Source organism: Paenibacillus sp. HB172176 (genome assembly GCF_011947265.1).
Lineage (GTDB): Bacteria > Bacillota > Bacilli > Paenibacillales > Paenibacillaceae > Pristimantibacillus.
Genome location: NZ_JAATHD010000022.1, coordinates 1 through 110,996, shown reverse-complemented (window position 1 = coordinate 110,996; position 110,996 = coordinate 1). Strand labels below are relative to the sequence as shown.

General features: G+C 50.9%; 91 protein-coding genes, 1 pseudogene, 2 riboswitches and 1 other annotated feature. Of the genes and pseudogenes, 32 read left to right on the top strand and 60 right to left on the bottom strand.

Features of this window, described 5'->3' with window-relative positions; genetic code table 11:
- Nucleotides 1-349 precede the first annotated feature (349 nt).
- From HFP08_RS22705 to HFP08_RS22695, 3 genes are all read right to left on the bottom strand, one after another.
- Nucleotides 350-1,690 carry a TrkH family potassium uptake protein gene (locus tag HFP08_RS22705; RefSeq protein WP_168122909.1) on the bottom strand — a complete coding sequence of 447 codons (1,341 nt, stop codon included), beginning with the start codon at nt 1,688-1,690 and terminating at the stop codon, nt 350-352.
- 121 nt (nt 1,691-1,811) lie between these two features.
- A riboswitch (cyclic di-AMP (ydaO/yuaA leader) is annotated at nt 1,812-1,962 on the bottom strand.
- Nucleotides 1,963-2,103: 141 nt separating this feature from the next.
- Entirely contained in the window at nt 2,104-3,477 is a 1,374-nt protein-coding gene (locus tag HFP08_RS22700) for a (Fe-S)-binding protein (protein WP_168122908.1), read from the bottom strand.
- Nucleotides 3,470-4,882, bottom strand: a complete 1,413-nt coding sequence (locus HFP08_RS22695) for an FAD-linked oxidase C-terminal domain-containing protein (protein WP_168122907.1) — start codon at nt 4,880-4,882, stop codon at nt 3,470-3,472. The genes HFP08_RS22700 and HFP08_RS22695 overlap by 8 nt, the downstream gene beginning before the upstream one ends.
- A gap of 107 nt (nt 4,883-4,989) precedes the next feature.
- Between HFP08_RS22695 and HFP08_RS22690 the strand changes: the two genes are divergently transcribed.
- From HFP08_RS22690 to HFP08_RS22665, 6 genes are all read left to right on the top strand, one after another.
- Nucleotides 4,990-5,691, top strand: a complete 702-nt coding sequence (locus HFP08_RS22690; protein ID WP_240941756.1) for a FadR/GntR family transcriptional regulator — start codon at nt 4,990-4,992, stop codon at nt 5,689-5,691.
- Nucleotides 5,692-5,787: 96 nt separating this feature from the next.
- Nucleotides 5,788-7,866, top strand: a complete 2,079-nt coding sequence (locus HFP08_RS22685) for a right-handed parallel beta-helix repeat-containing protein (protein ID WP_168122906.1) — start codon at nt 5,788-5,790, stop codon at nt 7,864-7,866.
- Nucleotides 7,867-7,889: 23 nt separating this feature from the next.
- Nucleotides 7,890-10,223, top strand: a complete 2,334-nt coding sequence (locus HFP08_RS22680; RefSeq protein WP_168122905.1) for a helix-turn-helix domain-containing protein — start codon at nt 7,890-7,892, stop codon at nt 10,221-10,223.
- A gap of 221 nt (nt 10,224-10,444) precedes the next feature.
- Complete coding sequence (locus tag HFP08_RS22675) at nt 10,445-11,428, top strand: ABC transporter permease subunit (RefSeq protein ID WP_346768757.1); 984 nt, start codon at nt 10,445-10,447, stop codon at nt 11,426-11,428.
- Between the two features lie 17 nt (nt 11,429-11,445).
- Nucleotides 11,446-12,336 carry a carbohydrate ABC transporter permease gene (locus HFP08_RS22670; RefSeq protein WP_168122904.1) on the top strand — a complete coding sequence of 297 codons (891 nt, stop codon included), beginning with the start codon at nt 11,446-11,448 and terminating at the stop codon, nt 12,334-12,336.
- Between the two features lie 51 nt (nt 12,337-12,387).
- Nucleotides 12,388-13,950, top strand: a complete 1,563-nt coding sequence (locus tag HFP08_RS22665) for an ABC transporter substrate-binding protein (protein ID WP_168122903.1) — start codon at nt 12,388-12,390, stop codon at nt 13,948-13,950.
- 122 nt (nt 13,951-14,072) lie between these two features.
- Here the strand turns inward: HFP08_RS22665 and HFP08_RS22660 are convergent, their stop codons facing one another.
- Nucleotides 14,073-15,608: a sulfatase family protein gene (locus tag HFP08_RS22660; RefSeq protein WP_168122902.1), complete on the bottom strand. Its 1,536-nt coding sequence runs from the start codon at nt 15,606-15,608 to the stop codon at nt 14,073-14,075.
- Nucleotides 15,609-15,727: 119 nt separating this feature from the next.
- Here HFP08_RS22660 and HFP08_RS22655 point away from each other — a divergent pair, with 119 nt between their 5' ends.
- Nucleotides 15,728-16,612, top strand: coding sequence for a helix-turn-helix domain-containing protein (locus HFP08_RS22655; RefSeq protein ID WP_168122901.1), 885 nt, complete (start codon nt 15,728-15,730; stop codon nt 16,610-16,612).
- Here the strand turns inward: HFP08_RS22655 and HFP08_RS22650 are convergent.
- Nucleotides 16,587-17,732, bottom strand: coding sequence for a glycerate kinase (locus HFP08_RS22650; RefSeq protein WP_168122900.1), 1,146 nt, complete (start codon nt 17,730-17,732; stop codon nt 16,587-16,589). The two genes, HFP08_RS22655 and HFP08_RS22650, sit on opposite strands and share 26 nt — an antisense overlap.
- A 134-nt stretch (nt 17,733-17,866) precedes the next feature.
- Between HFP08_RS22650 and ytxJ the strand changes: the two genes are divergently transcribed.
- Nucleotides 17,867-18,205 (top strand): bacillithiol system redox-active protein YtxJ, encoded by a 339-nt coding sequence (gene ytxJ / locus HFP08_RS22645; protein WP_168122899.1) that lies wholly within the window; start codon nt 17,867-17,869, stop codon nt 18,203-18,205.
- A 153-nt stretch (nt 18,206-18,358) separates the two neighbouring features.
- Entirely contained in the window at nt 18,359-19,948 is a 1,590-nt protein-coding gene (locus tag HFP08_RS22640; RefSeq protein ID WP_168122898.1) for a hypothetical protein, read from the top strand.
- An 18-nt stretch (nt 19,949-19,966) separates the two neighbouring features.
- On the opposite strand, the gene HFP08_RS22635 is transcribed toward HFP08_RS22640, so the two are convergent.
- Complete coding sequence (locus HFP08_RS22635; RefSeq protein ID WP_168122897.1) at nt 19,967-20,338, bottom strand: MerR family transcriptional regulator; 372 nt, start codon at nt 20,336-20,338, stop codon at nt 19,967-19,969.
- Nucleotides 20,339-20,439: 101 nt separating this feature from the next.
- Here HFP08_RS22635 and HFP08_RS22630 point away from each other — a divergent pair, with 101 nt between their 5' ends.
- Entirely contained in the window at nt 20,440-21,360 is a 921-nt protein-coding gene (locus HFP08_RS22630) for an aldo/keto reductase (RefSeq protein ID WP_168122896.1), read from the top strand.
- A 55-nt stretch (nt 21,361-21,415) separates the two neighbouring features.
- On the opposite strand, the gene HFP08_RS22625 is transcribed toward HFP08_RS22630, so the two are convergent.
- Nucleotides 21,416-22,216 (bottom strand): alpha/beta hydrolase, encoded by an 801-nt coding sequence (locus HFP08_RS22625; protein WP_168122895.1) that lies wholly within the window; start codon nt 22,214-22,216, stop codon nt 21,416-21,418.
- 27 nt (nt 22,217-22,243) lie between these two features.
- Nucleotides 22,244-23,101, bottom strand: coding sequence for a LysR family transcriptional regulator (locus tag HFP08_RS22620; protein WP_168122894.1), 858 nt, complete (start codon nt 23,099-23,101; stop codon nt 22,244-22,246).
- A 118-nt stretch (nt 23,102-23,219) separates the two neighbouring features.
- Between HFP08_RS22620 and HFP08_RS22615 the strand changes: the two genes are divergently transcribed.
- On the top strand, nt 23,220-24,113 hold the full coding sequence (locus HFP08_RS22615) for a DMT family transporter (protein WP_168122893.1): 894 nt from the start codon (nt 23,220-23,222) through the stop codon (nt 24,111-24,113).
- 66 nt (nt 24,114-24,179) lie between these two features.
- On the opposite strand, the gene HFP08_RS22610 is transcribed toward HFP08_RS22615, so the two are convergent.
- The 5 genes from HFP08_RS22610 to HFP08_RS22590 all read right to left on the bottom strand — a co-directional run bounded on the left by HFP08_RS22610 (nt 24,180) and on the right by HFP08_RS22590 (nt 29,785).
- Nucleotides 24,180-25,166 carry an ABC transporter substrate-binding protein gene (locus tag HFP08_RS22610; RefSeq protein WP_168122892.1) on the bottom strand — a complete coding sequence of 329 codons (987 nt, stop codon included), beginning with the start codon at nt 25,164-25,166 and terminating at the stop codon, nt 24,180-24,182.
- Nucleotides 25,167-25,236: 70 nt separating this feature from the next.
- Nucleotides 25,237-26,880 carry an ABC transporter substrate-binding protein gene (locus HFP08_RS22605; protein ID WP_168122891.1) on the bottom strand — a complete coding sequence of 548 codons (1,644 nt, stop codon included), beginning with the start codon at nt 26,878-26,880 and terminating at the stop codon, nt 25,237-25,239.
- Between the two features lie 26 nt (nt 26,881-26,906).
- Nucleotides 26,907-28,439 carry a 2-isopropylmalate synthase gene (locus HFP08_RS22600; protein WP_168122890.1) on the bottom strand — a complete coding sequence of 511 codons (1,533 nt, stop codon included), beginning with the start codon at nt 28,437-28,439 and terminating at the stop codon, nt 26,907-26,909.
- A gap of 98 nt (nt 28,440-28,537) precedes the next feature.
- Nucleotides 28,538-28,781, bottom strand: a binding site (T-box leader).
- 105 nt (nt 28,782-28,886) lie between these two features.
- Nucleotides 28,887-29,279, bottom strand: coding sequence for a GIY-YIG nuclease family protein (locus HFP08_RS22595; protein WP_168122889.1), 393 nt, complete (start codon nt 29,277-29,279; stop codon nt 28,887-28,889).
- A gap of 26 nt (nt 29,280-29,305) precedes the next feature.
- On the bottom strand, nt 29,306-29,785 hold the full coding sequence (locus HFP08_RS22590; RefSeq protein WP_168122888.1) for a DUF6530 family protein: 480 nt from the start codon (nt 29,783-29,785) through the stop codon (nt 29,306-29,308).
- A gap of 251 nt (nt 29,786-30,036) precedes the next feature.
- Here HFP08_RS22590 and HFP08_RS22585 point away from each other — a divergent pair, with 251 nt between their 5' ends.
- The 5 genes from HFP08_RS22585 to HFP08_RS22565 all read left to right on the top strand — a co-directional run bounded on the left by HFP08_RS22585 (nt 30,037) and on the right by HFP08_RS22565 (nt 37,306).
- On the top strand, nt 30,037-31,929 hold the full coding sequence (locus HFP08_RS22585; protein WP_168122887.1) for a terpene cyclase/mutase family protein: 1,893 nt from the start codon (nt 30,037-30,039) through the stop codon (nt 31,927-31,929).
- Nucleotides 31,930-32,053: 124 nt separating this feature from the next.
- On the top strand, nt 32,054-33,046 hold the full coding sequence (gene mgrA, locus HFP08_RS22580) for an L-glyceraldehyde 3-phosphate reductase (protein WP_168122886.1): 993 nt from the start codon (nt 32,054-32,056) through the stop codon (nt 33,044-33,046).
- A gap of 273 nt (nt 33,047-33,319) precedes the next feature.
- A complete protein-coding gene (locus HFP08_RS22575) occupies nt 33,320-35,101 on the top strand; it encodes a methyl-accepting chemotaxis protein (protein WP_168122885.1) in 1,782 nt (593 codons plus the stop codon).
- Nucleotides 35,102-35,121: 20 nt separating this feature from the next.
- The gene (locus HFP08_RS22570; RefSeq protein ID WP_168122884.1) at nt 35,122-36,114 is read left to right on the top strand and encodes an acrylyl-CoA reductase family protein; all 993 of its coding nucleotides are present in this window, start codon (nt 35,122-35,124) and stop codon (nt 36,112-36,114) included.
- A gap of 40 nt (nt 36,115-36,154) precedes the next feature.
- Entirely contained in the window at nt 36,155-37,306 is a 1,152-nt protein-coding gene (locus tag HFP08_RS22565) for an acyl-CoA dehydrogenase family protein (RefSeq protein WP_168122883.1), read from the top strand.
- A 58-nt stretch (nt 37,307-37,364) separates the two neighbouring features.
- On the opposite strand, the gene HFP08_RS22560 is transcribed toward HFP08_RS22565, so the two are convergent.
- Nucleotides 37,365-38,750: an MATE family efflux transporter gene (locus HFP08_RS22560; RefSeq protein ID WP_168122882.1), complete on the bottom strand. Its 1,386-nt coding sequence runs from the start codon at nt 38,748-38,750 to the stop codon at nt 37,365-37,367.
- A gap of 148 nt (nt 38,751-38,898) precedes the next feature.
- Nucleotides 38,899-39,462 carry a manganese efflux pump MntP gene (locus HFP08_RS22555; protein ID WP_168122881.1) on the bottom strand — a complete coding sequence of 188 codons (564 nt, stop codon included), beginning with the start codon at nt 39,460-39,462 and terminating at the stop codon, nt 38,899-38,901.
- Nucleotides 39,463-39,605: 143 nt separating this feature from the next.
- On the opposite strand from HFP08_RS22555, the gene HFP08_RS29370 reads away from it, so the two are divergent.
- The 6 genes from HFP08_RS29370 to pqqE all read left to right on the top strand — a co-directional run bounded on the left by HFP08_RS29370 (nt 39,606) and on the right by pqqE (nt 43,312).
- Nucleotides 39,606-40,067: a WGxxGxxG family protein gene (locus HFP08_RS29370; protein WP_240941755.1), complete on the top strand. Its 462-nt coding sequence runs from the start codon at nt 39,606-39,608 to the stop codon at nt 40,065-40,067.
- A gap of 143 nt (nt 40,068-40,210) precedes the next feature.
- Nucleotides 40,211-40,282, top strand: a complete 72-nt coding sequence (pqqA, locus tag HFP08_RS29780) for a pyrroloquinoline quinone precursor peptide PqqA (RefSeq protein WP_168122913.1) — start codon at nt 40,211-40,213, stop codon at nt 40,280-40,282.
- 48 nt (nt 40,283-40,330) lie between these two features.
- Nucleotides 40,331-41,251, top strand: a complete 921-nt coding sequence (gene pqqB, locus HFP08_RS22540) for a pyrroloquinoline quinone biosynthesis protein PqqB (RefSeq protein ID WP_168122880.1) — start codon at nt 40,331-40,333, stop codon at nt 41,249-41,251.
- A gap of 2 nt (nt 41,252-41,253) precedes the next feature.
- Complete coding sequence (pqqC, locus tag HFP08_RS22535; RefSeq protein ID WP_240941754.1) at nt 41,254-41,964, top strand: pyrroloquinoline-quinone synthase PqqC; 711 nt, start codon at nt 41,254-41,256, stop codon at nt 41,962-41,964.
- Nucleotides 41,961-42,233 (top strand): pyrroloquinoline quinone biosynthesis peptide chaperone PqqD, encoded by a 273-nt coding sequence (pqqD, locus tag HFP08_RS22530; protein WP_168122879.1) that lies wholly within the window; start codon nt 41,961-41,963, stop codon nt 42,231-42,233. The genes pqqC and pqqD overlap by 4 nt, the downstream gene beginning before the upstream one ends.
- A complete protein-coding gene (gene pqqE, locus HFP08_RS22525) occupies nt 42,230-43,312 on the top strand; it encodes a pyrroloquinoline quinone biosynthesis protein PqqE (RefSeq protein ID WP_168122878.1) in 1,083 nt (360 codons plus the stop codon). The genes pqqD and pqqE overlap by 4 nt, the downstream gene beginning before the upstream one ends.
- 53 nt (nt 43,313-43,365) lie before the next feature.
- On the opposite strand, the gene HFP08_RS22520 is transcribed toward pqqE, so the two are convergent.
- From HFP08_RS22520 to HFP08_RS22510, 3 genes are all read right to left on the bottom strand, one after another.
- Nucleotides 43,366-44,490, bottom strand: a complete 1,125-nt coding sequence (locus HFP08_RS22520; RefSeq protein WP_168122877.1) for a carboxypeptidase-like regulatory domain-containing protein — start codon at nt 44,488-44,490, stop codon at nt 43,366-43,368.
- An 81-nt stretch (nt 44,491-44,571) separates the two neighbouring features.
- The gene (locus HFP08_RS22515) at nt 44,572-46,293 is read right to left on the bottom strand and encodes a pyrroloquinoline quinone-dependent dehydrogenase (RefSeq protein WP_168122876.1); all 1,722 of its coding nucleotides are present in this window, start codon (nt 46,291-46,293) and stop codon (nt 44,572-44,574) included.
- 304 nt (nt 46,294-46,597) lie between these two features.
- Nucleotides 46,598-46,846, bottom strand: coding sequence for a hypothetical protein (locus tag HFP08_RS22510; RefSeq protein WP_168122875.1), 249 nt, complete (start codon nt 46,844-46,846; stop codon nt 46,598-46,600).
- A 146-nt stretch (nt 46,847-46,992) separates the two neighbouring features.
- Between HFP08_RS22510 and HFP08_RS22505 the strand changes: the two genes are divergently transcribed.
- On the top strand, nt 46,993-47,421 hold the full coding sequence (locus HFP08_RS22505; protein WP_168122874.1) for a cupredoxin domain-containing protein: 429 nt from the start codon (nt 46,993-46,995) through the stop codon (nt 47,419-47,421).
- A gap of 87 nt (nt 47,422-47,508) precedes the next feature.
- Here the strand turns inward: HFP08_RS22505 and HFP08_RS22500 are convergent, their stop codons facing one another.
- From HFP08_RS22500 to HFP08_RS22455, 10 genes are all read right to left on the bottom strand, one after another.
- Nucleotides 47,509-48,339, bottom strand: a complete 831-nt coding sequence (locus tag HFP08_RS22500) for an ABC transporter permease (protein ID WP_168122873.1) — start codon at nt 48,337-48,339, stop codon at nt 47,509-47,511.
- Complete coding sequence (locus HFP08_RS22495) at nt 48,336-49,367, bottom strand: ATP-binding cassette domain-containing protein (protein ID WP_168122872.1); 1,032 nt, start codon at nt 49,365-49,367, stop codon at nt 48,336-48,338. Before HFP08_RS22495 ends, HFP08_RS22500 begins: the two co-directional genes overlap by 4 nt.
- A gap of 65 nt (nt 49,368-49,432) precedes the next feature.
- Nucleotides 49,433-51,469: a Na+/H+ antiporter gene (locus HFP08_RS22490; RefSeq protein WP_168122871.1), complete on the bottom strand. Its 2,037-nt coding sequence runs from the start codon at nt 51,467-51,469 to the stop codon at nt 49,433-49,435.
- A gap of 160 nt (nt 51,470-51,629) precedes the next feature.
- The gene (gene tyrS / locus HFP08_RS22485; protein ID WP_168122870.1) at nt 51,630-52,889 is read right to left on the bottom strand and encodes a tyrosine--tRNA ligase; all 1,260 of its coding nucleotides are present in this window, start codon (nt 52,887-52,889) and stop codon (nt 51,630-51,632) included.
- Between the two features lie 395 nt (nt 52,890-53,284).
- Nucleotides 53,285-55,252: a methyl-accepting chemotaxis protein gene (locus tag HFP08_RS22480; RefSeq protein ID WP_240941753.1), complete on the bottom strand. Its 1,968-nt coding sequence runs from the start codon at nt 55,250-55,252 to the stop codon at nt 53,285-53,287.
- Nucleotides 55,253-55,544: 292 nt separating this feature from the next.
- Nucleotides 55,545-57,122, bottom strand: a complete 1,578-nt coding sequence (locus HFP08_RS22475; protein ID WP_168122868.1) for an extracellular solute-binding protein — start codon at nt 57,120-57,122, stop codon at nt 55,545-55,547.
- 64 nt (nt 57,123-57,186) lie between these two features.
- On the bottom strand, nt 57,187-58,071 hold the full coding sequence (locus HFP08_RS22470) for a carbohydrate ABC transporter permease (protein WP_168122867.1): 885 nt from the start codon (nt 58,069-58,071) through the stop codon (nt 57,187-57,189).
- Nucleotides 58,072-58,125: 54 nt separating this feature from the next.
- Entirely contained in the window at nt 58,126-59,094 is a 969-nt protein-coding gene (locus HFP08_RS22465; protein ID WP_168122866.1) for an ABC transporter permease subunit, read from the bottom strand.
- A 171-nt stretch (nt 59,095-59,265) separates the two neighbouring features.
- Nucleotides 59,266-61,620 (bottom strand): AraC family transcriptional regulator, encoded by a 2,355-nt coding sequence (locus HFP08_RS22460; protein WP_206109304.1) that lies wholly within the window; start codon nt 61,618-61,620, stop codon nt 59,266-59,268.
- 155 nt (nt 61,621-61,775) lie between these two features.
- Nucleotides 61,776-62,654 (bottom strand): AraC family transcriptional regulator, encoded by an 879-nt coding sequence (locus HFP08_RS22455; RefSeq protein ID WP_168122864.1) that lies wholly within the window; start codon nt 62,652-62,654, stop codon nt 61,776-61,778.
- A gap of 153 nt (nt 62,655-62,807) precedes the next feature.
- On the opposite strand from HFP08_RS22455, the gene HFP08_RS22450 reads away from it, so the two are divergent.
- Nucleotides 62,808-63,782, top strand: coding sequence for a Gfo/Idh/MocA family protein (locus tag HFP08_RS22450; protein WP_168122863.1), 975 nt, complete (start codon nt 62,808-62,810; stop codon nt 63,780-63,782).
- 1 nt (nt 63,783) lies between these two features.
- Nucleotides 63,784-64,788: a Gfo/Idh/MocA family protein gene (locus HFP08_RS22445; protein ID WP_168122862.1), complete on the top strand. Its 1,005-nt coding sequence runs from the start codon at nt 63,784-63,786 to the stop codon at nt 64,786-64,788.
- A gap of 396 nt (nt 64,789-65,184) precedes the next feature.
- On the opposite strand, the gene HFP08_RS22440 is transcribed toward HFP08_RS22445, so the two are convergent.
- From HFP08_RS22440 to HFP08_RS22375, 14 genes are all read right to left on the bottom strand, one after another.
- Complete coding sequence (locus HFP08_RS22440; RefSeq protein WP_168122861.1) at nt 65,185-68,895, bottom strand: leucine-rich repeat protein; 3,711 nt, start codon at nt 68,893-68,895, stop codon at nt 65,185-65,187.
- A 145-nt stretch (nt 68,896-69,040) separates the two neighbouring features.
- Nucleotides 69,041-70,297 (bottom strand): hypothetical protein, encoded by a 1,257-nt coding sequence (locus HFP08_RS22435; protein ID WP_168122860.1) that lies wholly within the window; start codon nt 70,295-70,297, stop codon nt 69,041-69,043.
- Between the two features lie 99 nt (nt 70,298-70,396).
- The gene (locus HFP08_RS22430; protein WP_168122859.1) at nt 70,397-71,296 is read right to left on the bottom strand and encodes an SDR family oxidoreductase; all 900 of its coding nucleotides are present in this window, start codon (nt 71,294-71,296) and stop codon (nt 70,397-70,399) included.
- Nucleotides 71,284-72,618 (bottom strand): F390 synthetase-related protein, encoded by a 1,335-nt coding sequence (locus tag HFP08_RS22425; RefSeq protein ID WP_168122858.1) that lies wholly within the window; start codon nt 72,616-72,618, stop codon nt 71,284-71,286. The genes HFP08_RS22430 and HFP08_RS22425 overlap by 13 nt, the downstream gene beginning before the upstream one ends.
- A complete protein-coding gene (locus tag HFP08_RS22420; RefSeq protein ID WP_168122857.1) occupies nt 72,618-73,514 on the bottom strand; it encodes an MBL fold metallo-hydrolase in 897 nt (298 codons plus the stop codon). The genes HFP08_RS22425 and HFP08_RS22420 overlap by 1 nt, the downstream gene beginning before the upstream one ends.
- Complete coding sequence (locus HFP08_RS22415) at nt 73,511-74,515, bottom strand: NAD-dependent epimerase/dehydratase family protein (RefSeq protein WP_168122856.1); 1,005 nt, start codon at nt 74,513-74,515, stop codon at nt 73,511-73,513. Before HFP08_RS22415 ends, HFP08_RS22420 begins: the two co-directional genes overlap by 4 nt.
- Entirely contained in the window at nt 74,512-75,741 is a 1,230-nt protein-coding gene (locus HFP08_RS22410) for an ATP-grasp domain-containing protein (protein ID WP_168122855.1), read from the bottom strand. Before HFP08_RS22410 ends, HFP08_RS22415 begins: the two co-directional genes overlap by 4 nt.
- On the bottom strand, nt 75,731-76,726 hold the full coding sequence (locus HFP08_RS22405; RefSeq protein WP_168122854.1) for a beta-ketoacyl-ACP synthase III: 996 nt from the start codon (nt 76,724-76,726) through the stop codon (nt 75,731-75,733). The genes HFP08_RS22410 and HFP08_RS22405 overlap by 11 nt, the downstream gene beginning before the upstream one ends.
- Before the next feature lie 154 nt (nt 76,727-76,880).
- A complete protein-coding gene (locus tag HFP08_RS22400) occupies nt 76,881-77,423 on the bottom strand; it encodes a peroxiredoxin-like family protein (RefSeq protein WP_168122853.1) in 543 nt (180 codons plus the stop codon).
- 159 nt (nt 77,424-77,582) lie between these two features.
- Nucleotides 77,583-78,197 carry a TetR/AcrR family transcriptional regulator gene (locus tag HFP08_RS22395; protein WP_168122852.1) on the bottom strand — a complete coding sequence of 205 codons (615 nt, stop codon included), beginning with the start codon at nt 78,195-78,197 and terminating at the stop codon, nt 77,583-77,585.
- A 42-nt stretch (nt 78,198-78,239) separates the two neighbouring features.
- A complete protein-coding gene (locus HFP08_RS22390) occupies nt 78,240-79,394 on the bottom strand; it encodes a GerAB/ArcD/ProY family transporter (protein WP_168122851.1) in 1,155 nt (384 codons plus the stop codon).
- A 23-nt stretch (nt 79,395-79,417) separates the two neighbouring features.
- Nucleotides 79,418-79,651 (bottom strand): hypothetical protein, encoded by a 234-nt coding sequence (locus HFP08_RS22385; protein ID WP_168122850.1) that lies wholly within the window; start codon nt 79,649-79,651, stop codon nt 79,418-79,420.
- A complete protein-coding gene (locus HFP08_RS22380) occupies nt 79,651-80,832 on the bottom strand; it encodes a Ger(x)C family spore germination protein (protein WP_168122849.1) in 1,182 nt (393 codons plus the stop codon). Before HFP08_RS22380 ends, HFP08_RS22385 begins: the two co-directional genes overlap by 1 nt.
- Nucleotides 80,829-82,340: a spore germination protein gene (locus HFP08_RS22375; protein ID WP_168122848.1), complete on the bottom strand. Its 1,512-nt coding sequence runs from the start codon at nt 82,338-82,340 to the stop codon at nt 80,829-80,831. The genes HFP08_RS22380 and HFP08_RS22375 overlap by 4 nt, the downstream gene beginning before the upstream one ends.
- A gap of 127 nt (nt 82,341-82,467) precedes the next feature.
- On the opposite strand from HFP08_RS22375, the gene HFP08_RS22370 reads away from it, so the two are divergent.
- Entirely contained in the window at nt 82,468-83,544 is a 1,077-nt protein-coding gene (locus tag HFP08_RS22370) for a Gfo/Idh/MocA family protein (RefSeq protein WP_168122847.1), read from the top strand.
- Nucleotides 83,545-83,594: 50 nt separating this feature from the next.
- On the opposite strand, the gene gltC is transcribed toward HFP08_RS22370, so the two are convergent.
- Nucleotides 83,595-84,527, bottom strand: coding sequence for a glutamate biosynthesis transcriptional regulator GltC (gene gltC, locus HFP08_RS22365; protein WP_168122846.1), 933 nt, complete (start codon nt 84,525-84,527; stop codon nt 83,595-83,597).
- Nucleotides 84,528-84,672: 145 nt separating this feature from the next.
- Here gltC and gdhA point away from each other — a divergent pair, with 145 nt between their 5' ends.
- Entirely contained in the window at nt 84,673-86,052 is a 1,380-nt protein-coding gene (gdhA, locus tag HFP08_RS22360; protein ID WP_168122845.1) for an NADP-specific glutamate dehydrogenase, read from the top strand.
- 97 nt (nt 86,053-86,149) lie between these two features.
- Here the strand turns inward: gdhA and HFP08_RS22355 are convergent, their stop codons facing one another.
- The gene (locus tag HFP08_RS22355) at nt 86,150-87,616 is read right to left on the bottom strand and encodes a DHA2 family efflux MFS transporter permease subunit (RefSeq protein WP_168122844.1); all 1,467 of its coding nucleotides are present in this window, start codon (nt 87,614-87,616) and stop codon (nt 86,150-86,152) included.
- Nucleotides 87,617-87,777: 161 nt separating this feature from the next.
- Here HFP08_RS22355 and HFP08_RS22350 point away from each other — a divergent pair, with 161 nt between their 5' ends.
- Nucleotides 87,778-88,494 carry a TetR/AcrR family transcriptional regulator gene (locus tag HFP08_RS22350; protein ID WP_168122843.1) on the top strand — a complete coding sequence of 239 codons (717 nt, stop codon included), beginning with the start codon at nt 87,778-87,780 and terminating at the stop codon, nt 88,492-88,494.
- 699 nt (nt 88,495-89,193) lie between these two features.
- Nucleotides 89,194-89,745 (top strand): transcriptional regulator, encoded by a 552-nt coding sequence (locus tag HFP08_RS22345; RefSeq protein ID WP_168122842.1) that lies wholly within the window; start codon nt 89,194-89,196, stop codon nt 89,743-89,745.
- A 367-nt stretch (nt 89,746-90,112) separates the two neighbouring features.
- On the opposite strand, the gene HFP08_RS22340 is transcribed toward HFP08_RS22345, so the two are convergent.
- The 6 genes from HFP08_RS22340 to HFP08_RS22315 all read right to left on the bottom strand — a co-directional run bounded on the left by HFP08_RS22340 (nt 90,113) and on the right by HFP08_RS22315 (nt 95,617).
- Nucleotides 90,113-90,706: a YdeI/OmpD-associated family protein gene (locus HFP08_RS22340; protein WP_168122841.1), complete on the bottom strand. Its 594-nt coding sequence runs from the start codon at nt 90,704-90,706 to the stop codon at nt 90,113-90,115.
- An 88-nt stretch (nt 90,707-90,794) separates the two neighbouring features.
- Nucleotides 90,795-91,241, bottom strand: a complete 447-nt coding sequence (locus HFP08_RS22335; protein ID WP_168122840.1) for a MaoC/PaaZ C-terminal domain-containing protein — start codon at nt 91,239-91,241, stop codon at nt 90,795-90,797.
- A gap of 26 nt (nt 91,242-91,267) precedes the next feature.
- A complete protein-coding gene (locus HFP08_RS22330) occupies nt 91,268-92,110 on the bottom strand; it encodes an amidohydrolase family protein (protein WP_240941751.1) in 843 nt (280 codons plus the stop codon).
- 29 nt (nt 92,111-92,139) lie between these two features.
- Nucleotides 92,140-93,339 (bottom strand): CaiB/BaiF CoA transferase family protein, encoded by a 1,200-nt coding sequence (locus tag HFP08_RS22325; protein WP_168122839.1) that lies wholly within the window; start codon nt 93,337-93,339, stop codon nt 92,140-92,142.
- Nucleotides 93,336-94,496 carry a CaiB/BaiF CoA transferase family protein gene (locus tag HFP08_RS22320; protein ID WP_346768756.1) on the bottom strand — a complete coding sequence of 387 codons (1,161 nt, stop codon included), beginning with the start codon at nt 94,494-94,496 and terminating at the stop codon, nt 93,336-93,338. Before HFP08_RS22320 ends, HFP08_RS22325 begins: the two co-directional genes overlap by 4 nt.
- A 17-nt stretch (nt 94,497-94,513) precedes the next feature.
- The gene (locus HFP08_RS22315; protein ID WP_168122837.1) at nt 94,514-95,617 is read right to left on the bottom strand and encodes a Gfo/Idh/MocA family protein; all 1,104 of its coding nucleotides are present in this window, start codon (nt 95,615-95,617) and stop codon (nt 94,514-94,516) included.
- 112 nt (nt 95,618-95,729) lie between these two features.
- Here HFP08_RS22315 and HFP08_RS22310 point away from each other — a divergent pair, with 112 nt between their 5' ends.
- On the top strand, nt 95,730-96,503 hold the full coding sequence (locus HFP08_RS22310; protein ID WP_168122836.1) for an IclR family transcriptional regulator: 774 nt from the start codon (nt 95,730-95,732) through the stop codon (nt 96,501-96,503).
- 51 nt (nt 96,504-96,554) lie between these two features.
- On the opposite strand, the gene HFP08_RS22305 is transcribed toward HFP08_RS22310, so the two are convergent.
- The 10 genes from HFP08_RS22305 to HFP08_RS22260 form a co-directional block, all read right to left on the bottom strand.
- Entirely contained in the window at nt 96,555-97,727 is a 1,173-nt protein-coding gene (locus tag HFP08_RS22305; protein WP_168122835.1) for an ABC transporter substrate-binding protein, read from the bottom strand.
- 202 nt (nt 97,728-97,929) lie between these two features.
- Nucleotides 97,930-98,853 carry a heme o synthase gene (gene cyoE, locus HFP08_RS22300; RefSeq protein ID WP_168122834.1) on the bottom strand — a complete coding sequence of 308 codons (924 nt, stop codon included), beginning with the start codon at nt 98,851-98,853 and terminating at the stop codon, nt 97,930-97,932.
- Nucleotides 98,854-98,984: 131 nt separating this feature from the next.
- Nucleotides 98,985-100,034: an HD-GYP domain-containing protein gene (locus HFP08_RS22295; protein WP_168122833.1), complete on the bottom strand. Its 1,050-nt coding sequence runs from the start codon at nt 100,032-100,034 to the stop codon at nt 98,985-98,987.
- On the bottom strand, nt 100,009-101,721 hold the full coding sequence (locus HFP08_RS22290) for a FapA family protein (protein ID WP_168122832.1): 1,713 nt from the start codon (nt 101,719-101,721) through the stop codon (nt 100,009-100,011). Before HFP08_RS22290 ends, HFP08_RS22295 begins: the two co-directional genes overlap by 26 nt.
- Before the next feature lie 106 nt (nt 101,722-101,827).
- A riboswitch (cyclic di-GMP riboswitch) is annotated at nt 101,828-101,913 on the bottom strand.
- 222 nt (nt 101,914-102,135) lie between these two features.
- Entirely contained in the window at nt 102,136-102,438 is a 303-nt protein-coding gene (locus tag HFP08_RS22285; RefSeq protein WP_168122831.1) for a DUF4359 domain-containing protein, read from the bottom strand.
- Nucleotides 102,425-105,460: an efflux RND transporter permease subunit gene (locus tag HFP08_RS22280; protein WP_240941742.1), complete on the bottom strand. Its 3,036-nt coding sequence runs from the start codon at nt 105,458-105,460 to the stop codon at nt 102,425-102,427. The genes HFP08_RS22285 and HFP08_RS22280 overlap by 14 nt, the downstream gene beginning before the upstream one ends.
- Nucleotides 105,461-105,519: 59 nt before the next feature.
- The gene (locus HFP08_RS22275) at nt 105,520-106,902 is read right to left on the bottom strand and encodes a sensor histidine kinase (RefSeq protein ID WP_168122830.1); all 1,383 of its coding nucleotides are present in this window, start codon (nt 106,900-106,902) and stop codon (nt 105,520-105,522) included.
- Nucleotides 106,896-107,576 carry a response regulator transcription factor gene (locus HFP08_RS22270; protein ID WP_168122829.1) on the bottom strand — a complete coding sequence of 227 codons (681 nt, stop codon included), beginning with the start codon at nt 107,574-107,576 and terminating at the stop codon, nt 106,896-106,898. The genes HFP08_RS22275 and HFP08_RS22270 overlap by 7 nt, the downstream gene beginning before the upstream one ends.
- Nucleotides 107,577-107,699: 123 nt before the next feature.
- Nucleotides 107,700-107,993 (bottom strand): DUF2726 domain-containing protein, encoded by a 294-nt coding sequence (locus tag HFP08_RS22265; protein ID WP_168122828.1) that lies wholly within the window; start codon nt 107,991-107,993, stop codon nt 107,700-107,702.
- Nucleotides 107,990-109,504, bottom strand: coding sequence for an AAA domain-containing protein (locus HFP08_RS22260; protein WP_168122827.1), 1,515 nt, complete (start codon nt 109,502-109,504; stop codon nt 107,990-107,992). The genes HFP08_RS22265 and HFP08_RS22260 overlap by 4 nt, the downstream gene beginning before the upstream one ends.
- 214 nt (nt 109,505-109,718) lie before the next feature.
- Here HFP08_RS22260 and HFP08_RS22255 point away from each other — a divergent pair.
- Nucleotides 109,719-110,291: pseudogene (locus HFP08_RS22255) on the top strand (Rpn family recombination-promoting nuclease/putative transposase).
- A 48-nt stretch (nt 110,292-110,339) separates the two neighbouring features.
- Nucleotides 110,340-110,894 carry a site-specific integrase gene (locus HFP08_RS22250; protein WP_168122826.1) on the top strand — a complete coding sequence of 185 codons (555 nt, stop codon included), beginning with the start codon at nt 110,340-110,342 and terminating at the stop codon, nt 110,892-110,894.
- The last annotated feature ends 102 nt before the right edge of the window (nt 110,895-110,996 follow it).

The window sequence follows — 110,996 nt, the reverse complement described above, 5'->3', positions numbered from 1 at the left end:
TGGCTTAAATCCAATGTCATCAACAATGTGTTCTATTCCACCGTTGCCGAAATCCGTCTGAGTGTCGGACAGTTTATGGATGAAATCATGAAATACCCACATGTCATCATTGATCGCCTATGCGTTCGATTTTGAATGTCAACTTCTTTCGTTCAACTTATATAGTACAAAAACAGATAGAATGGATTCAAATAACAGAACAACGATACGTCAAAATTATTTGTAAGATGCACTGTGACAGCAAATGAAGTTCTCCTGAGTAGAGGGGAGAAGATGAATATTGGATATCGATTGCAATTTAGAAGAGCTTTTACGGCATAGCTGGAAAAGATAATGCTGGTTGGCTTGATTAGCCGACCAGCACTTTCTCTTCGGGATATCCGATTTTGCTTGAACGTTTGTTCCTTGCCAATGCGTAGGCCAAAGTCAATGGGCCTAAACGTCCGGCGAACATGGTGGCGATAATGATAATTTTGCCGGCTCCGGAGAGCGTAGGCGTAACATCTAACGTAAGCCCTACTGTTCCGAAGGCCGAAGTCGCTTCGAACAGTATCTCGATGAATTCATCGCCCTTTTCGGTCAAGGTTAGCATGAATGCTACGATTAGAACTAAACCGAGAGAAATGATAATGATGGCCAGAGAGCGCAAGATCGTATCATAGGAAATTCTTCTTTTGAAAATATGCACCTGTTCCCTGCCTCGAATCGTGCTGTACATGGCTACAATCAAGATCATGAAGGTGCTGGTCTTGATTCCCCCGCCTGTTGAACCGGATGAAGCGCCAATGAACATTAAAAAGATAATCAAAAACTGTGATGCTGTCAAAAGCCCCGATAATTGAACAGTATTAAACCCAGCTGTGCGAGTGGTCACACTCTGAAAGTAAGCCGACCATAGCTTCTCGCCGATGCTCAAATCCCCAAACACGGACGAATTCAGCATCTCCAATGATAAGATAAGTAGAAAGCCGCCTGCGGACAACAAAATTGTCGTAAGCAAAACGATTTTGGTATGCAAGGAAAAACGTCTCCATCGGCGTTTTTTGTAAATATCGACCATAACGATAAAGCCCAAGCCTCCGCAAATAAACAATAAGGAGATGATAATATTCACAATCGGATCACCAACGAATCCGGCAAGATTGTCTGAAAACAATGAAAAACCCGCATTATTAAAAGCCGAAACCGAATGAAAGATGGCATAATATGCGGCCTTGCCGACCCCCATCTCGTGAATCCAACGCAGCCACAACAAGTATGCGCCGATTAACTCGAAAGAGAAGGATATAATGACAATCGTCTTCACCAGCCTTACTAACCCTTGAATCGTATTGGATTTCGTTGATTCCTGAATGAAGACGCGATGCTTTAACCCAACCTTTCTTCCAAGTATGACCGCGATAATAACACCATAGGTCATAAAGCCAAGGCCGCCAATTTGAATTAGCACCATAATAATAATTTGACCGAAAATCGTAAAATTCGTTCCGGTATCAATAACCGTCAATCCTGTAACGCAGACTGCGGAAGTTGCTGTAAATAACGCATCCAAGAAACGGATCGAGCCGTCTCCCACCGTTGCGATAGGCAAATCCAGCAGAAATGCGCCAATCAGTATCGTAATGGCGAATCCGATAACAGTCCACTGATGCGGATTAAGCTGATTCTTCTTAATTGTTGCGACATCCATTTAGCAAGCCTCCCAAAATCACTGCACATACGTATTATCACCAAATCATCCGGTTTTTTGCACAACAAAAAACCACAGAGGCGAATTCTCTATGGTCGAATTGAACATGAGTGTATGCGATTCCTCTCCCGAACAACGCTTACGAGGTTAGCTGACGGATTCGGGAGTCGAGATCTCCCTACCATTACCTACTCTGGATTCACCCCTGCGGCGACTTTTTTGCCGCTTCGGTTCCCCCGCTTTTTCTTTGAAAAACTCAGCGTTTCAATATGAAGTTATAGGCTTATGCTACTCCTATCCCCTTGAAATGTAAAAGGCTGAATACGGTATATTTCTGACGAAAACATCAGCATATGCTTGAAAACAGCGATTACATCGCCTTAAAGGGTAATGAATCGCTGATTTCCCCTCATTTACTCGGAATCAGAGTCATCCTCCGTTAAACGCTCATACAAATAATCGACGATATGCATGGCTTCCATTTTGAACGGAGGCTTGTGTTTCTCGATGCCGAGCTTCATCTGAAGCAAACAGCCCGGGTTGCTGGTCAACATGTACGAAGCGCTTGTCTTAGCCGCATGCTCCATTTTATGCTCCAATAATTGTCCTGCCATCTCAGGCTGAGTAACATTGTATATGCCCGCTGAACCGCAGCAGCGGTCAGAATCTTTCATCTCCACAAAGGTTGCGCCCTCTACTTGCTTCATTAGCTGCCTTGGGGCGGATGAGCTCTTCATCACATTGCGCAAGTGACAAGAATCCTGATACGTTATTCGATGTTCTTGAATATTATTGTCGCGCTCGGCAAATTCCGGAACTCTGCCTTGCTCAACGATTAACTTGCTAACATCAATTACCCGCTCCGCGAACCACGCAGCTTTCTCCCGATATTCATTGTCCTCATGCAGCAGATGATCATATTCAATCAATAATGCGCCGCAGCCGCCGGCATTGGTGGCGATATAGTCAATTCCTGCAGCCTGGAACGCATCAATATTCGTCCGGGCCATCGCTCTGGCCTGGTCCATCTCTCCGCTATGGGCATGCAAAGCGCCGCAACAAGCCTGCTCCTTCGGAATAACGACATCGAAACCGGACTGCGACAACAGCTTCACCGTATTCACATTGGTTCCCGCGAACATGACGTCCATGATGCAGCCTCTGAACAGCGCCACTCGGGCAATCGCTTTGCCTTTCGCCGGATAGTAGGTGCCGATTCTCTCGATAACGCCTTTGGAAGTCGCTTCAGGCAGTATCGCTTCCATCTCTCGCAAATGCTCAGGAAATAGCCGCATGATGCCCGTGCCTCTGGCTATGCGCTGCAAGCCGGATTTCTGATAAAGCCCCAGCGCTCCTCCCATCCATTTCATACTGGACTGTTTGGGAAATACATGCTTGAACATCATGTTGCGCAAGCCTTTCACCGGCGCACTATGTTCGGCGTGATCCTCAATCGCATCGCGGGCTTGCTCGATGAGTTGGCCGTATTTCACATCGGCGGGGCAGGCAGGCTCGCAGGCCCTGCATCCGAGACAATGATTCATCTGCTCTTGAAACACTTCATCGGGATCCATAAGACCATCGGCTACCGCCTTCATCAATGCAATTCTTCCCCGAGGTGATTCGGCCTCTATTCCGGTTTCCTTGAATGTCGGACAGGCAGGAAGACAGAAGCCGCAGCGCATGCAATTGGTTAATTGATCATAATCAAGCTTGTTCAATAATGTTTTGGCGAGCGGGTTGCTATGCTCCATATTCGGTTTGTTCATCACTTGTTGATCAGCCATGCTGCAAAATCACCCGCTTCTTCGTTTCTTTGGCGAAAACTTTACCAGGATTCAAAATGCCAAGCGGATCGAATGCCGCCTTGATGCCTTTCATCACTTCGATGGCCGGAGCTCCTACCTTCCACTCCAAATACGGCGCTTTGACAATTCCTACGCCATGCTCGCCTGTTATCGTGCCGCCAAGCTCTATAGAAGCCTCGAAGATTTCGGCAAATGCCTGCTCAACCCGATGAATTTCCTCAACATCCCGAGCATCTGTCGTCGCAGTCGGATGAAGATTGCCGTCACCTGCATGTCCGAAGGTAGCGATGGTTACGTTGTATTTCTGCGCAATCTCGTTAATCTTAAGGACCATATCGGCAATCTTCGAACGCGGTACCGTTGCATCCTCCAGTATCGTGGTCGGTCTCAATCTGGCTAATGCGGTGAATGCGCTACGCCTTGCCGTAAGCAGCTTCTCCGCCTCTTCTCTGTTCTCGGCGATTTCGACGCGATCCGCCGCTTCCAGCTCGCAGATGGACTTGATCATCGCGATATCTCGTTCAACCAGTTCGGGATCGCCGTCTTGCTCAATGAGCAGAATCGCTTCCATGTCGCGGGGCAATCCGAGCTTGGCGAAGTCATCGACCACCCGAATCGTCGGATTATCCATGAACTCGAGCGTAGCCGGAATAATTTTGGCTTCGATAATGCGGGAAACCGTCCGTGCGGCGCCGTACAAATCCTTGTACATGGCGAGCATCGTTCTCTTTGTCTTCGGCGGCGGGATCAGCTTCAAGGTCGCTTCTGTAATGACGGCAAGCGTTCCTTCGGAACCGACCAGCAGCTTTGTCAGATCATAACCAGCCACATCCTTCATCAGCTTGCCCCCGGTTCGTATAATGCTGCCGTCGGCAAGCACGGCCTCGAGTCCGATTACGTAATCCTTCGTTGTTCCATATTTCAGTCCGCGAAGGCCTCCTGAGCATTCCGCGATATTGCCTCCGATTGTGCTAATCTTCATGCTGCTCGGGTCTGGCGGATAGAACAAGCCGGCCGCTTCGACATAGGCAATCATCTCGGCCGTAATCATGCCAGGCTGAACTCGAAGCGTAAGATTCTCCTGATCAAGCTCAATGATTCGGTTCATTCGGTGCATGACCATCACGATTCCGCCTTGCAGCGGTACTGTGCCGCCGCATAGATTCGATCCCGAGCCGCGGCTCACCAGAGGAATCCGATGCTGGGACAACAGCTTCATGATGTCGGAAACTTCCTCTGTATTGGATGGATAGATTACGCCGTCAGGCAAGGATTGCAGCATAGGCGTTCCATCATAAGAATGTGTAATTCGCGCTTCCATATCTTCCCGATAATAGCTTTCTCCCACAATTGCCCGAAGACTGGACGAAATATCCCCTGTCATAAATTCGTATACCCCCCCAATAGATCAGGTCATCTGATGACTTTGCATTCATTATAGCTTATGATTAAATAAATGAACAGAAATAATTCAAAGGGATGATCTGACGCATGAAAATCGAAACGAAAAAAGGACATGAAATCGTCGGGAAAGCGATCCTGGATAAAATACAAGCCGGCGAATGGATTCCCGGCCAGAAGCTGCCGTCCGTGGTCGATTTGTCCGCTTCATTCGGCGTTGGCCGTTCAACCGTCCGTGAGGCGCTGAGCGCTCTCAAAGCGACGGGATGGCTGGATATTCGCCATGGCGGAGGCACCTTCATCAAGAAGGAGCTTCCGTCCAAGGATGCGAATGCGCCTGCTGATTTGTTCCAGGAAGCGGATTCCGTTCTGGAAATTCTGGAGGTCAGGATGGTGCTCGAGACAGGAACAGCGGCACTTGCCGCCGAGCGAAGAACCGAAGAAGACTTGCAAAGGATGGAGAATATTTTATCTAAAATGGAGCAAGCGTTGCTTGGAGAGAAAACATCAGAAGGCGAGCAGGCCGATGTCGCGTTTCATACCGCGATTGCAGCCGCATCGAAAAATAAGATTCTCATTCAGCTCATGGATTCATTGACAAGCAAGCTTAATGATACGATCTCCAAGACGAGAGAGCTATGGTTCTACCAAGAAAGAGCAACCGCGGCAAGACTCCTCGAAGAGCATCGCATGCTGTATGAAGCCATCCGCAGCAGCGATGCCAAACAGGCCTCTCTGCTTATCGAAGCGCATTTGGCAAAGGTCTTGCAAGTTCTTCACAAGTCTATATAAAATCAGATTCCATGTACTTTATTTGAAAACCCTTGCGCAATAAGGGCGCACAGCTTTATAACATATAATGAAACTCTTAATTCGGAGGTCATTAGAATGGGAAAAAGCTACTATGTGTCCGTAGAAGGAAATGATAAAAACGATGGAAGCAAGAAATCTCCACTGCAAACGATCATTCGCGCCAGAGACAAAGTTCGCGAAGATATCAAACGCGGCTTCATTGAAAATATAGACATCATCATTCGAGGCGGAGTCTACGAGCAGCACTCCCCTCTTAAGTTCGACGAAAAGGATTCCGCAGTCGAAGGCCAGCGCATTCATTATCGCGGCTACAATGACGAAGAGGTTGTATTGCTCGGAGGCCGCCGTATAACGGGCTGGATTCGGTTCGATAACGGCATCTGGCAGACAGATGTTAAAGATATGGAATTCCATACGCTATATGCGGATGGAAAGCGAGTCCCGCAGGCAAGGCTTCCTGCAAGCGGTTACTATGTGTCGGCAGAACATGACCCGAATACTTCATCCGATCAAAAAACACGTGAAATCCATTATCATGAAGGCAATCTGCCCGCTTCCTTCAACTATGAGGATACGCAGGTATTCGTATGGCCGGGCGAAGGAGAATGGAATTGGTTCTCGGAGACGAAGAAAGTCGCCTCTATCGATGAGCAGCTGCATAAAATTCGCTTCCAAAACCCATCGTCTTGGCCGATTGGTTCAGAGTCACGCTATTATATTCAAGGCTCGCTCGATTTCTTGCAGTCTCCAGGACAGTTTCACCTGGATCGGAAGAAGGGAATTCTATACTACTGGCCGGCAGATGCGAATGCAAACCCGAATAAAGAGATGATCGTAGCTCCAGCTACAAAGAGATTGTTGGAATTTAACGGTTCTGCTGCCGATCAGCCCGTTCGCCATTTGCATTTCTCGGGAATATCCTTGTCATGCACAGATTTCTTCGATGAATATACCATGATGGATGAGAATGTGGAGCAGCCCCAGCATCGGGAGGGCATCATCTACATCAACCGCGCCTCGGGAATTAGAATTGAAAATTGCAAAATATCCCTTTCAGGCAGCTGCGGTATTTATCTTGATCATTATGCGAATGAAATCAAAATTTCCGATAATACGATCGGGCAGCTAGGCTATAACGGAATTAGCTTGAGCGGTTTCGCTCCAGGGAAAGGCCCTTTCAACAATGCTTCGGAATCCTTCACGAACGGCCGTCATTGTATCACAAACAACGTTATCTCGCACGGCGGCCAGCTCGTCGGTCATGGCTGCGGCATCCTCCTCTACCAGAGCGGCGGAAATAAAATTATGAACAACCGAATCGCCGAGATGCCGCGCTACGGCATTTCTCTAAAAGGCTTGCGACACAAAACGATGCCGAAAAAGCTGTATAACACTGAGGTTACTTGGGAAAATCACTGGGATTTTCTGCACAGCCGAAACAATTTTATTGGCTTTAACGATATTTCCGAGGTCATGACCGACAGCCAGGATGGCGGTATGATTGAAGCCTGGGGCGTCGGCAAAGGGAATATCATTCATTCGAATTATCTGCATGACAGCGGCATCCATTTCTCCTTCGGCTTCGGCATTTATCTCGATGATGCGGCCGACGGCTTTACGATTACACATAATGTACTGCACAGACTATACAGTACGGGCGATGGAAAGCTTTGGATGTTAATCTTCTCGAAAGGCATCGGCAATAAAATTATGAATAACCTGCTGGTCTCCAATCCTCATGCTATTTCCGCGATCGGATCGCAAGAAATGGCAGATGAGGAAAACAAAGATATCGAAATCGCTTCCAATATCATATACAATTCTGGATATCTCTATTATTTCGTCAACTACCAAGAAGATCGCTTCAATTCGGCCAATCATAATTTATACTTTAGAAACAATGCTCCTTGTCTCATCGCAGGCAAGCTTCCGCTTAAGCCGCTCGGTCCCGATTGTCTGGAAAGATTCGAATACGAGTGGAGCGAATGGCGCTCCTTGCAGAATGGGAAGTATGATCAGCAATCCCTTATCGCAGACCCGTTATTTCGAAATGAACTGGAAGCCGATTTCAGACTGCAGCAGGCTTCTCCCGCCTATGAGCTTGGTTGGAACGACATCTCATTCTACGAAATCGGACCCAAATGGATCAGATAGAAATCAGGGGGGGCTTGAATCGAATGAAAGTATTCGGATTTTATAAATCCAAAAAATATTTGCAGCGAGTCATGTTCTCCATCATGGCTACGATGGTCATGGTCATCGTCGCAACCTCCGTCTCCAACACATACGTACTGGAGAAGTCTGTAAAATCCGTCCAAGAGGATTCCAATCTTAAGGTTCTATCGCAAATTCAGTATAATCTGACCTATATGAACGATATTATCTCCCGGCTGGCGCAATTCGTCTACCGGGATCAATTTCTTATTCCGCTAATGTTCAGCAGCGACATTCCCGAAATGGATTTTATCCGGGGACATCAGCAAATGAACAATATTATGGAGAGCTCCTCCTTCCTGCAATCAATGGTCATCTACAACAAGGTCAAGTCGGAGTTGTACGGCACGAACGCTCAATTCCTGCTGGACGGCGGAATTACGAAAGAACGCATTCGCAATTCCATCTTGAACAACGGTCAGCAGCCCACCAATCGACTCATTCCGATGAGCCTTACGCAGGATGAAGGACGCGTCGACACCTTCGCGTTCATCGTGACAGACTCGCTCAAGCCATTCACCAATCAGCAGTCCGCGATCATTCTGTTCATCAAATCGGATTGGGTATTCGAGAGCTTGAAGAAGATGAATGTCGGCAGCGGGCGCGATCAGGGCGAGGTGTATATTCAGACTCAGGACGGTCAAATTCTCTCCTCCGATCTGAGCGGATTAACGGCCTCTGAAGAGAACCAGAACAACGTAAAACAGCTTATACAAGCAGATAAATTGACCAATCGGCATTCTGCCGGATTCGTAATCGGCAAGTGGTCCGGCGAGAAAAACATGATCACATATATGGATGACGGCTACGGCTCCTGGACCATACTGTATGTTCAATCCTATGATAAGCTTATGGAAATCGTCACCGAAACGCGCAATCATGCCTTGCTGCTCTCCGGCATTTCCCTGGTGCTAGCTATTGCGATTTCGATTTGGCTGTCTTATAAGCTGTACAACCCGATCGAAAGCATGATTAAGCGAATAAATCCGTATTTGTCCGACAATAAGCTGGCGGCCTCGAAGCCTCGCGACGAGCTCGGACTCATGAGCGAAAATATCCTGGAGCTGACAAATAAATGGAAGGAAATCAGCTCGGAGAAGATTGTGAACAAGTACTATATTCGAAAATTTCTAACAGAAAGCCAGCTGTTCACCCATCTCGATATGCAGCATCTCATCAAAAAGCATGAGCTCAATATTTCGATAAAGGATCCGCTGCTCGTATGCGTGCTGAAGATCGACCGCTTCGCCGATTACGACAGCAAAGCGGCAGGCTCCTCCAAGAAGCTCTACAACTTCGCATTCGTCAATATCTCGAGCGAAATTATGAGCCGGCGATACCCCTGCGAAGCCGTAGAGCTAAGAGGCGATCATATCGTGCTCATCGTTTCGAGAAACGCCGAGGATACCCATGCGGAATTCAGTCAAGTCATACCGCTGCTTCGCGAAATCCAGGAAACGATCGAGGGCTACTATAATGTTTCCCTGTCCTGCGGCATAAGCGATGTCATCTCGCAATATCCGTTCCTGTCCTCGGCTTATACGCAGGCGCTTCAGCTCAGCCAATATATGATCGTGAAAGGTTTCAAAGCGATTATAACGTCTCAAGACATGCAGCAGAATTTGCAAAACAAGGATACGACCTTGCCGGATGCGATTGGCAAGCGTCTCGCGGAAGCGCTGAAGAAAGGACAGATGACCAATGCCGGCAATGAGCTGGAGAAGGCTTTCTCCTTCATCTCCGCTTTAGATTACGAGGATATTATTCGCTCCGTATCGAATTTGGCATGGCTCATCAAGGATGTCGTGAATGACATGAATAAGAATCGAATCGTCTCCTTCGATATCGAAATCGACAACCTGCATCAAATTGCTCAAGACAAGGACACGTTGGAGGAAATGTATGTGGCTCTGCTCGCGGTCTGCTCGAAAATATGCGAAGGCGGCAGACCTGCCGTCATGGAACGCAATCAAATGATGCTGGAGACGATCAAGGAGCTTATCGAGCAGAAATACGCGGACATCAATTTAAGCCAGCAATCGATCGCAAATACGGTTAAACTCTCCTCTGCCTATATCGGAAAGCTGTTCAAGGAAAGCTATCAGATGACGATAACCGAATATATGAATGATGTTCGATTGAAGCATGCGCAGGAATACCTGGAGCGGGATGACTACACCATTGCCGAAATTATGGACAAATGCGGCTACGCAAACCAAAGTTATTTTTTCCGCCTGTTTAAAGCCAAGGTAGGCAGCACTCCAAAGGAATATCGCATGAAAAAATCGATTTCCTGAAGCGGCTTCCAGTAATCCATACAACCCATTCACCACGCAAAAAGGTGGCGAATGGGTTTTGTTTTGCGCTTGAAAATGCCGTCATTCCGCGTAAATTCAATGATTCGAACATTGTACAGTCGGGGTTTACAGTAATTCGAAAAACCTATTCTATGCAATGGAATCTTCTCATGGCATGATGGGCATCAGAACAGGATTGCTTCAAATGGAGGAGATCATAATTGGCAAAAACAAATCATGTCGCACAGAAACAACCGCCGTCGATTCGGGGCAACCGCTCTAAAAAGAATTGGCTGCAGAAGGAATGGAAGCATCTGGTCATGAACAGGGAGCTGCTGCTGCTCGCGTTGCCCGGCATTCTCTTCAAGCTGGTCATTGCCTATCTTCCCATGATCGGGTTGATTCTGGCATTTAAGTATTTCAGGTATGATCAAGGCATCTTCGGAAGCAAATGGATCGGTCTCGACAACTTCGAATTTCTATTCAAAGCCCAGGACGCCATTCGCATCATACGGAATACGCTGCTTTACAACATATCCTACATCGTGCTCGGCACCGTCGCCGCGCTCTTGCTGGCGCTCCTGCTGAACGAGCTGCACGGCAAATTGATCAAAGTGTACCAGACAACGATGTTCCTGCCGCATTTCATTTCGTTCGTGCTCGTCGGCTATATCGCAAACGCTTTCCTCGACACGAAAGCCGGCTACCTGAACACCATAATCGGCTGGTTCGGCTTTGAGCCGCATAAATGGTATTTGGAAACGACGCCATGGATCTTCATTCTGCCCATCGTCGCATTGTGGAAAGGAATCGGCTTCTCAACTTTGGTCTATTACGCCGGGATCACCGGCATAAGCACCGATTATTACGAAGCCGCAAGGTTAGACGGCGCCACCAGAATCCAGATGATGTCGCGCATTACGCTTCCGCTGCTGAAGCCTCTCATCATCATCTTGTTCATCCTTGGACTCGGCAATATATTCCGCGGTGACTTCGGCTTGCATTATTTCGTCCCGAACAACGTCGGACCCAACTTTCCGACAACCGATATCATCGATACGTACGTGTACCGGGCGCTTACCAAGCTTGGCGATATCAACTCGGCGGCTGCCGTAGGCTTCCTGCAATCCGTCGTCGGACTGGTAACCGTCGTAAGCGCAAACTTCATTGTGCGAAAAGTCGATAACGAGAACGCATTGTTCTAGATTGGAGGAGATTGTCCATGCTATCAACGAAATCGTTTAATTTTCTAAATCTATTCATCATTGTCTTTCTTTCCGTGCTGTGCCTTATGATCGCGCTCCCATTCGTGCTGGTCATCATCATATCGCTGACATCCGAGAACAGTCTCGTTCATAACGGCTATCAGTTCTTTCCTCAAGAGTGGACAACGGAAGCCTACCGCATCGTGTTTCAAAAGCCGGACCCGCTATTGAACGGCTATATGGTGACGATCTTCATCACCGTCGTCGGCACCTTCATCTCCTTGCTGCTCACCGCGATGACGGCGTATCCGATTTCGAGAATGGATTTCCGGTATAACCGGCCCATTACGTTCTATGTCTTCTTCACCATGCTGTTCAATGGCGGCCTCATCCCGTTCTATATTCTGATGACGCAGTATCTGCATTTGAAGAACTCGCTTTTGGCGCTCATTATTCCCACCCTTCTCAGTCCATTCAACATCATGATCATGAAGGGCTTTCTCGATAAAATTTCAAAAGAAATCATCGAATCGGCGAAGGTCGACGGCGCCAAGGAATTCCGCATTTTCTTCAGCATCATTCTGCCGCTGTCCACGCCGGCCTTGGCAACGCTCGGCTTGTTCATCGCCTTCGGCTACTGGAATGAATGGTATTACGCCCTGCTCTTCATCGACAACGACAAGTTCATTCCGCTGCAGCTGCTGCTGGTTCGCATTCTGCAACAAATCGAATTTCTCGCCAATTCGCCGATGGCCGAGGTCGCGGACAAAATTGCATACGCCAACTTCCCTACCCTGTCCGTGCGGATGGCGATGGCCATTCTGGCCGGAGGACCGATGGTTGTCATCTTTCCTTTCTTCCAGAAGTATTTCGTGAAGGGTATTACAGTAGGTTCCTTGAAAGGATAAGGAACGACTATTGTGCCATATATACATTCATACTAAATGGAGGGTTCAAACGTGAAAAACAAAAAGAAAGCTCTGCTCGCAACCTGGTTGGTTCTGACATTGTGCTTGACAATGCTCGCAGCATGCTCGAACAACAACGGCAATACGACGAACACGGATCCGACAAACGCGCCGACTTCAAGCGGCGGAGACGCTTCACCGACTGCCGATGGCGGCGCGGCTTCCGATCTGCCGTTCGTCAACCTGACGTTTCTCTATCCGGTAGCAGCGGATCCAGGGCCAGACCAGAAGCTGGTTAACGATGAAATCAACAAATATTTGAAAGAAAAAATCAACGCTTCCGTAACATTGAAGCCGCTTACCTTCGACGAATATGAGCCCAAGCTTAACTCCATGCTCGCGGCGGGCGAGGATTTCGATATCGCCTGGAGCTCCAAGGGCTGGCTTGGCAATTATCAGCCTTATATCGACCGGGGCGCATATCTGGAAATCACCGACGAAATGATCGAGAAATACGCGCCGGAAGCCCGAGCCAACATTCCAGACAAATTCTGGCCGGATATGTACGCCGTTGACGGCAAAGTATATGGCTTCCCCATTTACCAAGTCGCAGCCAAATCCAAGAGCTTGGCTATCCAAAAGCGCTTCGTAGACAAATACAATCTGGACATCGGCACCATTCATACGTACAAGGACATCGAGCCGTTCCTGAAAACGCTGAAAGAAAACGAACCGGATATTATTCCGCTCGGCCTCGCCCAAAACTCATGGGGACTCTACACTAACCGTGATTACGTAGATTCCGGCGGTTTTGCATACGCAAAAAATGATCCTAATTATACCTTTATCGGAGCTCTTGCTATGCTTGACGAGAAAACCGAATACTTCAATACGATGCGCAGCTGGTATCAAGCCGGCTACATCAACGATGATGCTCCAATCATTCAGAATATTAATGATCTGAAGAGCAAAGGCAATGTTGCCGTAACGCTGGAGTTCACCTCCAAACCGGGCGGCGAGATTGGCGAAATGGCTATGAACGGCGGCAACGAAGTGGTCTATGCCCAAATTTCCGACAGCTACTTCACTGGCATCGCGAGCGCCATGCACGTCATCAACAAAAGCTCCAAAAATCCGGAGCGCGCGCTCATGCTGATCAATCTGCTTAATACGGATAAATACCTGTACAACTTGATCTGCAACGGCATCGAAGGCAAGCATTACACCAAGACAGACGATCAATATATCGAGCCGATAAAGGATTCCGGCTATGCGCCGAACGGCGACTGGGTATTCGGCAACCAATTCAACGCTTACTTGAAGCCCGGCATGGCTCCCGACACATGGGAGAGAACCATCGAGCTCAACAATACGGCAATCGTCCCAGCGACCAGCGGCTTCAATACGGACGAGACGAATATTAAGGCGGAAATCGCCAACGTCACTGCCGTCAAGAACGAATACGAGGTCGCGCTGGAATCCGGCTCCGTAGATCCGACGAAGGAGCTTCCGAAATTCAAGGATAAGCTGATCGCCTCCGGCGAAGAGAAAATCGAGCAAGAAACCGAGCAGCAATGGGAAGCGTTCAAGAAGGAAAAAGACTTAGTGAAATAAAGCAGTCTTTCCTAATAAAAAGAAGCTTGGCCGGGGATTTTTCCCAAGCCAGGCTTCTTTCTTTGTAGAGCTCGCCATCGCTGCAAGTATCATTGCCCTTTACTCTTCAGGGCGTACCCGCTTTACGCATGCCAAATTCTTGGCATCGGCAGCGATTCTTTGCCGAGCTCCGCCCAGATATATTTCAGCAGCAGCTCGGATTTCAATGCGGCATATTGCGGATCATGCCATCGGTTATGAAGCTCGCCCGGATCCTCCTCCAGATCAAACAACTCACCATAGTTCTGATTATAGTAGACTGTTATTTTATAGCGCTTGTCCACGTAAGTTTTCTGGTGAATGGTCGTCGCTTCATGCCGGAATTCGCAGATCGCATGATCTCTAGCCATCGATTGCCGTCCCAGCCACACCTCCTTCTGATCCACGCCTGTCATCGCGTGCGGTATGGGCAGATCGCAGAAGGACAGGAAGGTTGGCGCCAAATCGACCAGCGATTGAATCGCTTCCGAGGTTTGGCCTGCGGGAACCTTGCCTGGATAGCGCACGACGAACGGAACCTTGATCAGATCCTCATAATGAAAGCCTCCCTTCGCCTGCAGACCGTGTTGACCGAAGAAATGGCCGTGATCGGTCGTGAAGACGACAAGCGTATCCTCCGCGAGGCCGAGCTCGTCAAGCTTGTCCAGAATTTTACCGATATATTTGTCCATCATGGAAATCATGCCGTAATAGACGGAAACGAGCTTCTTCCGATCATAGTCGGTCAGCTTTTGCTTCTTGCCGTAACCGTAATTGAGATGGGATCCATAACCGTGAATGCCATAACCGCTTTCCTTCAAATGAGAGAAATCCGGATTTTCTTCCTGGGTCATGGCGAAATGCGGCGGATTCAGATCATGCTCTCCGGGAAAGATGGACGGAATCGTAAGCTCCGCGTCGTCATACATTGTATCCCAAGGCTCCGGCACGAGATATTCCGGATGCGGGTCGAAGAAGGAGGACCACAGGAAGAAGCTCTCCCCCTCCTCTTTATACTGCTCCAGCATGGCGTTCGACCGCTCCGCAATCCAGGTGTTGTAATGGAATTCCTCCGGAATCGGCCATTTGTACGTCATGTTCTCATCCATCGTTCCGGTTGGAGGCAGGAAATAATCACGCCAATTCGCGCAGCCCTTCTCCTCCATCCAGAGCGCGTAATGCTGGCCGACATGCGCTTCGTTCGTATGATTGCGCGCGAGCTCGACATGGTCGAAGCCGTAGAAGTCCTCGTCGAACGCCTTCCACTTCTCGAGATCCTGCAGATGCGGATAAGCTTCCAGAGACGTATACTCCTCGGTTGAGGTGAGCGGCTGAAAATGCGCCTTGCCGATGAGCGAGGTTTTGTAGCCCGCAGCCTGGAAATCCTCGCCTACCGTATGCCGGTCTTCGAGCAGCTTCGTGCCCAAGGTCCAAGCGCCGTGCTGGCTGGGATACATGCCCGTAATAATCGAAGCCCTGGTCGGCGTGCAGGTGGGATTAGGGCAATACGCTCGCGTAAATGTCGTCCCTTCCTTCACAAGCCGATCCAGATTCGGGGTATGCACTTCAGATTGGAATGCGCCCAGCGTATTCCAATGCTGCTGATCGCTTGTGATTAACAGAATATTAGGTTTCTTCATTGCTCAATCGCCTCCTATGGTATAATTATAGGAAATTGGCTTGAACATGGACATATCCGAATCTCAGGTATATTTACCTTTTTTTCAGAACAGACGAGAGCAGCAAGGGGGATTTAGAAATGAAGCTGCAGGAATTTGACAAGGAGCGCGCTGAATTTCTCTACCATCAGCCATCCGATTGGGAGAAGAACGGGCAGATATGGACGGTACGAGGCGGCTGCAGCATCGGGAAGAGCGGCTATCAGGTTTCGCCGAGGCGGCTGGACTGCTACAGCTTCCACTACATCAAAGAAGGCCGCCTTCTCTACGAAAGCGACCTTCATGAGCAGATCGTGCGGGGAGGCGATCTCTATTGCCTGTTTCCCAATCGTACGTATTCCTATCGCAGAATGGATGATATCGAGCCCATGCAGATGTACTGGCTCGCCTTCGACGGGCCGCAGGCCGCGCACTTGCTCCATGAGGCGGGCTTTTCGCCTGAATCGCCCCATTCGGCGAAGCGATGGTCGAATGGGCTGCAAGCCCGACTGGAGCAAATCTTTCATTTGATGCGCGAGCATGCCTCCCCCTCTATATTGCTTGGAATGCAGATGCAATCAGCTCTGCTGCAATTCTTCTCCGCTCTGTTCCGCGAGGACAAGAGCGACGGCGTTCCGCGGCATCAGCAATGGATTGAGAGCAGCATGCAATATATGGAGCTCCATGCGACAGAAGGACTGACCGTCGCTCAGCTGGCGGATATGGCGGGCATGAACCGCAATTACTTCTCAACCGCATTCGCGCAGCATACCGGCATGCCGCCGCTGCTTTATATGACCGGCATTCGCGTCAAGAAAGCCCAAAAGCTGCTTCACGAAACGAATGATTCCATTACAGAGATCGCTTATTCATTAGGCTATGCCAATCTCTATGTGTTCTCCAGAGCCTTTCACCGTTATTGCGGCCTGTCTCCGACAGAATACCGCGCAACGAAGAAGCTTATTTCGCATGATTGGAGCCGCTGACGAACAATCTCGTCAGCTGCTTGGCAGCCTGCTCCAGCAGTGCCGCGCTTCCTTCCATCGCTTGCGCCAGCGTCATCGGCCGGTTCATGATGCTGAATACGGCCGCAACGCCTTCCTTGTGCAGCTCTTCGATGCCTTCGCCGAGCGAGCCGGACAGAACGATGACCGGCACGCCGAAGCGCTTCGCGATTCTCGCCACGCCGCATGGCGCCTTTCCGTGCGCGGTCTGGAAGTCGGTCTGCCCCTCTCCGGTGAAGACGAGATGGGCTCCCGCGATGCTCTCCTCCAGCAACACATGCTCGGACACGATTTCAAAGCCCGACTTCAGCTCGCCGCCGAGGAATGCCGCGATCCCTCCAGCCAATCCTCCAGCTGCGCCTGCACCGGTCATTTCGTGAATACGGTTGCCAGTTGTCCGCTCGATGAGATCTGCGAATCTCGTCAGGTTGCGGTCCAGCCGTTCGACCATATCGCTCGACGCGCCTTTCTGCGGACCGAATACGTGCGATGCGCCATTCTCCCCGACAAACGGATTGTCGACATCCGAAGCGATAATGAACTCGCATTCGGCAATTCTTGGATCAAGACCGCTTGCGTCTATGCTGCGAAGCTCCTCGAGCGCGCCTCCTCCATAACCAATCTCCTCGCCTCCTGCGTTCTTGAGGCGAATGCCCAGCGCTTGCAGCATGCCCGCTCCGCCGTCATTGGTCGCGCTGCCGCCCAAGGCGACAATAAAGCGGCGGCAGCCCGCATCCAGTGCGGCTATAATCAATTCACCGACGCCGCAGGTTGTCGTAAGCAGCGGATTTCGATCCTGCTCGCCGATCAAATACAGTCCCGCAGCCGTCGCCATCTCGATGACGCATGTTTCCCCGTCGCCCAGCACGCCGTAGGAGGCAGCGATTCTCTCTCCGAGCGGATTCGCAACCTGAACCGCCCTTATTTCGCCTCCTGTCGCTTCTACGAGGCAAATCATCGTGCCCTCCCCGCCGTCCGCAAGCGGAATGCGTTTGATCTCGGCTTCGCAGCCGGATTTCCGAATGCCGGCTTCTATGGCGGCCGCCGCCTCCGGCGCGGTCAAGCTGCCTTTGAATGAATCCGGCGCAATGACAATTTTCAATATCCTCAGCTCCTTTATCTGTCCTGATTATATCATCTTCTAACGGATAAAGATGACTTGTCCCTCCCGCAGCGTTATAATGAATACGTTCATTCATGATGAATTACATTAAGCTGCTGGAGGAGTGTCTAGAGATGAATTACACTGAGCTTTCTTCTATTGAGGAATGGAACGACGCATACGAGAAATCCGCGAATAAGCCGCTTGTCGTATTCAAGCACAGCACAACCTGTCCCGTCAGCGCCAATGCTTACGAAGAGTTCACGAATTACTTGAACGACAAGCCGAGAGAAGACGTCGATTATGTGCTGGTGAAGGTCATCGAGTCGCGTCCGACCTCACTGCAAATCGCGGAGGATACGGGCGTAAAGCATGAATCGCCGCAAATCATTTATTTCGAGAAGAAGCAGAAGGTATGGTCGGCGACGCACTGGTCGGTAACGAAAGCGCATATCAGCGCCGTGCTTGATTAGAGGATTCGATGCCGGAAGAGGCTGGAAGCTCCCGTCTGCCCTTCAGACGAGGCCTCCGGCCTCTTTCCCATGCATGAGGTTTGAACAAGCTTGGCCTTGGGTATTTGTGCTTATAGGGCCATCTATTAAATCTATCAGCGAAGGGGAAGCGCTATGAATCGATTCGAGCAAAGAAAGCAAGATATTCTGCAAAACATCGCGCGTCAAGCCAGCATGAAGCCATTATTGCCGAGCGGCTTCTGGTTTCACGACGATATTCGCCATAATTTCTATTATGCCTCTTATTTATTCGCGGCAGCCGTACAAGGCCTTCGTCTTCCCGGAGGCAAAGAAGAAGCGATGAAAACTTCCGAAGCTGTGCTGCTGAAGGTGCTTGCGCTGCAAGACAAGCAGCCTGTCAGCAGTACCTACGGACATTGGCCTCTGAATCTGGGAGAGCAGCCCGAGGCAGCCTCCCCGCATATTCTACCGGCCGAGATTATGGGCTGCTTGCTTGGCGTCTTTTACAAGAAATATCGAGATGATATGTCAGATTCGCTTCGTTCGGCCGCTTATGAGGCTTTGGTCCATCTGCATCAATCCCGCTATTATGAGGAAGGGCTGCGGCGTTATAATCATCACGAAGCTAAGCATACGGCTGCCGGCATCATCTACGGCACCATCCTCGGGGATAAGGAATTGCTCAAGAACAGCCATCGCCGCGTGCAGGCTACCTTGTATCAGCTGCAAACCTACAGCATGACGGAATACGGCATCCTCCCCTGGTTCTGGCATTGGGTCCAGGCGTTCGAAGCCGCTTGGGAGATTACCGGTGATCAGGCGGTTAAAGAAAATATAGAAGGATTGCTGGAGTGGCTGTGGCAGGAGCGAGCCGCTTATTATTTGAGGGGAGCGTGGGCGGGTCCGCATTCCCGCTCCTTGCCTCTCGATGCGCCGAGCGACATGAATATCGCGTTTGATTATGCGCAATTCGGAGATTTCGAGCTTCCCGAGGAGCTGCCCAAAGCGGAATTCGCAGCCTTGCTAGACTATGAGATTCCGGAGGAGCTTCGCATGTCGATCTCGGAGCGCATCTATCCGCTGGAGCTGACGCGTCTCTATCCTGCCTCAATCGAGGAGCTGGATGTGAAGCTGCAATGCTATCTCTATATGACAGAGCAATATGCGGTAGGCGGCATTCTGGAGCGCAGGAAGGAATTCGACAACGAGCAGCACCGTTGGGATATTACGCTGCCGGTCCGTCACGATTCCATCAATCAAGCATTCTTCCTTCATCCCGCAGAAGGACGGTCCGGCTCTGATCCCCGTCACAGCAGCGACGCCGAGGATATCTTCGTTCAGCAAAACGCGGTAATCGCGCTTTACAAGCCGAATGAAGGCAATCAGCAGGGAATCGTCGGCGTGTTGCCGCTTGGCAATTGGCATGCGGAAGGAAATTCGCTTTACGGTCAAGTCGACAATGTATTCTTCGCCGTTCATCTCATGAAGCCGTTTACCTTTCTCAAGAAGAGCGATCGATATGTGGTGGAAGCGGAAGAAGGCGACGCCAATGGCGTTGTCGTCGAGGCGGTTTCGCTTATTGAGGCGGCGAACGAGGGAATTGACTCGCTTAGCTCCTTCATGGAAGCGAGCCGCAAGCGCAGCCCCGTCTTCAATGAGACGGAGCTTTCCGCCGAGTATGAGAGCTTTCTTGGTCATTCGCTCTGCTTCACGCATCGCTCGGCACAGGAAATTCATCTGTAATCCGCCGTCTGCGTATCGTCAACGGTTGAACTTGTCCTCAATCATTCGGGGAAGATGCTTCATCTTATAATCAATCGTTTTCAAATTCCGCTGCACTTCCTTCAAGCGCTCCTCTACTTGTCGCTTATGCTGGAGAAGAATATCCATCCCCTTCTCCAGCACGGCGCCGTGATCCATGCAATGCGCGATCAAGCTTCTGATTTCCTTGATTGGCATGCCGGTATTTTTCAAGCAGCATATCAAATCGATCCAGTCGATATCCTGCTCCTCGAATACACGCTTCCCTCTCTCCCGATGAATGAATGGAAGCAAACCTTCTTTATCATAATATCTAAGGGTGTAGATGGATATGCCGGTGCGTTCCGCCACTTGAGAAATGGTATAGCTCATCGTTTTTCTCCGATCTTTAGTGGAATATGGACTTGACCTAGAGTGTACTCTATCATTTATCGTAGAAGAGAACAAGATGTGAAGGGAGTTTTGAGACGCGCATGAAATATATTCAAATTGCAGGGACAGATCTTCAAGTATCCAATATCGTCATGGGGAATATGCGGCTTAAACAACTGTCGTTATCCGAGGCCGAGACTCTGATCCGCACAGCGATGGAAGAGAAAATCAATTTCTTCGACCATGCCGATATCTACGGCGGCGGGGAATGCGAATCCTATTTCTCCGAAGCGATCGGCATGAACGCGTCCTTACGTGAACAGATGATCCTTCAGAGCAAATGCGGCATTCGCAAAGGCTTCTTCGACTTCTCCAAGGAGCATATCATCGCATCGACCGAAGGCATCCTGAAGCGTTTGAACACCGATTATCTCGACATTCTCCTCTTGCATCGTCCCGATGCCCTGGTGGAGCCGGAGGAAGTGGCCGAAGCGTTCGACGAGCTGGAGAAGAGCGGCAAGGTCCGCCATTTCGGCGTGTCGAATCATACGCCGATGCAGACCGAGCTCCTGCAGAAGCATCTCTCGCAGAAGCTGATTGTGAATCAACTCCAATTCAGCATCGCGCATACGCCAATGATCGATTCCGGCATCGCCTTCAATATGAATGTCGATCAATCCGTCAATCGCGACAGCGGCATTCTCGATTATTGCCGATTGAACGGCATAACCGTGCAAGCCTGGTCTCCGTTCCAGAAGGGCTTCTTCAACGGTCCGTTCCTCGGCGATCTCGAGGAATACGCGGAGTTGAACAAACTGATCGACAGTCTGGCGGACAAGTACAATGTTGCCAATACCGCAATCGCTGTCGCTTGGATTACCCGCCATCCGGCGAATATCCAGGTCGTCACCGGTACCATGAATCTGGGAAGATTGAAGGACTGCTGCCAAGGCTCCGACATTCCTCTCACAAGAGAAGAATGGTACGGCATCTACAAGGCTGCCGGCAACATTCTACCTTAAAAGCCTAAAAAAAACTCTCCTCTCGGACCCGAACGGTTCGAAAGGAGAGTTTTTTTTAGGCGCTTGTCCAGCCGAGTCTGATTAGCCATCTTTCCGCCAATCTGCTCCATTCGGCCGTATCCGGGACATCCTCGGCAAGCCCAATGCCGTGTACCCCTTCTTCGAAAATATGCAACTCGTACGGAATGCGGTGCTTGCTTAGGCTCATGGCAAAGAGCAGGCTGTTCTCGGGAACTACCGCCTTGTCCTCCGCAGTATGCCAGAGAAAGGTCGGCGGCGTATCCTCTTTCACGTGAAGCTCGTTGGACAAAAACTCGATCAGCTCCGGATCCGGATCCTCGCCCAGTTGTACAGCCCGGGAACCGACGTGCGTGTATTCGTCCTGAAAGCTGATGACGGGATAACACAGGATCAGTGCATCCGGACGGCAGCTCTCCCTGTCTACGCCATCGATCGACCGCTCTATTCCTTGATCATGATGCGTTCCGACGGTCGCAGCCAGATGACCGCCCGCTGAAAAGCCCATCAAGCCGATACGATCAGGATCGACATTCCACTCCGATGCGAAATAACGCGCGTAACGGACAGCACGCTGCGCATCGATCATAGGAACCGGATAACCATACGGATGCACCCGATAGTGCAGCACTGCCGCCGACACGCCGATGGAATTCAACCACTGTGCGATTATGGGTCCTTCATGATGCGATCTGCCCATGTATCCGCCGCCCGGACAGACGATAACGAGACTCTTCGGTTTCTTGCTCTCCAGCAGGAACAACTCCAGGTAAGGCTTGTCCTCCTCTTCATTGCCAAGCGCATGCGGCGCATTCTCCTGCCATAATAATTGTTTCATGAATGTCTGATTCCCCTCTATTTCTGTTTATTGAGCTGCGGGCAAAGTCTCCATGAAAGCCCGCATGGCACTGCTTCTAACCAGATCCTTGCGGCAAATGAACATGGTCGGCTGTTTGCTTGTTTGACCCGGAATCTCGAAGCTTCTCAATGCCCCTGCTCCATTATACCTCTCCACGATCGCTTTCGGCATTAAGGAAATACCGAGCCCGGCGGCAACGCTTCCCATGATCGCCTCCAAGGTTCCGAACTCCATAACAGCAGGGAAGGGATGCCGCCTCGATCGCAGCCACTCCTCCAGCACCTCGCGATACGAACAGCCCTTGCTGTATACAAGAATAGGCTTCGCAATCGCTTCTTCCAAATCATGAACGCTTCGATTCGCAACAATAACCAGCTCTTCCTCGAAAATCAAGCTTTGCTCGACATCTCTTCGATTGCAATAGCAGCCGATAAAGGCTCCTTCGAGCTCATAATTCAAAACCTTGTCAATCATGAGCTGGGAATGCCCGGTGCTGAGAGAAACTTCAACCTTCGGATAGGTTTTGCAATATTCAGCCAGCAAACCGGGAAGCCTTAGAGCCGCGCAGGTTTGCGTTGAACCAATCGAGAGCGAGCCGCCAGGTTCAAGCTCCGTCGTCAACGCCCGCTTCGCTTCGTCCAGCAGGCCAATCACTTTGTCTGCATAAAGCAGCAAGGCTTTCCCGCTGGAGCTTAAGGTCATCCCGCGATTATGCCTCTGGAACAAGCTGGTGCCAAGCTCTTGCTCCAAAAGCCGGATACGCGTCGTCACATTCGATTGCACATAGCCCAGTCGCTCCGCCGCCTTCGTAATCGTGCCTTCGGCTGCAACGGCCTGAAAGATGCGCAGCTCGGAGCTTTCCATTGGCAAGCCCTCCTCAGTTGCTATCATAATTAGTGATATTATTCATCATTTACAATCATTATACTTAATTTCAACGAGAGAATACAATAGAGATATCACAGCAAAGGAGACAATGGCTATGCAAACATCGAAATATTTCAGTCTACTTCTATTAACCACCTTTCTAATGGGCATAGCGTTCCCGCTTGGGAAGCTTGGAATGGACTATGCGCCTCCCTTCTTGCTCATGGCAATCCGTTATCTCCTTGCGGGCAGCTTGTTGATCCCGATTGTGAAAATGCTTGGCAAACCTGGCCCCCGTGGACGAAAACAATGGCTGCAAGCAGCCGCAATCGGTTTGTTCCAAAGCGCGGGCGTCATGGGCTGCGCCTATTACAGCATGAACTGGATTTCTTCGGGGGAATCAGCCATTCTTACATGCATGAATCCGTTAATTGTTATCCTGCTAAGCTCCGTTATCAGCGGAGTTTCTTACAGCGCGAGACAGTGGATTGGCGTAGTGCTCGGTTTCGGCGGCGTTGCCGTCGCCTTCGGACTTTCGATGTCGCTTAATCCCGGAACCTTTATCTGCTTGGCGGGCGCCTTCTGCTTTGCGCTGGCAACCATGCTTACGAAGCGTTGGGGGCCAGCCTTTGACATGACGGCGCTTGCGGCTTATCAAATGCTGTTTGGAGGATTTATACTGCTGGTTCTTAGCTTATGCACGGAACCTATTTCTTTTAGAACAACTACCGCTTCGGTGTCGATTTTGCTTCTTCTTGCGATTCTATGCTCCATGATCCAGTTCTCTCTCTGGTATTATCTATTGAAAAACAGCGATGCAGGCAAAACAAGCTCCTTCCTGTTCCTCGTACCTCTGTTCGGCGTCCTGATGAGCAGACTCCTGCTCCATGAGCCTGTCACTTGGTATGTTGCAAGCGGCGGAGCCTTGATTTGCTTCGGTATCATTCTCGTGAATCGAAAAAGCCGAGCCTTAGCCTATGTCGCGCGGAACAATAAAGCCAGCATCTGAATGCAAGAGAGAAGCTTCCTCATAAGCCGAAGAAGCTTCTCTCTTGGTCTTTCTTTTGTTCATGCGTTATGTTGCATGCAAGATCAAATCGCGAACATCCTCCGCAACCATCTCGTTTGCGATTAGACCGTTGCCGAGCCAATGACTCGGATCCACGATGAACATATGATTTTGCTTTACGGCCGGCACGCTCTTCCACACCTTGCTCTCCATAATCTCCTTTGTCTGTCCCTCCCCGCCGTTCTGATCGATGACGAAGAGAAAATCGGCATCGAGCTCAGGCAGCACTTCCAATGACAGATCTACAATATCCTTATCTCTCACAAGCTCGGGCTGTTCGAATCCAAGCTCGTTATAGAGCAGCGGCCCGGCAAAATAAACATTGCCAAACATTCTGAATTTCTTGCTGTTAATCTGAACAATACCAATCTTCACAGACCCCGCCCTGGCGTTAATTTCATTCTTCACGTCTGACAAAAGCTCGTCATGCTTCTTTAAAGCCGCCTCCGCTTCCGCCTTTTTGCCCAGAAGATCGCCCAGCTTCCTCAATGACTCCCTGCTGTCCCCAAGCGCGTTCTCGAACACATAGGTTGGAGTGGCTTGCGTATATTGTTCATACAATTCTCCTTCGCCCATGCTAGCCGTATGCAGCACCAGCAGATCCGTCTTGAACTGAAGCACGGCTTCCGGCGACAATGCGGCGCTCATATCAATGACGGGAACGTCTGCCAGCTTGTCCTGCAGGTAGGTTTGCACCGTACCGCCGGATGACCATTGGGCAACCGGCGTAATACCGAGCATCAATAAGGAATCCTCTTGATAAGGCGCCATAATGTTGACAGGGGCTTTCGGAACTTTCACTTCATGGCCCAGTTCATCCGTCACCAGGCGTGTTGCCTCTGCCTCCGTCCCGTCTGCTTCGGCAGTTCGGTTTGCATTCACTGAACCTTCGTTTCCATTCGTCAAAGCTTTATTGTCCGAATTGCCGCAGCCCCCCAATACCATAACCAGCATCATTGCCAATACGGCAACGTATAGCCTCTTCTTGTGCATATCCATCCTCCTGTAGTGATAACTATTCTCATTAGAGATTATATATAGCTCTTTCCAGGACTGCCATGGACTATCCGTAGTTGATCCATGGATGATTTGCGGACAGGCGATTCTGAATAATGCCAAGCGCCCGCGCATGCGCATATGCGGAATACTCCAGCCATGGATCCACAGGCAGATGATGCACTTGATTCGTGCGAACGGCTTTTAATTCCTTCCACAGGCGAGACTGAGACAGTTGTTTCCAGGTATGTGCGGAGATGGGATCCTTCCAGATCACCAGCAGCAAAATATCCGGATCAATCTTCTCCAGCCCCTCTTTTGTTATTTTTTCATAATTGGATTTTGCGGGAATTTCGCAAGCGGGCGACAACTCCAGTTCGTGATGCAGCAGCGCCCCCATACGCTTCTCGCCGTATATATACAATTGCCTGCCGCTGATTCCAACAGACATAATGGTGCGGGAAGACGTATATCGCGCTAATTCTGTACGAACAGCATACACCCGGTTGTTGTACAATCGAATCCATCTTTCCGCTTCCGAGCCAAGCTCCAGCCTGTCCGCCAGCAGCTGGAGCTGCTCCGACCAATGAGCGGATGACGGCAAATACAGAACATCCGAAATTCGGTTCAGCTTGCTTCGTTCCCCTTCGGCATAAAGATCGCTTGCAAGAATCAGCTCCGGCTCCGTCGCAGCCAATCGTTCCAATTCTTCGTCATTCAGTTCCAGATGCTCTTCGCTCTTCAAATGCACGTTAATCATATGTCCGTATTGCCTCGCATAATATTCCGTCCAATCGCCATGAAGCGGAGCTGCATGCGGAATAACCTGCAAGGCAAGCAACTGTCCCGTGCCGCTGAAGGTGCAAGAGGCTACCCTTCTCCGATGGCGGGTTCGATATTCGGACGGTGAGATTCCGAACGCCTTCTTGAATTTGCGGCTGAAATAAAACTCATCTTGTATGCCGACCTGCACCGAAATTTCGTTCAGCTTGGCTTCCGTTTGATTAATCAGACCGCTCGCATACCCCATGCGCAAAGAAGAGAGATAGTCCATTGCGGTGCATCCGTAGCGGGATTTGAATGCCTCGCGAAAATGCGCCGTGCTGAGCCCGCATCTTTTGGCCAATCGATCATTCGAAATATCCTCGTCAAAATGCTGCTCCATATAGGCCGCTGCGCTCGCGACCCCGCTTTCGCAGACAACAGGATCAGAATACATGGACTTGCCAATTGAGGCGCATAGCAATTGAATCAACATTGCATCGCACAACAATCGATCCTGTATCGTGTTCCTCTCCCATTTCATCGCCATTTCCCTGCATGCGGCCTGCCAATTTCCCTCCAGGCTGAAAAAGTCGGTCGGTTGGGGATGACCGTCGCGCGCACGCTCCTGAAGTTGAGGCGCAGGCGTCCCGTCCGCTTGGAGAAGGAAGCATTCATAAGACAAAGCCATAACCTCTCCCAACCCGGAATCCAGCGCTAATTCCACTGGACAATCGTCATGAATTCGCACGCAATCGGCGAGACCGATTGTCCAGGATTGCGAATTTGCCTTAATCGCGATCCGTCCGCCCAGCACAATAACTATCGCGCAAGAAGCTTTCGCTTCGAGAACGACATCTCCCCGCAAAAGCTCCCGCATCGTCAAGAAGCGAATATCCCTTACTTTGTACATGGCCTCGCCAGCTGCGACCAAGCCTGTTTCCTCCATGATGAAAACCCGCTTTCATAATCTTATTACTGCTCCTGCATATCCAGCACGACACCATTGACCGCGTTCAGGAACGCGATGCCGCTTGCTCTTATAATATCCTTGTCCATGGCTCTGCCTGCATAGGTTTTGCCGTCATGCTCCAGTCGAATAGAGACTCTTCCGACCGCTTCCTTGCCGCGAGACAGACTGCCTATCTTATAATCCTTAAGCTCGACATCCAAATCGATGACGGCTCTGATTGCGGAGTACAGCGCATCGATCGGGCCTTCACCCGCGCTGTTCCCGGTCAGCCGTTCATCGCCTTTGCGCAACGCAACCGTTGCCGTCGGACACCGATCGTTGCTGATGACCTCGAACGTATCGAGCTCGAACAACTGCTTGGGACTCGATGCCATCGAGCGGTGCTCCAACACCAGATCGAACACATCATGATCGTAAACCTCCTTCTTTGCATCGGCCAGCGCCAGAAATTTGCCGAACAACGCTTCGAAATCGTCATCGCCGCCCTTGTCAAAGCCCAACCGCTCCACCGCGTTTTTGAAGGCATGCCTGCCGGAGCGCGCCGTCAGAATCAGCTCCATGCTCTCCGCTCCGACATCTGCGGGCGACATAATCTCGTACACCTGCTTATCCTTCAGCAAGCCGTCCTGATGAATGCCGGAGGAATGGGCGAAGGCGTTGTCCCCTGTTATCGCCTTGTTCACCTGCACATCCAGTCCGGTTAAATGACTGACCAGGCGCGAGGTGCGCAGCAGCTCGCTTGTATTGACGCCAGTGCTGCAACCCATATAATTTTCTCGCACCTTGATTCCCATCACGACCTCCTCCAGGGAGGCGTTTCCCGCCCGTTCTCCGAGACCGTTAATGGTGCATTCCGCTTTGTCCGCCCCATTCTTGATCGCCTGCAGCGTATTGGCGGTCGCAAGTCCAAGATCATTATGGCAATGCACGCTGAGCACAACCCGATCGTCCACGTTTTTGAGCCTTTCGTTGATTCTGCGGATCAAATCCCCGAATTCCTCCGGCACCGCATAACCGACCGTGTCGGGCACGTTAATCATAGTCGCGCCAGCCTTCACCACCGCATCGATCGTCTTCCACAAATATTCGAAATCCGAGCGGGACGCATCCTCCGTCGAATATTGTACCTGCGGCATTAAGGTTTTTGCATATTTGACCGCATCCACGCCCATCTGCAGCACGGCATCCTTCGAGCGATTAAACTTCTTCTCCACATGAATGTTCGAAGTGCCGAGCACGATGTGAATAAGCGGATTTTGCGCCAGCTTGATGCTCTCGTATACCGCCTCGATATCGGATTTCACCGCTCTGGCCAGCGCCGTAATGGATACGGAATCGCCAACGCTTCGCACAATTTCCTGCACCGCTCGAAAATCTCCCTCTGAGGAAGCGGGAAAGCCCGCTTCGATAATATCCACCTTCAGCCGCTTCAATTGCTGCGCGATTTCAACCTTCTGCTGTATATTGAGCTTTGCGCCGGGCACCTGCTCGCCGTCGCGCAATGTCGTATCGAATATAATAATGTTTCTGCTCATCTTGCTAACCTCCCGCTTACATTTATTTGAGATGCTTATATATAAAGCGAGGCTGTTCAAATCCGGATTTTGAACAACAAAAAAACCCCGTCTCTGCGTATAGAGACGAGGTTGAACTCGCGGTACCACTCTAATTCGTTCCCGATGCGCTCAGGGGAACAATCTTCTTCAACGGCCATCACCGTCTATCCTTGTAACGGCGGAATCCCGGCTTACCCTACATGATATGATCAGGCAGCTGCTCATAGACGAGTTCGAATTGAACGACGCTGCCGGTTCGCACCACCCACCGGCTCTCTGAAAGGTCGACTCCATTCTACTATTTCTAATCAAAGCATTTGGTTATGGTTAAGTTATTGGCAATAATAGCTTAAACTTCTCGCGTTGTCAACCGTGAAATCCGTCCGAATTTCCATGTTGAGCAACCTTCCGATGCGAACAGCCGAGTTAGAGCTGCAGTCGCTTGGCCTGATTGTAACCCGCTTCTCCGAACGGTTTAAGCTTCTCCACCCACAGCCCGAGCAGCGCGTCGACTTCTTTCTTGTATTTCTTCATCTCTTCGCGATCGCCCGCGAATTCTTCCTTAGGCTTGATCTCGTCCAGCTCCTCGTATACGAAGCTGTCGCCTCCGTGCAGCTTCCAGTCCTGTTGAATTTCAGGCATCGAATTCGTATTCGTCTGCTGCATGAAAGCGAGTCGATTTCTGGCGCCGTCGAGATCCATGCTTCCGCATATCAGCAGCTTCCCATTCGCCGTATTGCGGAGCTGATACACGCCCATCCGGCGAAAACTCTGCTTGTATGACGCGGCCAAATCCTTCTTCCTCTGCTTCTCGATCATGGCCTTCCCCTCCTTCCATCCGCCTCTTAATAGCCTAATTCCTTGAGCGTCCGGGAAAGCGTGCGCAGCCGTTCGCCAATCAACTCGTCATCGTCGCTTAACGCTTGACTGAACAAGCGAATATCCTCGTTGATGCGTTCATTATCCGTGCATACCGATAGGGTCATAGCATCTCCTTGCAGGCCGATCCGATCAATAATCGGGTTCTCGCTATCGTACAAATTCTTATATCGGTACGCCTCGCGAAAATGAGTCAAAGCGGAGGTGACCATTATAGCCAAATCAAGCACCCGATGAAGCGGAAGCTCCTCCGATTGTCTAGACCATTTATCCCCAGTATGCCTCCACACCTTCGCGGAAATATCCACCTTTCCTCGATCATTCCATTGAGCGAGTCCTAACGAAAGCCCCTTGGCATCCGTTTGATTCGCATATCTCCCATCAACGCCCTCGTAATTTTCCGAGACGATGACCGGCTTATGCTTGAGCGTTGTCGGTATCTTCATTGTATATCCTCCCTCGTATGATAAGATAGACGCCAAATTTCATCCACTATATTAACTGATTTAGTAAATTACTAAATAATTGCTCGTTCATCATAACGCGATCCCGCCGCCATGTCAAACCGAAAAAAGCCATGCCGAATATTTAATTATAGACAGAATTGACATTCAGCGTAACCCGCATTCGGGAAATTAGGAAATAGCGTTAAGCCTCTCACATATACTTGTAAAAATCAGACGCGGAGGTATCCGAAATGGACCGTTTAATTCAGCCCGTGAATGAAGAAATTGGACGGTTGTCCGATATGCTCTCTAATTCGCAGCATATCGACGGTGCTTGGCGATATTGCTTCGAGAACGGGACGAGCATCGACGCTTATGTCATTATTATTTTACGCATCCTGCAAGCAGAAAATGAAGAAGAGCTGATTCAAAAGCTCCATTCGCGAATTCTCGCAGAGCAAAAACCGAACGGCTGCTGGAAGCTGTTCTTCGACGAGGAGGAAGGAAATCTATCCGCCACGATCGATGCTTATTACGGCTTGCTCTTCTCCGGCTTCAGCAAGCCGTCGGACGAAGCCATGCAGAGAGCTCGGCGTTTCATCCAGATGAAGGGCGGTATCGGCAAAGCGGAAGCAACATTGACCAAAGCGTTGCTCGCCGCAACCGGACAAATGAAATGGCCGCTCTCCATTTCGTCGATTCCCATTGAAGCGTTGCTGCTGCCATCGTCGTTTCCCGTTCATTTCTTCTCATTCTCGGGCTATGCCAGAGTGCATCTAGCGCCGATGCTCATTATGGCGGATTTGAAATTCGGTTGGAAAGGCTCGCCGAAGCCTGATTTGTCCGACTTGCTTCTCGATCGGGAGGCTTCAAATGAAGAAGAGCTTCCGCCTGAGCACAATACGATGCTGGACGCGATTGCAGAGGGACTTAAAGGCGTCATCGGCAGTCCGCGATCCTTGCATGAGGCCGCGCTGGATAAGGCGGAGCAGTTCATCCTCGATCGCATTGAAGCGGATGGAACGCTGTACAGCTATGCCAGCTCCACGATTCTTATGATTCTCTCCTTGCTAGCACTCGGCTACGATCGCAAGCATCCCGTGTTGACGCGCGCGGCGCAGGCATTCTCCATGATGCGCTGCGATGCGTCTGGAAGAACGACCATCCAGAACTCACCATCGACCATTTGGGACACCGCTTTGCTCGCATACACGCTTCAGCAAGCGAGCTCCGACTCGTCCGGAGCCGCACAGAGAGCCGTACGCTATCTCTTGCCTTGGCAGCAGCGCAAGCTTGCGGATTGGAGTATCGGGAGCCCCTCCAGTATAGCCGGCGGCTGGGGATTCTCCGAGCGCAACACGTTGAATCCCGATGTGGACGACACGACGGCGGCGCTTCGCGCCGTCAAATGCTCCGGCTTGCACAGCGCCGAATTGAAATCGGCTTGGAACCGGGGGCTGCAATGGGTGCTGTTCATGCAAAATCGCGACGGCGGCTGGCCGGCCTTCGAGAAGAACAAGGACAACCGCATGCTTACCTGGCTCGCTATCGAGGGGGCCAAATCCGCGGCTATCGATCCGTCCGAAGCGGATTTGACGGGCAGAACCTTGGAATTTCTAGGTCAATTCGCAGGCTTTGACCATAGCCATTCCTTTATGAAACGAGGTGTAGACTGGCTCATCCGCAAACAAGAGCGGGACGGCTCTTGGTACGGCCGATGGGGAATTTGTTATATTTACGGCACATGGGCAGCTTTAACCGGAATGCGCGCGGCGGGACTGACAGAGAATCACGCCTCCATTCGGAAAGGCGCGGATTGGCTGCAGAACATTCAGAACAGCGACGGCGGCTGGGGCGAATCCTGCCGAAGCGACCAGTTGAAACGGTACGTGCCGCTCGGCGGCAGCACGCCGTCTCAGACGGCATGGGCGCTCGACGCTCTAATTGCCGCAGAGAGGGAGCCGGGCGGCTCGATGCGAAGAGGCGTTGAAGCCTTATTGCATATGCTGAGGGAAGATTCGCAGATGAACGCTTATCCGACCGGCGCGGGCCTGCCCGGCAGCTTCTACGTTCGTTATCACAGCTACCAGCATATCTGGCCCCTGCTTGCCTTAATTCATTTCCGGAAAAAATTTTTGCTATGACTCACTTACACGAAGTATAGTAGGTTACTTCTTATTCAGCTCTTTTGCATAGATATAGAGTTCGATATAATGAGAGAGCTCGCGATCTACGATTTTTTGAAGAAAAAAGGAGGAGTTTCACGACATGGTTTATGAAGCAAGCGCTGACCGCTATTCCACCATGAAATATAACCGCACAGGCAAATCCGGCCTTATGCTCCCAGCAATTTCGCTTGGACTGTGGCATAACTTCGGAGGCGTCGATTCGTATGAGAACGGAAGAGCGATGATTCGCCGCGCCTTCGATCTCGGCATCACCCATTTCGATCTTGCCAATAATTACGGACCGCCTCCAGGCTCCGCGGAGGAAATGTTCGGCCAAATGCTGAAATCCGATCTTGCTCCCTACCGTGACGAGCTGGTCATCTCCACCAAGGCCGGCTACTATATGTGGCCGGGACCTTACGGCGAATGGGGCTCTCGCAAATATGTGATTAGCAGCCTGGATCAAAGCTTGAAGCGCATGGGCCTCGACTATGTGGACATTTTCTACTCGCATCGTCCTGATCCGAACACGCCTCTCGAAGAAACAATGATGGCTCTCGACCAGATCGTTCGATCCGGGAAAGCAATGTATGTCGGCATATCCAGTTATTCCGCCGAACAGACGGCCGAAGCTTCGCGCATTCTGAAGGAGCTCGGCACGCCGCTGCTCATTCATCAGCCTTCGTATTCGATTCTGAACCGCTGGGTCGAGGACGGCCTGCAGGACGTGCTGGAGGAGAACGGCGTTGGCAGCATCGCCTTCTGTCCGCTCGCGCAAGGACTGCTCACCGACAAGTATCTGAGAGGCATTCCGGAAGGCTCGCGAGCCGCAAGCTCGACAGGCTTCTTGAAGGGCAAGGACATTACAGAGGACAAGATTGCCAAGATCGTCAAGCTTAACGAGCTGGCGAAATCGCGCGGCCAGTCCCTGGCGCAAATGTCGCTGGCTTGGGTGCTCCGGGGCGGCAGAATTACATCGGCCCTGATTGGAGCAAGCCGGGTAAGCCAGATCGAAGACAATGTTGCCGCGCTCTCCAACCTGAGCTTCAGCGACGAGGAGCTTGCGTTGATCAACCAGATCGTTAAGGATTAATCGCTAGGGATTAAACGCGAAGCTTTAACCCGAACAGCCTTCCCGTGCGCGAAATTCGCGCATGGGAGGGCTGTTGCTTGCTTCCATCCACCGCTTCCGCCTTGTTTGGATAGCTCCTGGACTCATCATCTCCGCTGAATCGAGCGCAAAGCTCCATTCCTTTCATGAAATTGACATAAAATCTTCCTTTGATTTCCACTATAAGTTCGAGTACGCTAAAACTAGACATCATCGAAATTTGTCGAAACATAGCGAATATGGGGGAGGTTTAACATGTCTAAAACAAAAAAAGCAAGATTCGCATTAACCATTCGCAAGAAGCTGCTCGGCGGCTCGTTCCTGCTGTTGATCGTGCCGATACTGACGCTCGGCATTGCCATCTATCAAGTATCGGTCGACGAGACGAATAAGTTGATCGAGAGCAAGCTGAGCGCCAGCGTTAATCTGGTGCTGGCCTCAATCGAAAACATGGACAAGCTGGTGGAAGCCGGCAAAATTTCGCAAGAGGAAGCTGAGGAACAGATGCGCGTCATGCTGCTGGGCGCCAAAACCGAAAACGGAACCAGAGCGATTAATCCTTCCATCGATCTCGGGAAGAACGGCTATTTTTTCGTGCTGGACGATAAGGGCAACCTTCTTGCCCATCCTTCTCTTGAAGGGCAGAATATATGGGACAAGCAAGCCTCGGACGGCACTTACTTCATACAGGATTTGATCCAGATCGGTCTTAATGGCGGCGGCTTTACCTATTATGACTGGCCTTTGCCGGCCCCTGCCGATCAGCCTGACAAAGTCATGAAGGAAGCGCTGAAGGTGTCGTATGCCAAGGCTTCGTCGTCATGGGGCTGGGTCGTTGTAGCAGGCTCGTACATGCAAGATTATAACGCGGGACAGAAGCATATCTTCCGCAATATCGTCATTACGCTCATCATCTGCTTCGTTGTCGGAGGCATTATTCTCGTCCTGTTCGCCGAACATATTACGAAACCGATCAAACGAATCGCACGCGAAGCGGAGCGAATATCGGGCGGCGATCTGGACGGCGATGACCTGACGGTGAAAAGCAAGGATGAAATCGGCGCGCTCGTCGAGTCGTTCAACAAGCTCGCGGGCAATATTCGTCAGTTGGTCGGTAATTTGACCTTAAGCTCAAATATACTTGCATCGTCATCGAGTCAACTGAACGAAGTTATCGGCGAAACGACTCTGGCCATTGCGAATACGACAAAATCGATTGGCGAAGTCGCGGAGAACAACAATAAACAATCCGGGGCGATGCAAGAAACCTCGCGTACCATGGAAGAGATGGCGACCGGCATCCAGCGCATCGCCGAATCCTCGTCAACGGCCTTCGATTTGTCGGCAAGAACGTTGGAAGAAGCGGAGAACGGCAATCAATCGATTCAAGGCTCCACTCGCAAATTGCATGAAGTAAGCTCGACGGTGCAGGAATTGAGCGGCTCGATCGCGAAGCTGAATGAGCAATCCCAATTAATCGGTGAAATCGTCGATACAATCAAAGGCATTTCGAGCCAAACGAATCTGCTTTCCCTCAACGCGGCGATCGAAGCCGCCAGAGCGGGCGAGCATGGACAAGGATTCGCGGTGGTCGCCGGCGAGGTTCGCAAATTGTCAGAGCAGACCAGCGAATCCGCCGAGCAAGTCGCCGAGCTGATTCACGAGATCAGAACGCAAATCGCGGCGACTTCCGAGTCCATGCAGAAGGGACAGCAAGAGGTGCTGGGCAGCGTTCAATCAATGGATGAGACGGGCCAAGCCTTCGGCCGCATCCTTGACTCTGCAAAAGCTATTGTACGCCAAGTGGAGGAAACCTCGGCAGCGGCAGAGCAAATGTCGGCCAGCTCGGAGGAAATCGCGGCTTCCATTCATGAGATGGAGCAGATAACGCTGCAAACCGCAGGCACCGCTCAGAGCGTAGCCGGCTCCGCCGAGCAGCAATCCGCGGCCATGAAGGAAATAGCGAATTCCGCAAGCAGCCTGAATCAAATGTCCGAAGAGATGCGGATTCTCGCGAAACGTTTCAAGAAGGAATAATCGCGAATGGAGTGATTGTGATGCAGGAAGTCTTTCAAGCGTTGGTTGTGGACAACAACAAGGGCTTTTCCAACGAACGGAGGCAGCTGGATTTTAGTCAGCTGCCTCCTGGCGAGGTACTGATTCGCGTCGCCTACTCCAGCGTGAATTATAAGGATGCGCTCGCATGCATGCCAGACAGCAGCGTTGTCAGAAGCTATCCCATGATTCCCGGGATCGATCTGGCCGGTCATGTTGTATCGTCCTCGGACAGCCGGTTCCGCGAGGGGCAATCTGTGCTTGCGACCGGCTACGAGCTGGGCATCTCCCATTTCGGCGGTTACAGCGAATACGCGCGGCTGAAGTCGGATTGGATCTTGCCGCTGCCGGAGGGCCTTTCCCTGCGCGAAGCGATGATTCTAGGAACGGCCGGTTTCACCGCAGCCATGTCCATCGATCGACTCGAGGAGAACGGCGTCGCCCCTGACAAAGGAAAGATACTCGTCACCGGCGCGACGGGAGGCGTCGGAGGATTGGCGATTGCAATGCTGAGCAGGCGGGGCTATCAGATCGTAGCTGGCACAGGAAAGCTGAGGGCCGCTCCGTATCTAACCGAGCTTGGCGCTGCGGAGCTTATTCACCGGGACGAAATCATTAGAGACAGCGGCAAGCCGCTGCAGAAGCAGCTCTGGCAAGCTGCCGTCGATCCGGTGGGCGGAAGCACGCTTGCTGCGATTGTCTCGAAGCTGAGCTACGACGGCTCGGTTGCCGTCAGCGGCTTGACTGGCGGAACCGCCGTCACGACTTCGGTCATGCCGTTTATTTTGCGGGGAGTGAACATACTTGGCATTGATTCGGTCTATTGTCCAAGGGATCGAAGGGAGCGGCTCTGGCGGCGTTTGGCCGGAGATCTCAAGCCCGTGAATCTCGAGAGGCTTGTTGATCGGGAAGTTGATCTCGGGGAGCTTCCTTCGGCGCTGAGCGATATTCTGAAGTCCAAGGTGCAGGGACGCGCAATCGTAAAGCTGATATAATGGGTGATAACGGCTAATAAGTGAAGGAGCGTTATCGAATATGAACCGAATTTCCGAGCAGTATATCCGAACCAGGGAACAACAGGAGCGATTGTCGAAAGCGGGGGAGCTGGCTTCCATATTCGCGGCGAGAGCGGAGGTCCATGATCGGGACGGCTCCTTCCCCTTCGACAATTTTGCCGATTTGCGCGAAGCAGGGTTTTACAAGCTCACGATTCCGAAGAAGCACGGAGGCGACGAGATTTCCCTCTATGAATTGGTGCAGGTGCAAGAGAGACTTGCTTACGGGGACGGTTCAACTGCGCTCTCCTTCGGGTGGCATCTCGGTCAAATGCTGCATTTCGGCTCCACTGACAAATGGAACCCGAAGATTTTCGCGGAGCTTTGCCGTTCCGTTGCCGAGAATGGAGCCATGATCAATACCTTTGCCAGCGAAGCCGCTTCGGGAAGCCCCAGCCGCGGCGGAAAGCCGGGCTCTATCGCAGTTCCGGTCTCCGGAGGCTGGCGGATTTCCGGTCGGAAAACTTTCAGCACCTTGTCCCCTATTCTCGATCAATTCGTCGTAACGGCTTATCTGGAGGAAGAGGCTTGCATCGGAAGCTTCCTCGTCAAGCGAGGCGACGGCATCAAACTGGTCGAAACCTGGGATACTCTGGGCATGAGGGCTACAGGGAGCCATGATATGATTCTCGAGGATGTATTCGTTCCGCATGAGATGAGATTGGCGGACAGCGGCATCGATGACGGCGGAGGCTGGCTGCTCCATATTCCGGCTTGTTACCTTGGAATCGCCATGGCTGCCAGAGATTTCGCGCTTGACTTCGCCCGCGCCTATAAACCGGGCCAAATGAAGGAATCAATTGCCTCTCTTCCCTCCGTTCAGCAATCGATCGGCGAGATGGAGGTCGAGCTTCGCACCGCGCGCTGCTTGCTTTACGATACGGCGGATCGATGGGATCGGCAAGCGGATTCGCGTTCTTCCATGAAGCCCGAGCTCGGCCTCGCCAAGTATGTCGCCACCAATCATGCCATTAAGGTCGTGGATATCGCGATGCGCATCGTCGGGGGCGCGAGCCTGTCGCGCAAGCTTCCTCTCGAGCGCTACTATCGCGACGTGCGCGCCGGACTTCATAATCCTCCGATGGACAATTCGGTAATCTCGTTGCTCGCCGCGGCTGCGCTTGCGGAATAGCAGTCGAAGCCCAAGAAGGCTGCGCGTCGATTGACTCGACCGCGCAGCCTTCTTGCCTCTATATCAGCTTATGCCTGTACCACTTGTCTCCCTTGAAGCGAAGCCAGAAGATGATTCCCCGCACGCCCCATTCCAGCACCATTGCCACCCAGACGCCAATAATTCCGAAATGAAGCGTTATGCCGAGAATATACCCCAGCACAATACGGAACAGCCACATCGACAGCAAGGAAGCAATCGATGTGAATTTGGAATCGCCCGCCGCCCGCAGCGCGGACGGCATGATAAAACTGATGGACCATACGATTGGCTGCGCAATCGATGTCAGCAAAATGAGCGCGAAGATTGTCGGAACAATTTCATCCGGCGGCGCGTACAGCTTTACAATGAGCGGGAACAGCAGAAGCAGAATAACGGTTATAACGACAAATACGACCGTTGACAAGCCAAGTAAGGATTTGATGAATTTCCGGGCATCCTCAATATTCCTTCGACCCATGCACTGCCCCACTACCGTAACAATCGCGACGGAGATCGATGAGCCGCCCACTTGAAACAGCATGGACAGAGAGCCGCTAATTGCATTAACAGTGACCGCCAACGTGCCAAGCTGAACGATGAAGGTCTGCGTGATAAGTTTTCCGCCGTTGAAGAACATCTGCTCGGCTGCAAACGGAATACCGATATACATAATTTTACGAAGCACGGAAGCATGCAGCTTGAGCATTTCGCGCAGCTTGAATCGAATCGTCTGATTATAGCGAATCAAATAGTAGAGAGCGGCCGCCATGCCCAGCACGCGAGCCGTTATGACGGAGATTGACAGTCCCATGACGCCCATATCGAATATCTTGATCAGAAGAAGATTCAACAAGAAGTAGGAGGCATTCATGATCAGGGACAGCATCAGACACGCCTTCGTCTCCGCCACGCCTCTGAGCACGCCCGTCACCGCCTGGAAGATTGCGATGAACGGATAGGAGATGCAGCTTCCAATCAGAAAGATTCGGGCGTTATGCATCACTTCTTCATCCGCGTCTCCGAAGAGCATATTCAAGGTCGATGTATGAAAAATGATTATAGCGACGCAGATAAAAATCGAAATAAACGCAACGGCTGAAATGGCTTGCGAGGCGGCCCTTGACACCATCTCATTGTTGCCGCTTCCTCTATACTGCGCGACGATAACCGTCCCGCCGGTCGCCACCGCCACGAACAAATTAATGAGAAACAAATTGATCGAATCCACCATGCTGACGGCGCTCACGGCGGCGACGCCGGAAGAGCTGACCATTGCGGTGTTCATAATCGCCATGATGACGATCAGAGAGGTATCCACGAATATCGGCACGATGATGGCGAATATTTGCTTGTAGTTCATCGAGCTGCCCGTGAAATAGTTGTTCAAAATCGCGACGCTTCTTGTCTGGAGTCTGGATCGCATGCCTTGCACCGCATCATCACTTCTTTTCGTATACTTTGCCGATAACGGTTGTTGTCCCGTTTGTCATGATCGAGCTATCCCAGTATAGCAAAAAAAACGAAGGACGGCAGAAAAAAAGATGAAACTTATGAGCGAAGCATCCTCCAGCCTACAAGCAAATTCCAAAAAAACCGTTCTCGATCAACATCCAAACGCCCATAATCCCGAGCGCGACGCCCGAAGCCTTCTCCGCCCATTCTCCGAGGAATCGTCCCAGTCTTGCTCCGAATGTAACGCCAATTAGCGAAAACGCGAATGACTGGACTGCAAACAATAAAATCGCAAGCATGATCGGCATTTGCATTAATCCGGCAGAAAAGCCAACCGCCAGCTCGTCCAGACTGATGCCAATCGCAGCCGCAAGCAGCGGCCAACCTGCAAGAGACTGCCCGAACGCCGTACGCTCATCATCGTCATCATCGAAAAAAAGAAAATAAATCGCCACTCCGATTAATAATAGAGCACCTATCGTCGTGAGCGCTCCTCCAAAAAAACGTCCTAACGCTCCCCCGACAATCATACCGGCAATCGGCATGAGAGATTCGGCCGCGGCGAATACAAGCGCGATTTTCAACTTGTTTTTCGGCTCACGACGGATTCCTAACGAAGCCGAAACGATTAACGCGTCGAAGCCAAGCGACAAACTAATCAACCAAACGTACAACGTTTCCATGCTGCAGCTCCCTCTTTTATCGTTTGTCTTATTACCACTATATACAATGCGATATTGAATTAGTACAAGCCTTAGTATAGGATCGTCGCTCCTGTGGGAACCTAACGCAAAGAAAAAATCTTTGACAAAGGCAGGTTGTATACATGAGAAAAACAATATTATGCGTTGTATGGATTGTCGCGGCCTCTATGATGCTTGCCGCTTCGGCCTATGCCTATTCCCATGCCAATAACGGCGGAAACGGCGGATTGGGCAGCGGAATGGGGACTGAAGCGAGCGGCACGAAAAGCGGAATTTCCGCAAAAAGCTACGATGCCGGAATGCAAGCCGGATCGTTGCATAACCTAAGTGAAAAAGGACATGAAGTCAGCATCTACGGTACGGATACGGGAACGCAGTTCTTGAACGGCAACGCGAACGGGAGTCATTCCGGAACAATAAACCGCCCCGGGACTTACCATGACCAATCTTTTGAAGACGGCGGGTATCGCGCGACTGCAGTAACTTCCTCCGACAACAATAAGGCATGGGGCTGGCTTGGATTGCTGGGGCTGCTCGGGTTGTTCGGTATGCGGAATCGCAATCCCCAGCGTAATGATCGATGATGAAAGGCTAAGAAGTAACGATGCGGCTCACCCTTCAACTTGATGAGGGAACCGCATCGTTATTTTTTTGCTTCTTGGACATCCCGGGACCGACATAGAATGAAGGGAACGAACATCTGACAACGATCGAGGGAGGTGCGGCAATGTGGGTTAAGCCGAGTTTCAAGATAATTGAAATATGCGCCGAAGTTACCTGCTACGCTTACCGGAAATAACTCTTGAAGGAATAGCAATCCGCAGCATTTCGGCAGAGGGGAGAAAATATGATCATTAAAGTGCTGGGCTCTGCCGCGGGAGGCGGGTTTCCGCAATGGAATTGCGCATGCCCAAACTGCCGGCGGGCAAGAACCGGCGATGGGTCCGTGCGCAGCAGAAAGAATGATTCGCTTGCGATTAGTCCCGACGGCATCCGCTGGGCTTTGCTGAACGCCGGCCCGGATATTTGTCATCAATTGGAAGCGGAGTCCTCCCTTCATCCCGGGCCTTCCTTGCGAAGCTCTCCGATTGAGGCTGTGCTGCTGACCGATGCGGAATTGGATCACACGACCGGACTTCTTCAGCTCAGACAGGGATCGGCTTTGGACGTTTACGGTCCCCCTCCTGTTCTCGGAGCGCTATCGGACGGCTTCCCGATCCGACGGATCGTCGAACCCTTCGCGAGCTACAGATGGATAGAGCTGATTGCAGGGGATTCTTTTCCTCTTTTTGGGGGAAGATTAGAGGTAAGGCCCTTTCATCTCGGGAACAGTCCCCCGCTTTATGTCCGATCAAGCCTTTCGAATCTTACGGCGGGAGAATCCCCGTCTTGGGTTTTGGGTTACCGTATTACGGATGAGACGACGCAGGGCGTCGTCGTTTACGCCCCTGGAATTGAAACCTGGTCGCAGACGCTGGAGAAGCAATTGGAAGAGGCGGATTGCATATTCCTGGACGGCACCTTCTGGCATAGCGAAGAGCTTTGCTCGCTAGGAGTGTCCGAACGAAATGCTCTCGATATGGGCCATCTTCCCGTTGCGGGAACGGCAGGAAGCGCAAGCCAACTTGCGAAATTCCCTGCGCGGCGAAAGGTCTATATTCATATCAATAACACGAATCCGATGCTGGTCGAGAATTCGGTCGAAAGACGAAGCTTGACCGCGCAAGGCATCGAAGTCGGGTTTGACGGAATGGAAATGGAGGTTTGAAGTTGGAATCGTATTTGCTGTCGAATGAACAGTTCACGCTGCGTCTCAAGCAAGTTGGAGAGGAGCGTTATCACGACAAGCATCCCTATCATATCGCCATGCATGAAGGAAAGCTTGCTCCCTCGCAGGTTCGGGCCTGGATTGCCAATCGCTTTTACTATCAGAAGAACATCCCGGTCAAAGACGCGCTAATTCTGTCAAAGCTGCCATCTCGGGAGGATCGCCGGGAATGGATTCAGCGGATTATCGATCACGACGGACGCGAAGGCGCCGAAGGCGGCATCGAGGCTTGGATTCGTCTCGGCGAAGCGGCCGGCATCCCGCGAGAGGAAATGCTGGATGAGCGCCATGTTCTTCCGGCCGTTCGCTTTGCCGTAGACGCTTATGTGAATTTCTGCAGGCTGGAGCCATGGCCCATTGCCGTCGCCTCCTCCTTGACCGAGCTGTTCGCGCCTTCTCTCGTCTCCAAGAGAATTGGCGTATTTGAGCAGTTGTATCCGTGGATCCGCCCCGAAGGACTTGCCTACTTCCAGACGCGGCTTCATCAGGCTCCGCGCGATGCGGATCATGGACTCAGCATCGTGTTGCGTGAATGCAGAGACCGCAGAGAGCAGGAGCAGGCGATTGCGGCGCTGTGTTTCAAATGCAATGTTCTTTGGGCCTTATTGGACGCATTATCCTTGGCCTATCCCGGCGGAGATACTGAGCGATGAGCCGATGGGCGCTGTCCGAACGTCCGAGACTGCGAAGTCCAGGTCGCATGAAGTACGACACAGCCCGTCAAACGGAGCTTCTGCTGCTGCCGGAGCGGATTGTCGAGCTTAACGAAGCGGCTGGAGCGATATTGCGGCATTGCAATGGTCAGCGGACGATTGCTCAAATCATAGAGGAGCTTCAACAGCAGTACGGTCAACGGGGTCTTGAGGAGGATATTATGGCGTTTTTCTCTGAAGCTGCCGAGAGAGGGTGGTTGGAGGTATGACCGCAAGCTTGCCTTATGCATTGACCGCGGAGCTCACGCATCGTTGTCCGCTTCATTGCCCCTACTGCTCTAATCCAATCGAGCTTCAGAAGAAAGAGAGCGAGCTGCCGACTGACGTTTGGCTGAGGATATTGAAGCAGGCAAGCGAGCTTGGGGTTGCGCAGGTGCATTTCACGGGTGGAGAACCGCTGCTTCGTCCGGATCTGGAACGGCTCGTTCGCCATGCAAGAGAGTTGGACCTCTATGTGAATCTCATTACCAGCGGCGTCGGTTTGACGAAAAAACGAGCCGTGCAGCTCTCGACAGCCGGCTTAGACAGCATTCAGCTTAGCGTTCAGGCTGCATCTGCCGAGCTTGCGGATACGATTGCAGGCATCAAGGCTCATGAATTGAAAAGACAAGCAGCCCACATCATACATGACAGCGGTCTAGCGCTAAATATGAACGTTGTGCTCCACCGGGCAAACCTTCATCAAATCGAGGAAATTATTGAATTATGCCACTCTTGGGGCGCGAAGAGGCTGGAGCTCGCCAATTCGCAATATTACGGCTGGGCGCTTCGCAATGTTCAACAGCTACTTCCTGGAAGAGAACAGCTACGAACAGCCGAGGAGGCCTTCATTCGGGCGAGCGAGCGGCTGGGTCATCACATGGAATTATTATGGATTGTTCCTGATTATTACGAGGATTTCCCCAAGCCCTGCATGGGCGGATGGGGCAAGCTTTCTCTTACGGTCGCACCTGACGGACGGGTGCTGCCTTGCACGGCTTCATCGGAAATCAAGAGCTTGACCTTCGAGAATGCGCTTGAGCGAGATTTGGCCTGGATATGGCATGAATCCCCGTCCTTTAATGCTTTTCGGGGCTTTGAATGGATGTCGGAGCCTTGCAGAAGCTGCGAGAGGCGCGAGCTGGATTACGGCGGATGCCGCTGTCAAGCGTTTCTGCTGACAGGCGACGCGCAAGCAGCGGATCCTGTATGCACGCGTTCGCCCTTGCACGACGTAATCTCCGAGAAGGTCGGCAGAATCAACAGCGGCGAGCGAGAAGCTTCTGATTATGCCTATCGCGGCAAATAAATCTGAATGTACATAATGATCTGGCTTCCAGCGCCGCCGTTGGCGAATCGATATTAGTGTGGCGTTGCCTCAATTCTAGGATCATGCTCTTTCCCTTGCACAAAATCGACCGGAAGCTCGTCCCCCGCCTTCAACACCTTATCCCGCTCGACGAACTTTGTTAGTAGCGTCTCGAAAAACAATGGCCCTTTCTCCCAAGCATCCTTGGGCACCGTCAGTACGAAGCGGCCGGCTTCATCGGGTATTGTCAAGGAATAAGGCGTTCCTGCCGGTACATCGAGTCCGGCCATCAGGCCCGAATAGGTCGCTCCCTTCGAAGTTGTACAAATCAGCATGGGAGGCTTGTCTTCAATAATGGAGCCCGCCCGCGGCAGCCGGATTCGAATATTTACGCTTGTATGCCTTGGAAGGATCAACACCTTGCCCGCCGGCAGCGCGTATTGACGCGTTCCTGCGATTACGGTAAGGTTCGTGTCCTCCTCCTCAGGCCAATAATACATCTCGTAATTGCCGAACTCGTCGGTAGGCGTCGACTTGGCGAAGCCCTCGCCTTGGTCGCGATCGATCCATACGATAGCGTTCTTCACCGGTTTGCCGTCGGCATCCTCGACGCTGCCCGCAATTCGGTACTTGTCTGCCCTGAAATAAGAAATTCGGTCTTCAGATTCGCTCATTATTCGAGCATGCACCTTGACTCTGCTCCCATCCGAAAGCAAAGGCTCAACTTTGGTTACCTCAATCGGATGGTACACGCTTATTGCATCAGAAACCGCCAGAAGCAACTCCGCCGCTTCCTCCGTTACCGGTTCGCCGTCAATTCTCGCTTCGTCTAATGATGCGACTCGAACGGGTTTGCGGGTGATCAGACTGCGGTCGACGATGAGCTCGAAAACGCCTTCCTTGTCCGTTAGGATGCTCTTCCCTGCAGGTTCGGTTACAAGGAGCGCATTCGCGACGGGATGCTCTTCATAACTCAGCTTGCCCTTTATCGCCATCAAATGAGAGCCGTCATTACGCCACGCTTTGACAGTAAGCGTGGTTTGTTCAAGCTCGATATGCGCAGCGTTTGCTTCTTTCTGAGCATTTGCCCGATACCCGGAATTCGTCCATAGCATCGCAGCTAGCACAGCAAATGCTGCCCAGAGCATGATGCGTTTGCCTTTGTTCGTTCTTATCATGAAAGAAATCTCCTTTAATCTCCTTTAATGGAATCGGCCAAGATGAAACGACGAATTCGCGTTTCACCTTGGCCTTCTCCGTTATGAGTGTGCACCGCCCGTTTCGGCTTCGCCTTCCGCCCCCTGCGTCTTGTCGCCGCCAAGACCGAAAACATGTACCTTCGGCTTCGATCCCCCCGTGGTGAAGACCATATATTCCTTGCCGTCGACGGTGAACAACGACGGAGCAGCCTGAACATTATCGCCAGATGTCTGGAAGGTCCAGATCACCTTGCCCGCCTTAATGTCAAGCGCATTGATCTTGCCGTCCAGCTCGCCGAAGAAGGCAAGACCCGAATCCGTGCTCGTCAATCCGCCGCGCTGCGCATCCGTTGTTTTGATCTGATAGGCCTGCTCTCCCGTATCTACGTTAATCGCGGTTACCGTACCATATCCCTTCACGTCAGGCACCGCTTCATACATGGTGCCAAAAGCAGCCGCTCCTGGAAAATCCGGCGTTGCCGCTTCATCTTCCGATTTTGCCGATTTGTAGAGCGAGGGCTCTTCGATACCGGGAATCAACACATAATTGGTCGCGGGATCGTACGACTCCGGCGCATAGTTTTCCCCGCCGAGAACGCCGGGATAACTGATCGTCCCTTCGGGCGTCGGTTCTTTGCTTTCGATCTTGGCGAACGGTACGCCATTCCAGACATCATCGCCCGTAGCCGCATCCCAGGCGAACCATAATCCGGACTTGCCGCCTTGCACGACAAGCTTCTTCTGTTCGCCTTTCACCTTGGCGTTAATAAGCATCGGCGATGCCGCCGCATCGTAATCCCGCATGTCATGGCTGATTTCCTGCTTGGCCCAGACAAGCTTCCCGGTTAAAGCGTTAACAGCGACGACCGAATCGGTATGCGGATTGTCTCCAGGGCGATTATCGCCGAAGAAATCCGGAGCAGGATTGCCCGTCGCGAAGTACATGATGTCGGTTTCTTCGTCGATCGCAACAGGATCCCATACGGCTCCGCCGCCTTGAAACTTGCTGTTCGCAAGCCAATCCTGGCCCTTCGGCGGCACGGTCCAGAACGGCGAATCCCATGCAGGCGTCAAATCACTGGCTTTGAAAGAGGCAACAAACCCTCGAACGCCGTTGTCGCTGCCGCTGCTGCCGATATATACATTGCCTTTGTAATATTGCGGAGCGGTCGTCTCATAGTACCCGTTCTCGATTGTGACACCGTCAATATAGTCGGAAAGCTTGATCATCTTCACAAGTTCGCCCGTCTTCTGATCCAGAGCGATTAGCGAATTATCGACTGCGAGCGTGAACACTTTGCCTTCGCCTACCGCTACGCCGCGATTGGAGATGATCCCCGCTTTTGAGAAGCCCGCGGCTTGCTCGGCCGACGGCTTCCAATGCCAAATGGTACTTCCGGTCATTGCATCCATCGCAAACACCTGATTGCCCGCCGTCGTCAAGTAGATGACGCCGTCGATGACTACGGGATAAGACTGATTCCCGTTCTTGACATCAGCGTCGAGCGTTTTCAGATCCGCAGACCAGATGACGCCAAGATCATTCACGTTATCGGCCGTAATCTCTTTGAAGGGAACATGACGATTATTCGTGAGCGTGTATCCGTAGGAACCCCAGTTCTCAAAGGAACTTCCGCTCGTTGAAGGCGGATTGGAAGCTGTCTCGCCGGCATTCGGCGAAGGAGTGGCATTATTGTTATTATTGGCGTTATTACTGGAACAAGCGCTGAGGATGACCAGCACAGCCAGCGCTGCTGCGATTTTTGCTTGCGTTTTTTTCATAATCGTAACCTCCAAGATGAGTGGGTATGCGGATTCATCAGCAGAAGAAGGCTGCTTGCCTTCTTCGTTGTTTATGGTATTTCCAAATTCGCGCAAATTATGTCAAGGAATTTCGGCAGGGGCAATAATATGATTCGAAGCATAGGAGAAAAAGCAGGAACAACGAAAACCCTTTCGTCTCCTCCCTGTGAGGAAGTGAAAGGGTCATCGTCAAAGCTTGCTTCCAGTAGGTTTGCTATTCAACACATGTCTTCGAGTATGCTATTAAACGCAATATTCGCTTGGAGCTTGCGTTCCGCTCCGTTTAGAACGCATTCTTGACATCCAAGCCTTCGATCGTCTCCGCCTCCATCTCCTTCTCTTTCTTATGCTGCGCGTCATACAGCTTTCCAAGCTTCCAGCCAATCCCGATATTCACAACCGCCATCGCCGCGAACAAGACAACATCGCCCCATGGCTCGGGAAGCAAGAGATCGGCCAAGAGCCAACCGCCGGTCATCGAAACGCCCATCAATGCGCCTTTCATAGGCGATTTCATGGATACTTTAGCCATTCGCACATCCTCCTTTCGCCCAACCCGAATAAAATCTTGCTTTTCAATAATGATTGTATGCCTTGGACAAGGGCGATTATGCCGTGCATAACTTCACATCGAATCGCGAATAATAATTGAAATGAAATGAATTGGAGGGGCAAAACATGCTAAGAAAAAAAATATTCGTTTATGTATGCTGCGCGTTGTCATTAATGGTCGTCTTGAGCGCATGCGGCAACAATAATAATAACAACAAAAACGGCAACAATACGACGAACACCGCCACTAACCAGCCGTCGCCGGAAGCAAGCGCGCCTGCAGCGGGAGGAGAGACGAAGGAAATTACGGTAGATGCCAAAAACTTCGAATTCACGCCGAATGATATTCAGCTCCATGTGGGAGACACGGTGAAATTAACTTTGAATAATACCGTCGGCAATCATGGACTTGAAATCCCGGATCTGAATGTTAACCTAACGAACGGTCAAACAGCAACATTCACCGTCGATAAAGCAGGAACTTACGATTTCAACTGCTCCATCCAATGCGGCGCCGGACATGATAATATGACCGGAACGATTACCGTTTCATAAGGTTTTGTAAAAGCAAAGAGACTGCCTGTCGGCAGTCTCTTCGACTTTATCGGCTTTGCGAGCAAGCTTAATTACTTTAAAACATTATTACGTCTTCCGCATATAAGCGCGAACCGTTATTGGAGCGAAGACGGCGACAATGACGACAGCGCCGAGAAGCGCGATTACAAGATCAGAGCCAGCCGTTCCGTTATTGGCCAGATCTCTGACGGCCGTCACGAGATGCGAAATCGGATTAATCTTAACGAACCATTGCAGCCAATTCGGCATCGTGTCTACAGGCACGAAAGCGTTCGACAGGAAGGTAAGCGGGAACAGAATCAGCATGGATATGCCCTGCACGCTCGAAGCCGTTCGAGCGATGACGCCGAAGAAAGCGAATATCCAGCTGATCGACCAGGCGCAGAAAATAACGAGCAGCGCAGCGAGGGCGACATGCTCCAGACCGCCGTCTGGACGATAACCCATAATATAGCCCATGGAGAAGGTAAGCACCGTCGCAATGGTGTACCGGATCGTATCGGCCAGCAAGGCTCCGGCAAGCGGAGCGATGCGAGCGATGGGCAGCGACTTGAAGCGGTCGAACACGCCTTTGTCCATATCCTCCCGCAGTTGCGTGCCGGTCACGATGGAGGTCGTAATGACGGTCTGCACGAGAATGCCCGGAATGATGACGGGCAGATAACTGGCGACATCACCCGAAATCGCTCCGCCGAATATATACGTGAACATCAATGTGAAAATAATCGGCTGAAGCGTCACATCGAACAACTGCTCCGGCGTTCGCTTAATTTTCAGAAGGCCCCGGTATGCCATTGTGAGAGAGTTTTTTATCGTTTGTTTAATGCTTGTGCGATTTTTCAATTGACGATCAAAGCCCGGTTTGATCGATGAAACAGTCGATTGATTCGTACTCATGCTCTTGCCGCCTCCTTCAGGCTCGAATTCTGATATTCCTTGCTCATGTCGTCCTCTACGCCTTTCCCCGTAATCGTCAAGAACACTTCGTCAAGCGTCGGCTTCTGCACGCTCATCTCCGACAAACGGATTCCCTTCTCGCGAAGCGCAATCAACAGATCGGTTACCAGATCGGCGTCGGCCATGGGAGCTGTAATCGTGCCCGCTTCCGGAGAAACGCTCGATTTGATGCCGAGCACCTTCTCGACAATTTGCCGAGTTTCTTGAATGAATGACGAATCCGCGACTTTCATATGCAGCGAGGAGGTTCCGACCGAAGCTTTCAGATCGTCGCCCGTTCCTTCCGCAACGACCTTGCCGCGATCGATAACCGCGATTCGATCCGCCAATTGATCGGCTTCGTCGAGATATTGCGTGGTCAGCAGAACCGTCGATCCCGTTCTGACCAGCCTTCTGATGGTGTCCCACATTTGCGCGCGCGTTCTCGGATCAAGTCCCGTCGTCGGTTCATCCAGGAAAATGAGCGGCGGCTGCGCGATCAAGCTTGCAGCAAGATCCAATCTGCGTCGCATGCCTCCAGAGAAATTCTTCAGCGGACGCTTGGCCGCTTCCGTTAACCCGAATTCCTCAAGCAAATCCCATGCTTTCTTCTTGGCCTCCGCCCTGCCCAGTCCAAGAAGTCTCGAGAAGATAACCAAATTTTCCAATGCGCTGAGCGATTCGTCGACCGATGCGTACTGTCCGGTTACTCCGATCAACTGACGAACAATCTGGGATTCCTTCACCACATCATGTCCAAAGATTCGTGCCGAGCCCGCGTCAGGGCGCAACAGCGTCGCGAGCATGCTGATGGTTGTCGTCTTCCCCGCTCCGTTCGGACCCAGCACCCCATAGATCGATCCTGCCTTCACTTTCAAATCAACGCCGTCAACCGCCCGGTTCTCGCCGAACACCTTGACGAGCCCCTGCGCTTCGATGGCAAACTGTCCGTTGCCGCCGCTAAATACGTTCTTGTTCCCATATTCCATTTGCATGTCCTCCTGCCAATTGAGTGGTTTATATTGAGATCATAACGTCCTTGTGTAAACGGAATTTAAACGACGAGAAAAAACTCGAGCAGCGTTGCGCTTTCCATATAATTGATAATTCGACGTAATTCCTTTGCCTGCTCGTTGCTAATCTCACCGTTTTGGTACAACCGGAGAATTTCCGCGCGCTCCACATCCATGACCACGATTCGAAGCTCCTCCTTTTGAGCCTCGACAGTGGCGTTGAATGCGGCGGGCCCTCTTAAACGACTAATCGTTTGTTTATATTCCAGAATGACGGAATAGATGACGCCAGATTCTTCATGCCCGCCCGCATCGGCTTCGAGCTGCTCCAACGCCGCAACGGACGCTCTTAACCATATGTCTCTGCCCGCCTTTCGTTGAACCATGCGATTCTTGCCGCGATTGCGACGCTTGCCCGTAGATCGCTTCCAGTCGCTCCATACGTTTCGAACGATGAAGCCGAAGCGGGACCTTGCTTTATGCAGCAATGCCTCTTCGCGCAGTTCGAACGATCTCATGAAGATCTCGAACAGCTCTTCGTCCATTTCTCCCCGGTCCATGGCATCCACGATGTATTTTTTCTCCGATTTCAGAGCCCTTAATCGAACTTCCATTACCTCGTTGACAAAATCATTGTCGACCTTTTGCTTCGGATTCATCTCATGGTGAATTTGCTTGAAGGATTCCTTCAACTCGTCCATTAATTGATAGGCCGCCGTTTCGTTCTCCGGAGTCGTCTCCAATCGCAGCTTCCTCATCGCCGCGAGCAACAGCTTGCTCCTGGCTTCTTGCGTGTCCAAATAAGCGGACGGACTTCCTTCCGACATTTCTCCTCTGCTGATGAGCGGAAGAAATACGGTTGCGGCGAGTAACGTGAACAGAATTACGCCCGCCGCCAGGAACAGGATGAGGGAACGCTCGGGAAACGCGTCTCCGCTTTGAATCAGAAACGGAATGGACAATACCCCGGCCATCGTCAATGCCCCCCTAACGCCGGTCAAGCTAACCAATAAGGTCATCTTGATTGTAGGCGGGGCAAAATCGTCTTCGCGTTTCATCCGATATTCATAATAGGCGAACAAGTAGGACCAAATGAACCGAATGACCAATATGGCCGTCCCTAACGCGAGTACATAACCGATGGCAGTCGCATTGTGAATGGTCGGATTTTCGACGGTGGAAGCTACTGAAGGCGGTATAATCAGGCCAAGCAGCAGAAACACGGCGCCGTTCAGGACAAACGAAACCGTGGTCCAAATATTTTCCGTCAGCACCTGCTCCTCCGCCTGCATCGGCTCCGCTTTCTCGCGAAGCAAAGAGTGTACGACGCCTCCTACCACAACAGCAATAACGCCGGAAGCGTGAAGCAGCTCTTCGGCTACAATGAACATCAGAAACGGCGTCAGCAGCTGCAGCAGAGCATGCAGCGTAACATCGCTGATGCCCTTCTTGCGCAAGCTGTATCGCAGCCATGTCATCAGCAAACTGAGCACAACGCCAAGAACGGCGCCAGCGATAAACATATACGCAAAGTCAATAATCGCGTGATGCAAGGAAAAATAGCCGGTCACAACCGCAGCTACCGCATAATTGAATGCGACAAGGCCGGAGGCGTCATTGATCAACGATTCTCCGCGCACCAAATTCAATACCTTCTGGGGAAGATGAACGCGCTTCGCGATTCCGTTCACCGCAACCGGATCTGTAGGCGACAAAATGGCGGCTAACGCAAAGGAGGCGGCAAGCGGAATGTCGGGAATCATCCAATGGATGAAATAGCCGCCGCCAATTGTCGTCAACAAGACGAGCACGATGGCATTCCCGAAAATCGGAGCGCGCAGCTTCCACAGCTCATCTCTCGGGAAATATCTGCCGTCATTGTAAAGGAGCGGAGCGACAAAGAGAAGCAAGAACCACTCCGCTTCAATCTCGAGATGAAATTCCTTGAATAGAAGCGCGATGCTGACGCCAAAAGCGATCTGAATCAACGCGGTCGGCAGGAAGGTTATGTAGTAGCTGATAATATTCGAGATCGCCAAGCACACAAGCAATAAAATAATCGTCATCAATAATTCCATATCGCTAATCCTCCATCGTAAGTCCTTCCAAGATGATATACCCTTGGATTCGATTTTTCATTCAAGCTGCAGCCGCCGAAACGAAAAAACCTAACCTGAATTCCAGAAATGGAATCAATGGTTAGGCTCTCGACTCTCGATACCATGCGGGGAGTTACGCTTACGCCATCTTAACCAAGCTGTACTTCTTCTTGCCTTTGCGAATAATGATGAAGCGTTCGCCGATGGCATGGCTTGCGTCGATTACAAGCTCCAGAGATCCCACTTTCTCGCCGTTCATCGATATCGCGCCGTTGTTGATATCCTCGCGCGCTTGACGCTTGGAAGGCTCGATGCCGAGCTCGACCAACCAATCCACGATATTCTTCGGCTCCTTCGAAGACGTGAACGTCGGCATTTCCTTAAAGCCTTGCTCGATTTCTTCAGCCGACAGCGATCGTATATCCCCGCTGAACAATGCGGCCGTAATGCGCTTGGCTTGCTGAAGCAGGTCTTCGCCGTGAACGAATCGCGTCATCTCCTCGGCCAGCGTGATTTGCGCTTCGCGCTTATGCGGCTCTGTCTCGACCTTCTCGGCCAGCGCCTCAATCTGTTCCTTGGACAGGAATGTGAAGTACTTTAGATATTTCACCACATCCCGATCATCCGTGTTTGCCCAGAACTGGTAGAACTCGTACGGCGTCGTTTTGTTCCCGTCGAGCCATATCGCGCCGCCCGCCGACTTGCCGAATTTCGTACCGTCCGCCTTCAGCATTAACGGAATGGTCAGACCGAACGCGACGGCCTCGGAGCCTTCCTTCTTCCGAATAAGATCAAGTCCGCTCGTAATATTGCCCCATTGATCCGAGCCGCCGATTTGCAGCTGCACATCCTCATGCTGATAGAGATGCAGGAAATCGAGCGATTGCAGAATCTGGTACGAAAACTCCGTGAACGAGATGCCGTCTTCAAGCCTGCTCGCCACCACATCCTTCGCCAGCATCGTATTCAGATTGAAATTTTTGCCGTAATCCCGAAGAAATTCAATGATATTGATCTTATGCGTCCAGTCGTAGTTGTTCACCATGCGGATTTCATTGTCGCCTTCCGTGACGAACAGCTTTCTGAGTTGCGAGGTCAGCGCATCCACGTTCGCTTGAATTTCCTCCAACGTCTGCAGAGTGCGCTCCGAGCTGCGTCCGCTTGGGTCGCCAATCGTGCCTGTAGCGCCGCCGATCAGAATGACGGGACGATGTCCAGCAAGCTGGAATCGCTTCAATACCATAAACGGAATCAAATGCCCGATATGCATGCTGTCGCCGGTTGGATCCACGCCGCAATAGAGCGAGACCGCCTTCCCGTCCGTTAGCTTCCGCAGTCCCTCTTCGTCGGTTTGTTGATTAATGGCGTCGCGCCATGCCAGCTCGTCAATAATGTTCATGCCCATCAAGCTCCTTCTTCTATGAAAATAAAAAACAAAAATCGCCCCTTGTCAAAGATTGACATAGGGACGATTGAATAACCGTGTTACCACCCAACTTGCGCAAACGATTCTGCTTCGATCGATCATGACCAGGAAGCCGAACGTGTTTCCACCGCTTTCGGCGAAGTATCGATCGCCATTCCGCCCGGCATTACCCGGGATACTGCTGAGTGTAATTCGCGAAACTTGGTGTGTGCCGGGTTTCATCTCCCCCCGGCTTTCTGGAACAGGGACCAAGCTGCTACTGATCTCATATAAGCGTATATCGCATATTAGATTATTGACAGTATAGGGAATTCCGATATCCCTGTCAACTGTGAAAATTCCAAGCTATTGAAAATGTCCGACCGTCTCTATTCCACTTTGAATTTCATTAGGGATTCCTTCAAGCCTTTCGATACGGCATCGAGCTTGTCCGACAGACGGACCAAGCCGTTGCTTATGCTTAATTGCTCCGAGCTCAGCGATGCAACCTCCTCTGAGGTTGCCGAGGATTGTTCCGCGACCGCGCTGACGCTCGTCATTGCGTCGGACAGAACGGCTTGCGATTGATTGAGGCCGCCGATCGCTTCCGTCGCCAGTCCAAGCTTGTCGACGAACTGCCCCATTTGCATTTGAACCTTCAAGAAAATTTCGTTTGCGTCCTTTACCGATACGATCTGCTCCTGGAACAGAGGATAAGCATCGGACAGCACCTTCACCGTTTCTTCAATCTCGCCTTGAATTTTCTCGGTAATTTGACCAACCACGTCGATGGACTGTCTGGATTGATCGGCCAGCTTTCGAATTTCATCCGCAACGACCATAAAGCCCTTGCCGGCGGCTCCCGCCCTCGCGGCCTCGATCGTTGCGTTAAGCGATAAGATATTCGTTTGCTTGGTCAGATTGTCCAACACATCGAGTATTTTTACAATAGAGCCCGTGCTTTCCTTTAACGCATCCACCTTGGCCACCATAGAGCGGGTCATGTCTTCGGTTATTCCCGTTTTCTCCGTCAGTATTCCCATATAAGCCGTGCCTTGCCGACTGGCCTTCTCCACTTCGGTCGCCGACTCTGACATTTGTTCGTTCGCGTCCATCACTTGCTTCATCTGCCGATTGATATGATTGGTTAGATCGCTGCCCTTTTCCGCCTCGACAGCCAGACTTGTCGCGCCATTCGCAATTTCCTCCGTGGCAACGGCAATCTCTTTCGCGGCGATTGAGGTTTTGTTCGATGCATCGGTTAAATCCGCAGCTGTCAGCAGCACTTCGTCGGCTGAACGGGTTGTCTGCTTCGCAAGCGACGTAATTTGCGACATCATCTCGTTGAAGCTGTCGGCCAACTGCCCGATTTCATCTTGACGCTTACGAATGGTGGATCTTACTGTCAAATTTCCATTCGCTCCTTCCACCATCAAATTTCGCAGCTTGACTAATGGATTAGCGATCGTGGCGATCACCATATAACCGATAATAATAGCAATAATCATGGCAAACAGAACCATGACCCACGTCAAGGTTTGAATGACTTTGGCATCTTGATACAAGTTGGCAACCGGAATGGTGCCAACCAGCCTCCAATCCGAGGATTCAAGCTTCTGATAGGCGGCTAGAAATTTATGGCCGTCTTTATCCGTCAACTTCGGTTGTCCGAATTCCGCTTGTTTGCCCTCGGAGGGCAGAGTCACGTTGAAAGCAGCGCCGATTCGGGGAAGATCCTTGGCCATGACAACGTTGCCTTCGGAGTCAACTAGCGTTAATTGACTGCCTTCTCCAAGCTGCACATCGTCGTATCGCGCGAAGAACGCGTCGACATTCATATCCATCAACAGCGTATAACCATGATCCTCCGAAATAAAGCCGGTAAGCAACCTGCCAAGCCCAAACGTGTCGGCCGAGCCTGAGGACAGCAGACCCTCAGCTTCGGGAGCAATCCAAACCGACTTTCCGCTCGCTTCCAGCGTCTTGTTGTACCAGGCCTTCTCCTGTACAGCGTCTGCATTCAGATCGACATTTATGGTTCCTGCCGAAATAACCTCATCAGCCGGATTCGACGGAATTAGCGCAATGCCCTTTATTTTATCGTTGGTCATTAAATAATTATTCAATCTTTCGATAATATCGCGTGTGATCAAAAAGTTGTCCTGATTATTCTGCAGCTTATTGATGGCGGTTCGAATATCTGTATCTACAATAATTTGGAGCGATAAATCATCAAAGGTTTGAAGCACGACATTCATATTGTTCGCTACTTGTCTGACCGTTTGATAGCTTGCCTCCGAAACATTGTTCACTACGATTTTCTTGGCCTGTGCATAAGCGGTAAGTCCTACAATCAAGACACAAGATAAAATGCTGATAAAAATAATCCAAAAAAGTTTCATACCGACGGATTTTACGGGATTTGAAAGCCGTATCGACTTTAATCCCTCTAGCTTGTTTTGTTTTGAAGTAGGCACGTTCCAGTCTCCTTGTCTATGTCTATTGGCTAACGCATACGCTAGTTATCGGTCGAGCCGAGTCAATAAATAAGAGCAAAAAAAAATGAAAACGGTTCACTTTTGGTGAACCGTTTTCATTATTAAATCTGAGCCTTTAACAGGATCTTATTCGCTTCATAGGCGAACGATTTTACTGCTTCGATGCCTCATACAGCTTGTTGATTTCCGCCACATAATCATCGCCGCCGCTAGTGCGCCACAGCGCAATTGCCTTGTCGAGACCCGCGTCGTCGATCTGGCCGACAATATATTGTATGCGCGCGTCCGCGATAATATTGTCAAGCTGCTGGCCTTTCTGGGCGTAGACTTCCGAGATCAGCGGCTCTGCCGGATTCGCGACAACGATCTCTTCGTTCGCCGTCTGCACTTCGGTAATCTTCTTGTTGATTTCCGTCATCTCAAGCGTAGGCGTAACCGGGCCGATGAATGTCAGCATTTGATTCAAGCTTTCCAGCTCTTTCTTAAGACCCGCTTGCTGGCTCATGTCAACCGGCTTGATATAGTCGCCGACCATCTCATAATGTCTGCCTTCGATGCCATAGCCAAGAAGCATCTGCATCTCAACATCGCTGAGCTGATCGATGAACTGCAGCACGCGTTTCAATTCGTCCTCCGTCTTCACCGCCGATTTGGAGATGGCCAACACACCCGAATAACCGGATGTCGGCATGTCGCGATGTCCAACAGGTCCGACTGGCGCCTGGAACACATCGATATACGGCGTATCCCGCTTCGCTTTCTCCTGCATTTTTCCGTCGATTCGGCGGCTTGCGTCCGCTACGTCGACCAGCACGCCCGCCTGGCCGTTAATGATCGGATCATTCCATACCGCCGGATCCATAACCGCGAAATCCTCGTTGACCAAGCCTTCCTCATACAGCTTGCGGAAAAACTTCAGCGCATCCTTGTACTCCGGCGTCATATGCGTCGGAACGAGCTTGCCGTTCTCGTCCTCGCCCCATTTGTTCGGCGCTCCGAACCAGGTTTGCATAATATCCCATGGTCCAGCGTATTTCGTAACCACGATGCCGTAAGTATCATCCTTGCCGTTCTGATCGGGATCATCTTCTTTGAACGCTTTGAGCAGATTGTAGAATTCATCAATCGTCTTCGGCTCGCCGAGACCGACATTCTCCATCCAGTCCTTATTAATGGACACGCCCATGCGGCCCAGCGTGCGCGCGCGATATATGCCGTAAATCTTGCCGTCGATGGAGGAGTTGTTCAGAATAATCGGATTGGCTTGACTGAGATTCGGATAATCCTGCAGATACGGTCCAAGCTCCCAGAAAGCGCCCGATCGCGCCGCATTGATAAAGCTTGCCGCATTGCGGTCCACTTCCATAATGTCCGGCAATTGTCCGGATGCGAGCGTGATGTTCATCTTGTCCGGGTAGGAGCTGTTCGGTACAAACTGCATCTCGATCTTCGTATTCGTATAATCTTCCAATTGCTTGATAACGGGACTGTCGTTGCCCGGCAGTTCCGTGCTGAACGCGGGCACCATGATGCTGAGATCCAACGGCTGCTCCGCCTTGGCCGTCGCCTCCGTATTGTTGCCCGTCTTGCCCGCATTTGTGCTGCTTGGCGTTTCTGCCCCGTTGTTGTTGCCCGAATTGCCTCCCGAGCAGGCGGCAAGCGTACCCGCCAACAACAGCATGGAAGCTGCGGAAAGACCTTTCTTTTTCCATAGGGTTGCATTGTCCATATTGGGAAAACCTCCTTTGTATTGGTAAAACGTACAAGACGTAAATCCGCGGTACAGAAGCTCCTTAACCTTTGATCGATCCGAGCAGCACGCCTTTCGCGAAATGCTTCTGTAAGAACGGATACACGAACAAAATCGGCAGCGTGCCCACGACGATGACCGCCATCTTCACCGCCTGATCCGGCGGCGTGACGAAATTCGGATCCATGGTGCTGAGATCGCCGACGGCAAGCTGAGACAGCATAACGATTTCTCTTAGCATAACCTGCAGCGGCCATTTCGTATGGTCGTTCAGATACAGCAAGGATGAGAAGAAGTTGTTCCAGTGTCCAACGGCATAGAATAAACCGAAAGTAGCGATAACGGGTTTGGACAGCGGCAGCACGATTCGCCATAACACGCCGAGATCCGTGCAGCCGTCAATTCGCGCCGATTCCTCAAGACCCGCCGGGAGCTGTTGGAAAAAATTTCGTATGACGATGAGATTGAATGCACTGATCGCCCCCGGCAGAATGACAGCCCCATAGCTGTTAATGAGTCCGAGCTCCTTCACCACGAGATAAGCGGGAATCATGCCGCCGCTGAACAGCATGGAGAAGATGATCATATTCATAAATAAATTGCGGCCCATAAGCTCTTTGCGGGACAGAGCGTAAGCCATCGTCAGCGTAAACGCCAGATTGGTCATCGTTCCGACGACGGTAATGAAGATGGAGATGCCCATGCTTCGGAAGATCGTATCCGAAGAGAAAATATACTGATACGCGTTGTTGGAAAAATGCCTCGGGATAAGAAAGAAGCTTCTCTCGGCCAGTTCCGCCTCCGTCGCGAACGAACCCGCGATGATATAGACGAACGGCAGCGCCGTAATGAGCGCGAACAGGGCCAAGAACAAATAATTAGCTCCGTCGAATATCCGTTCCCCGAGCGTATCGTGTTTGGTCGACATCTTCAAACCTCCTCGCGAGTAAATAATAGTGCCAGCTAATGGTTATCATCTCATCTAGTAGAGACCCTCTTGGCCGAAGCGCTTAGCCAGCCAGTTGCTCCCATAGATGAGAACGATGCCGACAAGAGACTTGAACAATCCGATCGCCGTGCTGTAGCTGAATGCTCCCTGCGTAATCCCGACGAAATAGACATAAGTGTCGAACACGTCGGCAACCGTTCGATTGAGCGAATTGGTCATGAGGAAGATTTGCTCGAAGCCGTTGTCGAGAAAGTTGCCAAGACGCAGGATAAGCAAGATGACGATGACCGAGCTCATCGCGGGAAGGGTAACATTCCACAGCCGCTGGAATCGACTGGCCCCGTCGACGATCGCGGCCTCGTATTGCTCAACATCGACCGATGCCAGTGCAGCGAGAAAGATAATGGTTCCCCAGCCTGTTTCCTTCCATATAATCTGCAGAATAATAAGCGGACGGAACCAGTTCGGATCGGACAGAAAATTAATTTTCTCGCCCCAAAGCTGGAAAACAATTTCGTTAATTACGCCTCCCTGGGTCGTCAGAAACACATAGGACATGCTTGCCACGATGACCATCGAGATAAAATGAGGAACATACACTAATGTCTGAATGAATCTCTTGAACACCGCCACGCGAACCTCGTTCAGCAGCAGAGCCGCGACGATTGGCGCCGGGAAGAAAAAAACGAGATCATACACCGCCAGAATAAAGGTGTTCTTCAGCAATCGCATAAAATCCGGATTTTGAAAGAAGGTTTGAAAATGATCAAATCCCACCCATTCGCTCTTCATGACGCCCAAAAACGGTTGATAATTTTGGAAGGCGATAATGACGCCCCACATCGGTAAATATTTGAAAACGAGAAAATAAAGAAGCCCGGGCAGAAGCAAGACGTACAACCACCGATCTCTCTTCAGTCTGGCCCATCTCGTTCCTGTTCGGTGCATGGCTTTATTCGCCAGCGGAGTATGATCTGCCTTGTTATCCGCAATCGTTTCCATTACTACCACCTCCTTTTTCTCCCTATCATGGCTCATTCTTGTTTGCAGCCCGACTCTCATTCGAAGTATCTCTTGAAAACGTTTACCGCTTCAATTCTAATTTTTTGCATTGAAAAAAGCCTTGAATATCAAGGCTTTTCCACACTATGGTACTCTTTAGGCAGATGTTCATTATTTTGCCGCACCTCCCGCTTCGCGGTATTCGCTTGGCGTCGTGCCGACAAGCTTCTTGAAAATGCGATTGAAGTAGCGCTGCTGATAGCCCACTTGCTCCGCTACGTCATTAATTCTGAGATTCGTGGTCAATAAGAGCTCCTTCGCGTTGCCAATGCGCAATTCGGTCAAGTAATCGATAAAGTTTACGCCGGTCACGCTCTTGAACAGTTTGCTGAGCGCATAGGAGCTCATCCCAACATGATCCCCGCAGCTCTCCAGGGAGATATCGTTCCCGTAATGCTCATGAATGTAAACGATTGTACGATCGATAACCTGCTTCTGCTGCACGCCCGCTCTCGTCTCCCGCTCCAGCAAATAAGGAGCGATAATATAGTTTTTCATCCACCGCAGAAGCTTGTCCGAGTCGCGAATGCGCGACAGCTCCTCGAATGCGTTCATGCAGCCAAACAGCTTGGAGGGATTGACCCCGGCCTCCAGCATCATATGCTGCAAGCTCGCAAGAAGCTGCAGCATGCCTTGCTGCACATGAACCTCCAGCCCGTCGCCTGCGAGCAATTCATCCATGAAGGCATGGAGCAGGCGATCTATGGACGAAGCGTCTCCGCAGCGCATCGCTTGTATTATCTCCAGCTCTGTTTGGAACGGATATTGAACCTCCGGAAGCAGCTCTCTCTCATCCAATGCATCCAACATCAGAATTTGATTCTGATTCACGAACTGCCTGAAGCTCGAAGCTCTCTCCAGCTCCATGAAGGTGGCGGTCAATCGCTTCACTTCATCAAGAGGCTTGCTGATCGTAATCGCCGCTTGCAGCTTGAGCAATTTGTTGATGGCTGAGGTAATGTCTTCGGCAAGCTCGCGCATCCGCGGCATGTTAGAGCCTTCAATCGCTTGCCCTCTATCCGGCAGAATGACGAACAGGCCTAGGGCCAAATTATGAAAGTTCATGACATGAAATTGCTCAAAACGTTCTTCCGCCAGCTCCTCCGCAATATTCGAAGCCGCAAAGGTGAACAGACTTTCATCATTCTCCGTTACTTCGCCCGCATGGCCGTCTAATCCGGTTAAGCGAATATGCATGAATCCGAATCGGTGTCCGCCAGTCTGCCAGCCGTATCTCGCCATTCGCTCCCTCAATTCACGCTCCGAGTAAGAAAGCAAATGTCCATACAATAATTGCAGCAGAAAGCCGTTTCTCAGCATGGGCTGCTGATCGCTCAGCTTTGCTTGAAGTTCTGAGCTTTCGGCCGCCGTGTCCTGCCATAAAGCTTCGATATACTGAAATTCATCCATTCGCTTATGGCCGGCCAGCGAGCCTGGATTCAGCTTCCTCAGCAAGCGCTCCATAGGGTCGTACATGCGTCTGGACGCCAACCAGGACAGAATAAGCCCGATTACAAGACTTGCCAGCGAGATCGCTACGATCAATTTGGACAATGCCAGAACGGGAGATGTGATGGCGTTCATCGGAGAAGCCGAAACATACGTCCATTCTTTATCGAGGCGCGACAGCTTGCCGTACGAGACCGAATACATGACGCCCCCTCGCCCCAGACGAAACGCTCCTTCTTCTGCCGAACTTCCCGCCAGGCGGCTCTTCAGTTCGTCAACCAGCTCCGACGCCGCCGGGTCATCAGATAGAATCGTCTCTCCGCCGGCGTTCAACAAGAAGGTAAGACCTTCATTGTAAGGCGTCATCGTTTTCAGAAGATTGACGAGCTTCTCTCTGTTCAGCGTCACTACAAGCGCTCCGAACGGCTGACTGCTGTCGCCGGGCACTTTATGAACGAGCGTAAGCGGCGTCTCTGCCGTGCTGATGACCACATCCTCCACGGAATCCTCCTGCGCTTCCGCTTCGTCGAGATGCTCAAGCCAATAGACGCTTCGCTTGTCCTGAAGAAGCTGCTGATAATGCGTAAGCATGGCGGGATCATAGACTCTGTAATGCTCCGTCTTGAACACAACCGGCTCCTCGCGGTTAATATACAGCTCCACGTCTTGGATGAGCGGATGCGAACCTTGCATGACGAGCAAGGACTTGCTAATGTCCCTCGCCTCCTGGAATTGATAGACGAAGTCCATATCCTTCAAGCTGTATCCGAATCTCGGACTGAACGCCCAATGAGACAAATCCATCTCGAGATAAGAGAGCTGATCGTCGATATTCTGAACGCGTTCCTTCATTTGGCTCTGATGCAATTCGCTTAGATCATCCTCCATATGTCCAACACCGAACCAATAGAGGCACAGACCGGTTATCATGCCTGGTATTGCCGCGGTCAACAACAGCCATATGAATGATTTCCGATAGAAAACACCCCTCCTTCCGATTTCGCTCCTCGCTTTCATTCGTTTCATCAGCCCCAGCGCAATCACCTCCACAATGTATCTGTCCGGATGATAGAATCAACAATATCATGATTTGTATGCGTTTTCAAAACATAGATACATCCATTATAGTTGTATCGCTCCGCTAACCATCCACAATAAACAGTGTTTTTTGTTCAAATAACAGTGTTCGTCATTTTCTCTCTGTACTGTCTTGGCGTGCAGCCGTTGAAACGCTTGAACAGCTCATAGAAATGGGCCATATTCTCGAAGCCTACCGAAATCGCGATATCGCTAATGTTCCGATCCGTAATAGCCAATCTTCGCTTTGCCCGGTCCATTCGTTTGCGATTAACGAACTCGGTGAAGGAATAGCCTGTTTTCAATTTGAAATATTTCGAGAAATAGACGTAGCTCATTCCCGCCATTTCGCTAATCTCAGCCATATCTAACCGCTCTCCAAGATGCTCCTCAATATAATGAAAAACTCCGCTTAGAACGCCCATTTCCTTCTCGCCGTAGGATGAGATGATACCCTCCGAATCGTACCGGTATAACGCAAGGAGAAATTGCTTCATGGACATGCTGACGGCAAGCTCATAGCCCTTCCTTTGCTCCATAATCTCCTGGTGAATGCGCAGCACGGCATCGCCGATCTCTCTCCTGGCATCAAGATTGTCATGCAGGATTCGGTTAAGCTCATCCAGCGGATGAAGTCGCTCCATGAAGGCGTTCATATAATGCATCGTCGCCGAATCGAAGTAGGGCTCCAGGTCGACATGCAGGACGATGTATTCCACAGGCTGCCCTTCGCGTTCCATCGGTCGATGAAGCTGATTCGATCCGATGAGCAACACCTCTCCCGGGTGAAGGAAATAGGTCCGGCTCGGCAGGCTGATCTCATGCACGCCTTCCAGAATAAGCAGGCATTCAACCTCCTTATGATAATGCCAGCGCTTATGTTTGCTGTCCTCCTTGCCACGATGATTGAATTTCCATACCTTTAGCCGAAGCTGTTCATTCTGATGGTAGATCGGCTCTTTGAATATTTCCATTGCATCGCCTCCTTCAATCAGATATCTCCCATTATATTCGCGAATATTGAATATGGATAGTTTTTGATTAAATGATCGCATTTACTGCCATCCTCATTCGCTCTACTATTAGATTCATAACGATTAATGTATGAGCTAAGGAGTGAATCGAAAATGAAAGTGGCCGTTCTTGGCTGTGGAGGACTCGGGGGCGTCCATGCCGCCGCCTATGCAGCAATGGATGAAGTGGAATTAACGGGATTATGCGATAGTAATCGAGAAACTGCGGAAGCTCTCTCGCGAAAAACCGGCGCGCCGGCTTTCGAATCGTTCGAGCAGATGCTGGAGGAAATTGAATGCGAAGCGGTCAGCATCGCCCTCCCTTCTTTTCTGCACAAGGAATTCACCCTGCTCGCCGCGAAAGCAAGAAAACATATTATTTGCGAGAAGCCCATCGCTCTGACGCTTGAAGATGCTTCCGAAATGATCGCCTGCTGCGAAGAGCATGGCGTGAAATTGTTCATCGGGCATGTTGTTCGCTTCTTCCCCGATTACGTCGACCTGAAGCAAGCCATAGATAATGGCGCAATCGGCAATCCAGCCGTTGCCCATGCCAGCCGAATCGGCGGTCATCCGGGCAGATGGTACACGGACGCCTCGAGAAGCGGCGGCATCATCGTCGATCTCATGATTCATGATCTGGATTTCCTGCGCTGGAGTCTGGGCAAGGTGAGCTCCGTCTATGCTCTGCATTCCGCCAACGCCGAGCAGGAGTATTCGCTGGTCACGCTTCGATTCGCAAGCGGCGCCGTCGCAAACGTTGAAGGACATTGGGGATATCCGGGTCCCTTCCAGACAAAAGCTGAAATTGCCGGAGACGGAGGCGTTATTCGAGCGGACAGCATGAAGAGCAGCTCGATCGTCATTCACAAGAAAGACTCCGATACTGGCAAGACTGCAGCGGTTCTGGGCAGCCCGGCCTATCGCAATCCATACGAGTTGCAGTTGAAGCATTTCCTTGACTGCATTCGGGACGGCAGCGAACCGATTGTGTCAGCTATAGACGCTCGTAAGGCGCTAGAGCTTGCTCTAGCCGCCGACGAGAGCGCGCGCACCGGCAAAGTTGTCTATTTGAAGGAGGAGATGTAGGATGGGAAAACTGAAAGTGGGAATGCTCAGCTTCGCGCATGGCCATGCCTTCTCTTACCTGAATGCTTTGCTTGCGCATCCCGAGGTGGAGATCGTCGGAATCGCGGATTCAGCGGAAGATCGAGTTGCCGAGGTTGCTGAGAGGCATGCTATCCGTTATTACAACGATTATGCAATGCTGTTGGAGGAAGCGCTTGATGCCGTTGTCATCTGCTCCGAGAATGCCTTGCACGAAGAGATAACGATTGCGGCGGCCAGGAAAGGCTTTCATGTGCTCTGCGAGAAGCCGCTCGGCCTCTCGATTCATGGGATGAATGCGATGATTGAAGCTTGCGAGGAGAATAACGTGCAGCTGATGACCGCCTTTCCCTGCCGCTACCTGGCGGCCGCGATTCAGGCGAAGCAGGCTGTCGAGAGTGGCGAAATCGGTGATGTTGTAGCCATTAAAGGCACAAATCGCGGAACCGCGCCAAGCGGCTGGTTCGTGGATAAGGCGAAATCCGGCGGCGGAGCGCTGCTCGATCATACCGTGCATGTGATGGATCTCATCCATTGGATTACCGGATCGAACGTAACGGAGGTCTATGCCTATGCCGCCACCCTCTTCAACAAGGAGCTGCGGGTGGATGATGCGGGCATGCTGCATGTCAAGCTGGCAAGCGGAGCGTTCGCCGTCATCGACACCAGTTGGTCGAGGAAGCCTCCGTTCCCGACCTGGGGAGACGTGACCATGCAGATTATCGGCACAAAGGGCGTCATAGCCGTTGACGGTCTTGGCCAGATCAATGAAGTGTACAGCACGACGAAAGGCACGGGTGAATGGAGCTATTGGGGCGACAATATGGACGCTCATCTGATCCAAGCCTTCGTGGAAGCCATTCGCAGCGGATCGCCTGTGCCGATTGACGGTCTCGACGGCATGAAGGCAGCCGCTGTCGCCTTGGCTGGCTATCAATCCTTGGAAGCAGGGCAGCCGGTGAGCATGAACGAATTGGCGATTGAATAGGAGAACGGGAAATAGAGGAGCTGTCGTATTGGCGGACACAGAAGCCGCTATTCGCGAGAAATAAGGATTTTATTCGTTTTGGCGGACACAGGTGCCTCTATTTACTCAAAATATTAAAAATATCGCAGTTTTTTTGAAAATAGCGGCTCCTCTGTCCGCGAAATCACAAAAAAAACTAATTTTGCAGAAATAGCGAATCTACAGTCCGCTGGGGTTAAACTGAAATAGCTAACGAGGCTGACGACGACAACGATCGGGCCAACGTCATGAATGTTTTTCGCCGATAAAATTTACAGCTTTCGTATCTCTGAAAAAATATATGCTGTTTTGACTAAAAAAACCTGGAGAAGACATGCCTTGCATGTCATTTCCAGGTTCTCTTCGAATGCTGTTAGACTAGTCAATCCACCGAGAAGCCAGGAGCATCCTGTATAGAATAGCTGCCATCTCTTCGCGGGTAAGAGTCGCTTCAGGACGCGCTGTCCTTGCCGCATCGCCGAGCAGAATTTCTTGCTTGCGGGCGGAGGCCATTGCATCCCGAGCCCATTCCGCTATAGTATCGTCATCCTTCCAGTGACCTAACCAAAAACGTGTCTCCCTATCGGATAATTCCAGCTTTAATCCCATTAACGCTTGGGCTTTTGCGATGATTACTGCCGCCTCTTGGCGCGACAATGGCTGCGAAGGATGGAATTTGTTTTCCTCGTCGCCCTGAGTAAGCCCGTAATTCGCAGCCGCCGCCACTGCGCCGCTATACCATGCGTCGTTACTGACATCTGTAAAGCTCTCCTTCTCCTCATCTATCGGCAACGCCAACGCTCTTACGAGCATGGCAATGAATTCAGCCTTGGTTACCTCACTTTCAGGATGGAATAATCCATTCTCATCGCCTTGTATGATTAGCTTCGAAGATAAATTCTCGATAATCGGGGCGCTCCATCGTCCATGGATATCTGCAAAAACAGGATTATAGCCGATCAAAACATACATTCCTCCATCCATGCTTCTCAGAATCGCTTCTCCAATATTGTTCAGATGCGCGGGAATGAAACGGAAGCCCTTTTCAGACTGAAATGCAGCAAAGGTTGTCTCCTCATTAGCATTCATAGAAGCTGGCATCCCGATAGTAAGAGTTGCATAATTATTCCACTTCAGCTCTACTCGTTCTCCCTCTTCTTCGATGCGATACATATGAAATTGGATAGGCGCAGCCAGAAGTTTCACTGACATCGCAGTCGCTGCCTCGTCCAACTGATTAATGGCTGCAGCAGATACCTTCGCGAGGTCCAATTGTATGAACGCATGATCATCTTCTTCAAAATTCGCTTCTCCATCGCTGGCATCCATGTCATTCATGTCTAGCTCGCCCATATTCATTCGTACATCACCAATTGTTGTCTCAAACTTTACATTTGCGTTTCTATCTACCATGACGGTTACAAGATCTTCCGATAATTCGACGGTATATCCATCCCATCCATCCAGCTTGTCAACCGTAATAATGATAGATAACTTGCCCTCGGCGGCATGAATCGCTTGTTTCATTCGGATTTCATCCGCCACTTGAATCACAATGCGAGAGGAGCCATCTTCCGCTCTCTGAATGCTGTAAGCCGCGAGTCCATCATCTTCTTTGCCGTTTATCGTTACATGCACAGGCTGAGCTTGCACAGGATCATCATTGTCATGATGGCTTGGAGGCGCAGGCAAAGCAATGACCGTCAACTCAAAATTTTTCGTATCGTTCGTTGCTCCCTTGCTAACCGTCGCCGTCAGGGTTATTGCGGCGTCGCTTCCCGTATACGGCGGGCGCGTCACAACGCCGTCCGTATCGACAGTCGCTCCGTCGCTGCTCGTCCAGCTAATGCTCGTCCCGTTGCCGCCGCTTGAAGGCAGGCCGACATTCTGCGTCACGCTTGACGCGCTGTCTCCCGGCGCGTACGTAATCGCAAGCGCAGCCAAATCGGCCGCCACCGCTTCGCCGTCCGTCTGCACCTGCTTAATCACAGTCAGCTCGAATGTCTTCGAATCGCTCGTTGCTCCCTTGCTAATCGTCGCCGTCAGCGTTACTACGGCGTCGCTTCCCGTATACGGCGGGCGCGTCACGCTGCCGTCCGCGTCGATAATCGCATCGTCGCTGCTCGTCCAGCTAATGCTCGTCCCGTTACCGCCGCTTGTCGGCAGGCCGACATTCTGCGTCACGCTTGATGCGCTGTCACCCGGCGCGTACGTAATCGCAAGCGCAGCCAGATCGGCTGCCACAGCGTCCGAGTCAGTCAAGCCGGAATCCACATGAATGCCGCTTGTATCCGGCAACGTATACGCCAATGGAGCCGTCCCGCTATCCGATCCGGTTATGCTTGCGCCGGACGGCAGCGTCATCTGAGCGTCAACGCCAATCCCATCCGTGTCGAGCAAACCGGCAGGAATTTCATATTCAAAATCTAAAGTGGATAGAGGCGTGCCGCGCAACCCGGCATATACCGCCTGAACAGTCTGTGTCGCACCGGCAGTTCCAATCTCCAACTCGATGGAAGGATCGCCATTTACAGTGACCGAATCATTATAGGTCACTGTGAAAGTCAGTACATCGCCGGCATCATAGGTTCCGTCTGCGGGAACAGCCAAGGAAACTGTCACAGCTATGATCGTTGCTTTAAAATCGGAAATTGCATTCAGCAATGCAGTTGTCGCATTCGCAAGCGGCAGTGGATCTACAATCGCAATATCATCGGCAACCGGCTGCGCTGCGCTAATGGCGGCCTGCAATGCATCTCGAGACGTCTGCGGCACTTCTCCAGCCGCTGTGCCCGCAGCATGATCCGCCAGCAGTTGTCCAGCTTCGGTCAGACCGTCCAATAAATCCTTCCCATATACCTCGAACGTATGACCAATCGCATCGGCATAAGTCTCCGTTGTCGAGGAGGAATAACCGATAATCGTCGTTTCCGAAGGATCAACGCCATAACGATAGAATACATTTGTCCCAAATGTTGCAGCCGTTCCAAGCATGATAACTGAGGTCAGGTTATTGGAACGGAAGGCATCATTGCCCAGACTCGTCAAGCTGCGCGGTAAAACAAAAGAGGTCAGCCAATTACTCTTAAACGCCGCTTCGCCGATGGTTTCGAGCGAAGCGGGGAAACTAACGTCTCCGATGTGATTGCCATAGAAAGCATTATCGCCAATCGCAGTCATTCCTTCAGGAAAAACCACATTCGTAAGAGAGTTATAAGCAAACGCTTCGTCCCCAATGGTATTTATTTGATCAGGAAGCTCCACGTTTGTAAGCTCATTATTATAAAAGGAGAATGCTCCAATCGCTGTAATCCCATCAGGGATAATCAGGGATGTCAATTTATTGGTATGAAACGCGTAATCACCTATACTCAACAGACTGTCGGGAAGATTCACGCTCGCAAGCTGGTTGTTCATAAAAGCGCTGGCGCCAATACTTGTCACCTTGCTTGGAATAGTAACACTGGCAAGCTTGTTGTAACTAAACGCTTGATTCTCAATCGTTAATAATTCATCGGACAGTGAAGCACTTGTCAATCGATTCGTCATGAAAGCACCCATGCCAATGCTTGTTACTTGATTCGGAATAGAAACGTTTGTCAGCAAGTTGCTCGAAAAGGCGTATCTGCCAATAGAAGTAATCGAATTCGGCAACGTCAGACTCGTTATTTTATTATTTTGAAACGTATTATTTTCAATAGTCGTGATCAAATCGGGGATGACGACCTCAGTCAATTTGTTATTGGCAAAAGCGGATTTGCCGATGCTTTCCAGACCAGGAGGAAGTTCAATCGAGGTGAGCGCATTTTGATAAAATGCGTTTTGACCAATCGTCTTCAGCCCGCTTGGCAGCACAACTGACGTCAAGCCTTTGCTATTGAAGGCTGCTTCATTAATTGCAGTAACCTCGTATTCATCTCCAGCTCCTACGCGATCCGGAATTATAATATCCGTATCCGTCCCGGAATAGGAACTGATATATGCAGTTGTGCCGGAGGTAGGGTAATAGGTGAAGTCTCCTTCCGTTGCGGCATGGATTGTCTTTGCCGGGCCTAGCATTATTCCAGTAAGCAGTAACAGAATAGCCAAAATACAATGAAATCCTTTTCTCAAATCAATTATAGTTTTCCGTTTCTCTTTCATTTCCATCATCAAAACCTTTCTATGTCTTTTTCGCTCAGACATAGTCTAGCAAGCTGCTATGAAAGAATAATGAAAGAATGCATGAACAATGCTATTGCGACTGCTTCAACCACTCGTCGCCGCCAAACCCATGGATATGAAACCAGATCGAGCCGTCGTCCGCTTCCCACTTCTCGAACGCCTCTGCCATTTGAGGAGCATAGAAGCCTCTGACATGAGCGATTTCTCCGGTAAGCGGATAGCGATAGGTTTCGGTTTCCTCGGTCAACGCAACATCCTCTTTCGTAAGCTCAATTCCCACCGGCCGCTCCAGCAAGGCTCTGGAAGGATTGACCCATACCGTACTTCCTGTCTGCAGCTTGATATGTTTCCAATCGCCGGAGGAGGTTTCGAATACATCGTAGGTTCCCGGCTCCAGCCAACCTTCGCTATTAATCTGAAGCAGTGGACCGGCGAAATACCTCGTCTCGGTCGGCAGCGTAAGCTGCTCATCCGCCGATGCGTAATCGATAATCGTCTCATGGCTCGGGGAGAGCCAGCGCTGCCCGTTCGGCAGCTCTATTTTGTACCAAGTTACGCTTGAAGGACCGAAGCCTGTTTCCCAGATCGCCGATACCGATACAGTCTGCGCGGGCAGAAGCTCTGCGCTTGATTCGACCTGATACGGCGAAGGATAGGTCAGCTCATCGCCGGTTAGCTTCATTGCATAACTGACTTCTTGTTCTTTCACATCCTCCAGCAGAGCGGGATTTAATATCCATTTCTCGCCAAGCCAGGTGTTAATGCAGTACCATGTCGTCTCGCCTGCGGTTATGAGCGCAGTTGCATTCGGGAACGTTAGGGGAGAGTAGGAAAGTCTGGCATTCGCCTGGAGCTTCTGCGGCGTCAGTCTGTAGCTTGTTCGGCTATTTGCATCCGGTCGATTATATAAGGTCAGCTCGTACACGCTTGTAAGAGACTGCTGCGCCTTAAGAAAGCTGCCATTCTGAACTCGTTCATCGACCTGTATCCACTTGTCGCCAAGCCATGTGGAGACGAGCAGCCAGCCTGCGTCCTCCATGCTGTCTTCTTCCGTGTCCCTGCCAACAACCTTGACCGTCTGGAATGGCGCAATCGCGCCTACGACCTTGCTCGCGGTCGAAGGATCCTCGTAAAGCTCCGTTTTCGCGATGATAAGCACACGCTCCAGGGGAATGGTGAAGGCTTCGGCGCGGGCAGGCTGAAGAATGACGTTCATGAAGACCAGGAGAATCATCACTGCAAGAATTAGACTTTCGCTTCTTCCGCGAGAACGTTTCTCCAGTTTCATAAGCTTGGCGCTGGTGCCGATTAATTGATCACGATTCAATGCCGCTTCACTCCTTTTCATAAGCTATATTCACTCAAACGAATGTTTCTCTCAAAAGGTTTCGCATAAAGCCGGCAGATGCTAATGCCGCTGATGGGGTCAACGCGTCCCCCGTTCGATGATGCTCTCGAACCATCTCCAGGGAAGCAGCGCCTTCCCGAGCAAGGCAAGCCGCGATCCCCGTCCGATCGGATAACGCAGTCGAGGGGATGACATAGAAGCGAGGCGCCCGACCAGATCCGCGACTTGCTGCGGATCAGAAGAGGCTGCCGCTGCCTGCCGCGAGTAACGCATAATGGCTTGAAGCCTGTCCGCGTAGGGAGAGTCGGACGAGCCTGCAATCGCCGACAAGCCTTTGTCCCATATCCCCGTTCGATAAGCTCCCGGCTCGATGATCGATACGACAATGCCATGCGGCGCCAGCTCATGGCGCAGACTTTCGCTGAAGCCTTCTACGGCAAACTTCGAAGCGGCGTAAGGAGCGTAGCCGGGAAATCCGATTCTTCCGCTAATGCTGCCGACATTGATAATTTGACCGCCCCGCTGCCGCCTCATGGCCGGAATGACGCTTTGCGTCATCGCCACGAGACCGAAGAAGTTCGTCTCCATCTGCTTTCGCCAATCATCCATCGCCACTTCCTCGACAAATCCGCCAACCGCAACACCGGCGTTATTGACGAGAAGGTCGATGCGTTTGTGTTGCTCCAGCGTTTCTGCGACGACCCGCTCGATGGATAACGGATCTGTCACGTCGAGCGCCCGGACAACAAGTCTCTCCGTTACGCCCGCGGCTTTGGCGCGAGTCAATAGCTCGCCTGCCTTCTCGGTATTTCGCATGGTCGCGATGACGCGATAGCTCTGCTTCGCAAGCACGATTGCCGAAAGCATGCCAAAGCCGCTGGAGGTTCCGGTCAGAATGGCAATCGGCTCCTTTGGCTCATGCAGCTCCTGTCTCTTGCGACCGCTCCGCTCTATTCGCTGCTCCGTCAAATGCTCCATCTCCTCTCTATTCGCCTAAGCTTATGAATGCCCGGCTTGAATGTATATGCCGAGAACATCATCGATGGAATACGGCAGCCAATATTCCCAGCCAATTCCGCAATTCGAGCCGCAACCTGACTCTTCGCCCGCTCCCAATCCCCTTCAGCCGCGACTTGAAGCTCAATTTCCAGCCTGTTCGCTCCATGCTGAATCGCCCGATATTCCTCGATATCCGGAGCTGCCGCAATAATCGCGCGCGCGATGAAATCAGGAAATACGGGCATGAGGGCTCCATCGGCGAGCTTCTCCATGTAGAAAATATCATCGCAGCGGCCTTCGATCCGCTCAATGGCCGTGAAGACAGATCCGCACGGGCATGCCTCCTCAGCCTCCGACAATAAGTCATTGAGCCGATAGCGGATGATCGGCTGCGTGGAGCGGGAGAAATCGGTGACAATCGGCACGAACCTGCGACCGGAGGAGTCCTCGTCTACATACTCCTTCCCGATATGCACGATATCCTCGTTGAGATGCAGCGTCCCGAAGCGGCAGGTGCTCGCGAGGAAGCCCTCCGTGCATTGATACGCCTGATGAATCGGTATGAGGAATGCTTCCTGAATCACTCGGGCGTCCAGCGGATCAAGCGTCTCCGCGATGGATATGATTCGATGCGGACGCGCCGTCAATCTCCCCTCCGTACGAGCGTCGGCCAACAGCCGCAGAACCGAAGGAGGCGCAGCCAGAATGCCGGGACGATACTTGTTTAATCGCTCGATATGAAGCTCGATGTCTTGAAGCAGATCGAAATATTCGAATTGCAGCCTTTTCCTTCGCACGGTTTGATAGAGCTCGCTGTTCGACCGAAGGAAGAAGGCGATCTTCTCCGCTCTCCACAAGGGTCCGGGCAGCAGCTTCGCCAATACCGCGCCCGCCCAGGCCGCCCGCTCGCGATCACTGACGAGAAACAAGCCGCGGCTTCCGCTCGTTCCCGACGACAAGCCGATCGAAACGTTGCTGATTCGCGAATCGAAATGTCTCGACTTCTCCGCCTTCAAGGCGAGCTCCATCGCCGTTTCCTTATGAATACCAGCCGTGTTCAACGCATCGAAGTTATCCATCATCGCCGTTTTGTCAATGATCGGAAAATGCCTCCATTCCGTCAGCGGTCGTCCCTCCCAAAGCTCCCGGTAGTAGGCGGATTGCGCCTCCACCTTGCGAAGCCGCCGAAGCACCTGCCATTCCTGCCAACGCTCAAAGGCTTCGCGCTTCGTCCACCTGCGTCCGAGGCGAATGCGACAATACTGGGCGAGCAATGCGACCGCATGGCCAAGCTTGCGCATTAGGTCTCCCTCCTTGGTTTGGCTTGATCGGCTTGAGATCGAAGAGACTTCGAGCAATGGCTGGGCACTATCCTTATGTTCGGATAGTTCTTGTGCAGCCGAAGGAGCCGTTCGAAGGAATCCCCATAGCTTCTGCGATCATTCATGATCAATCCTGCCGCCGGATGAGGTCTGCGATTCTCGGCAATGGCGCGGCTCGACCACGCCGCGTCCGCGCAGAGGAAAAGCTCGCCCTCTCCCGTCAGCAGCCATAATCCGATCTGCCCCGCGGCATGCCCGGGCACGTCGATTGCGATGATGCTGCCGTCGCCCAGGAGGTCATAGCCCGTCGGGAACGGGAAGCCTTCCGGCAGCCTTCGCATGGAAGTCTCCTCCACATACGAGGAGCGCTGCTCGAAATCCGTCGGAAGCAGCCCTCTCAAATAGCCGGCCTTAACGGCGGCGAAGGAGCCAAGCTTATGGACAGCGACGTAAGCCTCCCGTTTGCAGATCAGCTTCGCGCCGGGGAAATCCCGCAAGCCGGCAATATGATCCGCGTGAAAATGAGAGAGAACGACATAACGGATATCCTCCGCATGGATGCCCTGCCTTCGCAGCTGATGAACCGCGCTGTCTTCCTCTCGGAACGTCACCGGCGTGACAAGCCGGTACAAATAGTCGGGAAGCCGCCTCGTTTCCTCGAAGAATCGGGCGGAATAGCCCGTATCGAAGAGCATATAGCCATGCTCGGGATGACGAATGCACGCAAAGCCCGCAGGAAACGGAACGGGCTTGACACTGCCGCCCCGCAGCGTCAGAAACTCGGGATGACGGCAATATCCGGCCGCGTACAACCCCGCCTCGACGGATACGGCAGGAGACAATGGAATTTCTTCCTCCCTTACCTCCACAATCATAGCAGACTCCTCCCTTGGGATTTCCACCACTCCGCGAATTGCAAGAAACCCTCTCTAAGTCCAATCCTCGGCTTGTAGCCAAGCTTCTCCCGCGCCAAGGTCAGATCAAGCGTCTGACTCTTCGCCAGCACGGCTATGGAATAGCGGGTGAACGGCGGTTCTCCCAGCATCGGCAGCATGCGATGGCTCAGCTCCATGAACGCAGCAAGCCCGTAGACGACCGAATACGGCAGACGCTTCGTTCGCAGCGGCGTTCCGAGCAAGGCGTACAGCATCTCCAGCGCCTTCATCAACGGTATGGGCTCGCCATTCGTAATATTGTAAGCCTGGCCGAGCGCTTCCTCTGGAGCCTCCCATCCAAGCAGCATCGCATCCACCACATTGTCGACATACGTGAGATCAAGCATAGCCGAGCCTCCCCCGAACATCGGAATGCCGCGCGAATCATTGACCCTCATGAGTCTGGGGAACAAGGTGGAATCGAGCGGACCGAATATGGCGCGCGGCCGCAGAATCAAGGCGGGCAAGCCGTCCGCGAAGCCTTGCATGACGACCTTCTCCGCCAGCAGCTTCGTTGCGGCATAGGCGTTGGCCCCTCTTGCCGGGAGCGGATCCGATTCACGAATACCCAGCCGTGCCCGATAATCGAAATAAATGCTCGGCGTGGAGATATGAATAAGACGCTTCACTCCCTGCTTCCTCGCGCAAGCAACGACATTCGTCGTCCCGCCCACATTGACGGATTTGAACTGGCGATAGGTTCCCCAGGGCGATGACAACGCCCCGCAATGGAAGACGGCTTCTTGCCGCGCGCAAGCGCGATCGACCGCCGACTCCTCCCGCAGGTCTCCCCGAAGAAAGCGAATGCCGCGCGCCTGCAGCTCGGCTCCGACTTCTTCATTGCGTCCCATTCCGGTGACATTCCACCCCAGCTCACTTAACCGCATGCACATATGCCTGCCCAGAAACCCGGTAGCGCCGGTTACCAAAGCGTTCGTCATTCCTCACCATTCCATTCGATATCGATTGTCGTTGCTTGGGCCAAAGTAAGACCGTTCTTGCGACTTGTTCGCCAAGCGTCGTACATGACGAAGAGCTGCTCGACCGAGGGCCGCAGATCCTGCCGCCGGAACACGACGTCGCGGGCCGAACGAACAGCGTCAAGCCAATTCCGCAGCTCGCGAATGCTGCGGACGCCGCTCCAGGCTGCGGCGGGCATGGCCGCGGCCAGCATGGCGCGAGAGGACGACGCATCCTTCAGCGAGAAGCCTAAAGCTTCCCCCGCAGACGGCTGAAGAAACGCTTGCGCGAATCGACTGTCGCCGCTAAGCAGATGAACGCCGCTCGTCGCGCGCGGATTGCATTCGAGCGCATAGAGCGTCCCGTCCTCTTCTTCCATGAAATCAAACGCGATCTGACCGGTAAAGCCGAGCTCCTTGACGAGCCTGTCAACCCAGATGCGCGAAGTTTCGTGCATCATGGCTTTGAAGTAGACCGAAGCGCCTCGTCCAACGCGATATTTGCTTCTATAAGCCGTATGGGCAACCAGCTTTCCTTCGAATGCGAGACTGTAGGTGCAAAGCTCTCTCCCGTAAACGCGCCGCTGCGCTACCCAAGGCGCATGCAGGGAAAGGGCAGGCAAACGCCCCAAGAGAAGACGTCTTCTGGCTTCCGAGGCTTCTCCCGCCTCCAGGAATACGGTTCTCGAAGCAAAACGGGAATAGGCCGGTTTCAGCACAAAGCCCTCACCGAGCCATTTCTCGGCGGCAAGCGCGAGCCATTCCTCCCGCGTCCGAATCTGCTCCGAGCGCGGGACGCTGAGTCCGAGCCTCTCCGCCAGCTTCACGAACGACCATTTGTTATGCAGCTCCCTCAACTGCTCCAAGCCGCATGCCCACACCACGCAATGGCTGCGCAACCGCTCAATGTCTTGGGCGATATAGAAAATTTCTTCGCAGGTCGGAATCAACACATCTACGCTTTCCCTCTCCGCTATCGATTCAAGCGCATCCAGATAGCCGCTTCGATTCTCCCTAGGGGCCGGCACATGGTAACTGCATGCGACCGCCTTCGACACGCGGCACAGATGATGGCGGGCGCTCTCCGCAACGAGCACCCGGTGACCCTCCTTATGAAATGCCCGGGCCATCTCGAGCGTGGCGGGAGCGCGTCCTCCCGTCAGCAGGATCGTCGCATGTTCTCCCGCTCGAAAATCCTTAATAGTCAACAATCATGCCTCCGATCGATAATCCCGCAGCCGTGCCCAGCAGCAGCAACCGATCCCCGCGACGCGCTTTCCCCTGAATGATCGCCTCGTGAAGCCCCATAGGTATCGAGGCGGCGATCGTATTGCCGTGATTGGGCGTAATGTAGATTAATTGCTCCTTGGCTATGCCCAGCTTCTTGCTCATCAGCCGCATCGACATAGCGCTTCCCTGATGCGGGATAACCGCTTTGAAATCAGCCATCTTCGTGCCGCTGGGCGCCAGCAGCTCATCTACAAAGCCCGGAAGCAGCTTGGACGCCATCTTGAAAATCGCGGGCCCGTTCATATGAAACAGAAAATCCGCTTCCGTCTCCGCGCTATGCTCTCGTGGATGAAGACGCGTGCCGCCTCCGCGAACCTCCGACAGCCTTGCTCCTGCGCTATAGGTACGAAGCTTTGCCCCGACGATCCGCGACGCGTCCTCTTCCGCCGATGGTCCGATGACAGCCGCCGCCGCGCCGTCACCGAACAATGCCGCGCTCTCCTTCTCCTCCCAGTTGAGGCCCGCTGAAGCCGTCTCGGAAGCGACAAGCAGCACATGCCGGTAACGACCAGCCGCAACCAGATGCGACATCAGATCCAGCCCAGCGAGGAAGCTAAGACAGGTTGCGTCAATATCGAAGGCCGGCACGCCCTGCAACTCATCTCCCAGAGCCAGTTGAATGAACGAGGCCGTGCTTGGGAGCGCCTGCTCCTTCGTTCCGCTCGTGCATACGAGGCAATCGATGTCGGAGAGCTCAAGGCCGGCGGCCGCAATCGCCGCTTCCGCAGCCCGCGCTCCCATGAAGGATGCGGTTTCTTCCTTCGTTGCGAAATGACGAATCCGAACATCGGTCGTTTTGAGCGCCCATCCGGGACGCGTTCCAAGACGTTGATCCATTTCTTCGTGGGTAATTTTGCGACTTGGCAAATATTTTCCCGTACCGAGTATTTTGACACGCAGCATGCATTAACACCTCTCTGCTTCCCATGATGTTCGAGTTCAAAGCTATCTATAAGTAACGAAACGTCTCCTGCTCCATCCCATAACCGCAACGCCTTTAATCAAAATTCGACAAAAAAAGTCGACTCCCTCTTTTGGGGAGCCGAATCGTATGGCGCTATGAAGTAGAAAGACCAAGAAATTGTTCAATGGCGTGAAAGCCGATATGATCGCCGATATGCTTGCCATAATATGCTTCGTGAATGATCAAATCGGGCCCAATCAAAAAATCCGCGGGCAATTGATTCAAATCTCCGTCCATCTTCGACGGCTGAATGCCTCCCTTAAGCGCATCCGCCATCAATCCGGGATCTTTCATCACCTTAAGCGCGCCGAGCCAGGAACGCTCCACCTCATACTGCCGATAAATGCGTTTCTCCGGATCGGGTATTAACGGAAAGGGCAGCTTCTCTTTGCCGACATGCTCCAGTATCGATTCCTTCGGAGATTGCCAGAAGCTGATCATCTTCAACCCGTTTTCTTCAAATTTGCCATGCTGTCCCACAATTCTTTGCACACGCAAATTGCAGAATGGACAGGAGGAGAATCGATAGAACGAAATCATCAGCTTGCTTCCCTTATACTCTCTCAAATCAATTTTATTGCCGAAAATATCCTCTTTTACGAACAATGGAGCCGTTTGACCTTGCTTTAAAGCCACAGGAATCACTCGCTTTCGAAATGCTTGAACCAACCAGTTGGTATGTGTCGCTCTATGATAAAACCCCTTTCGAGATCTTTTCTAGAGGGATCTCGTTCAGAGGCAGGTTTTATTGCTATTTCAAACGCTTTTCGGAGCTTCATGCCCGGTTGCAGTCACTCATCCAGCCTTGTCGAATAGCTGCACGATATATTGCCTGAACAGCTCCACATTGCGCACAAGCACGCTTCGATCGTTTCTTGCTTTGGCAAGAATAAGCGAGCCCTGATAGATCGAGAGAAAATATTCCGATAGCTGCTGGCTGTCCAGTTCACGGGATGGATGTTCCTCTTGCAGTACCGCTTCCAGAATCTCTTGCAGCGGCTTTGTATTGTTAAGCAATTTCTCGGCGCACAGGGCGCGGAAATCATCGTGAATATCAGACATTTCTTGCGAAATCACCGCGGTCAGGCAGCTGCTTGGCGCTTCGGAATCCTTCGCCAAATCCGCGAAGAAATCGAGATAGGCATGCAGCCTTTCCCAGGCATCGCTAATTTGATTCAGCGCCGCTTTGCCCATCAAATTCATTTGAAGCTTCTCGAAATGATCAATTGCCGCTTTGCCCAGTTCCTCTTTCGACTTGAAATAATGAAAGAAGCTTCCCTTTGTCACTCCGGCTTCCGCGCAAATTTCGTCCACCGTGGTTCCTTGATAGCCCTTCATCATCATAAGCGAAAGCGCTGCTTCAAGAAGCAAGCTTTTCTTCTCGGGTAAGGTTGAACCTGCTAGTGCCAAATTCAGAACACCTCCGTTAATACAAACCAACTAATTGGTATGTTACTCGATGTTTTTCCGATTGTCAATCCGAAATGATTGGTCCTCTGACTTGTCTCCCGATCTGGCGGTAATCCTTCTAATCCAGGTAACGAATGCGATCAAGACAATCGGAGCCACGTAGAAGAGATTGTCAAGAAGAGGCCAGGTCGTATTTACCAATTCTTCCATTTTTGTTTCCTGCGTATAGGTTGTAACGGATAACAGAAAACAAATGCCCGCAACGGGATACGTCAATATTTTATCGTTCCGGAGTTCGAGCGTCTCCGCAAGTACCTTAATGACGATGAGCAGCATGATAGCCGTTTTGAAATAAAAGCCGACAATGAGCGAGAATCCGATGACGGATTCGATGCGCTCGATAATTTCTTGAAGGAAAATCAAACGGGCAAGCTGGAACAAAGAGTATTTCAAGTCCCCCGCCAACGGACCTAACACCATAATGCTGCCGCAAATCGACATCAAAAAGACAATTCCGTTGATTGCCAAAGCCGCAAACATCTGTTTCCCAACTCGGGATCTGTCTGTATTTCTGACGAAGGGCAGAAGTATGGCGAAGACAACAATTTCGGAATAAGGAAATCCATAAGCGATATACGCGGCATGCAGTACAGGCATAATACCGTCAGGCATTACGGGAAAAAGATACTCCGTATGATACAAGTTTCCAACAAGGACGAGCACCAGCACGACAAAGCCGAACATGAAAATAAGCAACAATGCCGCCATCCTCGCCATCACTTCGATGCCTGCCCGCACGGTCAGCGCGATAGTGACGAAAAACATGGCGTTAACCGCATAGGTCGGCGTTTTCTTCAGCATAGTGCTTTTGAAGAAAAAACCGATCTCGATGACGATGCCCGCCACATGCCAGAACATCAAGATGATCATCGGCATTAATAGAAGAAGCGCCAGCCCTTTCCCGAGGGCTGCCCTGCTGTACTCGACAAAAGTCATGGCGGGATAGGAGCGATTCAGATACAAAAGGCACGCCAGCAGACACATTCCCATTCCAAACGAAAGCAGCAATGCGATCCACGCCCCATTGCCCGCGACATTGGTCAGCGGCGATGGAATGATTACAATGGAAGATCCCGTTATGAAAAATAGAAAAAGCATGGATAGCTGTATGGAACTAATATATTCTTTGCTGTTCATCAACATCTCCTCCTCGGATGGCGCTAAGCTTTAAGCCATTGAACAATTCGCGAAGCAGGCTTCGCGAACAGGTCAAAGATGGTATTCAGGTTCGGCCACGGCAATTCCGCGACAAATAACAAACCCAGATACAACAGCGGAAGCCACAGCGCCGCATATACAATCCGTTCCCTGCGAGCCGATTTCTTGAAGCCTCGAATATCCCGCGCCAATAGGAGGATCAGGAGCAAGATTAAGCATAGCAATCTCCCGTTCATTATTGTTCACCCTTCTCTTTGCCAAAAGGCGTTCCTACATTCATTCCCGTATTCAATACCTCGACGTCGACGTTGATATTGAATTGACACTCGGCAAATCTCTTTTCCCATGTTGGCTCCCACTGCTTCCAAAGCTTTGGGTTCTTGCGATAAATTTGATTTCCTATACCAATTCCGTCCAAATGATTTTTTTGCAGAATCGAGAGCGTTCTCTCAAGCTTACCTCTGATCTCTTCCTCAATTTTCTCCTCAAAGGCGTCCAAATTTTTCACCGTCAACAAGGTTGAGCAGCGCAGCTCGCCGACATTTCCCTTCGCAAGAATATCAATGTCGACCGTCACCTTGTCATGCTGAATGCGAGGGGTCAGCTCCGTATGGAATGTAATAACTTCGAATGTTTCCTTATGTTGTGTTTGGGTATCATCCTCCGCATCGCCCATACAACGAAATTCGATCACGCCTTCCTTATAGCGATTATTCAGCATTTGGAAGGTTTCCGTATTCTTGCTGTCAAGCACATAAGCCAATCTTCCATGCTTAATCAGAACAATGCCCGAGATGACGGCCTCCTTCCCTCTTTTGTGAATATAAGGAAGTACGGCAACCTTGGACGCGCTTTTCAATTGAATGGCAAAGTCATATAGGGGAGTCTTTGAAGTTTTGGCCGCATATTGCGCGCCTTGCGTTTCCATCTTTTTGAATTGCTGGCCAATCGTTTCTTCGATGAACGGCTTGATATCCAAATAGCTTGACGCAGGTCCCTCCGAAATTAAAGGAAGCACAGTTCCCCGTGGTTCATGATCTCTTGAAAGATAATCCAGAATTTCGCCGATATCCTGGTCTTTAATCAACTCTTCTCCAAGCAGAATAACCCTCATATGATCCCATTTTGCTTTACGGCCGAAATACATCGGAATGTCCCGCACGGCCTCGAAAAGGGTATCTCCGGTTGTTTGAATGTTAATTCCTTTATGCGAACCGGTCGACGCCCCCGACTTTTCCATTTTGCTGGTCGGATTGTAGAAATGCGTTGTTAACTTGACCTTCCCTTCTTTCCCCTGATCGGCCGCTACTGCTTGAACATAACCGAATTGATCGAGCTCGTAATTATCCCAGCAGCCTGTCATCAGGGAAAGGAGAAGGAAAGACATACAGCATCGCAGAGAAGCATGTTTCTTCATTCTTGGCGTCCCTCCTCGCCGCTCTTGCGCAATTGCCGATTGCCCGGTCGATTCGCTCGCAAATGTCCGGGAACCTCCACGAATGCATCTAACAGCTTATTCCATTGAAACGGAGCGATTGTCGCAAGATACGGCTGCCCCAGAGAACGCAGTGTCGACAAATGAAGGTAGGTTAGCAGCAGGCCTACCATAATGCCAAGTCCGCCGAAGGTCGCGGCTAGCAGCATCAGCGGAAATCGAAGAATCCGTATCGTAATGGACATGTTGTATTGCGGAAAAGCGAATGAAGCAATACCGGTCAAAGCTACGACAATGACCATAACGGGAGAGGCGATCTGCGATTGAATAGCGGCCTGACCGATAACAAGCGCGCCTACGATACTGACCGCCGTGCCGATCGGCCGAGGCAAACGAATTCCCGCTTCTCTCAATAGCTCAAAGAAGAATTCCATGATGAACGCTTCCAGCAATGCAGGGAACGGAATACCTTCCCGGGTCTTCAAAATCGCCAGCAGCAACACAGTCGGAATCAATTCGGAGTGAAAGGTTGACAATGCGATATAAGTGCTCGGCAGTATGAATGCGATAACAAGTGCGGTCATGCGAAGGATTCGAATCAGCGAAAAATAAACCGGACGGAAATAATAATCATCGCTGGCGGTGAAAAACTCCATAAAGTGAACCGGGCAGATTAAGACAGACGGGCTTCCGTCTACCATAATGATGATTTTGCCGTTCAATAGCGAAAGTACAGCGGTGTCAGGCCGCTCCGTATACCGAACCTGCGGAAATGGCGAAAATCGGGACTCTCCGATCCATGACTCCAGATAGGAAGGATCGATAATCTCCTCTTTCTCCAAGCCTGCTATCCGTTTCTTGAAAGCAGCCAGCGCATCTGGTTCGACAGCGCCTTCCAAATACCCGAAGGAAACCTTTCTGCGGCTCTCTTCTCCGGCTATAAAAAATTCAAATTTAAGCCTGGATGTTTTCAATAAATTTCTAATAACGCCAATGTTGCGATCCAGGCTCTCAATCATGCTCACATGGGGACCTTGAATACTTGGCTCCGTAATCGGCTCGGAGGCTTGTCTTTGCTCGATATCGATTGCAGAATAAGCCAGTGCTTTATCCATATTATGAAAGAAAAGGACTACCTTTCCTTCCAAAACGAATTGGGCAGCCTTATCCAGCGATTCAGTCATCTCTGAGGATGGAGAAGAAAAGAGGTTGTTCTCATAAAAATGATTTTTATCCTTTTTTGATGGAACTTCTTCATGTATGATTTTCTGAAGCATGGCTTTGAATTCAGTCTTCGCTTTCGGATTGGACAGCGTGCCGAAATAAACATAGAAAGCCTGCTGCCCGCTCTCTAATCCATATTTCCATGAATCCATAATAAAATCGTCGCATCCGGCAAATTTCGATTTAAAATACTCGAGGTTATCCTCCAAGTTCAAAGAGATTGACAAGCCGGTTTGCTCACTGATATCAGTTGTAGGAACCTTCATGATACTCTCCTCCGCAGATGAATATAATGGCAATTGTATTCTTTCCGCAATTTGGGATAATCATGCGTGCGCTTTCCCGCCTGTCCCTCTATAATGAAAGGTACATACGGAAAGCGAGGTTATACATATGTCTATTATCGATTTCGGCATAGTCGGAAGAGGCTGGAGAGCCGACTTCTATCTCAGAATCGCGAAGGCGCTTCCTGACCGCTTCAAAGTCCGGGCAATGCTTGTTCGCGACGCGGAGCGCGGCAGGGAAATCGAGGAAGAATGGGGCGTGAAGACTTATCGCGATATGAACGCTTTCGCCTCTAGCGGAACGTTTGCGTTCGCGGTCGTGTCCGTTCCCTGGGAAGCTGCGCCGGAATGCATATTGGAGCTGGCTAGAAGAGGGATCGGCGTGTTGACGGAAACCCCTCCCGCCAAGGATATTCCCGGTATGATCGCCTTGCATGAGTCTCTGCGGAAGCTTCAAGGACGCGTGCAAGTGGCCGAGCAATATTTGTTCCAGCCTATGCACGCCGCACGCATTGCTTTCGTAAAATCGGGCAAGCTGGGTGTTGTGTCTCAGGTTCAAGCATCGACCGCTCACGGCTATCATGGCATTAGCTTAATTCGGCAGTTACTCGGAATCGGCTATGAGAATGCCGTCATTCGCGGACAGAGATTCACCACGCCGATTGTGAAAGGTCCGGGACGATACGGTCCGCCAGAGCGCGAAGAAATCGGCGATTCCGTGCAGGACATTGTCACGCTGCGGTTCGGGGACAGACTTGCGCTGTTTGACTTTACCGGAGATCAGTATCATTCGTGGATTCGCAGCAACCGAGTCCTGATTCGAGGAAACCGCGGCGAAGTGACCGATACGGCATACCGGTATTTGCGCGATTTCCGGACGCCCGCATATGGCGAATTTCGAAGAATCGATACCGGACATAACGGCAATCTCGAAGGCTATTATCATACAGGCATTATGGCGAACGAGGAATGGGCGTACAGGAATCCGTTCGTGCCTGGACGTCTGTCGGACGACGAAATCGCGATTGCGACGAGTCTGATAAAGATGGCGGATTATATGCGAGGCGGGCCGGATTGCTACAGCTTGGAGGATGCCATGCAGGATCATTACCTATCGATTATGATGCAAGAGGCAATAGCATCCGGCAAGGAGCTGACCACAACAACACAGCCCTGGGCGCCCTAGTTCGTACGGACTTGCTCCTCCCCCTCAAAATCGCATAAAGCTTGCTGCCTTCAACTCGGTGGAAGCGAGCCCCTGCCGGGGGGAGCAAACGGCGTCAGTTTTGAATAAAAATCCGGAAGAAACTGATAAAATAATTGTTCAGTCGGCAACAATTGGCGCTCTGTGGGGCTAATGATGCTAATCGTTCGAATTAAATTCGAATTGGCCAGAGGAACTTTCACCGTTGATTGCGGAATGCTGTGAACCAGAGTAACCTCGGGCATTAACGCTGTCCCCAGACCAGCGGAAACCAGTCCCTTCAGAGCATCGATGTCGTCGCCCTCGAACGCGATATGCGGCGAAAAACCGAGATCCAGACATGCTTTAATGACAATTTCTCGAAAGGCATAGCCATTGGGCAACGTTACAAACGAATCATTTTTCAATTCACTGAGCCGGATTTGCTCACGATGGGCAAGCGGATGCTCAACAGGCAAGAGGGCCACAATATTTTCCGTGAACAGCACCTTCTTCTTAAACTTTCTCTCGTCCTCCATTAACGAAGGAATCATAGCCAGATTGAATTCGCCATTCACGACTCCATCGATTAGATCGCGATACAGCGCTTGCTTCATCTGAAACTTCGCTTCAGGATATAGTTTTCGAAAAGCGAATATCGCTGCGGGCACAACGTAAGCGGCCAAACTGATCGGAAACGCGATACGAACCGTTCCTTTCTCCGGCTCCAGATGCTCCTTTAATTCTCTTCTCGCTTCTTCTATTACACCCATTGCTTGTTCCATTCGTTCCAGAAACAGCCTCCCTATCGGTGTCAGCTTCACTCTTCTGCCTTCCCGAACAAATAAATCAACTCCCAATTCGCTTTCCAGATTGGACAACTGTCTGCTTACCGAAGATTGTGCGACATGCAAGGAAACAGCGGCATCTGTAACATGCTCTCTCTTCGCGACCTCCATGAAATATCTCACTTGTCTAAGCTCCATCTCTTCCATCCCTTCATGCGCAAAACGCATTAATATTATAGTAATTGAATATTGAAGCGATTATTTATTAAATTATAGAATTAAATTCATGATGAATAAAGTGATTGAGCAGGCTTTTCCAATCGGAATCTGAAGGAGCGTACACATGCTGGTACTCAAGGAAGCTGAGCAAACGAATAAACGGGAGGCCGAAAGCTACGTCAACGAGTTATTCCAAACGGTAGTAAATCGGAATCCTCATGAATACGAATTTCATCAAGCAGTCAAGGAAGTGTTCAACTCTTTGATTCCCGTTCTCGCCAATAAACCGGAATATATCAAGCATGCCATTCTGGAAAGAATCGTTGAACCCGATCGCATGATTTCCTTCCGTATCCCGTGGCAGGATGATACGGGACGCATTAGAGTCAATCGCGGATTTCGGGTCCAATTTAATAACGCAATCGGCCCTTATAAAGGCGGTCTTCGGTTCCATCCTTCCGTTAACGCCAGTATCGTCAAGTTTTTAGGCTTCGAGCAAATTTTCAAAAACGCATTGACAGGACAGTCGATTGGCGGCGGAAAGGGCGGTTCCGATTTTGATCCAAAAGGAAAATCGGATTTTGAAATCATGCGTTTCTGTCAAAGCTTCATGACGGAGCTCTGCAAGCATATTGGCCCGAATACCGATGTGCCTGCCGGCGACATCGGCGTTGGCGCAAGAGAAATCGGCTATCTGTTCGGACAATACAAAAAGCTCTCCGGCGCTTATGAAGCCGGCGTATTGACGGGAAAAGGAATCGGCTACGGAGGAAGTCTGGCGCGTACGGAAGCAACCGGTTACGGCACGGTTTACTTTGTAGATCAGATGCTTAAAAGTGCCGGATATACGTTCCATGGCAGTACGGTTGTCGTATCAGGATCCGGGAATGTATCCATCTACGCCATGGAGAAAGCGATTCAATTAGGAGCAAAAGTCATTGCCTGCAGTGATTCCAGCGGCTATCTATATGATGAACAGGGCATCAATCTCGCAACCATCAAACGCTTGAAGGAAGTTGAAAACAGAAGATGCTCGGATTATACGCTTGAGCATCCCGGAGCCGTCTATGCGGAGGGATGCAGCGGCATATGGTCTATCCCTTGTGATATTGCTCTTCCTTGTGCGACGCAAAATGAAATGGATAAAGAAGCTGCTGAATGTCTCCTTCGAAATGGCGTAAGAGCGGTGGGAGAAGGCGCCAATATGCCATGCACACTCGAGGCAATCGATGTCTTTCTAGACAATCAGGTGCTGTTCGCTCCTGCAAAAGCGGCTAATGCAGGAGGCGTGTCCGTCTCCGCCCTGGAAATGGCGCAAAATAGCGCGCGCCAAGCTTGGACGATGGAGGAGGTAGACGCCAGACTGCAAGTCATTATGGGGAAAATTTATGAGGAAAGCATCCGGGCTTCCGAGCTATACGGCAGGCCTGGCAATCTGGTTGTCGGAGCTAATATTGCCGGATTCATTAAAGTAGCTGATGCCATGATTGCACAAGGCATCTGATTAGGCTGGCAAAAATCCAGAAAAAGACGCATGCCCTTCCACTTCAATCGTGGTTTGGCATGCGTCTTTTTTTCTTCCGACATGTCTCTCTGTATGATTAAGCCATAGCCGAGCCTTCCTCCACTGCTCCTACCGGAATATCCCCTGCTTCCTTCGCAGGACGTTTCAGCGTTACAGCAAGAACCAGTCCCGCGACCGCAAGAACGGCAATCACGATATATGCGTTATGGAAAGCATCGGTCATGGCATCCGGCATTGCGGACTCTCCCTTGCTTACATAATGGGCTGTACGATTGACAAGCAGCGAGGTTAATCCCGCCACCGAGAACGAAGTGACCACTTGTTGGGTCGCGCTTGTAAGCGAGGTAACCCGGCCAACAAGCCTTTTTGGCGCCGATTGGATCAGGTGCGTGTTCAATGCAATGAACGACAAGCCCATGCCAAAGCCGACTAGCGCTCGCGGAACGAGGAACATCCATGGACTGTTGGACGGATCGATCAAGGATAGCAGATAAGCGCCGACGGTGACGAGAATTAATCCGCTAATGACCAGCGGCCTTGCGCCGATGCGATCGTACAAGCGTCCCCCGAACGGCATCATAACGCCAGCGGCAAGCGCCTGCGGCAATGTCCATATCCCCGCCTCGAAGGCGCTCATGCCCATGAGGCGCTGCATGAAGTACGGTACGGCGAACACGATGCCGAACATCGAAAATTGCAGAATCCATTGAACGAGAATGCCTCGGGTAAATTGCGAGGAACGGAAAACCTTCAACTCCAGCAAAGGCTCTTCCCTGCGTCTTAACTCGACAATGACGAACAAGATCAAAGCAATCGCGCCGACGACCAAGCCGGTAATGGTCTTGGCGGATGTCCAGCTCTCGCCGCCCTCGCTGATGCCGTAGGAAAGCCCGGCAAAGGCCAGCGGCGCAAGCACGATTCCCAGGAAATCAAGCGGTGCGGACGCCTTCTTCTCAAGATTCGGAAGCGCAATGATGCACATGATGACTCCGACAATTCCTACGGGAACGTTGATGATGAATATCCATTCCCAGCTTACATAATCAACCAGATATCCGGATATAATCGGTCCCAGAGCCGGCGCAAGCAGAATGGGAACACCCATCATGCCCATAATTCTCCCCACCTGCTCGGGCGGACTGATTCGGTACGTGATGGCGAAGGCGATCGGCATGACCATGCCGCCTCCGAGACCTTGCAGGATGCGGAACAGAATGAGCTGCTCCGCCGATTGGGCGAACGCGCATAATACGGAAGCGATCGTGAACAATATAATGGATATGATGAATATTTGCTTCGCGCCGAACTTGTCGGTCATCCATCCGGCGAGCGGAATAATAGCAGCTTGCGTTAACGCATATCCGGTAATGGTCCATTGAATCAGACTTAATGAACTGTTGAAATCCTCCGCGAGCACCGGAATCGCGACATTCACCGCCGTTGTATCCAAGATAACCATGAACAGCCCGATTATAATCGCAATAAGCGGCGCAACCAGACCTCTCCCGGATGCGTACGGGCTCCCTTCAGCATTTGTTAACATTGCTCTCTCCTCCAAACCTTTTCTCTGTCATGGACATTAAGATAGCATATCATTTGAACAAAGTAAACTAAAAAATTAAAAAAAGTTTATTTTGTTTAAAATGATTTTAAAATATTCATTATTGCTTTATACTAGAGAATACAGGCAGGAGGTGTAACCTTATGGCAGACAACGTGCTGGATCCGACATGCGAAAAAAGAAAACTGCTGAAAGAAAAGCTTGTTCTTAAGCTGCTGCCTTCTATTCAAAAGCAAGGCTTCTCTCTTTTGAAGATGGACGATGCCGCTAAACATATGGATATCAGCAAGGCAACGATGTACAAATATTTCGCCTCCAAGGACGACATTATTTCGTGCTTGGTCAGACAATGCGCGGAGTTTATTATCGATCAGATGCTGGAGGAGGCTCCGAGGAAATTCACGGAGGAGCAGCTCTCGAATCCTTCGGACGAGGATCGAAGGCTCTATTGCGAATCATTCGCTGTCGTGTTCAAGCTTACGACGAAGCTGACCTACTATTTGACCGATGCGTTCCTTCAAGATCTCGGGACCGCGTACCCCGACTTGTCGGCCGAGCTGTCCCAGAGCGTGGACAAATTCCAGAAGAAGCTGATTGCTTATTTGGAAAGCGGGATGGAGCTTGGCGTCTTTAACCGATTGAACGCGACGCTGCTGCTCATTCAATTGGATGTCGTGCTTCGGAAGCTACTCGATCCCAAGCTGCTCATGCTGCACAATATGACGCTTAAGCAAGCATTGCTTGATTTCTACATCGCGATGAAGCATCAGGTTTTCAACGAGAAATGGCTCTTGAGGGGAACGGACGAAATCGAACCCTTCATCGATAAAATGATTCTTAAGATGCTTAGCAGCGATTAAACCCGAATGCGGATAGAATAGTAAAACCGACTAGCATCTCTCGAGGAGAAACTGGGCGGTTTTTTTCTTTGCGACGCCCTTATACTGCTCTTGTAGTGCTCTTTGTACTGCTAATTGCTCAGCTCTTCGCAGTTCAACCTTTGTGCAGTTCGTCCATTATACAGCTCGCGCAGCATTTTTCACACAGCTCCTTACGGCAACTCCTCACAGCAACTCCTCAGGCAACTCCTCACAGCAGCTCCTCACGGCAACTCCTCACAGCAGCTCCACACGGTAACGAAACAGCTTTGCGGTCACAAATGTCCGTTAGAAACGATTACTCGCTAATTGTTAATTCTAGAGGACATTATTGACCGTTAGCGCTCCTTTTCCACCTGTTCGAGTATTATTCATTACTCTTATGGACATTCTTGTCCCTTACAAACCAAGAATCCCGTTTTAGCAACGCTAATGGTCATAAATGACCGCTACGTTTTTTCTACGTGTTGAAACTCTGACGGAGGAGGAACAGGCGCATTTTTGATATTTTGAATATCATTTTTCAATTCTGTAGTTGAAAGGCGGTCGTGCTTCAAGTAGAATGAACAGTAAGCTTGCATTGGCGTGAAGAACATGCCGCTTTGATGAAACGAGACCTTCTAAGGCTTCGTCGTCAAGGCGGCTTTTTTTTGCATAAATATGAGGAAGGCGGCGAGTGCGTTGAGAAACTTCGAACAAAGACTGAACAATTGGTTAAAGCAACAAATCGCAGATGAGAAAAATCCAAGGCGGCGCGAAATGCTGGAGAAAGGTTTGGGACATGGAACCATCGAGTTTCTAAAGACAATCTGGTATCCGGCAGTAGGCAATTTCAATCATTTGTTTCCCGAATGGGAGGTTAGGGATTTTGGAAACCGTTATCGCTACCTCGATCTCGCTTATAGACCCAGCGGCTCGAAGGGCTGTATTGAAATCCATGGCTACAGGTCGCATGCTCGCGATATAGAAGCCTGGCGATTTAAAGATCTGTGCATGAAGCAAGCCTATCTCTGTCTCGATGAATGGATGTTCCTTCCCATTGAAGATGAAGCTTTGCGATTTGCTCGCGGGCGCATGCGGACCTTCACCGTCGCCGAGCTCGCAGAGCATTTGAATCGATCAAATCGACAGTCTAGGCGCATATTGGAGAAATTAGTTCAATCGCATGAAGTGGTTGTGGTTGATTCGAAGATGCGTTATCGAACCTTTGTAGCGGTCGCAAATGATCTTTAGATTCCTCGGGGAGCAACACCATTATCATCGTCAGTGGAGGTTGTTGTTCAAACGATAAATGGACTGGAGGTTAACGGGGCGGGCAGATGGATACAAACCTGCAGCGGCTAGCGTTCAAAATCTTATATTCGCTTCAACAACGGCCAATTGCGGACAAAATGTCCGTTAGAGGAAAAAATGCGAAGTTAGTTGTTTCTACGGGACACTTTGACCGCAAGAGCCCCAAATGCATGAATTTGAGGATCAAATCCAGTTCTTACGGCCATCCGCGTCCCTTACCCTTCCTAATATCGGATTAAGCCTCGCTAATGGTCATTCATGACCTTAACGCTTGCATACTGTGTTCTTGCCATTGGAAACTTGATTGTCAGTCATCCATACCCTTCCCCTCCAGAATTTGAGGCAAATATTTCTCTATCCTGGACTCTCGAGTTTTGGACTGCTTAGCTTGAGAGAAATAATAGATATACCCTCTTTGCCGTCCCGGAGTCAAGGACGCAAAGGCTGTCTTCAACTCGGGAATTTCAACGAATTTGTTTTCCAGTTCTTCCGGAATGCTGTATTCCTCCGTTTTTTTGTATGCCACTTGCAAGCCCGCTTTTTCAACTTCAATCGCTTCATCAATATACGCTTTTATGATGAGCTGCATCTCTTCGATTTGCTCCGCGCTGGTGAACCGGAGTTGACGCGCTGCCTGAACATTCTCCGTTTGTTGAATCAGAATGCCATGCGGGTCCTTTAACAAAGCGCCTTTGTGGAACAGCAGCGCGCAATACTCTTTGAACCCATGAATCAATACAATGTTTTTCCCCTCATGCATGTAACAGGGATGCATCCATTTGATATCCTCGGTCAGCTCGCAACCCAGAACGATCTCTCTGAGCATCTCGAATTCTTGCTTCCACTTTTTTGCCTTCCTTAGAAATCCGTCAACCTTGGGGTTCTTCCTGCTTTCTGCCATTAAGGAACACCTCTCATCGATTTATAATAGCTCTATCTTACCATTATTTGTCCGACTTAAGGCGCCTTATTCAAATTAGCGGATCTCGCTAAGCTTGCCTCTTCACCAACAGCAAATGCTCGCATGCGAGCACCGTTGCCCCGGCTTGATTCACAACCTCAACCTGTTCGACGACCATGCCGTGATCCGAACGCTTCGGATATTCCCGCTTCTCCTTGACGGTTACGCGCACATGTATCGTATCCCCGATAAAGACCGGCTTAATAAACCGCAATCGATCGTAGCCGTAAGAGAAAGCCTCCGGATTGATATCTCCGGCGCTCATCCCTACGCCAACGCTGAATATTAACGTTCCATGAGCGATGCGCTGCTTGAAATCCTGCGTTTTGCACCATTCCGCGTCCATGTGATGGGGATAGAAATCCCCCGTCTGTCCCGCATGCATGACAATATCCGTTTCCGTAATCGTTCTCCCGCTCGTTTCTCTTGTCTCACCAACATCATATTGCTCATAAAATACCGATCGCGTATTCATGCGATATCTCCTCCTCGTCGATACGATTACATGGATAACCGGTAGAAAGCCGCCGCCGTTCCGCCTAGAATCGCTTCTTGCTCGGCTGCGGAATAATCCCGAATCGCTGTATTCGTTTCTCTCCATACCTTCTCGTAATCGCCGGCCAGATTAGCCACCGGCCAATCACTGCCGAACATGAGCCTGCCCGCTCCGAATTGCTCCAGGGCAAAGTCGACATACGGCTTGATATCCTCGGCCGACCAGTTGTTCCAGTTCGCCGCCGTATTCAGCCCCGACACCTTCGCATGCACATTCGGATATTCCGCCGCCCGAGCGAGCTCGCTTGCCCACGGCTCCCACTCCCTGGATTCGATTGGCGGCTTTGCCAGATGATCGATGACGAGCTTAAGATTCGGAACCTCCTCCGCAAGTGTCGGCACATGCTTCAGATGATCGGGGAACACGGCCACGATGTCGAATGTCATATCGAAGGAAGCGAGCACTCTCAAGCCCTCAATGACGGAATTCTGAACGACCCAATCCGGATCCGGTTCGTCATGGATGAGATGTCTGACGCCTCTGAACAGCGAATTCCGGCAATAGGACTCCAGCATTCTGGCTGCTTCCTTCGGCCGTTGCAGCGGCACCCATCCGACCACGCCCGCGACCCAATCATAAGCGGCTGCCGTCTCCAGCATATATTCCGTATCCTCATAGCTATTCATCGCCTGGACGAGGATCGTTTTGTCAACTCCGGCCGCTTGAAGCAATGGCTCCAGCTCGGGAGCTTCGATCGTTCGATAGATGGAGCCGGAGGAAGGCGTAAGCCATGGGTAATCCCCCTTCTCCAGATTCCAGAAATGCTGATGAGCATCAATTTTCAACATGAATCCATTCTCCTCCCTGGCGTAAACTATCAATTCCTCTCGCAGAGAAGCTCGCCCCTTATCGTCGAATTATGTTCGCCTATTCGGGGTGAAGCTTTCGCCGACGTTAACAGTCGTCCGTCAATGCGTATCGGACAGCGCGTCGTCGTCAACGAAGTTCCGTTGCCGCGCATCACGACCTGCGGCATGCGAAGCGTTCGGAAAGCTTCATGCCGAACCAGGCGATTCCAATCCAGCACATCGGAGCAGGGGTAGCCTGCCGGTTCCAGAAGCGAAAGCCAGCTCAGCGTGCTCCGTTCGGCTAGATGAGCGGCCAGAATCGCCTTAATCGCATCGCGCTCATCCATCCAGGAGCTAGGATCGGCGTAACGCTGCAAGCTCTCGCATTGCAATAATTCGCCTAGTTCGCTTACAGATCCTTGCGCCAGAGCGATAAAGCCGTCCTTCGTGGGATAAATGCCGTATGGCGCCGCCATATAAGGATACGCATGGAGCAGCTCGCCGCGCCTCGGCTCCCTGCCGCCATCGTTCAAGTGAGTGGTCAGCTCGATCGCTTGGAAGTCCAGAAGCGATTCCAGAAGACTAACCTCCACACGGCTTCCCCGCCCCGTCATCCCTTTCCGTACCAGCGCCGACAGGATGCCCTGTACAAGATGGGCCCCTGCCGACATATCTGCTGCAGCCAATCCGAGCGGCATCGGCGGCTGCGCCCGATCGCCGTTCAGCCAGGCAATGCCGGAGAGCGACTGAACCAGCAGATCCTGGCCGGGCTTCCGCGCCCAAGGCCCCTCGGTGCCGTATCCGGTAATCTCGCCGTACACAATTCCGGCATTCATGCGAGCGACCGACTCATAATCCAGACCGAGCCTTTGCATGACGCCCGGACGGAAATTTTGAATCAGCACATCCGCTTTCATTATCAACCGTTCTACCTCCATGCGATCTTCCCCGTTTTTCAAATCGACGGCGAAGCTCTCCTTGCTCCGGTTGATCGAATGGAACAGCGTGCTGTCTCCGTCCAGCTCCAGATTGGAGATATAGAGCGTTCGGCATATATCGCCCGAGCCCCTTCTCTCGATCTTGATTACGCGAGCCCCGAGGTCTGCCAGGCGCAAGGATGCCGACGGCCCCGACAGGAATTGGCTGAAATCCAGCACGAGCAAGCCTTCAAGCGGCTTCCTGAAAGCGGCCGCTCCCTTATTCTTGCCGTCTTCTCTCTCTACCGTCATAGCATTCCCTTCAGTTGAAAATCCTGATCAATCTTCTCATTGCCCTCGCCGACTTTCGGCGCTCCGACACCCGATTTGATGCGCTCGCCGTCTATCCGAATCGGACAGCGCGTCGTCCGGATCGGGATTTCGCCGGGGCGCCCGACCTCCTGAATCATGTCCAGAATTTTAAAGCCTTCATGCCGCAGCAAGTCGTCCCAGGTATAGACATCCGAGCACCAGTAATCAGCGGGTTCCAGAACGCCGAGCCATTCCTTGGTCGTTCTCTGCTTCAGATGATCGACAAGCAGGCCTTTGATCTCGTCCCTGCGCGTGAACCATTCCTTCGAGTCGGAGAAGGCCGCGATTTCGGCGCTGCCCAACAACTGGCCAAGCCGCTCGACCGAGCCCATCGCCAGCGCCAGATAACCGTCCTTGGTCTCGTAAATCCCATAAGGGGCTCCGAGATAAGCATGCGCATTATTGACAAGGCTGCGCTCAGGCAGCTTGCCTCCGTCATTGAAATAGGTCGTCAGCACCTCGAATTGAAAGTCCAGCATGGATTCCAGCAGGCTGACCTCAACATAGCCTCCCTCTCCCGTTATTCCTCTTCGTACCAGACAAGCCAATATCCCTTGTGTCAGCTGCGCTCCCGTCAGCATATCCGCGATTGCGAGGGCGAACGGTGTCGGCGGTTGATCCCCGTTGCCGTTCAGATAAGCCATGCCCGCCAGCGACTGAATGAGCAGATCCTGGCCGGGCTTATCCTTCCACGGCCCTTCCGCGCCATAGCCGGTAATGGAGCCATATACGATTCGCGGATTCAAGGCTTTGACTTCCTCGTACCCGAGCCCGAGCCTCTTCATCGTGCCGGGGCGGAAATTCTCGACAAGAACATCCGCCTGCCGAATGAGAAGCTTCAGCCTCTCAAGCTCCCGCGGGTTTTTCATATCCGCCGCATAGCTCTCTTTGTTCCGGTTAATCGTGTGGAATAATACGCTCTCTTCATCCCTCGCCAGGTTATTCAAGAACAACTGACGCGATCCGTCCCCGGCGCCGGGACGTTCAATCTTGATGACTCGAGCTCCCAGGTCCGCCATTCGAAGCGTTGCGGACGGTCCCGACAAATACTGGCAAAACTCCAGCACGACCAAGCCTTCCAGTGGTCTCACTTCCATCACTCCATTTTCGCTGATTACAGTCGTATTTCGTCCAGTCGCACCGGCCGATTTTCCTCCATAGACCGGTAGGCGGCGGCAAGCATTTGGAACGTTGTCAAATTATCGCGAACGCTGTTCTCGGGCTCCCGATCCTCTTCAATTGCCCTCATCAGCTCGCCCATCGTCCCCATGAACGCATGCGGGAACCATTTGCCCTCCAGAGAAGGATGAAACCAGCAGCCGGGATCCAATTCCTTGGAAATAAAGCTAAGCGTATCCGCTCGGCCTACAGGATAATTGTAGAGAGCGCCGTTCGTTCCTTTGATAATGCCTCTTGTTCCCTCGAATCTGAAGGTCGCGTACCAGTCTTCTTGGTCGGCCCAGTTATTGTGATTATCATGGACGAGCCCCCGAACCTCGCCAGGGAATTTCATATGCAGCAACGTCCTTGTCTCGCCCTTCACTTGCTGCCCCGGGTACTTGGCCCCATCCGCATAGATGTATTCCGGAGTGCCGAACAGGAATCGTATCGAATCCATGTAATGAATGCTATGATTCTTGACCTCAAGCTTGTCGGTATCCTTCAGGAAAGGCCATTTCGCGAAATCCGTATTCACATTCACTTGGATCGTCGCTTGCGTAAGCTCGCCAAGCCAGCCCTGCTGAATGATAGAGTGGCTGGCTCTAATGCCCGGCGCCCAGCGCATCTGCTGGTTGATTGCCCCCTTCACTCCCCCTTGCTCGCATAGCTCTGCGATACGTACCGCATCCCGGTAGTTCTCCGCAAGAGGCTTCTGGCATAACACATGCTTGCCCGCGGCAACGGCCAGGCGGACAATCTCAGGCTGCAGATCCGGCGTCACGGCAATATCGACAATCTCGACGTCGGGATCCAGCACAAGCGCTTCAATCGAATCGTATATTTTCCCGATTTGGAACTTCTCCGCGACAGCCTCCGCCTTGCTTTTCGTGCGATTATAGATGCCGACAACGTTGAATCCCGCCATGCGATAGGCCGGCAGATGCGCTTCGCTTACAATTTCCCCCGCGCCTACGATGCCGATTCCTCTCGTTTTGTTGCTCGGCAGCTTAGGCTTGTAATCCAGTTCCAACCTCAAAGCAAGATTTTCCGCGTTCATGGCAATCCTCCATTTCGTTCTTATTCCGATTGTTCCGCTCCATGGCGGTTATTGCATACCCGACCGTTCTCGCTTACACTAATAGGCATCGAGATAGCGGGAGGAAAGCAACATGGGCAACAAGGATTTCAAGGTTCCGGCGCTAGAGAAAGGCCTCCTTATACTGGAAGTGCTCTCTTCGGCAGCCGAACCGATGTCTTTAACCGACATCTGTCAAGCACTGGGCAAGAATCCAAGCGAGCTGTATCGCATGATCGGCTTCCTTGAAGAGCGAGGATATATCATCAAAGAACCGCATTCCGGCCATTACTTTCTCTCCCTCAAGCTGTACGAGCTGTCGCATATGCACTCTCCGGTGGATCAATTGATTAAAGCCGCTTCCATTCCGATGCGAGCTTTGGCTCTGTCCATGAAGGAATCCTGCCACCTCAGCGTGCTGTATAACGGCGATCTGCTCGTGCTCTATCAACAGGAGAGTCCCGAAAAATACAGGTTCTCTGTGGAAGTCGGCGCCAAGTACAATGCGCTCACCACCGTCTCCGGCAGGCTGCTGCTCTCCCGGCTGTCCGCGGATATGCGCGGCTACTATCTGGATCAGAATCCGCTATATCGAGATGCTGACCCGGAGGAGAAGCAGCGCATCGAAGACGACCTTCGCCAGCTGGCCGAGCAAGTTTTCGCCGTATCCGAGCAGGAGACCCATCTGGGCATTACCGACTACTCCATTCTGGCAGGAAGTCCGAAGGCTGGTCTGGAAGCGGCGTTGACGATTCCGAGCCTGCTCTCTACTCGAAAGCCGAACAGAGAGGCCGATATCCTGGCAGCGCTCCGGACATGCGCTTCGTCCATAACGAAAGCGATGGGCTTGGAGAAACAGACAACATAGAAGCAGAGCTTCCGCTCTGTCTTTTTTGTTGCGCACGTCTAATCCGCTCGATCATGATCTGCGGCAAGCTTGCGACGGACGATAGCGATGAATCAGCTTGTTTAACCGATGAACCGTTTCTCGCTCGTCTTCCCTCGGGTCGACGACAGCCTGCCTGATAAGCTCGCCCGCCTCCTCCTGAAAGGGAATATAGCCATTGAATCTTGGTCTTACCGATCCTAAATCAAGCGTTCGCAACGTATTCGCAAAGAAACCCGACGATTGCTCGTTAACGACGGCGTCCTTCCATGCGGATCGATGTCCCGGCTGCCCGCCGTTCGCGAAATAATCACTGCGCTGAAACGAAGCCTCGGCTGTCATCATCGCGAACTTAGCTGCCAGATCCGGGTATGGACATTTTGCCGATATCGCCAGACCTACTCCGCCAATCATGCTTCCGGCAGGCTCTCCCGTATCGCTTGGAATATTCCCGCAATACACGGTCTTCGGTCGAAAGCCCGCCCTTGAATAATTGGAATAGCCGTACATTAACGGCACATAGGCCACTTCATCCGTTGTCGACATTCTCTCATACATGGCGATGGGATCCCCGTGTACGGACAGCGGATGGGCTTCCTTCAAAATAGTGCGAAGCAGGTTTATCGCCTCGATGCCGACAGGCCTCGGAATATCCTCCTCCTTGCTCCAGAACGCCTCTCCCCCTAGCTGCGCAGTCACGGTGAAGTAGCTGGCAAACGCATGAACAGGAACAAACGGCAAGCCGATCGCAGTAGAAGACGGAAGAGCCTTTGCCAGAGCTCGAACCTGATCCCACGTTTGCGGCAGAGCCAAACCTGCCGATTCCAGCAGGTCGGACCGATAGGCGGATACCTGAGCCGCCGCGTCAACCGCCAAGGCCCACTGCCTGCCTTCCCAGCAATAGCTTCGATGACTGGGTCCCACGCTGTTGGCTTGTTGTTCGTCGAGGAAAGCTGCCGGAATAAGCTCGTCAAGCGGCGCAAGCAGACGCTCGGCAGACGCGGATCCCAGGTGGGGGTGATCGATCATGATAAGATCGTACCGGTCAGCTAATTGCTCGAGCGGAAAGCGTTCGAAATCCGCCAAGGACCGCGCATCCCACGATAGGTTCACACCATTATGCTTTTGTTGAAACACGGATGAAGCATGCACAAGGGGCATAATTCCCCTCTCATGGTTCCAGGTTATTCCGCGCAAAGCAATCATTGCAGTCCTCCAATCACAATCGAAAGATTTCACATATAAAAAGTTTTTCTATATGTATAATGTAACGCTTACATAGGAATTCAGTCAATAGTCAAAAATCAAACTCTTATGCAAATTCGCAGCCATAGGTTCCGACTTGTTTATGAAAAGAGGACCCGCCAAAAAAGGCGAGTCCTCTTGGTTTGAACTATAAATCGAACCATTACGAGAGCAATGGAGCTCCCAGGGAATAGCCGACAATTAGCAGCAGAAGCACCGTGATGTGGTTCAGCGAGAAGATGAACATCGAGCGAGCCCACTTCTCCTCCGGCTTCCGTCGATAGCCGCTGATGCTCAATGCGAGCCAAGTCAGGCTCAGCAGCGCGTTCACCACGGCGATATACGGATTAAAGGACCAGAACAAGATGCTGCACAGGAACAATGCGGCCAAATACACATTCATTTGCCTATAAGTACGCTGTATCCCCTTCACGACCGGCAGCATCGGAATATTCGCCGCCCGATACTCCTCCATCCGACGAATTCCAATCGCGTAGAAATGCGGCATCTGCCAGATCACCATCAGCAGAAACAAGGCCATGGCAGCGGGATGAAAGAGATCAGGAGAGATCGCCGCCCAGCCAATTAACGGAGGCATTGCGCCTGACAGGCTCCCAACCTCGGTATTATAAATGGTTCTGCGCTTTGTCCACATCGTATAAGGGACGACATACAGAAACAATCCCAGGAAACCGGTGAAGGCGGAAAGGGGCGATGCCAAATATAACGAAACAATACCGCCAAGCGCAATCCAGCTTCCTAACAGCAAGCCGATTCGAACATCCACGATTCCGGATACTGTCGGCCTATTCTTCGTCCGTTCCATAATGCCGTCGATATCACGATCGTACAAGTTATTGAAAATGCCGGCTGCGCCTATCACCAAAGCAGAACCGACTAAAGCCAGCATCATGTTGCCAATCTTATCGAGGAAAGGAATGCCGTGAACGAACAGCGCCATACTGAGCCCTGCGAACATGGCAATGAGATTCGATTTGACAATGCCAATCTTTATCGTTTCGAAGAGAACCTTCGTGACGGTTACCGGAACACGCTCCATACTGACCATATGATTTTGGACTCGCATGACCTTTACACCCCTATAACGTTTGATTTTAAGAACAGAATATCATAAAACGTCATAGTTGTATGCGTTCCGGGCCAACCCTCATGAATCTGTCATAAATATTTGTCGCTTTCGTGAATTTGCTGCTCTCATCAAACAATGCTTTTCAAATAGACAGAATGATCCTTGCTTAAATCGATGTACGTTCCCTTCACTTCTACAAGGGGATGAACCGGATCGTCTGCTTTAACCATAATAATTTTTCCCTGGGACCCGTTTGAGAGTACGACATCATTTCCAATCATTGTTTCCATAATACGCTTCAGGAAGCATAGCGTAGTTGATGGTTCAAGTCTGCCGTAAGCATTTTCGGACATTTCTCGAAGCACCTTGAAGATGGGGACCGCGTCTTTGTAGACGCGCTTCGAAATCATGGCGTGGAACACGTCTGCCACCGCGATCATTTTGCTATACGGATCAATATCGTCTCCCTTCAAGCCATAAGGATAGCCGCTCCCGTCTTCGCGTTCATGATGCTGGAGCGCAACCTTGGCCTGCCTGGGAGGAATGCCTGATGTTTGACTGATCATGTCATAGCCGTATACCGTATGTTTTTTCACTTGAGCGAATTCTTCATCTGATAATTTACCCGGTTTATTTAGAATTTCGTCGGGGATCTTCACCTTGCCGATGTCATGCAAGAATGCCGCCGAAGTCAACTCTTGCAACTCTTCGTTATGTAATCCTTTTGCCTTGCCGATAAATCTGGAGATCAGCGCGACACCGATGCTATGTCGATAGGTATATTCATCGTGTCGTTCCAAATGGTCCAATATTTGTTTCAAATGGGGATGACGGCTCATGTCATCTATAATTGGCAATATTCTGTCGCGAAGAAAATCAAACGGAATTTGATTCGTATTTCGAACCTTTTCAAAAACAGCCTTGATTTCTTTGATAGAGGCATTGACGAGATTTTGAATCGACACCTGCTCCACATCATCCTCTTCCAGCAGAATGTTTTGTTGGAGAAGCATTTCAATATCTTTGCCAGTCAGTACGGTTTGAGCCGGAAGCACCAGCACCCCCCGACTGTTGTACATATTTTTGTTCACTCGAAATCCAACATACGAATTCGGATCAGGACGACGCACCATAGACTTTTCCACCGCTTTCTCACGCCCCAAAATTTTTATTTTCAACCATTTCGAAAATGTCGACGCAGTTTCTTCCGATGCACACCCTGCCCTCGTACATTTTCTTTACCGAAACTTGTCCCTTTGCTTTCAATATCGTTTTAACTCCGGTCTGACCACCAACAATTTTCGCCGAAATGACGCCTTCCGCTTCGAGCTTCGCCCCGCGGCAAACCGCTGAATCGTATTGAAAAACAATGTTTCCAGCCGCATATAAGTTGCTTAAAATTACCCCTTCCCGCTTAATGATAATATCTCCGTTCGTCTTCAATTCGCTGTTATGGCATTGGTTGATTACCGTATTCACCTTCACCTCCTGCATTCGCGCTACCTCTTGATTCGTTTCATTTAGAAGAGCAAGATAGCTTTGAAGGAAGCGGCGCGTATCGGTTTTAAGAAATCTCTCGGGCTCAATGAAAATAATGGACATTTCCCTCAACCTTGTATATTCGTTTTTCTTTATTTTTTGAATGCTTACGATGACGGTGAGCATTTCCTGTACAACAGCAGATATTTCATTTGTTTTTCTCTCTACTAACAGCCGCACAATCTTCCCGAAACAGGAGCTTTGACGCCTTGCTTCCAAAGCTTGCTCAAGCATGCCGGCATCCCCGAGCAGCTTCTCAATTTGCTCTTCCAGTTTTTTGGCGGAAGCGTATAGCCGATTAAAGATTACGCCATAATAGCCCGTATACAATTTGCTCCCCATCACATTCCCCATCACATGAATGCTGCCGGTTGACGTAATCGTGGCGTTGAATACACTGCCGTAAATATAAACATTGCCGAGCGATTCCACAATCATGTTGTCCGTTACATTCCCGCTTACAATCACGTCGCCTGGAAAAACAATATTTCCCGTTCCGATATCCACATCGCCTGAAACGGTAAACGATGTTGAAATATCGAACGCTCTGACCGTTTTTCCTGTTATTCTGGGCCTGCCTTCTTTGCGGGCTATAATATCGCCTTCGGCTGTAAGCTCGACCCCGGGTTTCACGACAACGGGAACATCCTTCGGAGGCAGCGGCATGATCACCTTGCCATACACATCATATCCTGGAATTCCATCAATCATCGGGAGCTTTCTTGCAATGCGCTCGCCTTTTTTTACAGAAGGAATATGTAGATGATTCCGGAAATCGACAGCGCCCGATACTTCAAAAAAACGACTCTCCACCTGTTCCGAAAAATAAATTTCCAGCTTTGAATCGATACCCGGTACAACCGCTTTACCGTTAGCGATGACAATTGGCAGACCTGAGGGCTGCATTAACTCATACTGAATAAGAGCAAGCTCCACGTTTGCTTTTATGGATTTTCGCTCTAATTCGGAAGCGACATCGCTTAAATGCACGGTATCCAGAATAACACTCTTATCCTCTTCAGCGGAAACAATAATTCGTGACATGCGCTCTGTATTGAGGAGCCGCCATGCATAACGATGCTTGGAGTAGAGTTGAAAATACGCCCGCAACCTGTCATCGCTGACTTTAATATCGAATAGCGGCTTCTTCTTTATCTCCCAGTCGATACAATCTGATGCGGATACGACGGATTCCGTTTCGAGGACAATCCCGTTAATACGCAATTTCACCGGCGCAATCGCGCCAATGACCGGCAGCTTCCCGCCAGCAACGGGATCATGGACGATAATGGTATGTTTCTTTATTTCTATCGTACCTGATTTCACTATAATTACTCCCCGGGACATTCGGTCATAACGACGTTCTCCTTCACAAACGCCCCCTTAAAATAGAAAAACATCAACCCAAGAGGGATGATGTCGTTACACCCAATTCGGCGGCCAGGCGACCATGAAGCGGAGCTCGTTAGGTCCATAGCTTTGCGTCCCTCTTTTTCAAAAGGTTTGCCTTTTCGTTTGAGATCAATTTTATCGTCAGGCCGTTAGGTATAAGGCACTATGAATATAATCTACACAGCCTATTTACTCAGATGCTTACTTTAAGTATATTCCCGCAATGCAATCATTTCAATAGTTATTTCGATGCTGGGCTGAAACAAGCTTCAAATTTGCAAAGAACCGATCCGTAATAAGATCGGTTCTTGTGTTTTATTTTCCAACAATTTCTCGTTAAACTTTAAGCTAGGGTTTCCCTATTGGAATAAAGAAGCCGAATACGCCCAGCACTTTTAATTTTCTTCCCATGAGCTCCGTCTCAAATACGTTGGCAATTAGATAGTCTGATTCTTGCGTGTTTTCGGTAATCCATTGATCACCGAATAACGTTAACAGCATCGCCATTGCCGGCTTTTTCTCCGCCATACGACTGACAACTTTTTCTTGCACCCACTCCTGATATTGATCCATCCCGGGTTTAGTGAAAAACATAAGCGCCAATAGGACAACAACACAGGTGAGCAGGATCGCGAGCTTATATTTCTTCATGAGCAAACCTTCTATATTTCCCGAGCATACTGTAGAGCACCGGAATAAAAACCAGCGTTAACAGCGTAGAGGTCGTTAAACCTCCGATTACCGCTATGGCCAGGCCCTTGGAGATGACCCCGGAGCTTGAATCGGATAACGCCAGCGGCAGCAGAGCAAATACAGTAGCCAGGGCAGTCATAAGAATCGGACGCAAGCGCGTAGCACTCGCCTCGAGGATAGACGCACGCAAATCCATCCGCTTTTTACGATTCATCTCCACTCGGTCAAGCATCACTACGGCATTCGTGACCACAATTCCGATCAGCATCAGCATGCCGATCATCCCGCTCATCGACAACGTCTCTCCCGCCAGCAATAACGCGCCAACCGAACCGATCGGTACAAATATTAATGCGGACAAGATGACTAAAGGTGTGAGCAAGCCGCCGAAGGTCACGGTCAATACTACAAAAACCAAGGCAACAGCGATCGTCATAGCCGTCCCCAAATCTTTAAAGCCATCGCTCATCAGCTCCTGACCGCCGCCTGTCTCCCATTCAACGCCGCTCGGCAGATCAATCGCCGACAAGTCCCTCTCTAAAGCTTTGGACACCTTGCCGACTTCTTCGCCAGCGCTGTCAGCAGCCAGCTTTACCGCCATCTTGCCATCCTGATGCTCAATCGCTGTAGGCGTCAGCTGTTGCTCAATCGTAGCGATTTTCTTCAAAGGCATTGGTCCTTGAGGTGTCAGAATGAGGCTATTCTCCAGCTCCTCCTTGCCTGACAGCGGCTGATCAAGCTGCATCAGAACTTCCGTTGCCTCACCGTCAAACGTCATATTCCCGGCCGAAACGGGCTGGAGCTTCTCATTCACCTGCTGATATACAGCCATGGGCTGCACGCCTAGCAGCTTGGCTTCTTCTGTCAACCTCACCACATATTTAGGCTGCAATTGCTGCGTGCGGTTCACAATATTTTTCAAGTCAGCATTGGCCATCATGACATCATACACCTGATCGGCCGCTTGAATTAAAGCTTCAGTACGATTGCCGTACAGCTTAACCTCGATGCTGGTCCCGGACGGGGGGCCCTCCTGCTGAACTTCATTAATCCTGACCATACCATCCGGATAAATTGAAGTTAATTCCTCCTGAACCAGCTGACCCAGGCTGAACTTTGCTTGCTCCAAGTCCACATCCTCCGTCAGTTGCACGAAGTACGTTGCTTTGTTATCCGCCGAAGTGTTGCTTCTCAACACTCCCGCTTCATCCCTGCGGCCTATCGACGCTTGCACGTAATCAACCGAATCCTGTTCAAGCATAGCCGCTTCCACCTGCTGAGACAGCTTGTCTGTCTCAGCCAATGAAGCCGCCCCCGGCAGCTCCATCTCAACCTCCAGAGCATGCGCCGGCTCGGCAGGAAGGAAAGACTTTCCTATCATACTGATCATGATTCCCGAAGCAACAAGCAATGAACAAGCGCTAAGGATTACAACAACTTTTTTGCGAAGACATGCAGCCAGCAATTTCTCGTATCCTCGTTTGAGCCAGACGTCTTCCTTCTCCTGCAGCTCTCCCTTGAACATATACACCGCAAGCACCGGTATGATCAGAAAAGCTACCGCCAAGGATAATAAAATCGAAGTCACGACCGTGAGGGAAAAAGGTCGAAAGAACTCGCCTACAAGGCCATCCACAAAGGCCAGAGGCAGAAAGACGACTACCGTAGCCAGGGTAGAGGACATGACCGGTCCGAAGACTTCTTTGGTTGCTTGATACATGACTTCCAGCTTGGATTTCGCTTTTTCCTTCTGCAGCCATCGGAATATATTTTCAATAACAACGATACTGTCATCAACGATACGCCCTACAGCTACCGCCATTCCCCCAAGTGTCATAATATTTAACGAATACCCGAACGCTTCCAGCACATAAATCGTACCTAGGATGGACAGCGGCAAAGAGATGATAGCAATTAAGGTAGCTCTTACATTTCTTAAAAACAGCAATACAATCAAAACCGTGAACAGTGCGCCGAATCCGCCTTCCCTCAACAAGGAATGAATCGATTCCTCGACATCCTTCCCTTGATCAATTACAGTGAATAAAGAAAAGTCATAGCTCTGATTAAATCGTTCGACCTCTTCCCTCACTGCGCGGGCCACTTCTGCCGTATTGCCTTCCTGCGTTCTGAACACTTCCACGACAATAGCGGGTTGTCCATTGTACCTTGTAAGGGTGGATACCTGCTCCACAGGCTTGATTTCTGCGATGTCACGCAATAGGACTGTTGTCTTCGTCGTTCCTGCAGTAGAGCTCGTCACCGGAACTGCAATATCGCCAATCGCCTCTAATTGATCCACGCGGCCTTCCATACTGACCGCAATGCTGGATTGCTCCTCCTCCATAATACCTAGCGGAAGAATATATTCAGATTGGGCAACAGCCGATTGAATATCCTTTAGTGTTATGCCGTAGGCATTTGCTTCTTGTTCATTCACTCGAATAATGACCTGGTTCTCAGCCGTCCCTTCAAGCTCAATCGCATTCACGCCTTCGATGTTTTGCAGCTCTGGAGCCAGATCCTCCTTGACTTTCTCCTCCAGCTCCTTCGTGTTCTCCGCTGTCATCGCGAGTGAATAGACGGGCTTGGCGTCGGCGGAAATTCGTTTATAACTGATCTCTGCCTCTTGGGGCAAGCCGCTGCCAACGATCGCCGATTGAAGCAAGCGTTCCGTCTTGTCCATATCTGTGCCGAAATCATAGCTGACGGTAATCACCGCGCCATTCTCGCGGGACTGACTCGTCAGCGACTCGTAGGGTTTCGCTTTTTCGATCGCTTTTTCGATCGGCAGAGTTATTTGCCGCTCCACTTCCTCCGCAGTATGACTCTTGTACTGCACTTGCATAACCAGCGTCGGCAGCTCTACATCTGGAAATTTCTCGTTGCTGATGCTCGTAGCGGCTCTTATCCCGACACCCATTACAAACAATGTTAATAGAATAACGGCAAATCGATTTCTAAGTACAAATGGAATCATGAAAACCAGCCTCTCCTCTTTTTTACTAGCATAGGAGAGAATTGTGACCTGAAAATGTCCTAGGGTGAGAATAATCCATCTGAGTCAAGCTTGGGGAGTACTATACTGACGGTAGTCCCGCGCTTCCACTCGCTGCTTATTTCCACCGTTCCTTTGTGCATCTGTACAATTTGCTTCACGATCGCAAGTCCGAGTCCGCTTCCCTTATGCTCGCGATCTCTTGCTTTGTCCGACTTGTAAAACCGGCTAAACACATGCGGAAGATCCTCCTCGCGAATGCCTTCCCCTGTGTCGGAGAAGTCCAAACGGATAGAATGTCGATTCTCCGAAGAGGATACACGGATCTCTCCGCCAGGAGGCGTAAACTTAATACTATTGCTGATGACATTGTGCCAAACCTGTTCCATCTGACTCGCATCAGCTTGTATACTGTATGGATGAAGTCCTTCGAGATCGATAGCGATGGATTTCTCCAGCCAAAGCGGTTGAAGTGTCAGGAACACCTTGCGAATATGCTTGGCGGGATCATACGAGGTCGGAACAAACGTAATTTGGTTGCTCTCAAGGACAGCGAGCTTCAACAAATTCTCGCTCAGCTTGGCTAAGCGGGTACTCTCCTCCTCAATAATCGTCAAATAGCGTGCACGGCGCTCCTCCGTATGCGGGTTGTCGCGCAGCGCAGCGGCGAACCCCCGTATAGAGGTAAGCGGCGATTGGATATCATGGGATACATTGGAGATGAATTCCTTCCTCATGTTCTCCAGTTGATTCAATTCTCCGCTCATTCGATTGAAGCTGCGGGCAAGCTCACCAATTTCATCCCTTCGCTTATCCGGCACTTTTTGATCGAATTGGCCTTTGGCTATCCTGGCTGTCAGCTTCGTAAGCCGCTTGATCGGACTTACAAGGAAGTAGGTGGCAGCCAGAAATAACAAACTGCCCATAATAAGAACGAGTAAGAAACCGGTCATCAAAGATTCTTTCACACGATTGATCGCTGTACGAATATTGGGCTTCAGGAATAAAGCATGCGATTGCCCGTCCAATTCGAAAGGAATGCCCACGACTGTCGCCTTCTGCAGCCCTCTCTTCGTGAAGTCAAACCTCTGCACGCCTCCCTGAAGCACTCTTTGCACCTCTTCAGCTGATGCAAAGCTTTCGGGATCAGCATCACCGTAGACGGTAACCGTACCGTCCTCCTTGAAGATCGCAGCTCTCGAACGAATATTGAAAACTCCGCGAAAAAAGGAGTAGGCTTCCTCCGGCTCAACACTTTGAGCCAACTGAATGACTTGTTTACCTGAGGAGATCAGCTCTTCTTCAATCTCCTGAAGCACCTGCTTTTCAAAGATGTTGTAGGTGATGAAGAAGGATACAGTCAAACTAACGAAGACCGCAAGAAGAAAGGTAAGAACCACCCGCAGATACAGTGTGTTCAGCATAACTTGTTTTCCTCCAGCCGGTAACCGAGCCCCCTGATCGATATAATTTCGAAAGGCGCAGGCTTGCCTTCGAATTTTTTACGGATTTTTTTGATATGACTGTCGATGGTACGATCGCTCCCCTCGAAGTCTATGCCCCATATATCCTCAAGCAGTTGATCTCTGGAGAACACCTGACCGGGAGAGCTGGCCAGCTTAAAAAGCAGCAGAAATTCCTTCGTGGGGAAGCTCAGCCTGTCGCCATCCCAAACCGCTTCCCACATATTTAAATCCATGGATAAATTGCCGATGCTTATTTTTCCATGCGCATTTACTTTATACCGCCTTAGAATCGCTTTGACCCGCATGACCAGTTCACGCGGATCGAAGGGCTTCACGAGATAGTCGTCCGTTCCCAGCTCGAAGCCCTTCATTTTATCATCCGTCTCTCCTTTGGCCGTAACCATCAGAATCGGCAGATCATAGTCCTGACGGATCTCCATGCAAAGCTGCCATCCGTCTTTTTGGGGCATCATTACATCAACGATGGCCAATTGGAATCGCTGCTTCTCCAATAATTCAGACGCTTCCTGACCATCCTTGGCATGAACGGTCTGAAATCCTTCTGCCATTAAATAAAGCTCCATCAATTCCCGAATCGAAGAATCATCGTCTACAAGCAATACGTTATTCATGTATGGCACACCTCTGCTAACAAAATGAAATCACTGCACATGCTACAAAGAATACCATAAAAAACAAAACGCACTGCAGTTTGACGAGAAAATCGTTAAGGAACCTGATTTTTGTTTGTTCATTTACTCGTAGACATTGTCGGACACTGTCCACGTCCCATTTAATACTTTATCGAGCATTGTCCTGATTCTCCCCCACTCGTCGCTGCCTGTTGTCGGGAGACGCAAAAGCGGGAATGGATATGTACGGCAAATGTTATTTTTCAACAGATCGCGATCAATCTGAGCTTGATTGTTTTGATGCGAGGCAAAACCGTCCACCTCAATTGCCAAAAGCGGCTGCATGTCCAACTTATCGTAGATGACAAAATCAAACGATGCGCGGTTCCTCAGATAGCGCTGCTCCGCTTCCTTCAATCTTTACGGGCCTGCGATGCTTCATCAATAATGACATAATCAAACAGAAATGAATCAGGTATGCAGGAGCGCAGAGAATGCGTCGTACTTAACATAACGGGGAAACATCGCATAAACTCTTCGAAATTATCTTTAAAACTTTTTTCGTTGCCCTCAAATTTCGTTGTCTTATGGTATCGTTCGTACAAGTGATGGTTGAACAAAACGGTAGATTGCGACTGATGTGCCTTGATCAGATCCGCAAAGGATTCCTGCTCCAGTACTGCTTGAATTCCCTCTCGTTTTGCTTCCAATTGCTCTATCGTCACATCGTAAAATCTCATTTGTATTTTGGAAATGAGCGTCAGTCGGTTTTGCTTCATTTTTTTTAATTGGTAGAAGCCGTATTTGAACAGTAATTTCGATTTCTGCAAAAAGCGGAGCGCCCGATCTTCCGTAAAATACTCATCCGCCAAAAACGAAATAATCGTATCTGGCGACTGTCGCCGATAAAACAGCTTCTCCAGCCGATCGTAATCCAGATCGCGATGATGCAGTTCAAAATGCCGCCGTTCAGTTCGGTAAGCCTCAATCTCCCGGTCGAGCAGCGCCCGACGGTTGGCCAACTCCAGCAAACGATCCAGCTTTAGCCCGATACGGGCCACTTCTTTCTCTATCCGCTCGGGGTGCTCGCATTTCCAGTCGGCGACGACCGGATAATCCGGCAAGCTCTTGAAGAAGCTGCTGCGAATCTCCGTATTACCGAGCGCAGCAGCAATAAAGCCGTATCCTTTCTCCAACAGCTTATCCCGCACATTTTGCACAGCCGCGTTATTGCTGGATACGACAGCTACCGTTTTGTTCAGCCTGATTGCCAGATTGGCAATTATATTGAGGATGGTTTGCGTCTTCCCGGTGCCGGGAGGACCCTGAATAATGGACAAGTTATGAGCCAGCGCCTGCTCCAGCGCCCCCTTTTGACTTAAGTTAAATTGGAACGGATATATGGCCGGGATGAGCGGCGGTGCGTATTGCTTGATAGCTCTTTTTTCCATATAGGCAGCAAGCACGCTTTCACTCTCAACGCTGCGAAGCCTGGCGTATTGGCCTTCCAAAAAAGACTCCTTCGAATCGTCGGATTTGATATACGGTGCTACTTCCCTCCAATAGCCCATTATATCCACCAAGGTTCGATAGTTGTCTTTCATGTCGGCATAAGCAATTGCGGCAGTCTTAAATAGCTGGCTTTCGCCATCATCAAAAAACACTTTGGTAAACTCGCCAAAAACAAGCGCATGGCGGACATTTTGCAAAAGCGAGCGGTTGTGGAGTACCGCCTTATTTTCAATATGCTCATGACGCGGATTTTTTCTAATAATAATGTTTTGGGCTGAAAATGGGTATGGCTTATCCGGTTTGTTGCAATAACGGACATGAACCTTGCCTGTGCTTTCGTCTATGCGATAATCCATAACTTCATTGGTTTTGTCGCCTCTATCGGTAACAATCAATAGTTCAAACTCGTTCATCATTCGCGTCTCCCATGCAGTATAGGTCAATTGATCTATACTACTTCTACTCCTAAATCACCATTCCCTTCTAAATATTTCAATAAACTTCCTGTCCTCTTTGTTAGATGGCCAGTCCCCGCATAATATCTTAGTGAGATAGCGAAAACCATATTCACCACCTTCAAAATCAATCTGAAAGCGTGGTATAATAAGAAGAAATGGAATTGATTATCAAATGCCGGAACTGCTTGATCCCCGTAATGATTTCGTCTTCAAACGTATTTTGGGCAGTGAAGAAAACAAGGATGTACTTCTCGCTTTCCTGAATCGTACATTTTCGGAATCCGGCGAAGCTCCTTTAACGGAAATCGTTCTGCTCAATCCATATACGGATAAAGATGCTCCGCTCGACTAACATTTCATGGAACTGACTAAGTTGGACGATCAAGCCATTCCGCTGGAAGGCGGTTTGATTAATGGGCTGCTCTTCCTGAAAGGAACCGACAAATCGAGTTGGGAGGTGCTGAAGATGAATGAACCTACATTGAAGAAAGCCATGGAATTTCTAAGTCAGGATCGGGAGGCCCGCCGCCTATATGAGGAACGGCAGAAATACTTGCATGATGAGGCTTCCATGATTGAATGGGCAACAGAAAAGGGAATGTCTGAAGGGTTGGTTAAGGGCGAGAGAAAAAAAGCTATCGAGATTGCCAAGAATATGCTTTCCTTAGGATTGGATGTTGGAATTGTCGCAAAAGCCAGCGGACTCTCTGAAGCAGAAATCGAATCGCTGAGGCCGATTCAATAATCTTTACCCATTGCTAACCGCTTTTCATCTAAGCGATTAATTTATGCAATGCGTGAGGCAGAATTGCTCGGATTGACTTGGGATGAAGTGGATTTTGAGAATAATATCATCCAAGTGGTTCGAACCCTCGACAACGAAGCAGAGGATCAAGCAATTACCGTTGGTACGAAGACAACTGCCGGTACACGCGCAATCGAAATCGATGATGAAATAGTAGAAGTATTGCAGGCTCAAAAACGAATTGTTGAGAAGTACAAGGATGCTGCCGGCGAGCTTTATCAAGATCACAACTTAGTATGTCCGACAAGTATTGGAACCCCTTGGAACCCCAGTAATTTAAGACGAAGCTTGTATCGGATTATTCATAAGGCTGGAGTAACTAGGGTTAAATTCCATGAGCTACGTCATAGTCATGCAAGTATTTCAGTTAAATCTGGAGCCAATATCAAGGCGCTTTCCACTAAACTCGGACACAGCTCTATTCGAGTCACGTTAGATATGTACTCGCATGTCATTCCTGGAATGCAAAGGGAAGGACTAGCGAAATTCAGAGATGAAATTAATAACTCAACTTTCGCAGAGTCAAAATGGTCATTACAGTAGGCATGACATAGGTTTGAAGCCGAATGATTAGTTGACTTGACGCCATAGAAAAACACCGCTTCATTTGGTAAAGTGAAGGTGTCGAACAATCACTACCATACA

Coding starts and splice junctions, on each gene's coding strand:
- HFP08_RS22625 (WP_168122895.1), bottom strand. CDS start 22,216: ATGAAACAATTATTATGGCAGGAGAATGCGCCGCATGCGCTTGGCAAT.
- HFP08_RS22565 (WP_168122883.1), top strand. CDS start 36,155: ATGAACCGAATTTCCGAGCAGTATATCCGAACCAGGGAACAACAGGAG.
- HFP08_RS22370 (WP_168122847.1), top strand. CDS start 82,468: ATGTCTATTATCGATTTCGGCATAGTCGGAAGAGGCTGGAGAGCCGAC.
- ytxJ (WP_168122899.1), top strand. CDS start 17,867: ATGAATTACACTGAGCTTTCTTCTATTGAGGAATGGAACGACGCATAC.
- HFP08_RS22690 (WP_240941756.1), top strand. CDS start 4,990: ATGAAAATCGAAACGAAAAAAGGACATGAAATCGTCGGGAAAGCGATC.
- HFP08_RS22510 (WP_168122875.1), bottom strand. CDS start 46,846: ATGGCTAAAGTATCCATGAAATCGCCTATGAAAGGCGCATTGATGGGC.
- pqqD (WP_168122879.1), top strand. CDS start 41,961: ATGAGCCGATGGGCGCTGTCCGAACGTCCGAGACTGCGAAGTCCAGGT.
- HFP08_RS22490 (WP_168122871.1), bottom strand. CDS start 51,469: ATGGAATTATTGATGACGATTATTTTATTGCTTGTGTGCTTGGCGATC.
- pqqB (WP_168122880.1), top strand. CDS start 40,331: ATGATCATTAAAGTGCTGGGCTCTGCCGCGGGAGGCGGGTTTCCGCAA.
- HFP08_RS22320 (WP_346768756.1), bottom strand. CDS start 94,496: ATGGAAGTGAGACCACTGGAAGGCTTGGTCGTGCTGGAGTTTTGCCAG.
- HFP08_RS22610 (WP_168122892.1), bottom strand. CDS start 25,166: ATGCACAAGAAGAGGCTATACGTTGCCGTATTGGCAATGATGCTGGTT.
- HFP08_RS22430 (WP_168122859.1), bottom strand. CDS start 71,296: ATGGAGCATTTGACGGAGCAGCGAATAGAGCGGAGCGGTCGCAAGAGA.
- HFP08_RS22615 (WP_168122893.1), top strand. CDS start 23,220: ATGCAAACATCGAAATATTTCAGTCTACTTCTATTAACCACCTTTCTA.
- HFP08_RS22570 (WP_168122884.1), top strand. CDS start 35,122: ATGCAGGAAGTCTTTCAAGCGTTGGTTGTGGACAACAACAAGGGCTTT.
- HFP08_RS22655 (WP_168122901.1), top strand. CDS start 15,728: ATGAAGCTGCAGGAATTTGACAAGGAGCGCGCTGAATTTCTCTACCAT.
- HFP08_RS22600 (WP_168122890.1), bottom strand. CDS start 28,439: ATGAGCAGAAACATTATTATATTCGATACGACATTGCGCGACGGCGAG.
- HFP08_RS22560 (WP_168122882.1), bottom strand. CDS start 38,750: ATGCGATCCAGACTCCAGACAAGAAGCGTCGCGATTTTGAACAACTAT.
- HFP08_RS22445 (WP_168122862.1), top strand. CDS start 63,784: ATGGGAAAACTGAAAGTGGGAATGCTCAGCTTCGCGCATGGCCATGCC.
- HFP08_RS22335 (WP_168122840.1), bottom strand. CDS start 91,241: ATGAATACGCGATCGGTATTTTATGAGCAATATGATGTTGGTGAGACA.
- HFP08_RS22685 (WP_168122906.1), top strand. CDS start 5,788: ATGGGAAAAAGCTACTATGTGTCCGTAGAAGGAAATGATAAAAACGAT.
- HFP08_RS22620 (WP_168122894.1), bottom strand. CDS start 23,101: ATGGAAAGCTCCGAGCTGCGCATCTTTCAGGCCGTTGCAGCCGAAGGC.
- HFP08_RS22425 (WP_168122858.1), bottom strand. CDS start 72,618: ATGCGCAAGCTTGGCCATGCGGTCGCATTGCTCGCCCAGTATTGTCGC.
- HFP08_RS22635 (WP_168122897.1), bottom strand. CDS start 20,338: ATGAGCTATACCATTTCTCAAGTGGCGGAACGCACCGGCATATCCATC.
- HFP08_RS22700 (WP_168122908.1), bottom strand. CDS start 3,477: ATGGCTGATCAACAAGTGATGAACAAACCGAATATGGAGCATAGCAAC.
- HFP08_RS22470 (WP_168122867.1), bottom strand. CDS start 58,071: ATGTCGACCAAACACGATACGCTCGGGGAACGGATATTCGACGGAGCT.
- HFP08_RS22505 (WP_168122874.1), top strand. CDS start 46,993: ATGCTAAGAAAAAAAATATTCGTTTATGTATGCTGCGCGTTGTCATTA.
- HFP08_RS22390 (WP_168122851.1), bottom strand. CDS start 79,394: ATGAACAGCAAAGAATATATTAGTTCCATACAGCTATCCATGCTTTTT.
- HFP08_RS22310 (WP_168122836.1), top strand. CDS start 95,730: ATGGGCAACAAGGATTTCAAGGTTCCGGCGCTAGAGAAAGGCCTCCTT.
- HFP08_RS22405 (WP_168122854.1), bottom strand. CDS start 76,726: ATGCTGCGTGTCAAAATACTCGGTACGGGAAAATATTTGCCAAGTCGC.
- HFP08_RS22275 (WP_168122830.1), bottom strand. CDS start 106,902: ATGCTGAACACACTGTATCTGCGGGTGGTTCTTACCTTTCTTCTTGCG.
- HFP08_RS22495 (WP_168122872.1), bottom strand. CDS start 49,367: ATGGAATATGGGAACAAGAACGTATTTAGCGGCGGCAACGGACAGTTT.
- HFP08_RS22515 (WP_168122876.1), bottom strand. CDS start 46,293: ATGAAAAAAACGCAAGCAAAAATCGCAGCAGCGCTGGCTGTGCTGGTC.
- HFP08_RS22305 (WP_168122835.1), bottom strand. CDS start 97,727: ATGATTGCTTTGCGCGGAATAACCTGGAACCATGAGAGGGGAATTATG.
- HFP08_RS22450 (WP_168122863.1), top strand. CDS start 62,808: ATGAAAGTGGCCGTTCTTGGCTGTGGAGGACTCGGGGGCGTCCATGCC.
- gltC (WP_168122846.1), bottom strand. CDS start 84,527: ATGGAGCTTAGACAAGTGAGATATTTCATGGAGGTCGCGAAGAGAGAG.
- HFP08_RS29370 (WP_240941755.1), top strand. CDS start 39,606: ATGAGAAAAACAATATTATGCGTTGTATGGATTGTCGCGGCCTCTATG.
- cyoE (WP_168122834.1), bottom strand. CDS start 98,853: ATGCGAGTCCAAAATCATATGGTCAGTATGGAGCGTGTTCCGGTAACC.
- HFP08_RS22585 (WP_168122887.1), top strand. CDS start 30,037: ATGGACCGTTTAATTCAGCCCGTGAATGAAGAAATTGGACGGTTGTCC.
- HFP08_RS22590 (WP_168122888.1), bottom strand. CDS start 29,785: ATGAAGATACCGACAACGCTCAAGCATAAGCCGGTCATCGTCTCGGAA.
- HFP08_RS22605 (WP_168122891.1), bottom strand. CDS start 26,880: ATGGAGGAAACAGGCTTGGTCGCAGCTGGCGAGGCCATGTACAAAGTA.
- HFP08_RS22575 (WP_168122885.1), top strand. CDS start 33,320: ATGTCTAAAACAAAAAAAGCAAGATTCGCATTAACCATTCGCAAGAAG.
- HFP08_RS22415 (WP_168122856.1), bottom strand. CDS start 74,515: ATGACGAACGCTTTGGTAACCGGCGCTACCGGGTTTCTGGGCAGGCAT.
- HFP08_RS22670 (WP_168122904.1), top strand. CDS start 11,446: ATGCTATCAACGAAATCGTTTAATTTTCTAAATCTATTCATCATTGTC.
- HFP08_RS22660 (WP_168122902.1), bottom strand. CDS start 15,608: ATGAAGAAACCTAATATTCTGTTAATCACAAGCGATCAGCAGCATTGG.
- gdhA (WP_168122845.1), top strand. CDS start 84,673: ATGCTGGTACTCAAGGAAGCTGAGCAAACGAATAAACGGGAGGCCGAA.
- HFP08_RS22330 (WP_240941751.1), bottom strand. CDS start 92,110: ATGTTGAAAATTGATGCTCATCAGCATTTCTGGAATCTGGAGAAGGGG.
- HFP08_RS22285 (WP_168122831.1), bottom strand. CDS start 102,438: ATGAAGAAATATAAGCTCGCGATCCTGCTCACCTGTGTTGTTGTCCTA.
- HFP08_RS22325 (WP_168122839.1), bottom strand. CDS start 93,339: ATGACGGTAGAGAGAGAAGACGGCAAGAATAAGGGAGCGGCCGCTTTC.
- HFP08_RS22695 (WP_168122907.1), bottom strand. CDS start 4,882: ATGACAGGGGATATTTCGTCCAGTCTTCGGGCAATTGTGGGAGAAAGC.
- HFP08_RS22460 (WP_206109304.1), bottom strand. CDS start 61,620: ATGAAAGCGAGGAGCGAAATCGGAAGGAGGGGTGTTTTCTATCGGAAA.
- HFP08_RS22340 (WP_168122841.1), bottom strand. CDS start 90,706: ATGGCAGAAAGCAGGAAGAACCCCAAGGTTGACGGATTTCTAAGGAAG.
- HFP08_RS22555 (WP_168122881.1), bottom strand. CDS start 39,462: ATGGAAACGTTGTACGTTTGGTTGATTAGTTTGTCGCTTGGCTTCGAC.
- HFP08_RS22375 (WP_168122848.1), bottom strand. CDS start 82,340: ATGAAGGTTCCTACAACTGATATCAGTGAGCAAACCGGCTTGTCAATC.
- HFP08_RS22595 (WP_168122889.1), bottom strand. CDS start 29,279: ATGATCGAGAAGCAGAGGAAGAAGGATTTGGCCGCGTCATACAAGCAG.
- HFP08_RS22455 (WP_168122864.1), bottom strand. CDS start 62,654: ATGGAAATATTCAAAGAGCCGATCTACCATCAGAATGAACAGCTTCGG.
- HFP08_RS22380 (WP_168122849.1), bottom strand. CDS start 80,832: ATGAAGAAACATGCTTCTCTGCGATGCTGTATGTCTTTCCTTCTCCTT.
- HFP08_RS22315 (WP_168122837.1), bottom strand. CDS start 95,617: ATGAACGCGGAAAATCTTGCTTTGAGGTTGGAACTGGATTACAAGCCT.
- HFP08_RS22630 (WP_168122896.1), top strand. CDS start 20,440: ATGAAATATATTCAAATTGCAGGGACAGATCTTCAAGTATCCAATATC.
- HFP08_RS22420 (WP_168122857.1), bottom strand. CDS start 73,514: ATGATTGTGGAGGTAAGGGAGGAAGAAATTCCATTGTCTCCTGCCGTA.
- HFP08_RS22680 (WP_168122905.1), top strand. CDS start 7,890: ATGAAAGTATTCGGATTTTATAAATCCAAAAAATATTTGCAGCGAGTC.
- HFP08_RS22520 (WP_168122877.1), bottom strand. CDS start 44,490: ATGATAAGAACGAACAAAGGCAAACGCATCATGCTCTGGGCAGCATTT.
- HFP08_RS22385 (WP_168122850.1), bottom strand. CDS start 79,651: ATGAACGGGAGATTGCTATGCTTAATCTTGCTCCTGATCCTCCTATTG.
- HFP08_RS22280 (WP_240941742.1), bottom strand. CDS start 105,460: ATGATTCCATTTGTACTTAGAAATCGATTTGCCGTTATTCTATTAACA.
- HFP08_RS22465 (WP_168122866.1), bottom strand. CDS start 59,094: ATGGAAACGATTGCGGATAACAAGGCAGATCATACTCCGCTGGCGAAT.
- HFP08_RS22705 (WP_168122909.1), bottom strand. CDS start 1,690: ATGGATGTCGCAACAATTAAGAAGAATCAGCTTAATCCGCATCAGTGG.
- pqqE (WP_168122878.1), top strand. CDS start 42,230: ATGACCGCAAGCTTGCCTTATGCATTGACCGCGGAGCTCACGCATCGT.
- HFP08_RS22250 (WP_168122826.1), top strand. CDS start 110,340: ATGCGTGAGGCAGAATTGCTCGGATTGACTTGGGATGAAGTGGATTTT.
- HFP08_RS22500 (WP_168122873.1), bottom strand. CDS start 48,339: ATGAGTACGAATCAATCGACTGTTTCATCGATCAAACCGGGCTTTGAT.
- HFP08_RS22350 (WP_168122843.1), top strand. CDS start 87,778: ATGGCAGACAACGTGCTGGATCCGACATGCGAAAAAAGAAAACTGCTG.
- HFP08_RS22640 (WP_168122898.1), top strand. CDS start 18,359: ATGAATCGATTCGAGCAAAGAAAGCAAGATATTCTGCAAAACATCGCG.
- tyrS (WP_168122870.1), bottom strand. CDS start 52,889: ATGAACATTATTGACGAGCTGGCATGGCGCGACGCCATTAATCAACAA.
- HFP08_RS22355 (WP_168122844.1), bottom strand. CDS start 87,616: ATGTTAACAAATGCTGAAGGGAGCCCGTACGCATCCGGGAGAGGTCTG.
- mgrA (WP_168122886.1), top strand. CDS start 32,054: ATGGTTTATGAAGCAAGCGCTGACCGCTATTCCACCATGAAATATAAC.
- HFP08_RS22475 (WP_168122868.1), bottom strand. CDS start 57,122: ATGGACAATGCAACCCTATGGAAAAAGAAAGGTCTTTCCGCAGCTTCC.
- HFP08_RS22260 (WP_168122827.1), bottom strand. CDS start 109,504: ATGATGAACGAGTTTGAACTATTGATTGTTACCGATAGAGGCGACAAA.
- HFP08_RS22270 (WP_168122829.1), bottom strand. CDS start 107,576: ATGAATAACGTATTGCTTGTAGACGATGATTCTTCGATTCGGGAATTG.